Source organism: Massilia sp. Mn16-1_5, from assembly GCF_004798585.1.
Classification (GTDB): domain Bacteria; phylum Pseudomonadota; class Gammaproteobacteria; order Burkholderiales; family Burkholderiaceae_D; genus Telluria.
Map to the genome: position 1 here is coordinate 1 of NZ_PPXQ01000006.1, position 109,978 is coordinate 109,978.

Consider the following 109,978-nt stretch of genomic DNA (forward strand, 5'->3'; position numbering starts at 1 on the left):
TACTGGCTGCCGGCTTCGCTGACCATGCGCACGGCGCGCTCGATGACTTCAGGGGAATACTTGGGTTGCTTTTTCATAGCTCCATTCTCTCAAACAATGGAGCCTCTACAAAACCCGGGGCGATTCATAATGTAGTCGTCCGGCTTTAGTACGGTCGCGTTTGACTCAGAAAGGAATTCCTGCAACCGGACTTCGCATATTTTGTCAATTGGCGGAAGTTTGCTCAGCTCAGACTCGATAATTGAAATTGATTCAGTCGTCGCACCTAAAAGTGAGCAGACGTTTCCAACAAGGGAGAAGCGCGTATTGCTCTTTGTGAGTCGTTCGCGGTAATGACGGTCGATCTCTTTAAGAACCACCTCGGAGATGATTAGCTGCTGGGGATGCACCTTAAATTGCCGTAGCTGGCTAAAGATACCTTTGTCGTAATCTTTTCCACTGTCATCGAAAGTGGTAGTGTCTACCGAAATAGCATTGATTTTATAGCTCTCAATCAGCTTCTTCAGTTCTGCAAGCGTCGCAGCAGAAGATTCTTTAGCTTCTTTCGGTGAAGTGATTGACATAGGAAATCCATAGGGTCGAATGCTCAGTCTAGCACACGAATAACCACTATCTATGTTTGGATTCTTGCCACGGCCGATAGCGCATGGAATGCGGCTGTTCGGACCCTGTAGTTGCAGAAGTGTACCCTTGCCTTCCGGCCGAACTGAACCTAAAGTGCACGGCAATGGTAGATGACTGCCTCGCTTACGCACGGCTGTTATATAGGTGAGGCTTAGAACTCAGACCGGTACAGGAGCCTCGCGTCCGCACGGCTCTTATATAGGTGAGGTTAGGAAGTCAGCACTCTCGACGCTGTCTGAGATCGCGCATGAATCCAGTTACGATCACGCGCAGGACCATCGCTACCTTCTCTGAATGCGGTTTGCTGAACCCCATGAGCTCCCGCACTCGCATTGGCGAGATAACCTCAAGAGACTGTAGCATCATGAACATCACGTTCCTTCTTAGCGGTCGGGTGTTTCCGCCCATACTAAGTGCCAGTGCGCCAGTAAGGATGTTGTCAAGGCCGGGGTAGACCTCACGGGCATCGTCCAAACGTGCGTAGTTCTCAAGATGAACCTTGGCTGTGTTGTCGAACCGCTTCCTAGACTTATCGGCGGTCGCAATAACTTTTGCTGCCTGTTCGGGTGCTGCGATCTCAGGCAGTGGTTGCGTCCAGAATGGTTCTTGGTCGGGCGCATCTGGGTTACGCCTGGCCTTGAGCTTTGGCGCGGCCCGCCTGTATTCATGTGGTGCCACTTCTCCAGTCTCAAGATTGATCTTGGCATCTTGCAGCCTGCCGCTCTCATCGAACATGTACGTTCGAAGGGTCTTGCGTTCTAGGTCGACCTTGGCTCTAGGCTCAGCGGTGCGTAGTTGTCTGAGAAGGATTGGGGAGGAGGGAACGTCTGTCGGCCGAGGCGCTGAAACTGGCCTGAACGAAGCGTACTGTGGCGCTTCATAGAAGTTGTAGGGCAGGAAGGGTGGGTACTTACCGCGTTGGAGGGGGGATGCAATTTGGGTCATGTGTGTCCTTTCGATTGATGCCGCGAACGGCGGTTGTTTTCTTGTACATAGCAAGCTTTCAAGGTGTAAAAAAACCGAACCGTCCAGTTAAGGAGCTCGTTCGGGTCAGTGGAAGGAAGGTAAGGGCGTTGTGCTGCCGTGCTATCTCTGCCACGAGAAGTGAATTTTCGCACGTTCTCGTTGGTAAGTCAAAAAAATACTTGACGATCCACTGAAACTGTGATCAAAGCGCTAGACCCCCGTTTAGGGTTTTGATAGAGAAACGCGTCGCAACCGTGCCATCGCATATAAACGGCTATGTATCTGATGAGCAGAGTGTTGACCAAAGGTGTGGTTTGCTGAGCAAATGGCGGTTGCTCTGTATGTTCGATAAAGGTCCAGTGGAACTTGCAGCGCTAGGAGCGACGCTACCCCTCAACGATAGAGCAAACATACCCTGCCCGAGGGGGCTGTTAGAAGCGCTGAGGGCGTTTTGCGGTCACGGCTGCCATTGCCACGCGCAACGCAGATCCGTGGCGTGGCGGTTCCTTATAACGCGTTTGCGCTGTCTCGTCGGGTGGATTGGACGAGTAGCCAGGGAAAGCTTAGTAGTCTCGGCTGTCGTGGCCCTCGCTCTCGTACTCAGGTTCCTCTCCGTCATCATCGTCATCGTGAGGAAGGATCGGTGTCCACGTACCGTCCTGTCGCTGGATGACGCCGGATATCTCGCTGTTACCGGGATAGGCCAGGAATTTTTCGGCTTCCTTCTGCACGAGGTCGAGCACTGGCACGCCAGCCTTGCGAACATGAAACCGTCGCTGCTCGCAGTCGATACCCACTTCCACCTGTAACCGTTTCAAGATGCTGTTAGCCCGCGATCTGCCGGGGAATGATTTCAAGTCCAGCCGTGCGAAGAAGTCAGCCTTGTCGATAATCTGGTCTGCGGCGAGGTCGGCAAGGTGCTGCTGTTCTTGTTCCACCAGTGCGGCAATACGATCTTCTGTTTCGTACAGCAGATCGCGGATAGTGTCGGATCGTCGGGCGGCATAGTCGGCCTTGAAGTCCTCCAGCTTGGCACGCTCGGCTACTAGCTGGCCTGTCACCACTTCCAGCTTTGCATTGATTGCGCTAGCGCTGCTCTGCACCAGTGCAAGGATGTTCAGCTTGGCTAGTATTTCCTTGAATGTGGGTTCCATGCTGCACACTCCAATGCTCCCGGCTTCGCACTTTCCCTTCTTCGCCTGATAACAGCGCATCCAACGTGGCGCAGTCTCGCCTTCCTTAGGCTTCCTGCCGTTGCCATACGTGTGCATGGCGCTTCCGCATAGCTGGCACTTGGCGATACCCTGCCATAACTGGAACTCTGGCGTCTGCTTACGGGCCTTGCCAGCGTTGCGGCCTGCTACTGCGGCCCGTGCGGCTTCAAATGTGTCCCGGTCGATGATAGGCGGGTAGAACATGAACGGCTCCCCGCGTGGCACTCGCTTTCCTTCTTCGGTCGTTGTATGCGGCTGGTACAGGCCCAAAACGGCTTCGTTGTTCAAGATTTGATGAATGGTCGAGGCTCCCCAGCCTTCTTTCGTGCGGAAAGCGGGGATGCCTTGTTCGTTCAGCATACGGGCTACCACGTTCCGTCCGTAGCCATCGCGGGTAAGCCGGAAAATCTTATCTACGATAGCAACCTTGGCCTTGTTCTCCTTGAACCCTATGGGCTTAGCTTTCGGGGTAGGCGGCTCGGTGCTTCCGTTGGCGTCGTACACCAGATCAAGCCATGCAGGCTTACTCTTGCCCAGTGGGATACCTGCCTTGGCTTGCTCCTGCTTGTCATGCCAACGGGATGTAATGCGGCGTGACTTCGTTTCCGATTCGGAGTGAGCGCGCGACATTTCCATAATCGATTGGAAAAGGTCGAACTGGTCGTAGTTGTCGGCGTGGTAGGTTTTGTCACCGTGCAGGGTATGTATCGTTATCCCAGCGTTGAGCAAGTCCATGAACCGGGGCAGGGCTTGGCGTACGTGCTCCCGGCTCAGCCGGTCGAGGCTTTCGACAATGAGAGTCGAGCCGGGACGAATCTCCCCGGCCTGCACCAGTGACAGGAACCGGGATAGCTCGGTGTTGTCGTCGCGGAGCTTGCCGGAGTAGGCAGAGATGCCCTTATCGAAGAACATGTACTCGCTGTCGCTGACAAGCTGTAGATTGTTCTTATGGCAGTAGGCGAGCGTGTCTGCAAGTTGCCGTCTATAGCTGTCGCCCTCGGCCTGTCGCGGGTCGGAGAATCGAATGTAGGAATAAACTTTGTTCATGGTGTGCAGTCTATCAGAGGTCGGTGCACGTCTGGCAGCACCAGCTCGGCTACCCGGTGCGCCTGCGCGGCGCCGTGCGCATCGGCCTGCCTTACCACTACGAGCTGCATGAAGACGCGACGCTGTCGGACTACAACATGGAAGCGCAGGGCGACCTGCTGGCGGATTACTTCGTGCTGAAATTCCTGCAGCGCCCCGAGGCGATGCGGCAGCGACGGTATGCAGGGCAACTAGCGCTCTACGAACGGGTGCTCGCAGATTTCCTGGCCAATCCCGCTAGCCGCCAGAACCTACACCGCGGCTTCGCACGCCGGCTCGCCATGCTGCCGCTGCGCCGCCGCGCGAGGTAGGGTGGTCGGCTATACCTTACTCTTTGCATCCACGCTGCCTCACCGCCGCCCACGCGTAACGCTTGCATCCACGCTGCCCGACACTGGCAGCCCTGTTGTTCCGCCCCCTGGGATCTGGACGCCTGCCCTCCCAAATTTGATTTTCCTCAATACTGCTGCACGGCAACAAATTAGGCTTATTCCTGCCCGTCCTTCCTGCATTCTGAACCGATCATGAAGTTGATTCCGACCTTGCTCCTCCTTGGCCTGCTGCTCCCCGCGCAGGCCGCGCGCCGCATCGGCGACGCACAGGTACGCATGGACGCGAACGGTCAGCCTTGCTTCACGATTTCCGAGCGCGAAGAAAAGCGCAGCGGCACGCCCGACTTCCAGGCCATCACCGTCAGCGAAGGCACACGCGTCCTCTGGCACATGGCCATGCCGCCCGATCGGACTTTTCCGGTCAGCTTCAGCATGTGCATTCCCTATGGGGGGCGGGTGACGGCCTTGCCGCAGACGCCGGCGCTGGACCTGGGGGAGGGCAAGATGTATCTGGTGCAGTTCGACGCCAGGCCGGGCAAGAATCCGCTCACGCCACTGCGCTACCAGGCGCAGTTTTGCCTGGACGCCAAACGTAGGCGCGTGTCGGCTTCCTGCCGTGCTCCCTAGCCGCTTGTCCGGTTGACGGGAATGTCGAAGTGCAGCACCTCCTCGCGCACCCCGAGTTTGCTGTAGAGCGCAATCGCCGCTTCATCCTCGGGCGCGGTATCGGCCTGCACGAAGATGACCCAGGCGCCGCGCGCGGCGGCGATGTCCTGCAGTGACCCGATCAGTGCGGTGGCGATTCCCTGCCGCCGATGCGTCGCGGCGACTGCGAGATCGTAGATGTAGATCTCGCTGCGCTCCTGCTCGAACTTGCGCAGTTCGTAGGCGCACAGGGCGCCCGTGACCTTGTCGCCTTCCAGCGCCGCCAGCGCGATGAAGCTGTCGCCGCCAAGCAGCGAACGCAGGTAGTCCGCGCCGGGACGCTTGCTCATATACGAGGCCGGATCGCCGAAGGCCTCGGCGAAGAAGTCCAGTACCGCGTCCATGAAAGCGGCGTCAAGAGGGCCGAGCCGGCGAACCGTGTGCGCAGTTCTATTCATGTCTCAGGCAATCCACCGGCAACAAGCGCGACGCCCTGCGCGCCGGATAAAAGCCGAAGAATACCCCGACCGCACTGGCAAACGCACACGCCACGATCACCGCGTTCAGGCCGACCCTGACGTCGAAATCGGCCGCCGCCGAGATCGCCATCGCCCCGCCCGCCGCGATCGCGATCCCGACCGCGGCGCCCGCCAGGCAGATCACCACCGCCTCGACCAGGAACTGCAGCAGGATGTCGCGCGGCTTGGCGCCGATGGCCATGCGGATGCCGATTTCGCGCGTGCGCTCGGTCACCGAGACCAGCATGATGTTCATGATGCCGATGCCGCCGACGACCAGCGAGATCCCCCCGATCACGCCCAGCAGGGCGGCGATGCCGGTCGTGATCTTGCCGGCGGTGGCGGCGAAGGTCGCCATGTTCTGCAGGCGGAAGTCGTCCGGGTCGTCGAGCTTGATGCGGTGGCGGTCGCGCAGGGTTTCCTTCATGTCCTCCACGGCGTCGGCCAGCACGCCCTCGCTCTTGCCCTGCGCGGCGATGTAGTGGACGTTGTCGGGGAAGGGCCCGCGCACCATGTAGGCGCGCGCCGCCGTGATCGGGACCAGCACCATCTCCGACAGGTCGCCGCCGTCGAGCTGGCGGCCTTCGCCCTGCAATACCCCTACTACTTGGAACGCGACGTTCTCGATGCGCAGGTAGCGCCCCAGCGGGTCCTGGCGGTAGAAGAACTGGTCGGCTACCTTCTGGCCGACGACTACCATGCGCGACGCCGCGCGCACGTCGTCGTCGGTGAACATGCTGCCTTGCTCGACCTTCCAGTTGCGGATCCTGAACATGGCCGGCGTCACGCCGTGCACGATGCTGGTCGAGGTCTCGTTGCCGGCCGCAAGCTTGAAGCTGCCCTGCAGCGCCGGCGCGGCGCCGGCCAGGGTCGGCAGGCGGTCCAGGGCGTCGGCGTCGGCCACCGTCAGCGAAGGCGCCGCGCCGCTGCGGCTGCGCTGCTCGGCGATGCGGTCGCCGCCCGGCATGATGTAGACCATGTTCGTACCGAGCATCTCCATCTCCTTCTTGATGAAGCGCTGCATGGTGGTGCCCAGCGCCAGCATCAGCACCACCGAGGCGATGCCGATCACGATGCCGAGCATGGTCAGCGCGGTGCGCAGGCGGTTCGCCGCCATTGAGCGGAAGGCTTCCACCATCACCTGGTAGAGCTTCATGCCGGGCTCCCGGACAGCAGCTGTTCGTGGCTGGCCGCGAGCTGGCGCAGCCCCTCGGCGGACGGGCCGTCGTACAGCACGCGTCCATCCTTCAGGCGTACCAGCCTGTGGCTCCAGGCGGCGATGTCGGGTTCGTGCGTGACCAGCACGATGGTGATGCCGCGCTCGCGGTTCAGTGTCTGCAGGCCGCGCATGATGTCGTCGCTGGTGTGCGTGTCGAGATTCCCGGTCGGCTCGTCGGCCAGGATCAGCGGCGGGTCGCCCACCAGTGCGCGCGCGATGGCGACGCGCTGCTGCTGGCCGCCCGAGAGCTGGTTCGGCGTGCGCTTACCGAGTTCTCCGAGGCCGACGCGTTCCAGTTCCTGTTTCGCCTTCGCCAGCGCCCGTGCGCGCGGCACGCCCGCATAGATCAGCGGCAGGGCGACGTTCTCGATCACGCTCATGCGCTTGATGAGATTAAAGCTCTGGAACACGAAGCCGATCGTGCGGTTGCGGATCTCGGCCAGTTGGGGACGAGACAGGGAACGGGTGTCGGCGCCGTCGAGGCGGTATTCTCCGCCGCTGGCCTGGTCGAGGCAGCCGAGGATGTTCATCAGCGTCGACTTGCCCGAACCCGACTGGCCCATCACCGCGATGAAGTCGCCGCGCTCGACGCGCAGGTCGACGCCGAACAGCACCGGCGTCTCGACGCTGCCGGAGACGTAGCTCTTCGTGACAGCCTGGATGTCGATCAAGGCTGCCGTCATCACATGTCCTCGGCCGGCTTGATCGAGCGCGTCACGACGCGCTCACCCGCTTTCAGGTCGCCGCTCACCACTTCGGTATACCGGAAGTTCGACAGGCCGATGCGGATGTCGACCGGATGCGCCTCGTTCTTCGCGTCGAGTTTATAGACCTTGAACATGCGCGCGGTCTCGTTCGCGGTGCGGAAGGCCAGGTCGTCCTCGAGCGGCGGCAGCGTGGCCTTGGCCGGTTCCTTGGCCGCCTTCGCCGCCAGCTCCTTGCGTTCCTTTTCCTGCTCTTCTTCCGACAGGCGGAAGCGCAGCGCCGCGGTCGGGATGCGCAGGGCCTTCGGCCGGTTGTCGACCACCAGCCGCACCTGGGCCGTCATGCCGGGCTTCAGCAGCTCTTCCTGGTTGTCGACGTCGAGCACGACGTTGTAGGTGACGACGTTCTGCACCACGTTCGGCGCCAGGCGGAACTGGCGCATGGTGGCGTTAAACTCGCGGCTCGGGTAGGCGTCGACCACGAAGCGTGCCGGCAGGCCGTCCTTCAGCGCGCCGACGTCGGCTTCCGAGACGCTGGTATCGATCTGCATCTTGGTCAGGTCCTTGGCGATCTGGAACAGATTCGGCGTGTTGAACGAGGCCGCCACCGTCTGCCCGAGGTCGATCGTACGCTTGATGATGACGCCGTCGATCGGGCTGCGGATCACGCTGTTGTTCAGGTCCGCCAGCGCGCGTTCGAGCTGGGCCTGCGCCAGCTGGCGGTTGGCCTGGGCGACGTCGAGCTCGCGGCGCGACTGGTCGAGCGCCAGGCTGGAGACGAAGTTCTGCGCCACCAGCTGCTTGTTGCGCTCGAAGCTGGCCTGGGCCAGGCGCAGCGAGGCCTGGGCCGAGGACACGCTGGCGCGCGCCTGGCCGACCTGGGCGTTGAAGATGGTCGGGTCGAGCTTGAGCAGCACCTGCCCCTTTTTGACGCGGTCGTTGAAGTCGGCGTTCAGCTCGACGACGGTGCCCGACACCTGCGAGCCGACGTTCACCAGCGCCACCGGATTGATGGTGCCGGTCGCCGTGACCGTATGCGTGATGCTGCCGGTATCGACGGCGCTGGCGCGGTACTTCAGCGGCGGCGTCTTGTCCTCGCTGCTGCGCTTGGCGTAGGCAAAGGCGGCCGCGCCCGCCACGAGCAGGACGCCGGCCGCGAGTACCCGCTTCTTGGTGAAGATTTTCATCGTGTCCCTGTCTGGAGAGATGGCAAATGAGATGCCAAATTGCAATCAATTCAGTGTCAGGGAATTCGCAGCGTTCGGCAATACAAAATGGATATGCACACGGCTAAATCGAATATGCATGTGTTGCGTGGATGCTTGGCGACGAAGGGCGCCGGCGATCCGTTAAAATGTCGCCATTCCTTCTTACCATTGCAGACATCATGACTCAGGACGAACTCAAGCAAGCCGTGGCACGCGCCGCCATCGATTACGTGGTCGACGGCGAAATCATCGGCGTGGGCACCGGCTCGACCGCCAACTTCTTCATCGACGAACTGGCGAAGATCAAGGACCGCATCAAGGGCACCGTCGCGTCGTCCGAAGCCACCGCGGCGCGCCTGCGCGGCCACGGCATTCCGGTGTTCGACCTGAACGAAGTCGAATCGATCGCCGTCTACATCGACGGCGCCGACGAGATCACCGGGCAGGGCGCGATGATCAAGGGCGGCGGCGCGGCACTCACGCGCGAGAAGATCGTCGCTTCGGTGTCGAAGCGTTTTGTCTGCATCGCCGACGGTTCGAAGCTGGTGAACACGCTGGGCAAGTTCCCGCTGCCGGTGGAGGTGATTCCGATGGCGCGCGCCGCCGTGATGCGCCGCCTGGCTGCCCTCGGCGGCCAGCCGCGCCTGCGCACCAAGGCAGGCAGCGATGATGCCTTCATCACCGACAACGGCGGCGAGATCATCGACGTCGCCGGCCTGCAGATCGCCGATCCGAAAGCGCTGGAGACGGAGATCAACGGCATCGTGGGCGTGATCGCGGTCGGCCTGTTCGCGCTGAGCGGCGCCAACGTCTGCCTGCTGGGCACGGCGGACGGCGTCAAGACCCTGAGCTTCTGATCCTGGCGGAGACGCAATGAAAGCACTGCTGGCACTGGTGGTGGCAAGCCTTCTGGGCGGCTGTTCGATGTTCCGTGCGCAGGCACCGGCCGCGCCGGTGGCGCCCAAGCCGGCTCCGGCCGCGGGGCTGGTCGACGCGAACGGCGTGCCGATCGAGCGCGTGCCGTATCGCATCGGCGTCTCGTCGGTGACAGTCGAGCAGCTGGCGCGCCAGCATGCCTGCGTCGGACAGGGCGCGGGACTGATCACCGAGCCGGGGCCGGTCGAGGTCTACCGCCTGCAGTGCAGCGACGGCAAGGTGTTCATGGCGCGCTGCGAGCTGCGCCAATGTCGCAAGATGTGAGTTATTCCCGAACGGCGCCTTTCACGGCGCCGTTTCTACTTCTTGCAATGTGCGCGCCAACGTCGACACGCTCGGATTGTCGACGAACACGCAGCGTTTTCCGGTACGCTTGCAGTGGTCCTTGACGCGCCAGTAGGCGCCGTGGCTGATGCAGCCGGTCTGGCAGATCACGAGGTCCGCCGCGGCCAGGCTGGCGTCGAGCATGCCGCTGCTGTCTTCCAGGCCGCCATCGTGGTGCGCAAAGCGGGCGCCGACGCGCTCGACGATGCTGCGGTAGATCGGCACGTTGCCGCTGCGGCCGCCGACGCACAGGATGCTGCGTTCCGCCAGGTGGACAGGCTGTGAGGGCAGGGCGGCCGGTTCCGGCAGCACTTCCGCTTCTGCCTCTACTTGAGGCGCCGGCTCTTCCCTCAGCGCGGCCAGTTGCGCTCGCAACGCTTCTTCGCGCGCTTCCATCCTTGCCAATCGATTGGCGAGCCGCTTGCGCGTTTCCAGTTCCGGAATCGAGGCGCGCAACGCCGCCAGTTCGGCGCGCGCCGCCTCGGCGTCGGTCTCCTTGCCGATCACCAGCGCGCGCAGTCCCATCAGCGCCGTCTCGTGTTCGCGTGCCGCGTTCGCCTTGTCCCGGACGAGCGCATTGCAGCGCTCCCGCGTGCCGGCCAGCTCGCGCTGCAGGCGGGCGTTATCGAGCAGCAGGGCCTTGTACTTCTCCATATCGACCCGGGCGCAGGCGCCGGCCTGGTGCTGCACCATGTGGATGTCGCGCGTCATCTGCTCTTCCAGGGCGCCGGTGCAGCGGGCATGGGTGAGACCTGCCCAGAAGGCGCCGGCGACGTTGCCCGCAGCGACGGCCTCGTCCCACAAGGCTTTCAGCGCGGCCGTGCTGCGCGCCTTGTGAAAGCGCGCCACCTCGGCCGCATAGCGCCGGTCGAGTTCCTTCTGCAGGGCTTCCGACAGGGGTTTGCGCGTCATGCATTCGTTAACGACGCCAACGTGCAGCTCGTAGTCGTCATGCTCGGGCAGGGCGCCGACCACCTTCTCGGTCAGCTTGCGCAGTCCCTGCATCGACAGGCCAACGCCGATCAGCGGGCAGTGGCAGGTATGGGACAGCTCCCATAAACGGCGGCGGCGCGAGCCCTGCGGGTGCAGGCCGTCCTCGGCGGAAGTGAAACGCGTGTGTTTATCGCACATGGCTTTCCTTTGGCTTAAATGCGAATGATTCTCATTTATATTCTAACGCGGATGAGGGAGGACGCAAGCGGAATTTATGGCGGACGAGACATCTGACTTGCTCGAAAAGTAATGAAGCTCGTACACTGGGCTATCAAGGTCTGCAAAAAGACCAGGAGCCGACCTTTCGACCAACGTATATGAGGTGCTCGATGAAATTCAAAGGAACTTCCGCCTTGGCTGCAGCAATGCTAACGGGTAGTGGCAGTGCATATGCGGATCAACCGACACCCGCTGTTGTAGCGGTTCACTACGTGGTAAATGAGCAATTGGCGGAGCATCTGGAAAAGTCGGTACTCGATCCGCTTGAACGCACTTGTATTGCGCTTCCGCGGGTATCGAGAGTGACTTCGACAGCAAGTGACGGTTACGTCGATCTCGAGGTCCAGTTCGAGGGAGGCGCTTCCGAGCAGGATCGCGAGACAGTGAGCAGGCGGGTCGAGGAGTTGGCAGCCGAGGTGGTGGCGACGTCCCGCACGGTGCGTCTCGCATCGCCACGCTTATAAGATTGCTTGGCCTAAAGATCAATCCTCATGGCCGGTCAGGCAGGCGCGACAGCTTACCGAATGCGTCTCGCTCGATCAAGCAGCCTATGCCAGTCCGCCGCCGCTCCGGTATCATACGGGGATGAATCAGATTTCTTCCCCCCCGTTTGTCATTGGTGTCGCCGGCGGTAGCGGCAGTGGCAAGTCAACGGTGACCCAGCAGGTGCTGGCTTCCTTCGGCGCCGAGATGGTGTCGGTCGTGATGCAGGACGATTACTACCGCGACCAGTCCGACCTCACCCCGGAAGTGCGCCGCAAGCAGAATTACGACCATCCCGATGCGTTCGACTGGCCCTTGCTGGTGCAGCATGTCCAGGCCCTGCGCAACGGCGAAACGATCCAGATGCCGGAGTACGACTTCACGATCGACAACCGCTCCGACAAAACCATTCCCGTCAAGCCGGCCCCGGTCATCGTGATCGAAGGCCTGTTTGCCCTGTATGACGCAGATTTGCGCAAGATGATGTCGCTGAAGATCTTTGTCGACACCGCCGCGGACGTCCGTTTCATCCGCCGCATGCAGCGCGATATTGCCGAGCGTGGCCGCACGACGGAGAGCATCGTCAACCAGTACCTGGAAACGGTGCGCCCGATGCACAAGCAGTTCATCGAGCCGACCAAACGCCACGCCGACGTCATCCTGCCGCACGGCGCGAATGGCCCGGCGGTCGACGTGATCACCACCAAGGTGGCAAGCGTCATCGGCCAGCTCAAGCGGTCCTGATTATTCGCTGACCCTGCCGCGCAGCGCCTTGATCTGGCCGCTGCGCGTTTTTTCATCCAGCCGGCGCCGCTGCGAGCTGCGCGTCGGCTTGGTCGGCCGGCGCACCGTCGGCACCACGGCCGCGGCGTCGATCAGCGCCTGCAGGCGCTGCAGGGCGTCTTCCTTGTTCTGTTCCAGGCTGCGCGACTGCTGGGCTTTCAGTACCAGCACGCCTTCGCGCGTGATGCGGGTGTCGCGCATCTCGAGCAGGCGTTCCTTGACGTAGTCCGGCAACGAGGACGCCCTGACGTCGAAGCGCGCGTGCACGGCACACGAGACCTTGTTGACGTTCTGGCCGCCCGGGCCCTGGGCGCGGATGGCGATGAACTCGACTTCGGAGGGGAGGAGGGTAGAAACCACGGTGCTTCCGTTTATCTGAAACGCATGACTGGCATGCATGCTAACAAAATGATGCAAATGTAACAACTGTAACGTGCGGCCCTTGTCCGTGGAAACGTGTAATCTGACCATAACAATTTGATAAGGAGCTCACCATGAACAAGACTGCCATTTCCGCCCTGATGTTTGCTGTTGCCATCGCCGCTACCGGTTGCAAGAAAGCCGACAACGATCCATCGACCGGTCCAGCCCAGGAAGCCGGCAAGGCCATCGACAATACCGCCGCCAACGCCGCCCAGGAAACCCGTGAAGCAACTGCCGCTGCCGGCGCCGCTGCCGAGCGTGCAGGCGACCGTATCGAGAACGCCACCGATCGCGCTGCCGCCAACGTCGACGCCGCAACCGACCGCGCCGCTGCCAACATGAAGGAAGCCGGCGCCGAGATCCGCCAGGAATCGCGTGAAGCTGCGCAGGACGTGAAGGAAGGCGCCGCGAATGCTACCAACTCGGCCGGCAAGGCAGTGGAGCGTGCCGGCGAAAAGATGCAGGACGCCTCGAAGTAAGTCTAGCCCGGCATTTGAAGAAGCCCGTGCACCCGCCAAGGGTTGCGCGGGCTTTGTCGCGTCTGCTCAATCCTGCGCGATGTGAATCTTGCTCTTGATGTGCTTGAGGCTGGCGACAATCGTGAAGGTCATGATCACCAGCAGCGACCACGAACTCCACTTGCTGATGTGGACGGCGGACCAGGCGCCCAGCTGGTTCGGATAGCGCCAGATGCCCCAGAAGGTGCTGATGTTTTCTGCCAGCCAGATGAAGAAGCCGATCAGGATGAAGCCCAGCATCAGCGGCATCTGGCGGTCGCGGTCGAGCGGGCGGTAGATGACGGTGGTACGCGAATACAGGCCCAGCGCGCAGGCCGCCAGGTACCAGCGGTAGTCGCCGATGTAGTGGTGGGTGAAGAAGTTCGCGTAGATCAGGATCGCGATCGTCGCCGCCATCCAGTAGGGCGGGTGGTGGCGGATGCGCAGGTCGAACATGCGCCAGGCCTGCACGATGTAGCTGCCGACCGAGGCGTACATGAAGCCGGCGAACAGCGGTACGCCGAAGATCTTGGTGTACGCAAAATCCGGATAGCTCCAGGACTGGATGCTGCCCGACACCTTGAATGCCTCCAGCGCGAACCCGACCATGTGGAACAGGCAGACGGCCTTCAGTTCGTCCCAGGTCTCGAGCTTCGCGTACACCATCCAGAACTGGATTCCCAGCGCGACGATCAGCAGCAGGTCGTAGCGCGGGATGCCGAACAGGCCGGCGCGCGGCATGACCAGCACGGTAGCCATGAAGGTGAAGACGAACAGGCAGGAGCGCGCGTTCTTGAAGCCGAAATAGAGGAACTCGACCAGGCCGCGGCGCAGGCTTTTCAAATCGCGCGGGCGGTCGTCCATCAGCAGGTTGTCGAATGCGGCGAGCATGTTCATCTTTTTCTTTGAGGCCGGATGGCGGTCCGTCGATTGTACGACGGGCTCCGCGGCGCCAGCCAAATCTCAGCGGCGCGACAATCGGATTTCGTCATCGGGAGTTGTATCGTGAACACGGACATCGTTTGCACTATCGGCCACTCGAACCGGCCGATCGAGGAATTCATCGACCTGCTGCGCCAGAACGAGGTGGTGGTGCTGCTCGACATCCGCACCGTGCCGAAGTCGCGCCACAATCCGCAGTTCGGCCAGGACCAGCTGCCGTTGTCGCTGAAGGAGGCCGGCATCGAGTACCGGCAAATGCCCGGCCTGGGCGGCCTGCGCCGGCCCAAGCCCGACTCGGTCAACAGCGGCTGGCGCAATACCTCCTTCCGCGGCTATGCCGACTACATGCAGACGCCGGACTTCGCGAAGAACGTGGATGCGGTGATCGACCTGGCAAGTAACACGCGCTGCGTGCTGATGTGCGCCGAATCGGTGCCCTGGCGCTGCCACCGCTCGCTGGTGGCCGACGCGCTGCTGGTGCGCGGCATACCGGTCGAGCACATCATCAATCCGGGCAAGAGGAAACCGGCCACACTGACGCCGTTCGCCAAGGTGGAGGGGACGCGGATTACCTATCCGCCCGAAGGGGGCGAGCAGATCGGACTGGATTTCGGGTGATGACGGTAGGGTGGACGGGTTCCCCGTCCACGCGTTCAACCGGCTGGTGATATGCCGCGAATGATCCGAGGGTTGTGGGACGCGTGGACGGGAGACCCGTCCACCCTACGGATGGGGGAGCGGCTTGCGTAAAAATCAGGCGGTTGGCGGCACGTAACCGACGGCCTGGTCGGCGCCTTCGCCGAAGAAATGCTTTTCCATCTGGGTCGCCAGGTACTTGCGTGCGCGGTCGTCGGCCAGGTTCAGGCGGTTCTCGTTGATCAGCATGGTCTGGTGCTTGAGCCAGCCCTGCCAAGCTTCTTTCGAGACGGACAGGTACAGTTTCTTGCCCATTTCGCCAGGGACCGGCGGAAAGTCCAGCCCTTCGGCTTCCTTGTTCAATTTAACGCAGTGGACGGTGCGGGCCATGTAATGCTCCTGATTCGGTGTAAGGTAAAGCGCAATTATAAGTTCTTGATGAAGATCTGTGACTTGCGCTGCCAGTTATACATGTGCTGGCGGTCCTTCGGCAGGTCGTCCACGGTCGCGGGCTGGAAGCCGCGCTTCTTGAACCAGTGCGCGGTACGCGTGGTCAGCACGAACAGTTTCGTCAGGCCCGCCGCGCGCGCGCGGTTTTCCATGTGCTTGAGGATGCGTTCGCCGTCGCCCTGGGCCTGCACGTCCGGATTCACGGTGAGGCAGGCCATCTCGCCCATTTTCTCTTCCGGGAAGGGGTACAGGGCCGCGCAGCCGAAGATCACGCCGTCGTGCTCGATGACGGAGAACTGCTCGATCTCGCGTTCGATCAGTTCGCGGCCGCGGTAGACCAGGGTGCCGTCGGCTTCCAATGGTTCGATCAGCTTGATAATTCCGCCGACGTCCTCAATTGTGGCTTGTCTCAGGCTTTCCAGGTTCTCGTGGCTGATCATGGTGCCGACGCCGTCGTGGGTGAACAGCTCGAGCAGGGCCGATCCGTCCATCTCGAAGGGCACGATGTGGGCGCGGTCGACGCCGCTGTTGCAGGCCTTGATCGCGTGGCGCAGGTAGAAGGCCGCGTCGGGCGGCAGGAAGTTCGCCTGCAGCACGGCTTCGGCCTGGTGCGAAGACAATTCGCGAATCTCGGTGCCGGCGGCATCCGACATCATCGGCGTTTCCGTGATGTAGATAAGCTTATCGGCATGCAGGGCGATCGCGGCGGAGGCGGCCACGTCTTCCATGGTCAGGTTGAAGACTTCGCCGGTCGGCGAGAAGCCCAGCGGCGAGAGCAGCACCAGGTTGTCCTCGAACTGCAGGATCGGGGCGATCTTCTCGGCCGAGATCTTGCGCGTCACGCCCGTGAGTTCGAAATCGACGCCGTCGATCACGCCCAGCGGACGGGCGACCACGAAGTTACCCGAGACGATGCTGATCTGCGCGTGCGACATCGGCGTGTTCGGCAAACCCTGGCTGAAGGCCGCTTCGATATCGAGGCGCAGTTCGCCCGCCGCTTCCTTGGCGCATTCCATGGCCGCGGTGTCGGTGATGCGTACGCCGTTGTGGAAGCGTCCCTCGACATTGCGCAGCGCGAGCTGCTCGGCCACCTGCGGCCGCGAGCCGTGCACCAGCACGATGCGGATGCCGAGTGCGACCAGCAGGGACAGGTCTTGCGCCAGCACCGGCAGGGCGCCGGCGGCGACCAGTTCGCCGGGAAAAGCGACGACAAAGGTCTTGCCGCCAAAGGCATGAATATACGGCGCGACAGAGCGCAGCCACTGGACGAATTGGGTAGGGTTTTCCATTTGCCGCATTATAATTCGCTGCGCGACTTGCGCACCAAATACCTCGTAAAAACAATGTCTGAACAGAGTAACAAGCCTTCGCCGGAAGCGGCGCGCGCAGCAGTCCCAGCCAGTAATAACAAGCCGCAGCGCGAGCCGCGCAGCGAGTTACGTGCGCCGATGACGCAGACGCCAGAGGGCCGCCTGGAGACCAAGGGCGAGCGCCGGCATGCGGGCGAAGGGCGTGGACAGGCGCAGCGCGCGCCGCGGCCGCAAGGGGAACGCGCGCCGCAAGCGCGGGGCGAGCGCAAGCCGCAAGGCGAGCGCGCCCCGGGCGAGCGCGCACCGCGCGATAACGCCAAGGCGCCGCAGGCACCGCGCGCGCCGCGCGTACAGACGCCGCTGCCGCCGATAACCTATCCCGAAGACTTGCCGGTTTCTAGCCGGCGCGAGGAAATCGCCAAGGCCCTGGTCGAGAACCAGGTCATCATCGTCTCGGGCGAAACCGGTTCCGGTAAAACCACGCAGCTGCCGAAGATCTGCCTGCAGCTGGGCCGCGGCGAGAAGGGCCTGATCGGCCACACCCAGCCGCGCCGTATCGCCGCCTCCTCGACCGCGAAACGCATCGCGCAGGAGATCGGCACGCCGCTGGGCGAACACGTCGGCTTCAAGGTGCGCTTCAACGACACGCTGCAGCCGGGCGCCTCGATCAAGCTGATGACCGACGGTATCCTGCTGGCCGAAACCCAGACCGACCCGCTTCTGAAAGCCTACGACACGATCATCATCGACGAGGCCCACGAACGCAGCCTGAACATCGACTTCCTGCTCGGCTACCTGAAGCAGCTGCTGCCGCGCCGTCCGGACCTGAAGGTGATCATCACCTCGGCGACGATCGACGCCGAACGCTTCGCGCGCCATTTCGCGGCGAAGGACGGCAAGCCGGCGCCGGTGATCGAGGTGTCCGGCCGCCTGTACAAGGTCGAGATCCGCTATCGTCCGGTCGATCGCGATCCTGTGGTCGTGGGCGGCGGCGTCGATAACAAGCCGGCCCCGAAGGCGCAGCAGGCGCGCGAAAAACGCGACCTGATGGATGCCGTGGTCGACGGCGTCGACGAGTTGTGCCGCCTGGGGCAGGGGGACGTGCTGGTGTTCCTGCCGGGTGAACGCGAGATTCGCGACTGCGCCGAAGCGCTGCGCAAGCACCATCCGCCGCACGTCGAGATCCTGCCGCTGTTCGCGCGCCTGTCGGTCGAAGAGCAGGACCGCGTCTTCCGCACGACCAACGCGCGGCGCATCGTGCTGGCCACCAACGTGGCCGAGACTTCGCTGACCGTGCCCGGCATCCGCTACGTGGTCGATGCGGGCCTGGCGCGCGTAAAACGCTACAGCTTCCGCAACAAGGTCGAACAGCTGCAGATCGAGCCGATCGCGCAGTCGGCAGCGAACCAGCGCGCCGGCCGTTGCGGCCGCGTGGCCGATGGCGTCTGCATCCGTTTGTACGAGGAAGAGGATTTCAACCAGCGTCCGAAGTTCACCGACCCGGAGATCCTGCGTTCCTCGCTGGCGGCCGTCATCCTGCGCATGAAGTCGCTGCACCTGACCGACGTCGAGACCTTCCCCTTCATCGAACCGCCGCAGGGCCGCGCGATCGCCGACGGCTACCAGCTGCTGCAGGAAGTGGGGGCAGTGGACGAGACCAACGAGCTGACGCCGCTGGGCCGCAAGCTGGCGAGACTGCCGCTCGACCCGCGCGTGGGCCGCATGATCCTGGCCGCGCTCGACAACCACTGCCTGAGCGAGATGCTGATTATCGCGTCTGCCCTGTCGGTGCAGGACCCGCGCGACCGGCCGATGGAGTTCCAGCAGCAGGCCGACGAAAAACATAAAAAGTTCGCCGACGAGAAGTCCGAGTTCCTCAGCTTTATCAAGATCTGGAATTGGTTCGAGGACGCGATCGAACACAAGAAATCCAATCGCCTGTTGCAGGAAAACTGCCGCGCCAACTTCCTGTCGCAGGTGCGCCTGCGCGAGTGGCGCGACGTGCATTCGCAACTGCTCACCATCGTGCGCGAGCAGGGCTGGCGCCTGAACGAGTCCAGCGCCACCTACGAGCAGCTGCACCTGGCGCTGCTGACGGGTCTTCTCGGGAACATCGGCTTCAAGGCCGAGGACGAGCCGGGCGGCGCCTATCTCGGCACGCGCGGCATCAAATTCCACATCTGGCCGGGCTCCTCGCTGACCAAGAAGCCGGGGCGCTGGATCATGGCGGCCGAACTGGTCGAGACCACGCGCCTGTACGCGCGCTGCATCGCGCAAATCCAGCCCGAGTGGGTGGAGAAGATCGGTGCGCACCTGCTGAAAAAATCCTGGGGCGAGCCGCGCTGGGAAAAGAAACCGGCGCAGGTGTCCTCGCTGGAGCGCGCGACCCTGTACGGCATCGTCGTCTACAGCGGCCGCCGGATTAATCATGCGCTGCATAACCCTTATGAAGCGCGTGAGATATTCATCCGCGACGCGCTGGTGGCGGGCGACTACGAAACGCGCCAGCCCTTCTATGCACACAACCACAAGCTGATCAAGGAGATCGAGAACCTCGAACACAAGTCGCGGCGCCAGGACGTGCTGGTCGACGACCAGCTGATCGCGGCCTTCTACGATGCCGAGATCCCGAAGGACGTGGTGAACGGCGCCGGCTTCGAGAAGTGGTACAAGGATGCGGCGCGCGACAACCCGAAGCTCCTGTTCCTGAACCGCGAAGAGCTGATGCGCCACGAGGCGGCGGGCGTCACGACGGAGCTGTTCCCGAAAACGATGAACGTCACCGGCATCGAGATGGGGCTGTCGTACCACTTCGAGCCGGGCAGCCCGCGCGACGGCGTCACCCTGGCCGTGCCGCTGTTCGCGCTGAACCAGATCCCCCACGAGCGCGCGGCCTGGCTGGTGCCGGGCATGCTGAAGGAGAAAGTGCACCTGATGCTCAAGTCGCTGCCGCAAAAACTGCGCCGCCACTGCGTGCCGCTGCCGGACTACGCGGCACGCTTCGTGGAGCGCATCCATGCGGCCAATGCATTCGGGCGCGGCGATTTGATCGACGTGCTGATCGCGGACGTGCGCGCGGAGACGGGCGTGAACGTGCTGACCGGCGACTTCAAGCTGGAGACCCTGCCGACCCACCTGTTCATGAACTTCAAGGTGATCGACGAGAACGGCCGCCAGCTCGAGATGGGCCGCAACCTGGCCAGCCTGCAGGCGGAACTGGGCAGGCAGGCGCGCGAGAGCTTCCAGAAGATGGCGGAAGCGACGCCGGCGGCAGTAGGCGCGGTGCGCGCGCACGTGGCCACGCCCGCGGCCTGGGGCGGCGGCAAGGGCAAGGCGCCGGTGACGGCGCCTGTGACTCCACCTGCGCAGCAAGGCAAGGGGAAGGGCGCTGCCGCTCCTGCGCCGGCCGCGGCGCCTGCGGTGAGCCAGCACACGGGATTGACCAGCTGGACCTTCGGCGAGCTGCCGGAACTGCTCGAAATCACGCAGGGTAAACTGACCCTGATCGGCTTCCCGGCCCTGGTCGACAAAGGCACGCATTGCGACCTCGAAGTCTTCGATGACCCGAATGTCGCCGCGCGTACCCACCGCGTCGGCCTGCGCCGCCTGTTCGCGCTGCAGTTGAAGGATCAATTGAAATTCGCCGAGAAGAACATCCCCGGCCTGCAGGGCATGGGCATGCAGTTCATGTCGGTCGGCTCGCAGGAAGAGCTGCGCGACCAGATCATCCAGAAGGCGATCGACATCGCCTGCCTGCAGGATCCGCTGCCGACCGACGCCGCATCCTTCAACAAGCGCAAGGACGAGGGCAAGGGCCGTATCGGCCTGCTGATCAACGAGATCGCGCGCCTGGTCGGTTCGATCCTGTCCGAGTTCCACGGCATGCCGAAGCGCCTGAAAGGGCTGCCGCCGGCCGTTGCCGCCGACATGCAGGCGCAACTGGAAGGCCTGGTGCACAAGCGCTTCATCGCCGACAACGAGTACAGCCAGCTGGCCCACTTCCCGCGCTACCTGAAGGCGATGAACGTGCGCCTGGAAAAGCTGCGCGGTAACCCGTCGCGCGATGCGCAATTGATGGCCGAGTGGCAGAACGCCGCCAGCCAGTGGCAGCGTATCTCGAAGCAGCCGGGCAAGCAGAACGACCCGCGCATGACGGAGTTCCGCTGGATGCTGGAAGAGCTGCGCGTCTCGCTGTTCGCGCAGGAGCTGCGCACGCCGATGCCGGTGTCGGCCAAGCGCCTGCAGAAGGTGTGGGAGTCGATGATTCGCTGACGAGCAGGATGGCCACGCATCCTGTACGCTATCCCTGTTCAATAACAATGAAAAGGGAGTCATCGATGGACCTCGACGAAGTCATTGCCAGCTGGGAGCAGGAAGAACAAAGCGTGCGCGCGCGCTTGATGGCGCCCGGCGTCGCGTCAACGGAGCAGGTCCGGTCGCTGTCGGGCATGGAGATGTTCAAGGCCATCTTCGCCGGAGAGTTGCCACCGCCGCCCATCGGCGAGACACTCGACTTCGTGCCGATCCACATGGAACCCGGCGTCGCCATCTTCCAGGGCCGTCCCCAGCTCCGCCACTATAACCCCCTCGGCACCGTGCACGGCGGCTGGTTCGCCACGCTGCTCGATTCGGCCGTGGGCTGCGCCGTGCACACGACGCTCCCTGCGGGCAGGGGCTATACGACGCTGGAACTCAAGGTGAACATGGTGCGCGCCCTGAACAAGGACGTGCCATTTGTCCGCGCCGAGGGCAAGGTGATCCATGCGGGGAAGCAGGTGGCGACCGCGGAGGGACGGATCGTCGGGCCGGATGGGAAGCTGTATGCGCATGCGACGACGACTTGCCTGGTTTTTGGTTGAGAATGCCTGACCCGTACACTGACCGGCCGAGATCTGCCAAGAACGGAACATTCCACATCACGTCATATGCCAACGACTTCTTCAGACAAATTCATCGTTTCCGTTCTTCTGTCCGCTCTGACTGCAGCGGGACAGGCGCAAGGGGTAGATACGCGCTGGCAGCTGTACGTGGCGGACTTGAAGCACGAAGTTAAAGTTGAGGCGACGGTCCGATTTGTTGAAGAACCAATTGCCGAATCGTGCATGGGCGGCACATGGAAGCGTGTGCTGGTCGAGGCGAAAACCACTTTCGATGAGAAGTTTTTTCCGTTGACTGAGCCAATAGCTTATCAACTAGAGAATGGTGAACTCACTCTCGGCCGAACTGCAGTGTGTGACGGCTACTTGCTACTCTCTGGGAAATCCGATGACTCAACTATCCACGGAGACTACGACGCGGTGAGCATCGCTGCAGGTCGAAAGTTGGGCTATTTCACTTTGAAAAGGCTTCCTTAACCTCGTTTCGTCTGCCTTGGAGGCTTACTGAAGTGAGGTAGTCCGGCTCTCTCGTGATTCGGTTTTCTCAACACGTCGAGCGAGATTATTCAAATCGATACGTTTAACGGCGTTGTTGTTCCTGGCAACGGCTTTACCTTCTATCCGATGGGTTCAGAGCCAGAGAACCAAGTGTGAGACTAGACACATCCTCGACGATAGCCGTACGTAAGGCGGGCACGACGCACTGCGCTATCAGCGCGGATAAGTAAAACCAGTCCGAATATCCATCGGCACCAGCCGCCCACCCTCGCGCACCATCAACTTCTGCGGCGGCTCCTCGCCCGCCAGCACGCGCGACGCGACGGGCAAGCCTTCGCCCTTGCGCAGCAGCGGGTCGCAGCGTTCATACACGTTCGGGCAGCCGGTCGCCTTGAGCAGCGCCTGCACCACCGGCACCTTCCACAAATCGACACCACCGGCATTGAACTGGCAGATCAGGTAGCCTTCGACGCCGCCATAGCCGTGCACCAGCAGCCCCGGCAAGCCGTCCTTGTCGCCATCGACCAGCAGCACCAGCGCCTGCGGATCGGCCGCGCGCCAGGCATCGAGACGACGCTCGACGGCGGCCTGTACGCGCCGCTTCATCATCGCGTGGTCGACCGGCTCGTCTTCGCGCAGGGTCCAGACGCGGGCGGCGATCTGCGACTTGGCGTTGTAGGCGGCGCGCGCCAGGAAGCGGCGCGATGAGGACTGCACGATCGCCGTCGCGCCGGGCTTGTTGCGCTCTTGCGGCTTGCCGTCGACCTTCTCGATGGCGGAGAGATAAATCCACGGGTCGCCGGCCAGCAGGCCTTTTTCCTTACCCTGTTTGATGGTGATGATGAGCATGTGCGGCTTTCGTTAACAGGTGCGGGATGATACAGCAAGCCGCACCTGCCTCCGTCGCCGCATGTTCCTCCTTGAACACAGGCCTAGCCGATATTGCTGCCGCGAATATGGCTCAGGTTCTTGTCGTCTCCGCCCGTGCCGGGACTGGGATCGAGGCTGCGGCTCTTGCCCAGTCCCGATCCGGCGCCGGTCCCGGCCGTGCCGCTGCCGGCGCCGACATCGGCGCTGCCGGCATGGCCCGCGCCCAAGCTCGACCCAGTCGCACCCATGCCGCTGCCCATGCCGGCGCCGCCGACCATTCCGCCCGACGTGCCCGGACCCATGCTCGGGGCGCCGCTGCGGTTCGGGTCGGTACCGTAGAAGGTGTGGACCTGGTTGGCCCAGTTCATGTCGCTCATGTCGGGCCAGGCGTCCTTGTTGAAGCCGGGCGCGGTTTTCAGGCGTTCCTTCTCGATATTCAGCACGAAGCGGTGGTTGACGGTATCGAGGTGCAGGGCCTGCCAGGGCACGGCGAACAGTTTCTCGTGCATGCCGAGGAAGCCGCCGAAGGCCAATACGACATAGGCCACCTGGCCGGTGCTCATGTCGAGCATGATTTCCTTGATGTCGCCCAGGTCTTGCTCGAGGCCGTTGACGACGCTGTCGCCGATCAGCGTGTCGGCGCCCATCAGGGCAGGGCCCGCACCGGCGCTGCCGCTGCGTTTGTACATCCCGTACTTGTCGCGATCTGCATAGCTCATCTCGTTCTCCCTTGTCTCCGTTCGCATCGCAAAGCCAGCCATGAGGGTAGGCCGAAGCCTTGCCGCACCCATGATAGGACTCAAACGTGCAGGGGTGCGCGCGCTTGTCACGAGGGCGTCATGGTGGAGCCGCACACTATGCGAACTGGCGCACAGAGCGAGCTCAACAATGTGACTATCCTGATAAGCAATGTTTCGGAGACTACAACATGACCATCACCTCGCGCTGCAACCATCCAGGCCCGCTGGCCAAGCTGATCCCGACCGTGTCGGTTACCTCGCTGCTGGCGCGACTGCTGCGCAAGCGCTGATCCGCACCCGGCCGGTCTGCCAGCGGCCGCTCATGGATTACCTTGGCCCCCCGCCACGCCATACACCTGCCCGGTCGTATAGCTCGACTCGTCCGCCGCCAGCGTGACGAAGGCGAGGGCCAGCTCGGCCGGCTGTCCCGGGCGGCCCAGTGGCGAATCTTCGCCGAACTTCTTCAGGTTCTCCTGCGTCTGCCCGCCCGAGACCTGCAAGGGCGTCCAGACCGGTCCCGGCGCGATCGCATTGACACGGATTCCCTTCTTGCCCAGCTGCTTGGCCAAGGCCTTGGTGAAGGCCACCTCGGCTGCCTTGGTCTGGGCATAGTCGAGCAGGTTGGGCGAGGGGTCATAGGCCTGCACCGAGGCGGTGTTGATGATGCTGCTGCCCGGTTTCATCAGCGGCACGGCCGCCTTGGTGATCCAGAACATCGCATACACATTCGTCTTGAAGGTCCAGTCGAACTGCTCGGTCGTGAGGTCGAGGATGGAGTCGGTCGAATGCTGGCGGCCGGCGTTGTTGACCAGGATGTCGAGCCCGCCGAGCTGGCGCGCCGCCTCGGCAACCAGCTTGCGGCAAAAGGCTTCGTCGCGGATGTCGCCGGGCAGCGCGACCGCCTTGCGGCCGGCATCCTGGATCAGTTTCACCACTTCGCGCGCATCGGCTTCCTCGGCAGGCAAATAGTTGATGGCGACGTCGGCCCCTTCGCGCGCGAAGGCGATGACGGCGGCGCGGCCGATGCCGGAGTCGCCGCCCGTCACCAGCGCCTTGCGTCCGGCCAGGCGCCCGCTGCCGCGGTAGGTGGTTTCGCCATGGTCGGGCCGCGGCGTCATCTTGCCCGCGAGGCCAGGCCAGGGCTGCGACTGGTTCTGGAAGGGCGGACGCGGATAACGCGCCGCCGCTTCGCGGGCGCGTCCGGCGGGCGGCTGTCCCTGGACCGGGTCGCCCGTCTGTGCGGCGGCCGGCAGCGTCGCGGCGGCGGCAAGGCCTGTTGCGACGGTGCCGACGAAGCGGCGGCGCGAGGGTTGGGTGCCGGCGTCCGGCGTCTGTTCGTGCGCATCCATGCATGCTCCTTGATAAGTGGTCGTGTGTAATTGATGGTAGCGAGCTTCGATTTTGCGTGGCATACGGCAGGATTCGCTTGCCGTACGAAGTGAACCGATCGGTTAGACTTGCAGCTTCAGCAATAAGCGGATGGCTGCAGTGAACCGAACAACGAAGATCGCATCCCTGGCCGGCGCCGGCGTCCTGGCCGCCGCCCTGGCCGGGTATTTCATCGCAGGCCAGCGCGAATCGGGCGCACCCGGCCAGCCGGCCATGCTGCTGGCCAAGCCGGCGCCCACCAAACCGTTCTGGGCCGCACGCGTGTCGCCGCTGGCCGGCGACGGCCTGGACGGCGTGCTGGACGGCGCGGCGGCGCAAAGCCGCTTCAGCGATCCCTTCGGCGTGGCCGTCGATGCGCACGGCGTCGTCTACGTGGCCGACGGCGGCGACAGCAACCGCATCCGCCGCATCGATCGCAATGGCACGGTTTCCACCTTCGCCGGCGGAACCGAAGGCTTCGCCGACGGCAAAGGCAGCGCCGCCTCCTTCCATACACCTTCCGCGCTGGCGCTGGACAGCTTCGGCAACCTGTACGTGGCCGACACCGGCAACCACGCAATCCGTAGAATCGCACCGGACGGCAGCGTCACCACGCTGGCGGGCGACGGCCAGCCGGGCGATGCCGACGGCCAGGGCCGCGCCGCGCGCTTCCATGCGCCGGTCGGGCTGGCGGTCGACAAACGCGGCAACGTCTACGTGGCCGACACCTATAACGACCGCATCCGCCGCATCGCGCCCGACGGCGTCGTGACCACCCTGGCCGGCGGCGCGCGGCCCGGCAATGCCGACGGTCCCGCCATCGACGCGGCCTTCGACACGCCGACGGCGATCGCGGTCGACAAGGACGGCGTCCTGTACGTGGCCGATACCGGCAATCACGCGATCCGCCGCATCGGCCCTGACGGCGTAGTGTCGACGCTGGTTGCCCCACTAGAAGGCGAGCGCCAGCCGCTGCTGCGGCGCCCGGCAGGCCTGGCACTGACCCATGACGGCTACCTGTACATCGCCGGCGGCGGCGGACGCATCCTGCAGCTGGCGCCGGGCGGTGAAATCCGTGCCCTCGACGACGCCGACCATCCGCCCGAGTCGAGCTTCGGCGCCGACGGCAAGGTGCATTTGTACGGGCCGCACGGCGTTGCCGTCGAGCGCGACGGCAACCTGCTCGTGGCCGATGCGCTGGCGCTGCGCGTGCTGCGCCTGGCGCCGCCGAAGCAGGGAGAACCGATGCCCGTCATCGCACCCCCGAGCCAGGCGGCACGCAACGCTCCGATGCCCTGGCCGGTGGGACCACAGGACGCGCCGCACGAAGTCGTCGGCCTGATGGGCGAAGTGCGCGGCAGCTACGACGGCGAAAGCCGCGACCATTTCCACGCCGGCCTCGACGTACGCGCCGACATCGGCACGCGCGTGCTGGCGATTTCTCCCTCGAAGATCAGCGACCCGTATGCCAACTGGGGTTTCGGGACGCTCAGCGAAGGCATGGCCGTGGGAGCGCTCTCGTACATCCACATGCGGGTCGGACGCGATAGCCGCGACAAGCCGCTCGATGCGCGCTTCCAGGTAGTGAAAGACCAGCGCGGCAAGCCGGAGCGCGTGCGCGTGCCGCGCGGGACCCGCTTTGCGGTGGGCGACGCGCTCGGCACCATCAACAGCATGGCCCACGTCCACCTGGATTACTACCCGGGCGGCACGTTGGTCAATCCGCTGACCCTGCCTTTCCCCGGCGTGCAGGACAGCATCGCGCCGCGCATCCAGAACGTGGCGCTGTACGACAGCATCGGCCGCCGCCTGGGCGCGAAGAAGGGCCAGCCGGTGCGTATCGAACGCACGCTGGGCGAGGTCTCGATCGTGGCCGACGGCTACGACCAGATGGACGGCAACCTGGCGCGGCGCCGACTTGGCTTGTACAAACTGGGCTACCAGCTGCTGCGGCCGGATGGCAGCGCGCTGCCCGGTTTCGAGCAGCCCCTGATCACGCAGGTCTACGACCGCCTGCCGCGCGAGCGCGAAGCGGTCAAGCTGCTGTATGCGCCGAACAGCGGCATCACGGTGTATGGCAGCAAGGTGACGCGCTTTGCGTATGCGGTGAATAACACGCTGCAGGGCGGGCGCGTGGCGCCGGGGAGCTGGAAGGTGGGAGAGCTGACGCCGGGTGAGTACATCCTGCGGATCTATGCAGCGGATTATGCGGGGCACGTCGCGCTGGAAGGGCGGGACCTGGCGGTCAGGGTGGAGTAGGGGAGTAGGGTGGGCGCCCCGTGCCCACCAGAACGATGGGCAGACGCGGCGCATGCAATTGGTGGGCACGGGGCGCCCACCCTACGCTGCCACGCGTTCAGCGCAGCAGCTTCAACCCCGGCGGCAGCGCTTCGCCCAGCATGCGCGTCTCGCTCGCCTGGTCCAGCTCCACCACCTCGCGCACCATCGCCAGCCAGTGGGCCGGCGCACCGATCGACGCCAGGCGCCGCAGCACCTCGGCGCGCACCGGCTCGCCCACGTCGCGCGAGCGGTCGCCTGTCATACGTGCAATGTGGGTGGCGGCGAAGCCCGCTGGTTCGATCTTCTTCCAGTCCAGCTGCAGGAGCTTACTTAGCCATTCCTCGGCCACGCCCAAAGGCGCGACCTCATGGGCGCTGGCGTGGAAGCTCTGGCGCGCGCCGACTCTCCCGAGCGCCCACAGGTAGCGCGTGTAGGTCGCGAGCGCCTTCGCATCGAGCTTGACGGCGGCGCGCGGAATGGCCTCGATCCGCTCCATCATCCAGTTGCCGATCTCCGCCTTGTAGGCCGAAGGAATGCGCTCGAGCGAGGCGCCCAGGCGCAGCATGTCGTCTTCGCTGGCGTCGACCAGCGTGATCGGGCGCTTGCCGCGCTCCGACGCATCGGCCTGCAGATTGAAGGCGAAGTCGTCGAGCAGGCGCAGCTGCGCTTCGGTATCGAGGCCGCCGGCGACGCGGCGCCACAGTGTCCACCATTCGGCGCGCACCTGCGTGTCCTTGTGATACTGGACGCCGGAGTCGAACATGGCCCACAGCTGCTCGATGCGCCAGCTGTCGAGCGCATCGCCGAAGCCGGGACGCAGGCAAAAACCCGCCAGGTTGAGCCAGGCACGCTCGTGTTCGGGCGACCGGCGCCGGCCCTTGGCGCGCTCCATCAGCGCGTCGAACAGGCGCCGAAGCAGCGGCGTGGCCCAGGCTTCGCGCCTGCCCAGCAGGTGTTCGAGACCGGCGCGCAGCTGGCGCACTTCCTTCGGATCGACCGCCTTCGAGCGGGTGCCGAAGACGCGCTCGATCTTGTCGACCGCGGCATCGAGTTGCGGTGGGAGTTCTTCGACTTCGACGGCTTCTTCTTCGCTTGCCGCGTCGCGCAGTTCGAAGGCCAGCTGCCAGCGTCCGCTGCCGTCTTCGGCCACGCAATGCACTTCCAGCGAACCGACTTCGCTCAGCGAGGCCGCCAGCTGCACCGCGATCTCGCTGCGCGGCGCGGCACCGGGTTGGGCGCGCAGCACGGTCGCGATCGGCGGCAGGCGCACGACGTCCTCGGGCGCCAGGTCGACCAGTTCGCCGGCCTTGACGGCGTGGCCAGCATCGGCCACCGTCGAGACCAGGTGGAAGCGCACCGGCCGCCCCAGGCGCAGCGCGAAGCTGCGCTCATGCAGGCGCACTTCGTGCGCAGCCGGCGTGCCGCGCGGGAGCAGGCAGACGGCACGCAGGCCGTTCGCGGCGCGTTCGCCTTCGAGCAGCAGATAGTAGCTGCGCGCCGCACCGCTTTCGATGCCGGGCGCCGCACCCTGGCGCGCCAGCGAATAGGCGACGCCGCCGCGCGCGACGGCCACGTCCGGATCGACGTTGTGCAGGATGCGCAGGGGCGCGCCGCGCCAGCCTGCCAGGCTTGCGGCCAGGCGCTCGGCCAGCGCCGTGCCGCGGAACACACCACCGTTCAGCAGCAGGGTGTCGGGCACCGGCAGGGTCGCATCGGTGTCGGGCAGGCCGAGCGCCTCGCGCGCCGCGGCCGCATGCTGGCGCAGGAAGCTGGCCAGGTGGCGTGTGACGGCCGGATCGCTCGCATACGGCAGGCCGAATTCGACGATGCCGGCGCGGGCGCGGCGTGCCGGTTCCTGCGCTTCGTTGAGAGGGAAGAAGCCGTCCAGCACCACGCGCTCGATATCTTCGCGGCGCAGCTCGGCCTTGCGGCTGGCACCGATCAGGCGCGAGCCGGCGCCCAGCAGCGTGACCGTCACGCTGTCCGGCGCATCGGTTGCCAGCAGCTGTTCCTTGGCTGCGCGGCAGCGCTCCGTAAGTTGGGCGAGACGAGAGGCGGACAGGCGCTGGCGCGGGGCGCCTTCGCCTGTCCGCTTGCCGTCCTGTTCGGCCATGCGCGCCTCGACCAGGTGCGCCAGGGCCAGGTCCATGTTGTCGCCGCCGAGGATCAGGTGGTTACCCACGCCGATGCGGGTGAGCTTCGGCTCGCCCTCCTCGAGTTCGACTTTCACCAGACTGAAGTCGGTGGTGCCGCCGCCGACGTCGGCTACCAGCACGAGCTTTGTCTCGCTCAGGTCCTCGGCCAGCGTGTCACGGTGGCGGTACAGCCAGTCGTAGAGGGCGGCCTGCGGCTCTTCCAGCAGGCGCAGGCCGGGCAGGCCGGCCAGCTTCGCCGCCTCCAAGGTCAGCGCGCGTGCGCCTTCGTCGAAGGAAGCAGGCACGGTGAGCACGGCCTCCTGCCGCTCCAGCGGATGCTGGGGGAAGCGAATGTTCCAGTTGGCGCGCAGGTGGGCGAGATAGCTGGCGCTGGCGGCCACCGGCGAGACCTTCGGCACTTCGGGCTCGGCGCCCCAGGGAAGAATGGGCGCCATGCGGTCGACGCCCGGATGCGAGAGCCAGCTCTTGGCGCTGGCGACCAGTCGTCCCGGCGTGGCCGCGCCCAGGCTGCGCGCGAGGCGGCCGATGGCGACGCGCTCGACGCCGGCGACGTCGGGCAACTGCCAGGGCAGCTGCAGCTGGCCTGGCCCCAGTTCTTCTTCGGCGAGATGGTAGCGGTTCGAGGGCAGCAGCGGCGCGCCGGCGACTTCGCCGGGCGCCACCAGCTGCTCGATGGAGAACAGTTGGACCTCGGCCGCCCCGGGCTCGGCATAGGCCAGCACCGTGTTGGTGGTGCCGAGGTCGATGCTGACCAGCCAGGGTGTCACGATGCCGAACGAACGTCGAATTCGACCTTCCAGCGCTGGCCGTCACGTGCCACGGCCGCCAGTTCCAGCGTGCCCGCTTCGGTGGCCAGCGCGTGCAGGGTCACCTGCACCACGTCGCCCGGCGTACGGCCATCGGCCGGCAAGGTCGCCTGGATCTCGTTCATTTCCTGCAGCTCGTCCGGACCCCAGAAGTCGAGCACGTCGCCGATCTGGTCCTGGCGCCGCGTGGTGGAGCCGAAGAAGCGGAAGGTGACAGGCTCGCCCACGACCAGGCCGAATTCCTGGCCCGGCAGTTCGAGTTCGGTGCCTTCTTCCATGCCGAAAGGCGCCACGCACAGGGCCTGGATCGGCGGCTCCATGCCGGGGATGGCCGGCATCGAGGATTCGACACCGACGTAGTAGGAACGCGCCGTGCCGCCGCGGATGCGCACGCCGCCGCCGCGCCGCGCGTAGCTGTAGTAGGCCGCGCCGCGCGCCACGGCGAGGTCGAGGTCGGCGCCTTCAAGCATGCGCGCCGGTTCCGCGCCCTCCATGTAGAGCCAGTCGTTGATGGTGTCCATCACGCGCTGGGCCAGGATGTTCGACTTGAAGACGCCGCCGTTGAACAGCACCGCGCTCGGATGCAGGAAGCTGTGTTCCGCGTTGACGCGGCCTTCGAAACCTTCGAGTTCGGCGGTGGCGCCGGCCTGGCGCGCCAGGAAAGCGCTCAAGTGTTTCGTGACCGCCGCATCCTGCGCGTAGGGCAGGCCGATTTGCGTCAGGCCGGCGCGGGTACGTACGGCAGGCCGTGCGCTGGCTTCGACGCGCGGGAAGAAGCCATCGGTGATGAAGCTGGTGACTTCCTCGCGCGTGAGTTCGGTGCGGATCGAACCGCCGATCAGCTTCGAGCCGCGGCTCGGCACGACGATCGGCCAGGTGGTGGCGTCGGCGTCGGCCAGCAGGTGCTCCTTGGCGCCGCGGCAGCCGTAGGTCAGGGCGCGCATCTGCCAGGCATCCAGTTGCGTACCGTTCGCGGCCAGTTTGCGCGCGACCAGGTGCGCGAGGGCCAGGTCCATGTTGTCGCCGCCGAGCAGGATGTGGTCGCCCACGGCCACGCGGTGCGGTTCCAGCTTGCCCTCGCGTTCGAGGATGGCGATCAGCGAGAAGTCGCTGGTGCCGCCGCCCACGTCCACCACCAGCACGATGTCGCCGGCTTTTACTTGCTTGCGCCAGGCGCCGCCACTGCCCTGGATCCAGCTGTAGAGGGCGGCCTGCGGTTCCTCAAGCAGGGTGGCCGAGGTGTAGCCGGCATTCCTCGCCGCTTCCGCGGTCAGTTCGCGCGCGCCCGGATCGAAGGAAGCAGGGATGGTGACGGTGACCTGCTGCTCGTCGAAGGGCGCTTCCGGATGGGCGCTGTCCCAGGCGCGGCGCAGGTGCTGCAGATAGCGCGTGGAAGCTTCCAGTGGCGAGACGCGCGTGACTTCTTCCGGCGCGTCGCTCGGCAGGATGGCGGCGCGGCGATCCACGCTCGGATGCGAGAGCCAGCTCTTGGCGGACGACACCAGGCGGATCGGCGTGGTGGCGCCGCGGCTGCGCGCCATCTCGCCGGCGACCGAGGTCTCGCCGTCCGTATTCCAGGGCAGGGCCAGTTCGCCCGGCGCCAGTTCGTCCGGATGCGGCAGATACAGGAAGGAAGGCAGCAGCGGCAGCGCCTCGACGGTGCCGGGTGCGCTCAGCTGCGGGATCGGCAGCACGCCGTGCGCGGTCTTCTCGCCGTCGCTGGCTTCCAGGTCGACATAGGACAGCGCGCTGTGCGTGGTGCCGAGGTCGATGCCGATGGCGTAACGAGCATTCACAGGCGCGCTCACAGTTCCACCTCCGCCGGCGCCAGCACGCTGGCGTCGTGTTCTTTCGCGAGCTGCGGCAGGCGCACATCCGTCGCCTTCCAGCCGCGGTGCGACAGCGTGCCCTTGAACGGCGCCTTGCCGACTACGTTGCCGGTCAGGCGCACGCTGGATGCGTCGAAACCTTCTTCGAGGGTGACGCGCGATCCTTCGGCTTCGGTCCGTATGGGTGCGATCGTGAAGTGCTCCTTCAGCACGCGCGCGCAGCCTTCGTGCACGACGCGGGCGGCGGCGCCGATGTCGGCGTCGGCATAGGCGGACAGGTTCTCGTGGGCGAAGTCGATCAGGCGCGCTTCGCGCTGCAGCAAGGTCAGCAGCTGCAGCGCGGCGTCGGGCGTGGCTTCGCGCAGCTGGACCGGGACCGGCGCGGGCGCCGCGGCAGGCGTCGGAACAGGTGCGGGTGCCGGTGCGGCAATCGGGCCGACCTGGTCATCGCGCACGCGCGCGGCGAACTCGGCGTCGCCGATGGTCTTGAAAAAGGTGCCGAAGGCGAGGGAGAGCCGGCTCCAGAAAGAGGGCAGTTGGGTCGGTGTGCTCATTCTTGATGTTCTGTAGAGTAAGGGACCAGCGGACTGTCAGACAGCCTCGGGATCGTGGTCCGGACAAACGCGAATGATACCAGTTCGATCACGGGGCATGCGCGCACGCGGCGGGCGCAAGCGGCCGCCGTCCGGCCCTATATGCTTGCCAAAACTAAAATTACAATGGCTGACCGGCTGCACCTGCCCAGCGCAGCCGGTGTCACCGATGAACCGACGCCTCAGCCGCGTACCGCCGCCTCGATCTTGGCGATGTCGATCTTCCGCATCGTCATCATCGCGTCGAAAGCGCGCTTGGCCACTGCCGGGTTCGGGTTGGCGATGGCATCGGTGAGGACGCGCGGCGTGATCTGCCAGGACAGGCCCCACTTGTCCTTGCACCAGCCGCATTCGCTTTCCTGACCGCCATTGCTGACGATCGCGTTCCAGAGGCGGTCGGTTTCTTCCTGGTCGTCGGTTGCGACCTGGAAGGAGAAGGCTTCGCTGTGGGTGAAGACCGGACCGCCGTTCAGGCCGAGGCAGGGAATGCCCATCACCGTGAACTCGACCGTCAGGATGTCGCCCTGCTTGCCGGCGGGATAATCGCCCGGTGCGCGGTGCACGGCTTGCACTGCGCTGTCAGGGAAGGTTTTCGCATAAAACTCGGCGGCGTCCTGGGCGGTGCCGTTGAACCAGAGGCAAATCGTGTTCTTGCTGGCCATGTTCGTCTCCTGTGGGTTGGATTAGTCCTTGATTTCCGCTTCAACCAGTTTCGCCAGCAATTCCAGCGACTCTTGCCAGCCGAGATAGCAGGCCTCGGCGGGTATCATCGACGGAATGCCTTCCTGCGTGATCTTGAGTTCGACGCCGCAGAACACCTCGCGCAGCGTCACCGTGGTCTGCATGCGGCCAGGCAAATTCGGATCGTCGAACTCGGCCGTGTAACGCAGGCGCCGGCCCGGTTCCAGCTCCAGGTACTCGCCGCCGAAGGCATGGCTGTGGCCGCTGGTGAAATTCGTGAACGACATCCGGTAGCGGCCGCCGACCCTGGCATCGAATTCGTGGATGGTAGCAATGAAGCCGTGCGGCGGCAGCCATTTGGCGAAGGCGCCAGGGGTGGTGAAGGCGCGGTAGACGTGGTCGGCCGTGGATTTCAGGACACGGTGCAGCTCGACTGTGTTCGTGGACATGATCGTTTTCCTTTTCTTGCGCAAAGGCAGAGGACGTCCCTCTGATGGTACGACGAACATGGTGTCCGGATTTCGACATCCGGTGCGGGTTTTTATTCGCGCCTGGTTCAGCGCCCGCTGTACAGCTTTCCGGTGGCCTTTTTCAGGTCGGCATGCGGCAGGAACTGATCGGCAATCGTGAGGATGGCGTTCAGGTTGTTGGTCAGCTTGTCGAGCTCGATATTTCCGGGTTGGAGTGCCGTCTGCAACAGGTGGATCGCCATGTCGGCCAACAGCAGGCGCTGCTTTTCCCGCCACGCGTCCGGCTCGTTTCTGGTGGCAGGGTCGCAGTGGTAATGCTCTTCGACGACGCCGTGGATGTCCCAGCCCATTCGCACGAGTTCGCTTCGCTTGGTGTCGTCCATGTCGAGTCTAGAAGAGTTCGTCCAACAGCAGGTGGAAGCGCAGCTTGTTCCGATCCGGATCGGGAAAACCGTAGTGGTTCAGGAAGCGCTCCTGGAGCGGAACGCCGAACTCGCCAAGGCAATTCCACATGATGGCCAGATCCTGGTAGCGATCGGCAATGCCGACCCGTCCGACATCGATGCAGCCAGTCACGACGCCCTCCTGGATGAACAGGTTATCGAGCGAAAAATCCCCGTGCGTGACGACGGGGTCGGCCGCGAGCGGCAGCATGGCTTGCAGCGCGTCCCACACCTGCCCGGCCGTCCAGCCCTGTCGTTCCTCGTCGAAGTCGTCTTCGTCGACCAGGCCCGCATCGATGCGCTCCCAGGCGAGGGCAAGGCGGTAGGCATGGCCGCTCGTGAAAGGACAGGTGTGCAGGGGAATCGCGTGCAGCCGGCGCAGGAAGGCGGCCAGCGCGTCCACGACCTCGTGCTGGAGCGCGGGATGCGTGTCCAGGAGCTGGTAAGCGGTTTTCCCGGGCATGGCGCTCATCAGCAGCCATGCCTCATCGAGTGTGCGCGAGAAATGCAGGACGCCTGGTGCCGGCAGGTGGCCGGCGAGCCAGCGCAGTCTTGTCATTTCGTCGCTGATGTCGTCGGCCACGGCACCCTTGCCGTGTTTCAAATACAGATCGGGCGCACCGGCCTTGCCGTGCAGCCGGTAGACGGCGCCGCCGGATTCGCCGACCGTGCTGCGTGCCCAGGCATAGCCGCCGAGCTGGCCGGCGATGCCGGCAGGCGTGGGAAGAGGCGCGCACGCCTGTTCGCGATGCGTGTCGATCACTGGGCGACGGTTACCGGCATCGGGGTATGCGGGCGCACCTGGTTGCGGCCCTCATTCTTGGCAAGGTAGACGGCGGCATCCGCTGCGGCAAACAGCGCATGAATACTCTGTCCTTTTTCCATCGTGGCGACGCCAATGGATACCGTTGCCTGCACGCGCGGTTTGCTCAGCAGGGGAGATTGTGCAATACCCTTGCGGATACGCTCGCCGACTTCCAGCGCCGTGGCCAGGGAAGTTTCCGGCAAGACGACGACGAATTCCTCGCCGCCGAAGCGCGCGCAGAAATCCGCCGAACGGAGGAACTCCCTCAGCCTTTGCGCGAAGGCGCGCAAGACGTCGTCGCCGACCATATGGCCGAATTCGTCGTTGATCTTCTTGAAAAAGTCGATGTCGAGCATCAGGATCGAAAAGGGGATGTCGGACGAGACATGCCGCTCGAGCTGCTGCTTGAGGACTTCGTCGAGTGCCCGCCGGTTCCACTGTCCCGTCAGCGCGTCGGTCGCGGCGTCGAGCTCGACCTTTTGCAGCGCCGTGCGCAGTTGCGTGGCGAGCGAGCCGTTCGCATGCTGCAGGCGTATGCCTTCCAGTAAGCGCTGCGAGATCGCGCGCGTGTAGTAGGCGGTGAGCGTGATAAAAACGGTCAGGCCGACGGCATAATCGAGCGCCCTGACGTTGTTGTCTCCATGCAACAATCCGAGCACCGATATGGCCCAGAGAACGCCGATCTGCCCGTAATAGGCGACGACATAGGTGCCATAGACTTGTGCATTAATGGACATGACGCCGCACAGCAGCGCCATCAGGGTGGCGTCGAGCACGGGGTCGTATCCGATCAGGAACCAGGTCAGCACGCCCCAGCCGAAGCCATCCAGTCCGGCAACCCAGTGCAGCCGCCTGCGGTGAATGGCCAGCTTCGAACCGTTGACGATCATGTGCTGCAGCACCACCAGGCTGCCGGCCCATACCGTGAAGGCGGTTGCCAGCCACAGCATGATGGACTGGGTGGGGACGCGGCCCCAGCAGAACCAGACGGCGAGCGCCCATCCGACCGGCGTGGTCGACAGGGCACGCCGAAGTGCGATCGCACATTCGGCAAAGCCGGTTGCACGCGCAACGGATACGTCGGTTTCGCTGATGGACTGGTTGGTGGTCACGACATGCCTACGCGCTGGGTGAGGAATGTTTCGTTGCTGGCGCCATGCCGGGAAGCGTATTTACGAAGCGAGCTAGTTTGTAAAACGACAAGCAACATGAAAGAAGTTCATTATCTTCTCAGGCTTGTAGAAAGATGTCTAGAAGAAATATGCGACGAAGGTGGTGGACCGAGGCCATCGGTCCACCTTTGCCCGGTCAAAAGCGGTACGCCTGCCCATCCTCCGGCACCAGCACCCGCGCTGCGTCCATGCCGTTTTGCGCCACATAGTCCCGCAATTCGTGGCGTGATTGCATCATGTGATTGAAGGCTTCCATGTGGATGCCCACGATCGTCGCGCCCGGCGCCGCCTTGTAGGCGCGGCCCAGGTCTTTCTTGCCCATGATGATGGAGCCGTCGAAGCCGGCAATCTGGGCGTAGCCCGTGTTGAGGATGATGATTCCGGGTTGATAGCCGGCGATGGCCGCATCCACGTCCGGCGTCCAGATCGTGTCGCCGGCAATGTAGACCGTTTGATGGCCTGCGCACTGCAGCACCACGCCGACCGTCTCGCCGAGGAAATTGCCGATCATGGCCATGTGGGTCTCGCTGCCGTGCTGGCCCTTTACCGGGCTCAAGCGCACGCCGCGGAATTCGCTGCCGGCGCCGATCACGCGCACATCGCTGAAACCTTGCTTGCGGATGTCGGCGGCATCGTTGTCGTTCTGCGCGAACAGGGGAATGTCTTTCGGCAGGGCCGCGATCGCCGCCGCATCCCAGTGGTCCGGGTGGATGTGGGTGACGATGACGGCGTCGGCCCGGACGATCTCCTCGGTCGGCAGCGGCAGCTCGACCGTCGGGTTGCGCAGGTGGCTGTTGACCGTGCCCGGGAAGCCGGGGAAGCTGTCCTTCGGCGCCAGCATCGGGTCGACCAGGAAGGTGGTGTCGCCGAAGCTGAGCTTGATGGTGGCATTGCGGATCAGCTGGAAGCCGACGGTGGAAGCGTGCGTCATGGTGATGTCCTCTTGTAGTGAAAGTGGAATCATTTTCTGCCCGCTAGCTCATCGATAACAGTGGCCCGAAGGTCGATGTTCGATATAATCGGGCCATGGATAAACCCGCCCAACGCATCGCCGTCATCGCCTTCGAGGGCATGACGCCGTTTCACCTGTCCGTTCCCTGCCTCGTCTTCGGCACCAGCGTCGACGCGGGGCCGCCGCCCTTCGAGGTCGTGGTCTGCGCCTCGGAAGGCAAGTCTTTGCGCACCTCGGCGGGATTTGCGATTGCGGTCGAGCGCGACCTGTCCGCGATCGACGAGGCCGACATCGTCGTCATGCCGGCCTGGCACGAGGACTGCCGGCGCGCGCCGCCCGAGCTGATCGCGCATTTGCAGCGTGCCCATGCACGTGGTGCGCGCATGGTCGGCTTGTGCCTGGGTGCCTTTCCGGTGGCGCAGGCCGGCTTACTCGACGGGAAGCGCGCGACGACGCATTGGGAACTGGCCCACGTGCTGGCGCGCTTTTATCCGAAGGTGAAGGTCGACCGCGAGGTGCTGTACGTGGACGAGGGCAAGGTCCTGACTTCGGGCGGCATGGCGGCGGGCCTGGATTGCTGCCTGCACCTGCTGCGCGAACTGCGCGGGGCCGAGCTTGCCAACCGCGTGGCGCGGCGACTGTTGATTGCGCCGCATCGCCAGGGCGGCCAGGCCCAGTTCATCGAGCAGCCGCTGCCCTCCACGCCGAGCGAGGGACGTTTTTCGGAGGTGCTGGACTGGGTGCTGCACAACCTGGCCCAGCCGCACAGCATCGACACCCTGGCCGGGCGCGCCGCCATGAGCCGGCGCAATTTCACGCGCCACTTCCGCCAGGCGACGGGCACCTCGTTCAAGCAATGGCTGCTGAGCCAACGGCTGGCCCAGGCCCAGCGCATGCTGGAGTGCACGAATGCGACGATCGAGGTGGTGGCGGACGAGGCCGGCTTCGGCACCGCCCTGTCGCTGCGCCAGCATTTCCGAACCAACCTGCACACCTCGCCCTCGGATTACCGCAAGCAGTTTCGGGCAGGTAGGGTGGACATTGTCCACGCGTGACGCTCGCATCATGTTGGCGGGGTCTTTCCTCAAACGAAGCCAGCACAGTGCGACATTCAATATGTGGCGGGGGTCCTATTTCGCCCAGTAATCGACCACCAGCGAACGCGCCAGGCAGGCGCCCAGTGTCGACACGAAAGCCGTGTGCGCCGGATGGTCCAGGTAGACGTCGCGGTCTTCGTTGCGGGCGAAGGTCAGCGTGAAGCAGTGCGTAAAACCGTCGTTCAGGCCTTCCGGGCTGACGTTCGTTCCCCATTCGTAGGAAACGATGCCGGGAATGGCTTGCGGCAGCGCCGAGAAATCGCGGACGACGGTATCGATCTGTTCGGCAGTGGCCTCGTCCTTGAAAGCGAACAGGACGACGTGGCGCAGGGTGGAAGCGGTCATGGTGAACGAAGGTGGATGAGATAAGCGATCTTACATGGCCTGCCTCTACGCCCGCCGCACGTTTTATTCCGCCAATCCCAGTTCCGTCGTCACCTGCTGCCGCAACAGATACTTCTGGATCTTGCCCGTCACCGTCATCGGAAAACCGGCAACAAAACGGATATGGCGCGGCACCTTGTAATGCGCGATCTGCCCCTTGCAGAAATCGCGGATCTCGTCCTCGTTCGCTTCCATGCCTAGCCGCAGCACGATGCAGGCGCACAGCTCTTCGCCGTATTTCGCATCGGGCACGCCTACGCACTGGACATCGAGGATTTTCGGATGCTTGTACAGGAATTCCTCGATCTCGCGCGGATAGATGTTTTCGCCGCCGCGGATCACCATGTCCTTGGCGCGGCCGACGATGGTGGCGAATCCCTGTTCGTCGATCACGGCCAGGTCGCCCGTGTGCATCCAGCGCGCGGCATCGATCGTCTCGCGCGTCTTTTCCTCGTCGCCCCAGTAGCCGAGCATCACGGAATAGCCGCGCGTCAGCAGTTCTCCCTTCACGCCGCGCGGCACGATCTTGCCGTCGGCATCGACGATTTTGACTTCCAGGTGCGGATGCACGCGGCCGATGGTGGCCACGCGCAGCGGCACCGGATCGTCGGTCGAGCTCTGGAAACTCACCGGCGAGGTCTCCGTCATGCCGTAGGCGATCGTGATCTCGCTTAGATGCATTTTCTCGATCACGCGGCTCATCACCTCGGCCGGGCAGGGCGAGCCGGCCATGATGCCCGTCCGTAGCGTCGATAAATCGTATTGGGCGAACTCCGGATGATCGAGCAGGGTGATGAACATGGTCGGCACGCCGTGCAGGCCGGTGCAGCGTTCGGCCTGCACGGTCGCCAGCACCGATTGCGGTTCAAAACTTTCGCCCGGGAAGACCATGGTCGCGCCATGCGTCACGCAAGCCAGATTGCCCAGCACCATGCCGAAACAGTGATACAGCGGCACCGGGATGCAGAGCCGGTCGATGCTACTGAGCTTCATCGCCTCGCCGACGAAAAAGCCGTTGTTCAGGATATTGTGGTGGGTCAGCGTCGCGCCTTTCGGGGCGCCGGTCGTGCCCGAGGTGAACTGGATGTTCACCGGTTCGTCGAACTGCAGTTCGGCTTCGATGCGCGCCAGCTCCTCGAGGCGCTGGTCGCCCTCGGGCACCAGCACGTCGTCGAAGTTGAACATGCCCGGGGTTTTGTCGGCGCCGAGCCGGATCACATGGCGCAGATGCGGCAGGCGCGCCGAGTGCAGCTTGCCGGGTGCGCTATTGCCTAGCTCGGGCACCACATCGCCCAGGATCGCCAGGTAGTCGCTCGATTTGAAAGCGGGCGACAGGATCAGGGCCGCGCACTGCACCTTGTCGAGCACGTATTCGAGTTCGGAGCGGCGGTAGGCCGGATTGATGTTCACCATGACCAGGCCGGCGCGCGCGGTGGCAAATTGCACCAGCACCCATTCCGCGCAGTTCTGCGACCAGATGCCGATGCGGTCGCCCGGCTTCAGTCCCAGCGCCAGCAGGCCCGCCGCCAACCGGCTCACGCGCGCATCGAATTCGGTGTAGGTCCAGCGTACATCCTGGTGCGGCACGACCAGGGCTTCGTTGTCGCCGTACTGCTGCACGATCTTGCTCAGGAAAGGCCCGATCGTGTCGCCGATCAGGGGAACGTCATGTGCTCCGTGTACATAGCTCAGGTTCTGATGCATGTGGTCTCCATGTTTTTATGGGCGGGCCTCACTCGTCTTCGGAGCGGCCGGCCGCTTCGCGATTGTGTTCGTAACGATGGGCGAGCGGGAAGGGCGGCAGCCAGGATTCGCGCCGCACGGTCCAGTTTTCGTAGGTAGGCGTCAATTGGTTGGGCGCATCGAGGGCGCCCAGGTGGACTTCGATCTCGTCCTCGCTGCGCGCGAACACCGAGGAGCCGCAGCGGGGGCAGAAATGGCGCCCGCCGTAGTGATGCGTGCTGCCTTCGATCGTCACCGCATCCTGGGGAAAGATCGCGGCCGCGTAGAACAGGGCGCCGTGGTGCTTGCGGCAGTCGAGGCAGTGGCACAGGCCGATGCGATACGGGCGTCCCGTTGCTGCGATGCGGACGTCGCCGCACAGGCAGCCGCCGGTAAACTGATCCATGCTGTCTCGCTTCAGGATGGCATGGCTTGCAGGCGCTGGACGCCGGCGCCGATCCAGATGACCGTGCCCAGGATCGACAGCGGCGTCAAGAACAATAGCGGCACGGTCAGTTCGGGATGCCTTGCCGCGGCCCAGGCGCAGCCGGCGTTCACGCAGACGGGCAGCAGCAGGCGTGCCGCGGCATGGCGGTTGATGCGCGCGACAGGGACCGTGTCGTAGTCGACGAAGTTCAGCAGCCTGCGATCGGCTGCGCTGTAGAGCAGAATGACCAGTCCAAACAGAATCAGTGCAATGACCAGAAAGACTTCCGACATAGTTCTGTCTCCAGGTTAGGACAAATGCGTCGCGATGGCTGGTGCTTACTCCGGTTCCCGCGTATCCGGCAGGGTCGCCGCCCTTGTCAGTAAGGCCTGGTTGTAGGCCGCGAAATCGTCCAGCCCGCGCTTGATGATCGTGACCAGGGCCGGCAGCGGTGCCGCCTGGTAGTCCCATTCGGCGCGGCAGAATTCGCCGGTACGTTTCAGGTCTTCGCCCAAGGTGGCGTCGATCCAGCCATTATCCACCAATATACTGATGACCTCGCGTTCGTCGAAAGGTTCGCCCAGCTCGGCCATGGCGATCACGTAGTCTCCCATTTCGACCGCCGCTTCCCAGGCGCGGATCACGTTCAGCGTAGCCGCATCCTGGCGCGTCAGGTCGCCCACAAAAGTGGTCGGGTCCTTCTCGTATTCTTCACGCGCGCGCCGGCAGCAGCGTTCGATGGTGGCGGTCTTGCCGATCAATACGGTGTCGTCCATGTGTTCTCCTCTAGATCAGGAACAGGATTGCGGCCACGATGGTCGGTCCCAGGGCGCCGCCGAGCAGGCCCAGGGCGCCGATCGATTCGTCTTCGAAGCCGTTGCGCAGCAGCGCGGCGCCGGCCGGGTTCGGCGCATTGGCGATCACGGTCAGGCCGCCGCCGGCCACGGCGCCCGCCACCAGCATGTATTTCGCATGCTCGGACAGGCCGGCGATCAGCGAGCCGAGATAGGTCAATGCCGCATTGTCCGTGATCGCGGTCAGGCCGAGCGCACCGAAGAACAGGGCGGTAGGCGCAAGGCTGGACACGATCGGCTGCAGCCACCATTGCTGCATGCCGCCCAGCACCACGAGGCCGGCCAGGAAAAAGCCGACCAGCAAGCCTTCTTTCAGGATCAGGGGATCCTGGTGGCGCTGGTAGGCCTGGGTAAAGCCCAGGAACAGCAGGAACAGGCCGAGGAAGAGCACCGGATGGTGCGCCAGCAGCACCACCGCGGCCAGGAAAGCCAGGTGGATCAGCGACACCTTGAACGGCACCGTCTTGCTCTCTTGGGCGGCGGCCGGCGCCAGGTGTTTTCTCAGAAGCAGGGTGACGACGCTGGCGTTGATGAGCACGGCCAGGGCCGCGCGCCAGCCAAAGTGGGTGAACATATAGGCACTGTCCCAGCCCCAGGTCGAGGCCACCATCAGCACCGGCGGCGCGGCGTAGGAGGTGAGGGTGCCGCCGATCGAGACGTTCACGAACAGCACGCCCAGTGCGCCATATTTCAGCGGCTCCGGAATGCCCGGGCGGAACACCTGGGGCGCGAGCATGAGGGCGGCCAGCGTCATCGCGGCCGGCTCCGTGATCAGGGAGCCGGCGAGCGGCACCAGGGCCAGTCCCAGCCAGGCGAGCGCGACTTCGGTACGCAGCGGCACCAGGCGCGCAATCGTGGCCAGCAAGGCGCGCACGGCGTCGAGGACGGGCTTCGAGGCGGCGATCACCATGACGGTGAACACGAACAAAGGCTCGGTGTAGTGGCGCGACTCGACATAGTCGATGGCGCTGTCTCCGCCCGCGATCAAGGCCATCGCCAAGACCAGCACGAAGGCCCAGAAACCGAACACGACCTCGACTTCGCCGAGCAGGTGGAACAGGCCCTCATGGCGCGGATGGCGGTCGGCCAGGATTTCGAAACCCTTGGCGGCGAAGGTGTGGACGAGGGCGCAGGCGAAGAGGATGGCGCCGACCAGCTGGATCGTGGTCATGGGCGGCGTCCCGGGTGGAATGCAAAAGCGGTCATTGTCAGGCGAATAATGAATGAAGACCCATTATTTCACCTTTTGATGCAGACCGGATGGCTTATAAGGGCGAGTTCGCTCGATGACGCAGTCTTGTGCCTACACAAGCACAAGGTTAAATCCTGTGTTTTCAAGTTATACATATCTTGCCAAAAGCTGAACGAACAAGTACTGTATATCCATCCAGTACTTTTGCATTACCCCTAATCATGTCTTGCTTACAACACCTTGCTGCGCCAGAAGATTTGCACCCGTCCTTGTGGCGCGCTTCCCAGCTGGCGCATGCAGATACGCGCTGCGTGGACACCGGCCACCCGGCCTTGTCGAAGCAATTGCCCGGCGGCGGCTGGCCGACCGGCACCCTGGTCGACCTTCTGCTGCAACAGCCCGGCATCGGAGAAATGCGCCTGCTGCGCCCGGCGTTGGCCGCGGCCGCGTCGCGCCGCATCGTGCTGCTGCAGCCGCCCCATCCGCCGCAGGCGCTGGCCTTGGCCGCGCTCGGCGTGCCGCCTTCCCAGCTCATCTGGCTGCGCGCCGAGCGCGGCGCCGACGCCCTGTGGGCGGCCGAGCAGGTGCTGCGCAGCGGCAGTTGCGGGGCGCTGCTGTTCTGGGCCAACCATGCGCGCGGCGAAAGCCTGCGCCGCCTGCACCTGGCGGCCCAGTGCGGAGAGACCCTGTTCTTCATGATGCGTCCGCTGGCCAGCGCCCAGGACGCCTCGCCGGCGCCGCTGCGCCTGTCCCTGCGGCCCGCCGCCGGAGGCCTGGACATCGGTTTCATTAAACGCCGGGGACTGCAGCGCGACGCGCCGCTGTTCCTCCCACTCACTCCTTCTCTGCTTCAACGCCATGCGACTGTGGATCGGCCTGTACCTGCCCCGGCTACCGCTCGAGGTTTTCAGCCCGAACTGGTCAACTGACAGCGGCTGCGTCGTGCTCGAGGGCGAGCGGGTGCTGGCCGCCTCGCCCCTGGCGCGTGCCGCCGGCATCAAGAACGGCATGCGCCGCGGCGGCGTGCTGATGCTCATGCCCGAGGCGCGCATCGTCGAGCGCTCGCCCGAACGCGAGGCGGAAAGCCTGCATGCGGTGGCGATGGCGCTGCTGCAGTACACGCCGCAAGTCACGCAGGCCGAGGAATCGACCCTGTTGATCGACATCGGCGCCAGTCTGCGCCTGTTCGGCGGCATCCGCGCCCTGTGCCGGCGCGTGCGCGCCAGCCTGCGCGCGCTCGGCTTCTCGGGCTATCTCAGTTGCGCACCCACCGCGCGCGGCAGCTGGATGCTGGCACGCCAGCGTGCCGGCCGGGTGCTCACCATCGAATCGCTCACGCGCCGCCTCGACCGCCTGCCGAGCACACTGCCACCGCCGGCGCGGCCCTACGCCGGCTGGTTCGAGGGCATCGGCTGCTTCGACATCGGCGCCATGCGGCGCTTGCCGCGCCCCGGCCTGCAGCGTCGCTGCGGCCGCGCGCTGCTCGACGTGCTCGACGCCGCCTACGGCATGCTGCCCGAGCTGTTCGAATGGATCGAAGCGCCGACAAGCTTTCACGCAAAAATAGAATTGTTCGACCGTTTGGAGAACGCCGAGGAGTGCCTGCAGGGCGCCGAGCGCCTGGTGCAGCAGCTGACCGGCTGGCTCTGCGCGCACCAGCTGGCGGTGGAGCGCATCACGCTGCTGCTCGAACACGAGCGGGGCAGGGTGGCGCGCCCGGCAACAAAGGTCGAGATCGCGCTGGGCGAACCGACCTGGCGCGACGAACACCTGGTGCGCCTGCTGCGCGAACGCTTGGCCAAGACCGTACTTGACGCCCCCGTCATCGCCCTCGCTTTGGAAGCCGCGCAGCTGCAGCCGATGGCGCCGCCGAGCGAATCGCTGTTTCCCGAACCAGGCGGCAGCGAGGAAGACCGGGTGCGCATGCTGGAACTGCTGGTGGCGCGCCTGGGGCCGGACAATGTTTTACAGGCGCTGCCCCAGGCCGACTACCGGCCTGAAGTCGCCAACACCTGGGTCCCGGTACAGCAGAAAGTGCGCGAGTCGGTGCGTGCCGCGCAGCTGCCGGCCGACGTGCACAGCCTGCCGCGCCCGACCTGGATTCTCGCCAAGCCGATCGCACTGCTCATGCGCAATCACCGGCCGTTTTATGGTTCGCCGTTAAAGATGGCGTCGACGCCGGAACGCATCGAAGCGGGATGGTGGAGCCAGTCGCAGACGCGCGACTATTTCATCGCGGAGGGACAGGACCACACGCTGTACTGGGTGTACCGCGAGCGCATCGTGGGGGCGGGCGAGGATGCGGAGCCGAGGTGGTATCTGCATGGCTTGTTTGGGTGAGCAGAGCTGAGCTTAGCTTGCGCCATCGGGCCGGTAATGTACCTCGATCGTCGCGTGCACGATTTCTTCGTGAATCCCCAGTTGCTCGCGTAGCTTCGCCGGGGTCAGGGCCGGGTCGTTCGTCACCAGGCTCAGGGCGCAGGAATAGAACTGCTTGCCGACGCGCCAGACGTGCAGGTCGACCAGTTTGGCGTAGCCTGCGTTTGAGGCGGCTGCGACGACTTCGCGGATTTCCTCGACGACCGGCGCGTCCATTTCGCGGTCGAGCAGGACTTTGCCGGTTTCGACGATGAGGTTCTTGGCCCACACCGCGACCAGCACCGCGCCGACGATCCCCATCACCGGATCGAGCCAGGACCAGCCGAAGGCCCAGCCGCCGGCCAGCGCGCCGATGGCCAGTACCGAGGTCGCGGCATCCGCGATGACGTGGATGTAGGCGGACTTCAGGTTCAGGTCGTGGTGACCATGTCCGTGTCCGTGGTCGTGCCCATGATGATCGTGATGGTGATGCCCGTGGCCGTGGCCGTGATCGTGGTGGGCATGGCCCAGGATCAGCGCGCAGACGACGTTGACGACCAAGCCGATCACGGCGATGACGATCGCTTCCCGGTAGTGGATGGGTTCGGGCGCGAAGATGCGCTCGACCGAACTGAACGCCATCATTGCCGCGATCCCGAGCAGGAAGACGGCGCTCGTATAGCCGGCCAGGACTTCGATCTTCCAGGTGCCGAAGGCAAAGCGCGGATCCTTCGCATACTTGCGTGCGGCGGAGTAGGCGAATGCGCTCAGGCCGATCGCCAGCGCGTGGGAGCTCATGTGCCAGCCGTCCGCCAGCAGAGCCATCGAGTTGAACCACCAGCCGGCGGCGATCTCCACCACCATCATGACCAGGGTGATCCACATGACGAGGCGCGTGCCGCGCTCGGCCGCGTTGCTGCCCTGGTCGAAGATATGCTCGTGCGCCAGGTCGTCGACAGGATGGTGATGCGTCAGGTCTTGCATGGTTTCCTCAACCGGCCGTGCTAGCGGCCGGCCAGTTTTTTCTCGCGCCGCGCGCGTTCGTTGATGATCTGGTGCCTGCGGTGATCGGTCATCTTCTTCCACTCGCGCGCTTCGTCGCGCGTGCGCAGGCAGCCGGTGCACAAGCTTGTCTTGCCGTCGAACTGGCAGAGTTCGACGCAGGGCGATTTGACGGCCATCGCTGCCTACTTTAGGTAAGCCCGAATTACCGCGAGCAGCTCGTCCGCGCCTTCGGTACGCGCGGCTTCGCTCAGGTCGCCCGCGGCGACGTGTTCCCTGACGTGATCCTCGAGCACTTCGGCCATCAGGCCGTTCATGGCGCCGCGGCTGGCCGCCAGCAAATGCAGGACTTCGCTGCAGCCGGCTTCCGATTCCAGTGCGCGTTCGATGGCCTCGACCTGGCCGCGGATGCGGCGGACGCGGGCGAGCAGCTTCGCCTTTTCTCGAGCGGTATGGGACAACAGGGCACCTTCGTTGATAGGGTAGGGGGGTATCCTAACAGATAATACGAAGTGAAGGCGCGATCCGGCAGCGGTGGCGCCTGCCGGATGCCACGCGCACAGCCGATTACTCTACTTTTTGCAGCTGGACGACGGTGATCGCGCCACCGACGCGATCGGCCGAAAAGCTGACCTTGTCGCCAACCTTGATCTCGTCGAGCATGGCGGCATTCCTGGTACGGAAGACCATCGTCATGGCCCCCATGTTGAGGTTTGGGATCTCGCCGTGGCGCAGCGTGATCTTGCCGGTCTCCCTGTCGATCTTTTTCACTTCGCCGTCGACGAGCGCCAGCGCGGGTGCCTGCTGCGCCGCAGGGGCGTCATGGCCGGCGTGATCCTGCGCGGAAGCGCCTGCCACGGCGGCAGCCATGGCGAGGGCGAGAGCGAATCGGGAAATCTTCATCATGTCGGCTCCTTTTTCAGTTGTAGTGCTTGTACACCGTGGTGTGCCCGTCCGGGTGCACCAGCAGCACATCGTACGGATCCTTGCGCGGTCCTTCCATGCCTGGAGAGCCGAGCGGCATGGCGGGCACCGCCAATCCTTTGGCCTTCGGCTTTTCCTTCAGCAGGCGCTTGATCTCGCTGGCCGGCACATGGCCTTCGATCGCATAGCCGCCGATCATGCCGGTGTGGCAGGACCCCAGCTCGTCCGGGATGCCGCCGCGCTTGCGGTAGTCGGACGGGTCGTCGACATTCTTGACGCGGGGCGTGAAGCCGTTCGCCTTCAGGTGCTCCACCCAGCCTTCGCAGCAGCCGCAAAACTCGCTCTTGAAGACGTCGATGACGGGCGCGGCGGCCATCGCCACAAGCGGGATGCTCAGGCTCACAGCCAGCGCGGTACGGGAAACGATTTGTCGGATCATGATGGCTCCTTGAAGTGAATGCTCAGTGATGGCCTTGGTGGCCGGTCGGTTTGCGGACGGTGACTTCGATCGTCGCCTTGGCGTCCGGTTTGCCGCCGGCGCTGTCGTGGCGCACCGCGCCCGGGGACGCGCCTGTCCATTCGTAGGCGACGGTACCGGGCGGATGCTTGTACCAGCCCGGGTCGGTGTAGTCGCCCGGCTTCTGGTCCTTGCGCACTTTTACGACGGTGAACATGCCGCCCATCTCGATGCCGCCGAACGGGCCCTGGCCCGTCATCATCGGCAGCGTGTTGTCGGGCAGCGGCATTTCCATGTCGCCCATCGAACCGCCCTTGTCGCCCATGACCATGTAGTCCGGCACCAGTTTCGCGATCTTCTCGGCGACGCCACGGTGGTCGACGCCGATCATGTTCGGTACCTGGTGTCCCATCGCGTTCATGGTGTGATGCGGCTTGTGGCAGTGGAAGGCCCAATCGCCGGGCGCATCGGCGATGAATTCGATGGCGCGCATCTGGCCGACGGCGATGTCGGTGGTGACCTCGGGCCAGCGCGATTCCGGCCGGGTCCAGCCGCCGTCGGTGCCGGTGACCTCGAACTCGTGGCCGTGCAGGTGGATCGGGTGGTTCGTCATCGTCAGGTTGCCGGCGCGGATGCGCACGCGGTCGCCCTGGCGCACGTTCATCGTATCGATGCCCGGGAAGGCGCGGCTGTTGAAGGTCCACAGATTAAAATCGGTCATCTCGTTGACCCGCGGCGTATAGCTGCCCGGTTCGATGTCGTAGGCGTTCAACAGGAACACGAAGTCGCGGTCCACCGCATGCTGCGCCGGGTTCTTCGGGTGCGTAACCCAGAAGCCCATCATGCCCATCGCCATCTGCACCATCTCGTCCGCGTGCGGGTGGTACATGAAGGTGCCGGGTCGCCGAGCGACGAACTCGTAGACGAAGGTCTTGCCGGGCATGATGGGCGGCTGGTTCAGGCCGGTGATGCCGTCCATGCCGTTGGGCAGGCGCTGGCCGTGCCAGTGGATGCTGGTCTGCTCGGGCAGGCGGTTAGTGACGAAAATCCGCACGCGGTCGCCCTCGACCACCTCGATCGTCGGCCCCGGACTCTGGCCGTTGTAGCCCCACAGGTTGGCCTTCATGCCGGGCGCGATCTCGCGCACCACCGGTTCGGCGATCAGGTGGAACTCCTTGACGCCGTTGTTCATGCGCCAGGGCAGGGACCAGCCGTTCAGGGTGACGACCGGATGGTAGGGCCGGCCGTTGGGCGGCGATGGCGGCGGCTGCGTCGCCGCGCTGCTCATGATCGGCGCTTCCGGCAGCGTCGCGGCGCCGGCGCGGCTGACCAGGCCGGCCCCGACCAGGGCGGCAGCGCCGGTGAAGAAATCTCGACGAGAACTCATTGTGTTTTCAATCCTTGATCAATGTTCGGCGGCGGCTGAGGCAGCGGTGGCGCCGGCGCCAGTCATGCCGACTGTCGCGCCGCCGCTGCCGTTGATGGCGGCCTGCAGGTCGGTATCGGCGATCCAGTAATCGCGCTGCGCTTCGATGGAGGCATTCACGCCGTTGATTTGCGCACGGGCGTCGGCCAGCAGCTCGAATACGCTCATGAGCATGCCGTTGTAGCGCAGCAGGGTCTCTTCCGAGATCTTCTTCCGGAGCGGCACGATCTCGTCCCGATAGTGGCGCGCCACGTCATAGCTCGTGCGGTAGGCGGAGTAGGCTTCCCGCACCTGGGAGCGTGCGCTGATGGCGGCATCGGCCGTGCGGTGCACGGACTGCATGTAGATCGCCTCGGCTTTGGTGACGCGCGCGCCGCCCCAGTCGAACAGCGGCAGCGCCAGCTCGATCTCATAGCCGTTCTCGCGCGGCGCGCCGGATTTGCTCGCGTTGACGTAGCCGGCGTCGAGCACGTTGACGAAGCCGGTCGCCCGGCTCAACCCCAGCGCCCGCGCCGTGGCTTGCGTATTCAGCCTTGCCAGCTGGACGTCCAGGCGCTGCCGCATCGCCAGCGCTTCGATGTTGGCGGACTCGCGCGCTGCGCCCGGCAACTCGGGCAGGCGGGCGGGCAGCTGGAAGGCCGTGTGCCCGCCCCAGAGACCCATCAGGCGGGTCAGCCGTTCGCGCGCAGCGGTGGCCTGGTGGCGTGCACGGGCCAGCTGGGTGCTCGCTTCAGCGGAAAAGGCCTGCTCGCGCGCCTGATCCAGCCTGCTCAAGTTGCCGACCTTCGCCATGCGCGCTGCCAGATCGGCGCTCGCTTGCGCGGCCTCGCGCACCTGATCCGCGTAGCTGGCCGATTGCGCGGCCGCCACGGCATTGAACCAGGCCTTGCGGGTGTCGGCTGCCAGGCGCACCGCCTCCTGCGCCGCCACCAGCTTGGCGCCTTCGAAGCGGCGCGCCTCGATGTCGCGGCGCAGCGGAATGGTCAGCAGGCCGACCAGGTCGAACATGACGCTGCGTTCGATCTCGCTCTCGCCGCCACCCGACTTGCGGCTGAAACCAATACTTGGATTACGCATCCGGCCCGCCTGCACCAGGTCGGCCTCGGCCACGCCGAGCGCGGCGAGCGAGGCGCGCAGGCCGCGGTTGTTCAGGAGCGCGACGCGCACCGCGTCGTCGGCCGAGAGCGGGGACTGCAGGAGCCGTGCGAGTTCGACGCTGGCCGGGCCGGCGTCCGCGGCTTGCGGCAGGCGCAGGTCCTGGCCGGTGCGCTCGGCGGTCATGGCGGAGACCGCATCGAGGCCGCCGTCTTTCGAGAACGTGGCGCAGCCGCTCAAGGCCAGTGCCAGTGCTGCAGCGGCGACCGTGCGTAGCGGCGCGATAATGGACTGTGTGGTCATTGTGCCTGCCTAGTGATGTTTGCTGTGATCGACAGGGGCCGGCTGGCGTGCCGGCGCCGGTACGGGAGCGGCCGGCGCTGCCTGGTGCGCCGCGTGACCGGCATGACCGGAAGGCGCCGCCACGGCCTCGTTCGCCGCACGCCAGAGCTTGTCCGGCGTCGGCGCGCTGCCCTGCGGCTCAGCCGAGGGACGCGTGATGGCCGATTCGTAGACGATCGGCCTGACAGGCGCGGCCGGATCGGCGGGATCGGGCGTGCGCGGGGATTGCTGGGCCAGTGCAGCGAAGGGCAGGGCCAGGAGGGCGCCAAGGAGGGCGGCCCGGGATGTCTGATGCATGATCAGTCCTCGAAATCGGCAACGGAGCGTGCGTGTGCACGCGTGCAAGCGCAGGAGGCCTTACCGGGCTTGAAAGCGCCGCGGCCGGCTCCTGCTTCGATCAGGAGAGCTGAGGCCGGGGAGGACGTTGCAGACCGTCCGGGATGAAGCCCGGAACGAGGGTCGCTGGAGAGATGAGGAAGGCGTCGCTGCCCTCGAATGCCGGCACGGCCAGGAAAGCCGAGGGCGGTGCGGCCGCGCCGATACACAGCACCGAGCAGGCGCTGCAGGAGGAATGGGTTTGCTTCTCCGCCTTGTCATGCGAAGCATGGTCGACGGCGCCCGCCTGGTCGGCGTCGCTCGCATGCGCGCCGTGATGGGCATGCATGCCGGCGTCCGCATTGTGATGGGAGGCGGCGACGGCTTCGACATGCTGGCTGAGCTGGCGCTGACCCGGCACGCAGGACATCCCGACGCTGGCAGCCATCGCATGCAGCGGTAGTATGGCCATCAGCAGCCAGACCAGGAATGTCTTGATCGAACGGTTCATAGGTGCGCCGAGTATAGCACGGCGGTTTTTGGCCTGAAAACAGGCGTGGCGCTTCTTGCACAGTGCCTCCATCCGGTGCAGAGTAGCGCCTTCATTGCAACAGAAAGACAACATGTTCACAGAACGCGTCGAGTTCCAGGGACCCCACGGCAAACTCGCGGCCAAGCTCGATATGCCGGACGGCACGCCACGCGCCTACGGCGTCTTCGCCCATTGTTTTACCTGCAGCAAGGACGTGCTGGCGGCGAACCGCATTTCGCAAGGCCTGGCCGAGCGCGGCGTCGGCATGCTGCGCTTCGATTTCGCAGGCCTGGGCGCCAGCCATGGCGATTTTGCGGACACGAATTTTTCCTCGAACGTGGAAGACCTGGTCGCGGCCGCCGGTTTCTTGCGCGAAAAGTTCGCCGCACCGCGCTTGCTGGTCGGGCACAGCATGGGCGGCACCGCCGTGCTGGCTGCGGCGCACCTCATCCCCGAATCGAAGGCCGTGGTGACGATCGCCTCGCCCAGCGATCCGCATTATGTCGTCAACGCCTTGTTGTCCGAGCACCTCGATACCATCGCCCAGCTGGGCGAGGCGCGCGTCAAACTGGCGGGTCGCGATTTCAATATCCGCCAGCAGTTCGTCGAAGATGCGAGCGGGCACCAGTTGGCGGACAGGATCGCGCAGCTGGACCGTGCGCTGTTGGTGATGCATGCGCCGAACGACGATACGGTGGAGATTGCGAATGCGTTGCGGATCTTCGAGCTGGCAGCCTACCCGAAGAGCTTTGTATCGCTCGACGGGATGGATCACCTGGTGACGGGGAGGGAGGATGCAGCACAGGTGGCCGCGATGATTGCGGCGTGGAGCGGGCGGTATATCGATGGCGTTTGAACGGGAATGCTGGCGAATGGTGGGCACGGGGCGCCCACCCTACGGCGCTGCGATGGCCGGTAACGTCGAGATACCGTAGGGTGGGCGCCCCGTGCCCACCATGCCGGCGTCGATCGAGTTTATTCGTCGAACTCTTCCGCCAGGTTCTTCCACCCGCGGCTCTTGGCAAACGGCGCAAACTCCTCCGGCGCCTCGAGCACGATCAGCTTGCGCTCCTGCAGCCCCGGATCGCTGAGGCCGAAGTCCGGCCCCTTGTAACCGAGCGCGCGCAGGCGGTCGATGATGGCCTTCACGAGGACCTTGTCCTGGTGCAGGCCGGCCTCGATGGGTGCAGCGAAATCCACGTACACGTCGATGATCCCGTAGCCCTCGTCGAAAATGCGGATCGCCTTGACGTCGTGGGAACGGCCGGTGCTATCAACGGCCTTGAACGGGCCGGACAGTTCAATGTCGGTATCGGTAGTCATGGCATGCAGCATAGCACCGGCTATGAAAAAGGGGCGCCGAACCCAGGTCCGGCGCCCCTTTATGCAATAACGCTGAGCTTACTTGAGCGCCTTGTAGATCGATTCCAGGCGGTCCGGCGTGCCGTTGATGCGTTCCAGGCGCGGGTAGCGCAGGCCGCCGTGGTAGTCGAGCGAGATCGTGCGCAGGTTGTTGCCCTTCCTGACCAGCAGTTCGATCGGCGCCTTGCTGTCCTTGGACGCCTTCACGGCCGCCTTCAGCACTTCCGGCTTGAAGACCTTGTTGTTGACCGCGACGATGGTCGTGTTGCCCGCGAGGCCGGCGCGGAAGCCGACGCCGTCCCACTGCACGTTGCTCACGCCGCCGTCGGCGCGCACCGAGAAGCCCAGCGAATAGCTGAAGTCGGCCGACTTGCTGCGGTCCTCGGCGCTCTTGATGTAATCGGTCGGGGTCTCGGTGTAGACCAGCTTCCAGCCGGCGCGCTGTAGGCCGTCGAGCGGGGCGCCCGGGCCGTGGCCGTCCAGGCGCGTGCGCAGGAAGGGCGCCCAGTCGAATTTCTGGACGCGGTTCAATGCCGCGACCACGTCCTCGAAGGTGTAGAAAACCGGCAGATAACTGCCGTCGTTGATGCCGTAGAAAGCGCGCGCGAAATCGTCGAGCGAGCGCTTGTCGCCGGAGAGTTCGCGGATCTTGGTGTCGACGTCGAGCCAGATCAGCGCGCCTTCAGAGTAATAGTCCTCGCCGCGCTGCCAGTTGCTCCAGCCGAGGGCACGGCGGGCGATGACGATCGGGTCGTTCACCGTGTCCTGCACTGCGCGCCATGCGCGGCCCTGCACGTTGTCGTAGCGCGCAGCGGTGGCCGCCAGCGCATCGCGTGCGCCGGCTTGCGAGACCAGGCCGGAACGCGCGCCCAGCACGCCGCCCCAGTACTGGGTCTGGCCTTCGTACACCCACAGCAGTTCGTTCTGCAGCGGAGTGTTGAAGTTCGGGACGTTCTGGCCGGCCGGGCGGCGGAACTTGCCGTTCCACGAGTGGGTGTACTCGTGCGGCAGCAGGTCGCGTCCCGCTTCGCCGCGCGCCCACTCCGTGAAGTAGCCCGGCTTGACGCCGTTCTCGCTCGACTGGTGGTGTTCGCGGCCGATGCCGCCGAAGTCGTCCGACAGCGCCAGCAGGAAGTCGTAGTGGTCGTAATGGTGCGAACCGAAGAGTTTTTTCGCCTGGGTGACCATTGCGCGGTGGGCGGCGATCTGCTCCGGCTTGGCTTCCAGGCTCTCGGCATTGTCGGCCACGACGTTCAGCGAGACGCGCACCTTGGCGCCCGGATCGAGGTCGAACTGCTTGAAGTGGCGGCCTGCGAACAGCGGCGAGTCGATCAGGGTTTCCAGGTCGTGCGTCTTGAACTGGACTTCGTCGCCCGTGCGGGTGGCCGTTTCCAGCGCCGTGCCGTACTGCCAGCCGGCGGGCAGCTTCAGCGAGGGCTGCACCGTGATGCGGCGCGCCACGTAGCCGGCCGGGTACAGCGTCACCGACGGCCATTGCAGGCCGAGGATGTCCTCGGTCAGGACGATGCGGCCCTGGCTTGGATCGAGCGGCGACAGGAACTGGTATTCCGCTTCCAGGGTCGTCACGCCTTCCGGCACGTTGACGTGGAAGGCAAAGACCTCGACCGGATCGCGCGTCCATTCCACCGGCTTGCCGTTGGCCGTGAACTTGAGGCCGGCCAGCTGTGTCAGCGGACCGCTCGGACCGTGGTTTGCCGGCAGCCATTGCGGATACAGGAAGGTCATCGGGCCCGGCTTGACCGGCACCGTCATGTGCATGCGGAAGATCTGCTGCGTGAGGTTGGTCGCATCGACTTTCAGGACGATGGTGCCGGGGTAGGGCTGGTCGACCGGGGCAGGGACGGCGGCGTGTGCAGGGAAGGCCAGTGCGAGTGCGAGGACGAGGCTGGAAGCGGTCTTTGCAGCGAAGGAAGAGGTCATCTTGTAGTCGGTGTGGAGGACAAAACCGGACGAGTGTAGCACGCAGGACTTGCTCAAAAAGTAGCAAAATACTTTGAAACAAGAGTGCAAATAAAATTTGCAAAATGGCCTAAAAATCCGTATTTCGTATCCCTTGAAAACAGCTTGGCGTGGCATTAGATTGGTCCCAACGGATGCTCACGATGAGGTCCGTCAACTTATCGCTTAACTTTTACAAGGATATTTATCATGCGTACTTTTGATCTCGCACCCCTGTACCGTTCCGCCATCGGCTTCGACCGCCTGGCCAGCCTGCTCGAGCAACGCGCCGAATCGCAGCCGAGCTATCCGCCGTATAACGTCGAACTGCTCGCCGAAGACAAGTACCGCATCGTGATGGCCCTGGCCGGCTTCACCCGCGATGAAGTGGAAATCGTCTCCGAGCGCGACACCCTGCACGTGACCGGCCGTAAGCAGAAGGACGCTACCGAGCGCACCTACCTGCACCGCGGTATCGCCGCCCGCGATTTCGAACAGCGCTTCCAGCTGGCGAACCACGTGAAGGTCACCACCGCGTCCTTCGACAACGGCATGCTGACCATCGACCTGGTGCGCGAAGTGCCTGAAGCACTCAAGCCGCGCAAGATCCAGATCGGTGATGCGAATGGCACCGTCGACAATGTTCAGCAACTGGAACAGCGTCAGGCAGCCTAAGGGCACGATGTAAGCAGTACAGTAGTAGAGAAAAGGGTGCCCGCAGTTGGGGTGCCCTTTTTCACGTCTCGTGGCGGACAGTTTTGTCCGGGCGACGCATTTCGATCGTTCGGCGTCCGAACGCGTGGGCATGCCCACCCTACGTTACACCTCGGCCGCTGGCTGTTGCGCACCGTAGGGTGGGCATGCCCACGCGGGAACGGTGCACAGACGCGGCGCCCAATGGGCCTTCAGGCTTTCTTAAGGCAGAGCTTAAGCATGTTCTAAGACGAATAGTCGAAACTAGCAGCATCGATACACCGTTATCAGCCAACCCTTTCATCCAGGAGCACGTCTATGCAAACCGAAGGTGCAGTCACCGCCATCACCGCAAAACGTCTCACGCTGGCGCTGTGCGCAGCGGGCGTTATCGGCGGGGCGGTCGGAGCGATTACCGTCAACCATAACAATGCCACCGCCCAGGGCGCGCCGGCTGCCGTGGCGCCTGCGCCGGCACCTGTGCAAGCTCCGCCCGTGGCCGCGGGTGCCCCGGCTGCCACCGTGACCCTGCCCGACTTTACCCGCATCGCCTCGCAGAACGGCAAGGCGGTCGTGAACATCCGCGTCGTCGGCAGCACCAAGACCAGCGCGCGTGGTGGTCCGCAAATGGATCCGAACGATCCTTTCTATGAATTCTTCCGACGCTTCCAGGGCCCGCAATATCCGCGCGGCGGTGGTGGCGACGTTCCCGTTTTCGGCGCCGGATCGGGCTTTATCGTAAGCCCGGACGGCGTCATCCTGACGAATGCACACGTGGTGCAAGGCGCCAACGAAGTCACGGTCAAGCTGGCCGACCGCCGCGAATTCCGCGCCAAGGTCCTCGGCTCCGATCCCGCGACCGACGTGGCGGTGCTGAAGATCGATGCGAAAAACCTGCCGACCGTCCCGCTCGGGAACGCACGCTCGCTGCAGACCGGCGAATGGGTGCTGGCGATCGGTTCGCCCTACGGCCTGGAGTCGACCGTGACCGCCGGCGTGGTCAGCGCCACCGGCCGCAACCTGGGCAACGAAAGCCAGGTGCAGTTCATCCAGACCGACGTCGCCGTCAACCCCGGCAACTCGGGCGGCCCGCTGCTCAATACCCGCGGCGAAGTGGTCGGCATCAACTCGCAGATCTACAGCCAGACCGGCGGCTACCAGGGCCTGTCCTTCGCGATCCCGATCGACGTCGCGGCGCGCATCAAGGACCAGATCATCGCCACCGGCAAGGTGCAGCATGCGAAACTCGGCATCGCGATCCAGGACGTAAACCAGGGCTTCGCCGATTCCTTCAACCTGGCCTCGCCGGAAGGCGCGCTGATCGCCAACGTGGAACGCGGCAGCGCCGCCGAACGCGCCGGCCTGAAGGCGGGCGACGTGGTGCGCAAGGTGAACGGCCAGGCCATCATCGGCTCGGGCGACCTGCCGGGCATGCTGGCGGTCTCGAAACCGGGCGACAAGGTCGCGCTCGACGTCTGGCGCGACGGCAAGATCGTGCGCCTGAACGCGACCCTGGCGAACGCCAGCGACAAGGCCGCACCAAGCGAGCGCGAGGACGTGGCCGGCATCGACAAGGGCGCCAAGCTGGGCCTGGCCCTGCGTCCGCTCGACCCGACCGAACGGCGCCAGAGCGGCATCGCTTCCGGTCTCCTGATCGAGGATGCCGGCGGTCCGGCGATCGCCGCAGGCGTGCAGCCGGGCGACGTGCTGCTGTCGGTGAACGGCAAACCCGTCTCTACCGTCGAGCAGGTGCGCGACATGGTCGGCAAATCCACGAAGTCCGTGGCCTTGCTGATCCAGCGCGGGAATGACAGAATCTTCATTCCGGTGCGGATTGGCTAAGACGCCTTCGCCAGCGCGGCCGGATCAGACAACGAGAGGTAAGTGATGCGGCTGCTCCTGGTAGAAGACGATACGATGATTGGTGAGGTAGTGCTCGACCTGCTGAGGGCCGAGCACTACGCCGTCGACTGGGTGAAGGACGGCGAAATGGCCGACACCGCCCTGGTGCAGAACCAGAACTACGACCTGGTGCTGCTCGACCTGGGCCTGCCCCGTAAGGACGGCCTCGACGTGCTGCGTGCCATGCGCACCCGCAAGGACCGTACTCCGGTACTGGTCGCCACCGCGCGCGACTCGGTCGCCCAGCGCATCGCCGGGCTCGACGCCGGCGCCGACGACTACGTATTAAAACCCTACGACCTCGACGAACTGCTGGCGCGCATCCGTGCGCTGCTGCGGCGCGCCGCCGGGCGCGCCGAACCGGTCTTCGAATACAAGAACATTTCGATCAATCCCGCGACCCGCGAAACCCTGGTCGATGGCGAGCCGGTCTCGCTGTCGGCGCGCGAATGGGCGGTGCTCGAAGCGCTGGTCTCGCGTCCGGGCGCGGTGCTGTCGCGCGCCCAGCTCGAGGAAAAGCTGTACAGCTGGCGCGATGAAGTGAGCAGCAACGCGGTCGAGGTCTACATCCACGGCCTGCGCAAGAAGCTCGGCAGCGAACTGATCCAGAACGTGCGCGGCGTCGGCTATATGGTTCCAAAAGCATGAAGGTTACCCACTCGCTGCGCGGGCGCCTGTTGTGGTTCCTGCTGGCGGCCATCACCCTGGCGGCCCTGGCGCAAGCCTCGATCGCCTACCGCACGGCGCTCGACGACGCCGACCAGATCTTCGACTACCACATGCAGCAGATGGCGCTGTCGCTGCGTTCCAGCACGCCGCTATCGAACACCGAAGCGAACGAACGCGTGGAATCGGCACCCGGCAACGACGACCTCGTGGTGCAGATGTGGTCCCCCGACGGCGTGCAGGTCTTCCACAGCGTCTCTCGCGCGCGCCTGCCGCAGCGCGCGGTGCTCGGCTTTTCCAACGTGAAGGCCAACGGCACCACCTACCGCGTGTTCTCGATCCAGACCAACAACCAGACCGTGCAGGTCGCGCAGGACCTGGCCGTGCGCCGCAACATGGCGGGTAATCTCGCCTTGCGTACGCTGGGGCCGATCGCGGTCATGATGCCGATCCTGATGCTGGTCGTGTGGTGGGTGGTCAGCGGTTCGCTCGAACCCGTGGCGCGCGTGCGCAAGCAGGTGGCGCGCAGACAAGCCGATGACCTGTCGCCCGTGTCGGAAGCGGGCCTGCCGGACGAGGTGCGCCCGCTGGTGCACGAATTGAACCTGCTGTTCGGGCGCGTGCGCACCGCCTTCGACGCCCAGCAGCACTTCGTCGCCGACGCCGCCCACGAGCTGCGCACGCCGCTGGCCGCGCTGCGCCTGCAGGCGCAAAGCCTGGACCGTGCCGCCGATCCGGAAGCGAGAAAGGTGGCCGTCGGCCGCCTTACCGCCGGCATCGATCGCGCCACGCGCCTGGTCGAGCAGCTGCTGGTGCTGGCGCGCCAGGAAGCCTCGGCCGCCACTGGCGCTGCCCGCCAGCAGGTCGACCTGGCCGAGCTGGCGCGGCGCACGGTGGGCGACCTGGTGGGACTGGCGCAGGCCAAGGACGTCGACCTCGGCCTGCAGCACGCCGACGCCGCCTGCATCGACGGCCAGCCCGACGCCTTGCACATCCTGCTGCGCAACCTGGTCGAGAACGGCGTGAAGTACACCCCGAACGGCGGCACCGTCGACATCGCCGTGCGCGCCGCCAAGGACAGCGTCGAGGTCGTGGTCGAGGACAGCGGTCCCGGCATCCCGCCGGAAGAACGCGAGCGCGTGTTCGACCGCTTCTATCGCGTGGCCGGCAGCGAAGCCGCCGGCAGTGGGCTGGGACTGGCGATCATCAAGGCGATCGCCGAGCGGCATGGGGCTAGCTTGAAACTCGATAAGTCGGAGCGCCTGGGCGGGCTGGCTGCGACCGTGCGCTTCCCGCTGTAGGGGTGGTCGAGGCCAGTGGCCTCGACCACGGGTTCATCGGGCGCCCCGTGCCCACCAAAACGATGCGCCAACGCGGCGCGAATATTCGGTGGGGTATTTGATGCCATTGGCATCAAATACCCCACCGTACAAAAAAAGGGACTGGAGCAATCCAGTCCCTTTTTCGTTTGCGGCTAAGCGTAGGCGTTTAATCCACCGTCGCGCCGCTGTCCTTCGCCACCTTCGACCACTTGGTCGATTCGGCGTGCACGAACTTGGTGAAGTTTTCAGGCGTATCGGCCAGCATTTCCGAGCCCGTCTCGGCACGCACCTTGGCGAATTCCGGCGACTTGATGAACTTGACAGTCTCGGCATTGATCTTGTCGATCACGGCCTTTGGCGTCTTGGCCGGCGCGAACAGGCCGTACCAGGCGTAGGACTCGAGCTGAGGAATACCCAGTTCGGCGAAGGTCGGCACATCCGGCAGCAGCGGCGAACGCTTGGCGCTGGTGATGGCGATCGGCTTCACTTTGCCGCTCTTAATGTGCGGCATGATGGCGATGGTGCTGTCGAACATGATCGGGATATGGCCGCCCAGCAGGTCGGAAATCGCCGGCGCCGAACCCTTGTACGGGACGTGCACCATGTCGAGCTTCTGGACGCTGTTGAACAGTTCGCCGGTCAGGTGCTGCGGGGTGCCGTTACCCGAGGAGCCGAACGAGAACGAACCCTTCTTCGACTGGATGTAGGCCATCAGTTCCTTCAGGTTCTTGGCCGGCACGTTCGGATTCGCCACCAGCACCAGCGGCACGCGCAGCAGGTTGCTGATCGGGGTCAGGTCCTTCAGCGGATCGAAGGTCATGCCTTTGTAGACGCTCGGATTGATGACGATCGGCGCGCTCGAGGTGATCAGCAGGGTGTTGCCGTCGGCTGCGGCGCGGGTCACGGCCGCGGTACCGATGTTGCCGCCGCCGCCGGCGCGGTTATCGATGACGAAGGATTTGCCGAGCGTCTCGGTCATGTGCTTGGCCCATGGGCGCGCAGCGATGTCGGACGGGCCGCCCGGCGGCCATGGCACGACGACCGTGACCGTCTTGTCCGGCCAGTTCTGGGCCATGGCGCTCAGCGATACGACCGAGGCAGCGAAAGCGAGGGCGAGCGATTTGGTGAATAGCTTCATATCCGACATCCTTTGGTTGATTGTCCATCTGACCAGCAGATTTTACACGAACCAACACCCACACAGAATACCGCTACTGTTCCCCGGTCACGCGATTCGTTGCCTCAAAGCCAGCGCTTCGGGTATCTTCTTGTTTTGCCTGTAAGACAATTTCATTCAGTAATGTAATTAACCGGGCCCGGCGCACCTGCAGCCGCGGCCATGCCAGGGGAAGAAGTAGATGAACGAGTTAGTCAGCAGCATCAACGGTATTATCTGGAGTCCGGCCCTGATCGCCCTGTGCCTGGGCGTGGGCCTGTATTTTTCGCTGCGCTCGCGCTTCCTGCAGGTGCGCCACGCGAAGGAAATGATTCGCCTGATGTTCGAGGGTAAGAGCTCGGCCCAGGGCGTCTCGTCCTTCCAGGCCCTGAGCATGACCCTGGCCGGCCGCGTCGGCACCGGCAACATCGCCGGCGTCGCCACCGCCATCACCTTCGGTGGCCCGGGCGCCGTGTTCTGGATGTGGGCCGTGGCCTTCCTTGGCGCCAGCTCGGCTTTCGTCGAATCCACGCTGGGCCAGGTCTACAAGGAACAGATCAACAAGGAATACCGTGGCGGCCCGGCCTTCTACATCGAGAAGGGCCTGGGCATGAAGTGGTACGCGCTGACCTTTGCGTTTGCCACCGTGCTCGCCACCGGCCTGCTGCTGCCGGGCGTGCAGGCCAATTCGATCGCCGAAGGCCTGCAGACGGCCATGGGCATCGACCGCACCGTCACCGCCGTCGGCCTGGCCCTGGTGCTGGCCTTCATCATCTTCGGCGGCGTCAAGCGCATCGCCAACTTCGCCGAGGTGGTCGTGCCCTTCATGGCGCTCGGCTACATCCTGGTGGCTGTCTTCATCATCCTGCTGAACATCGAGCGCCTGCCGGAAGTCATGTCGCTGATCTTCCGCTCCGCCTTCGGCATGGACGCCGGCTTCGGCGCCATCCTCGGCCTCGCCATCCAGTGGGGCGTGAAGCGCGGCGTGTATTCGAACGAAGCGGGGCAGGGCACCGGCCCGCACGCATCGAGCGCCGCCGAAGTGAGCCACCCGGCCAAGCAGGGCCTGGTGCAGGGCTTCTCGGTCTACATCGACACCCTGTTCGTCTGCTCGGCCACCGCCTTCATGCTGCTCATCACCGGCCAGTACAACGTCGAGGGACCTGACGGCAAGGCCATGTTCACTGGCGTGCAGGGCGTGGCCAGCGGCCCGGGCTACGTGCAGACGGCGCTGGAAAACGTGATGCCGGGCTTCGGCGCGATCTTTGTCGCGGTGGCGCTGCTGTTCTTCGCCTTCACCACCATCGTCGCCTACTACTACATCGCCGAGACCAACATCTCCTACATCGATCGCCACGCGAAATACCCGTGGCTGAAGTTCCTGCTCAAGGCCGCCATCATCGGCGCCACCGTCTACGGCACCGTCAAGACCGCGGACCTGGCCTGGGCCCTGGGCGATATCGGCGTCGGCCTGATGGCCTGGCTGAACCTGGTCGCGATCGTCCTGCTGCGTAACGTGGCGTTTAAATGCCTGCGCGATTACGAGGCCCAGAAGGCGCAAGGCAAGGATCCGCAGTTCGATCCGGTGGCGCTGGGAATCAAGAATGCGGATTACTGGGAGCGACGCGTGGCCGGCATGGACGGGACGAAGCCGGACGAGCGCGAGAAAGTAGTCGCCTGATCGGACAAACGGCAGCTTCGGCTGCCGTTGTCGTATCGGCCGTATCAGGACCGGGCAACCTGCGCCAGGATCGCCGTCAGCTGGTCCATGTCGGCCGGCTTGACCAGGTGGTGCGCAAAGCCGGCCGCGAGCGACTGGCGGCGGTCGCTTTCGTGGCCGTAGCCGGTGATGGCGATTAGGACCGCATCGCGTGACTCCGGCTGGGCGCGCAGGCGCTGGGCCAGTTCGTTGCCGTCCATGTCGGGCAGGCCGATGTCGAGGATGCAGGCGTCGAAGCGCTCCTGGCGTGCGCGCGCCAGGGCGGCATGCGAGTCGTGCTCGACGCCGACCCGGTGTCCCAGGCTTTCCAGCACGAGGGCCAGCATCGCCGCGGCGTCGGCATTGTCGTCGACCACCAGCAGGTGCAGCGCCTGGCCCGCCGGCGCGGCGGCCGCAGCGCCGCCACTGGAACGGACGGGAGCAGTGTCGGCCAGGCGCGGCAGGCTGACGCAAAAGCGGCTGCCCTGTCCGGGTCCGGCACTGTCGCAGCTGACACTGCCGCCATGCAGCTCGACCAGGCTCCTGACCAGCGCGAGGCCCAGCCCCAGGCCGCCGGCGGAGCGGTCCGAACTGCGTTCCGCCTGCGCGAACAGCTCGAACACATGTGCCGTCAGGTCGGGCGTCATGCCGATGCCGTCGTCGGCGATCTCGATCGTCACGCGCTCGTTCCGGATCCCGGAACGCAACGTGATCGTGCCGCCTTCCGGCGTGTACTTGGCGGCGTTGTTCAGGATGTTGGTGACCACCTGCACCAGCCGCTTCTTGTCGCCCATGACCCGCGTCGTGTCGGGCGCCATGAAGGTCTGCAGCCGGTGGCGCCGGGCCTGGATCAGCGGGGCCACCTGCTCGATCGCATCCTGCACCACATGGCGCATGTCGAGCGGCTCATTGTCCAGCTCGACCAGGCCGCGCGTGACCCGCGAGACGTCGAGCAGGTCGTCGATCAGGTGAGTCATGTGAGCGACCTGGCGTCCGATGATCTGGCTGGTGTGGCGCACCCGGCCCTCGTCGAGCCTGCCCATGCTGAGCAGCTGCGCCGCCGCGCCGATCGGCGCCAGGGGATTCCTCAGTTCATGCGCCAGCATGGCGAGGAATTCGTCCTTGCGGCGGTCAGCGTCGCGCAGGCCGGCCTGCGCGCGGGCGCTGTCGACGGCAAACCAGGTGCGGTCGACCATGTCCTCGGCCATGGCCAGCTGCTCGTCCGTCCAGTGGTGGACCGCGTCGTCGTGCACGCTCAGCACTGCACGCAGACGGCCGTCCTTCATCAGCGGGATCGCCAGCACCGCGCGGATACCCAGGGCGGAATAGTTCGCGATATGGGGCAGGGCGGCCGATTCGCGCAGGACGTCGTCGATGACGAGATTGCGGCCGGCGCGCAGGATCTGCACCACCGCCACGCCGAAGTCGTCGAGCGTCAGGGACATGCCGGCCAGCGAGGCCATGCTGCCGTCGGTCCAGTCGCGCTTCAGCGAGAGGGTGGCACCGCTATCGTCGGCTTCGGCGTACGCCACGCGCCTGGCGCCGAGACGGACGCCGAGCAGCTCGCAGGCCACCGCCGTCACCTCTTCCGGATCGAGCAGGGGACGGATGCGGTCGGCCAGCGCCAGCTGGAAGGCGTGGCGTCGCTCCGCCACTTCGAGCGCCATCTTGACCGTCTTTTCCTCGTGGATGTCGGTCGAGGTGCCGAACCAGCGCTCGATCCTGCCCTCGCCGTTCAGGAAGGGTTCGGCCCGGACCAGGAACCAGCGATACTCGCCCGTTTTCGAACGGATGCGGTGCTCGACATGGAAGGCGTGATGGTGTTCGTAGGCCTGCGCCCAGGCCGTCATGGTGATGCCCTGGTCGTCGGGATGAACGAACTGGTTGGCGACATCGGCCGGCGTCGAAGAGGCGATCGGAACGCCGGTGTAGTCGTCCCATTGGCGGTTGAAGTAGACTGCCTCGCCCGAGGCCATGACGATCCAGATGATCTGCGGGACCGAGTCGGCCATCAGGCGGAAGTTACGCTCGCTCTCGCGCAATGCCTGCTGTGTCGCCACCTGTGCGCTGACGTCGCGAAAATAGAAGGACAGGCCGGCCGCGGTGGGCGCGATCCGCACTTCGTACCATTTGTGATGCTCGGGATAGTAGGCGGTCACCTCGGCCGTGGCATGTTCGCGCATGGCTTCGCGGTAGACGGGCTCGAAGGTGCTGCCGGCCAGGCCGGGAAACATCTCCCAGATCGACTTGCCGGCCGCTTCATGGCGCATGACGCCGAGCAGACGCTCGGCGCGCTGGTTCAGGTACACGAATTGCCAGTCGGCGTTCACCGAAAAAAAGCCGTCCGAAATGCTTTCCAGGATGGCCGCCGCTTCGTCCGCCAACTGCTGCGGGGTGCCATTACTGACGTACATGCGCATTCCTTTCGGCGTTTTCCTGATTTCCCGATTATAAATGGATGAAGGTTCGGCCGTTCCTAGCGCGGCCGGAACATGCGGAACAGCTGCTCCGGTCCGATCGAAAAATAATCCGCAGGCCCGCCGCCGCGCAGGATGTGGCCGGCGCCGGCCGTATCGTAGATGCCGTCCCTGAGCAGGGCTTCGTCAATGTGCACGCCCACGACTTCGCCCAAGGTCAGCCAGGTCGGCACCGCCTCGCCGCCGGCGCCCTGCAGCTGGATGATCTGCGTGACGCGGCATTCGAAGGAGACCGGGCTCTCGGCCACGCGCGGCGGTTTGACCAGGCGCGAGGGCGCGGTGCCGAGTCCGGCCAGCGCGAACTCATCGACTTCCGGCGCGGCCGCCGTGCAGCTGAGGTTCATCGCTTCCGCCAGGGACCGGGTCGCGAGGTTCCAGACGAATTCTCCGGTGGCCCGCACGTTGTGCAGCGTGTCCTTTTCGCCGATGCTGGCAAAGCCGACGATGGGCGGGACGTAGTTGAACGCGTTGAAGAAACTGTAGGGCGCCAGGTTCGGCACCCCGTCCAGGCTCAGGGACGAGATCCAGCCGATCGGGCGCGGTCCGACGATCGCATTGAAGGGATCGTGCGGAAGGCCATGGCCGTTCTTCGGTTCGTAGAAATGGGTCGACATGGGCTGGATTATGCGATTGAAAACATGAAGGATAACAGCGCAAGGCGAGGGCTGCTCTGCCGTCAAGGCCCCGGCGTCGCCGCCAAGCGTGCGCACCGGTCACGCCCGGCGTTTCATACTGTTTGCCTCCGACGACGCGCAAAGGATTAGCCATGTCACCAATCAATCTGGACGAACTCGAAAGCGCAGCCATGGCGGTCGAGGACGGCGGCGGCACGGTCACCGCCCTGGTGTCGCGCGAAACAGGGATGATCCACGTCCTGAACGACGAGTACGTGGACGAGGAGGCGCCGGCGCCCTCGGCATCCGGCGGCAACGAGGATTATGCGCGCGTTCCGCCTGCGGGCACGCTGGGCATCGGAGACGGGTTGGTGCTGCGCTTTGCCGCCACCCACCTGGCCGGCGAGCAGGACACTGTGCGCGACCTGTTCCGTGACCGGAACACCGATGGCTTCGCCCGCTTGCTGGAAGAGCATGGGGCGGGCGAGGCTTGGGAACGGTTTCACGAGGAGGCAACCCGGACCGCCCTGCGGCACTGGTGTGAAGAGAACGGCTTGCAATTGGCCGGGTGAAGGTTGGACCTGAACTTCGCTTTCTAGAAGTCGTAACGCAGCCCGACGGCAAGCGCGCGGCCGCCAGCCATGCGGGCGTCGATGTCGGCCAGGCCGCCCCGGCGCGCGGTGAGGGCGGCGGTATCGGCTTCACGATAGAGCTCGGCAAATAGCGTGTGCCGGTCCGAGAGCGCGTAGTCGATGCCGGCATGCACGATGTTACCGCCGTAGTTGTCCAGTCTCGCCAGCATCAGCTTGAACGTGCTTTTTCCCAATACATAGCTGCCGAACAGATTGATGGCGCGGTTGCCGTCGCTCGAAAAACTGCCGGGATGGCGGTTTTTCGTATCGAATATCTCATATTTGAGCGCCAGGTACAGCTTGTCGATCTTGTGGCTGGCGGAGAAGCCATAGATCCGGTTGCGCCCGCAGCCGGCATCGCCGCGGTCGTCGATGCCGGCGGCAATGCGGGTGTCGCCAAGCGTGTAGCTGGCAACGGCCTGCCAGCGGCGCGCGTCGATGCGCGAAGTCGAGCTCAGGTTGGCGCGGCTGCCCGCATACGCCGCGCCCACGGAAAAGCCGTTCAGGTCCGGGCTGGCATAGGCCAGGGTACGGGCGACCCGGAACACGGTATAGGTCGCAAAGCCGCTGTAATACGTGCTGAACATGTCCACCGGTGCGGCGACCGCGTTGTAGTAGGGCATCCACTGTTGGCCATAGCTCAGCGAGCCGAAGCCGCCGCGCAGGCCGATGCGGGCAATCCGGATGTTTTCCCGCTGGTCGTAGGGATCGCGCAGCCTGAGGTTGACGGAATCAAAGGGCAGTTCGAGCTGGCCGTCGAGAGCCAATGTCGCGTTCAGGGGATAGTCGAACTTGACGCCAAGCCGCGAATAGGCGTCGCGCAGGGAGGTATAGGCGCCCGTTTGTTCGCGCTTATCCGGACGCACCGATTCCAGTTGCGTGCGCAGCGAACCGTAGAAATCGATGCCCAGGCTGTCCTGAGCGCTTGCGTGGTGAGAATAGATGCCGGCCGAGAGGGCAAGCGCAATGCTTGCCGAAGTGATGCGGGAAATCGTCATGTCTTTGTAAAAGGAGTGCCGGGAGGGCGGAGAAGCAGCGCGTCGATCGTCGTCGGATAGGGCGAAAATGGCGTCAGTTCGAGCACGAGTTCGCGCACGCCGTCCCACACGATCTGCACGCCGAGGCAGAGCAGGATGAAGGCCGTCAGGCGCAGAAACACCGCCGTGCCGGCGTCGCCAATCAGGCGCAGGAAGTGCTCGCCATAGCGGAAAGCGAGATAGAGCAGGACGCCGATGACAGCCAGCGCCAGCAGGGCGGCCCCCATTCGGGCCAGCGAGATCATCAGCTCCACGTCGTGCAATGCGACGCCCACCGTGATGGCGACGGAAATCGAGGCCGGCCCGCAGCTGATGGGAAAGGTGAGCGGATAAAAAGCCTGCCGATACGCTTGGTCCGGCGTAAAGGCCTCGGCCAGGGCGGTCCGGCTGTCGTGGTTGGCCGGTGTTGCGCCGAGCAGGCGCCACGCCACGGACGCCAGGATCAGCCCGCCGCCGACGCGCACGATCGGCAAGGAAATGCCGAAGAAATCCAGCACGTAGGACCCGATGAGCATCGAGCCCGCCATGAGCCAGAACATGTTGCGCGCGATACGGCGCGCCAGCAAGGTGCGAGTGGCGGGCGAGGCGCCTTCGGTCATGCTCAGGAAAATTGGTGCGGTCGCGGCCGGATTAAGAATGGGTAACATTGTCACCAGCACGAACAGGAAGCTTTTGGCGGCCGCCACCATCAGGTCGACTGTCATGGCAAACCGGACTGCATAGGGAACTGGCGACTGTCGCGGGCAGGGCCGGGACAAGCGGCGCGGCCGGAGATGAACTGCATTGCTGACTTTCCTGGGAGACGGGAGCCATCCGGAAACAGGATGGCCGGGCCTGGGCGGGCAGGCCGGATAAATGCGTACTCTACATGAAGAGCCGGATCGATGGTCACACGAATGGGCGGCGCCAAAGACAAACGGGGCGCTTGCGCGCCCCGTCGTTCATCCTGCCAGCTTCAGCAAGCCCACATCAGAACTTGTGCCACAGGCGGGCAAAATATGCCGCGCCGTTCAGCCCGAACTGTACGCTCTCGTACTTGAAGCCGTTGTCGGTCTCGTTCGGATCCTGCGCGGTCGGCTTCACGTTGAAGATGTTGCTGCCGCCCACCGTCAGCTTGGTCTTGTCGCTGAACGACCAGGTGAAGGAGAGGTCGGCCGAGGTCTTCGCTTCGTAGTGCGCGTTCGGGACCGGCGGGCCCGAGAAGGTGCCGAGGGTCTGCGGGCCGAAGTGGATGATGCGGAAGTCGGTGCCGAGCTTGCCCTGGGTGTACTCGAAGCCGAGGGTCGCCTTGCGGCGCGGGCCGCCCTGTTCGATGAACAGGCGCTCGCGCTCGGACAGCAGCACGTCCTCGAAACCGGCCAGCGCGCTTGGCGCGTGCACGCCCGTCACTTCGGTCTTGCTGAAGTTCAGCGCGAGGAAGGTGTTGAGGCGACCAGCGGCCAGCGGCATGCGGTGCGAAGCCGTGATATCGAGGCCCTTGGTTTCGGTGTCGACCGAGTTGACGAAGAACTGGGCCTGGCCCACGCCCAGGGACTGCAGGGTTGCGCCCAGCGCCGGGTAGTTGTCGGCGTCGAAGCGGCCCGACAGCACGATGCGGTCGTCGATGTCGATGCGGTACAGGTCGGCGGTGAGCGAGGTCGATTGCGACGGCGTCCAGGTCGCGCCAAGAGTCGCGCTCTTCGACTTCTCTTCCTTCAGGGCCGGGATGCCGGCGGCATTGGCGACGGCGCCGCCGTTCGGCGCCAGCACCACGTCGAGCGGCTGGCCGTTGACGAAGTCGGTGAAGGTCGAGGAGAAGTAGACCTGCTGCAGCGACGGCGCGCGGAAGCCGGTGCTCACGGAGCCGCGCAGCAGGACGTCGCCGCCCAGCTTGAAGGCGGCGGCGAGCTTGCCGTCGGTGGTCGAGCCGAAGTCCGAGAAGCGCTCGTGGCGCAGCGCGGCCTGCAGTTTCAGGCGGTCGGTGACGTCGGTCTCGAGGTCGATGTAGGCGGCCGTGCTGTGGCGGCTGCGGTTGGTCGCGTCGCCCGGCTGGAAGCCCGGGAAGCCCTGGCTGCCGGCATTGCCGCCGTTGCCGACGCCGTCGGCGTCGATGTAGGAGCCCGGTTCGCCGGCGAAGATCTTGTAGTTCTCCTTGCGGTATTCGAAGCCGAAGGCCGCGTTCAGGCCCTGGAACACGCCGGGATAGAAGCGGCTGAAGTCGGCGTTGGTGGTCAGCTGGCGGAACGAGAAACCGCCGGCGCCGAAGGAGTTCGCGCTCACGCCGCGGCCGCCGCGCTCGAGGTCGAGGTTGGCGATCGAGGCGTTCAGGGTATTCGCGATCGTGTAGTCGAGGCGGTTGTAGCCGTAGGTCTGCGAGAAGTCCGCATTCCACTCGCCGAACTTCAGGCGGTAGCCGAGGGTGCCGTAGCGGTCGTCGAGGTCGCCGTTGATGAAGGGGACGAAGCCGTTCGGGTACATCGCGGCCGAGTTGCGCGACGGGATGTCGTCGGAACCGACGCCGCCGCGCGCGAAGGCGGCCGAGGAGGCGTCGCGGCGTTGCACGCCGAGCGTCGTGTACAGGCGGCCGGCGCCCAGGGGCATGTCGCCATTGATATAAACCGTTTGGTTCTCGGTCTTGCTGTCGCCGATGATGCGCGGATTGTCCGCTTCGGCGCGGTTCGAGCGGTCGCGGTGCAGGTATTCGGTGGTGATGCCGAAGCTGCCGCCGCCGAGCGCGACGCCGCAGTAGGCCGAGGCCAGGAAGTTCTCGCCGTCGCCCGCCGAATACTGGCCGTAGCCGGCCACGGCTTCGCAGCCCAGGCTCTTCTTGAGTTCGATGTTCATCACGCCGGCGATCGCATCCGACCCGTACTGGGCGGCGGCGCCGTCGCGCAGCACCTGCACGTTGCGGATCGCCAGCAGCGGGATCGCATTCATGTCGGTGCCGGTATTGCCGCGGTTGCGCGCGCCGAACAGGTTGACCAGGGCCGTCGTGTGGCGGCGCTTGCCGTTCACCAGCACCAGGGTCTGGTCCGAGCCGAGGCCGCGCAGGGCCGCCGAGTCGATCAGGTCGGCGCCGTCGGCGCCGCTCTGGCGGGTCGAGTTGAACGAGGGCGAGATATTCGTCAGGGTCTGGGCCAGGTCGAACTGGCTGCCCTGTTCGGCCAGGCGCGTCATCGGAATGATGTCGACCGGGACCGGGGTGTCGGTGCTCGATGCGGCGCCGGTGCGGCGGGTGCCGACCACGTGCACGCTTTGCACGGCGTCCGCCTGGGCGGCGTCAGGGCTAGCGGTCTGGGCGAAGGCCGCAGGGGCCAGCGTCAGGGCGGCGCTGCCGTACAGGGCCAGCAGCACGGCGCGGCGCAATTGTTTTTGTTTGAGCACGCAACTTCTCCAAAGGTCAAATTTGCATGCTAATCAATATTTACGGACTCAACCACTGGATGTGTCACAAACGCAACGATTGCACCGAATTGGTGCGTTTCACGGCGCCTGAACGCCGTGTTTGTGACACGGATCAATCGAGGGAGATTCCTTTGGCCTTGATCACCTTGCCCCACTTTTCGCGCTCCGATTTGGCGTAGGCCGCCATCTCTTCCGGGCTGCCAGGAATCGCTTCCAGGCCGAGGGTCTGGAAACGCTCCTTGACGGCTGCGGTCCCGACGGCCTGCACCAGGGCCTTGTTCAGCGCCTGCACGGTCGCGGCCGGGGTCCTGGCCGGCGCCACCATGCCTTGCCAGGCATAGGCTTCGAAGCCGGCCAATCCCTGTTCGGCCAGGGTCGGGATGTTGTCGAACTGCTGCACACGCTTCAGGCTGGCCACGCCGATGGCGCGCAGCTTGCCGGCGCGGATGTGCGAACCGCCGGCCGCGGTGTCGACGAACATGAAGGGCACCTGGCCGCCGATCACGTCCTGCACCGCCGGCGCAGCGCCCTTGTACGGGGCGTGCAGCAGCTTCAGCTTGGCGACGTCGGAAAACAGTTCCGTGGCGAGGTGGTGCGGGCTGCCGGCGCCCGGGCTGGCGTAGGCCGGCGCATTGCCTTGCGCCTTGGCCCAGGCGATGAACTCCTGCAGGTTCTTCGCCGGCACCTGGGGATTGACGACCAGGATCATCGGGAAGCGCGCGATCAGGCCGACCGGCGCGAAATCCTGCTCCGCGCTGTAGCCCGGCTTGGTGTACAAGAACTGGTTGGTCGAGAGCGTCGCCGTGTCGGCGGTGAGCACGACGTGGCCGTCGGCTTTGGCCTTGGCCGCGTAGGCCGCGCCGATGTTGGTGCCCGCGCCCGGCTTGTTGTTGATGACGATAGGCTGGCCGAGGGTCTTGGTCATTTCGGAAGCGATCACGCGCGCCACGACGTCCGAGCCGCCGCCGGCGGCATAGGGCACGACCCATTCGACGGGGCCGGTCGGGAAGGCGAAGGCGAGCAGGGGAGCGGACAAGGCGAGGGCGCCGATGCAGCGGCGGGCGAGTGTCGAAAGGGTCATGCGGTCTCCATATGCGTTATGTTTGTATTAATTTAACACGCCTCGACGTGCCCGCCGACCAGCACGGTGTCGCCGTCCAGCCGCGTGCGGATCACGCAATCATGTCCGACGGCGCGGCCCTGGCGCAGCGTCAGGCCATGCCCGAGCGCGACCGTCAGCGCGCCGGCCGCGACGCCGGTCGCGCCGTCTTCCAGCAGCGGATCGAGGTGGTTGAAATTGCGGCCTTCGAATTCCTGCCCGCGGCGGCACCAGGCGTAGCAGCCGCTGACGCCGTGCTCGCGACCCCAGGCGGCGATCGCTTCGAGGTCGGGCGCCAGCGCATACAGCGTCTCCACGTCTGCCACCTCCAGCAGCAGCTTGGGACTGCCGACCGAGGCGAGGCGTGGCGCGCCGGCCAGGGCTAGCTGCGGCGCCGCCAGCAGGCCCCTGGCCAGGGCCTCGTCGGCGGCCACCTGCGGCGCTTCCTGCCGCGCCAATCCGACGAATACCGTCTCGCCCTCGCGCGACAGGCTCAGGCGCTGGCCGCGCATCGCCGTGCTCACGGTCAGGGGCGCGGCATCGCCATGGCGTGCAAACAGTACCTGGGCGGCCGCCAGCGTCGCATGCAGGCACAGCGGACTGCGCATGTGGGGATAGACGAAGTCGAGCGTGGCAACCGCGCCGGCCTCGTTTGTCGCATCGATGAACACGTAAGTGAGCGCCCGCTCACGCGCCAGCCGGGTGCGCTGCGCCGGGTCAGGTGGACCATCCTCGACGGCGAGGGCGGGATTGCCGCCGCCGTGGGCAGCGCCGAAGCAGGTGAAGAGCTGTGTATTCATGTGGCTGAGCAATCGATGGAGGTTCGAGTCTGCCACAGCCGGGCGCTTCCCGCACGGGCCGGACTGCCGCGAAAAGAAGCTGCTATACTGGACCCGTCCCGTCCAACGACACCTTTATGCTGCGACGAGCTTTCGTCATTTTCCTGATCCTGCTGTTCCCCCTGAACGTCTTCGCGCTGTCCATGTCCGTCGCATCGGACCGGCACGCCGCTGCGGTGGAGCAGGTCATGCCGGCGGCCCTTGCCGATGCCGGCATTGATGTCGATCAGCCCTCGCTGGGTGAGCTCGATCCGGACGAACCTCCGTCCGGCATGGATTACCACGATTCCGTGTCCGGGGAAGGGCAGCCGGCGCCGCCGCTGCCGCCCGAAGGACCAGTCCCCCCGCACGTGCCGCTAAGGCATGGTCTCGCGCCTTTCCCCCCCATAAAGCCGCCTCCCGTCCGCTGACCCGCGGCCGCGCCGCGCGCATTCCTTGCGCGCCTGGCGTGCGCCGTTCGTCGCGCATGGTGCGCCGTGCCATCCGGCCTGAGCCGGGGCCTGCGCGCCGCATTTTCTTCATTTGAAATTCACGAGGTAAGTAACATGGAATGGCTATTCGACCCTGCAATCTGGGCGGGATTGCTGACACTCGTCGTGCTCGAAATCGTCCTCGGCATCGACAACCTGATCTTCATCGCCATCCTGGCCGACAAGCTGCCGCCGCACCAGCGCGACCGCGCGCGCCTGATCGGCCTGTCGCTGGCGATGCTCATGCGGCTGGGCTTATTAACGATCGTCTCCTGGCTGGTCACGCTCACCGCACCGCTGTTCTCCGTCGGGCCGCTCACCTTCTCGGGGAGAGACCTGATCCTGCTGATGGGCGGCCTGTTCCTGCTCTTCAAGGCCACCACCGAACTGCACGAACGCCTGGAAGGGGTGACCCACACCCAGACCGACTCGAAAGCCTATGCCGCCTTCGGCGCCGTGGTGGCGCAAATCGTCGTGCTCGACGCCGTGTTCTCGCTGGACGCCGTCATCACTGCCGTCGGCATGGTCGACGAGCTGGGCGTCATGATGGCGGCGGTGATCATTTCGATCGGCGTCATGATCCTGGCCTCGAAGGCCCTGACGCGCTTCGTCAACGCGCATCCGACCGTGGTCGTGCTGTGCCTGAGCTTCCTGCTGATGATCGGCCTGTCGCTGGTAGCCGAGGGCCTGGGCTTCCACATTCCGAAGGCTTACCTGTACGCGGCGATCGGCTTCTCGATCCTGATCGAGGCCCTGAACCAGTTCGCGCGCCGTAACTCGCTCAAGCAGGAAGCGCGCGTGCCGCTGCGCGAACGCACGGCGGAGCGGGTACTGCGTTTGATGGGCAGCCGCAAACGCAGTGCGGCCGCCACCGAAGCCGAAGACGCGCAGGCGCCGGAGGAAACCGCCTTCGCCGCGGAGGAACGCAACATGGTCAGCGGCGTGCTGGCGCTGGGCGAGCGCTCGATCCGCTCGGTCATGACGCCGCGCTCGGAGATGTCCTGGGTCGATCTCGACGACGAGCCGGCCGCCATCCTGCGCCAGTTGCAGGACACGCCGCACAGCCAGCTGCCGGTATGCCGGGGCGAGCTCGAAAACATGCTCGGCATCGCCCGTACCAAGGATTTGATTGCCGACCTGGCGCTGCGCCAGGCCATCCTCGAATCCGGCGCAGGCAGTCCGTTGCGCGCGGCCATCGTCCTGCCCGATACGGCGGGCGTGCTGCGCGCCATCGAGACCCTGCAGCGCGCGCACGGCCAGCTGGTGCTGGTAACCGACGAATACGGCGTGGTCCAGGGTCTCCTGACTCCGGTCGACATCCTGGAAGCGATCGCCGGCGAATTCCCCGACGAAGACGAGCAGCCGGCCATCCAGGCCAAAGCTGCCGGCGAATGGGAAGCCAGCGGATCGGCCGACCTGCGCCAGCTGGAGCAGGTGCTCGAGACCGACGCGCTGGTCGGCGAGGGGAGCGACTACACCTCGCTGGCCGGCTTCCTGCTGGCGCGCTTCGAAGGTTTTCCCGAAGCCGGGCAGCAGATCGAACTCGATGGCCTGCGCTTCGAGATCCTGGCCGTCGACGAGCGACGCATCGTCAGCGTGGCGATCCGCCGCATCGCCGAACCCGTGGCAGCGGACGCCGCCTCCTGAACCACATTTTTTACCGCACCAAGAAAGCACATCATGAAACGCATCGTCCTGTTCCTGGCCACCAACCTGGCCATCGTCCTCGTCCTGAGCCTCACCGCCAGCCTGCTCGGCGTGAACCGCTTCCTCACCGCCAACGGCCTCGATCTCGGCATGCTGCTCGCCTTTGCCGCGCTGATGGGCTTTGGCGGCGCCTTTATCTCCCTGTGGATGTCGAAGCCGATCGCGAAATGGTCGACCCGCGCGCGGGTGATCACCCAGCCTGCCAACTCCACCGAACACTGGTTGGTGGAGACCGTGGGCGCCCAGGCGCGCAAGGCCGGCATCGGCATGCCAGAGGTGGCCGTGTATGACGGCGAGCCGAACGCCTTCGCCACCGGCGCCACCAAAAACAGCTCGCTGGTCGCGGTATCGACCGGGCTGCTGGCCTCGATGTCGAAGGAAGAAGTCGAGGCCGTCCTCGCGCACGAAGTGGCCCACATCGCCAACGGCGACATGGTGACGCTGACCCTGATCCAGGGCGTGGTGAACACCTTCGTGATCTTCCTGGCCCGGATCGTCGGCTACTTCGTTGACGGCATGCTGCGCAAGAACGACTCCGAGCAGTCCGGCCCCGGCATCGGCTACATGGTGACGGTGGTGGTCTGCGAGATCGTGTTCGGCATCCTCGCCAGCATCATCGTCGCCTGGTTCTCGCGCCAGCGCGAATTTCGCGCCGACCGCGGCGCCGCCGGCATCCTCGGCCGCCCGCAGCCGATGATCGCGGCATTGCGCCGCCTCGGCGGCCTGAGCGAAGGAGAGCTGCCGAAGAACATGGCCGCCTTCGGCATCTCGGGCAAGGGCGGCGCCATGGCGCTGTTCTCGAGCCACCCGCCGATCGAAGAACGCATCGCGGCCTTGCAAGGTGCCTGATGGGCGCGCGCGAACCAGGAGAGGAGACGCTGAAGTCAGGGGCGAGTGGCCCGCCCCTGTCGGATGTTCTCGAACAGCTGGCTGAGGACGGTGCGCGCGAACGCATCTCGGTAGGCGACCTGCTGAACGCCTTGTCCGACCGGGCGCTCGGCGCCTTGCTGTTCGTGTTCGCCTGCCCGAACGCGCTGCCGGCGCTGCCCGGCACCTCGGTAATCCTGGGCGCGCCGCTGGTGCTGCTGGCGGCGCAGCTGGCGTTTAAACGCAAGCCCTGGCTGCCGGGCTTCATTGCGCGCCGTTCGATGGCGCGTCCTGATTTCCAGGGACTGATCGCGCGTATCTGTCCGTGGCTGCGGCGCGCCGAAAAGATGCTGCGGCCGCGGGCCAGTGCCTGGGCGCTGCCACCGATGGAATACGTGGTCGGCCTGGTGTGCCTGCTGCTGGCGATCGTCGTTTTGCTGCCGATCCCGCTGGGGAATATGCTGCCGGCGCTGGCGATCAGCATGCTGGCGCTGGGCGTGCTGGAACGCGATGGTTACTGGATCGTGGCCGGGTTGATCGTGGCGGCGGGGTCGGCGGTGCTGGTCTCGGGCGTCGTGTTCGCTGCCGTGAAAGCTTTGCTCTACGTCGTGGTCAATTTCATTGCATAGAGAAATGGCGCTTGAGCTGATGAGCAAGCCGTGTCGGGGATGGGTTGACATTCCCGGCCCGGCTGAATGCCTTGTCTAGCGCCGCACCAACTGGACCGGCACGCCAGCCCGAACTGTGTTGTGTATTTCGGCTACTGCGTCGGTTTCGCGCAGCAGCTGCTCGATTGCGGAACTCGAGGCGGACGAGGACACGCTTGCCCGGTAGGTGATATTGGTTGCTGCGAGGCCGATGCCTGGAAACTCAGCGCTTGCCTCCACTTCGACGCCTTCGATCGGTATGGCAAGGCGCTTGGCTTCGCGGTACAGGTCATTGCAGTAGCAGGTTGCCAACGCAAGCATGAGGAACTCGCCGCCATTGATCGCTGAGCCTTTGCCCAAGCTCTGTGGCGGCACATTCAAGGTTTGGGCCGAGTCGTCGGTCTGCACGATGACGTCGTGTCCAATGGCTGAGTTTGTGACAATTGCTGTGATCTGCACAATGTCCTCCGTGGGCATCAAATATTCCCGAACTTGCATCTCTGAGCATAGCGTGAAGCATATACCTTGGAAAGTTCTAGACAATGCAAGGCAGGGCGGTTTGGATAAACCTTAACGGGGCACGTGACATAAACGTTTTAGTAGACGCACGGAAATCATTGCCAAGTTGACCTCGTCGGTTATACTGTGTTTTTATACAGTAGTTTGTGAACTCACAAGCCCGACCTGCCGATGCCGTCCGCGCTGCCGCCTGCTCATTTGCCCGCTCATTTGCCGGATTATGCGGAATTGTTCTGCCTGTCGAACTTCAGCTTCCTGCAAGGCGCCTCGCACGCCGAGGAACTGGTGGAGCGGGCGGTGCGCCTCGGCTATGCGGCGCTGGCGCTGACCGACGAGTGTTCGCTGGCCGGCGTGGTGCGTGCCCATGCGGAAGCGAAAAAGGCGGGTCTGCCCTTCATCGTCGGCGCCCATTTTCACCTGCACCATCCGGGCGGCGATCCGGCCCTGTCCCTGATCCTGCTGGCGCAGAACCGCAACGGCTACGGCAACCTGTCCGAGTTCATCACGCTCGGGCGCACGCGCAGCGAGAAGGGCACCTATTTCCTGACGCCGGACGACATCGCCAACCCGGCGCCCGAATTCGCCCACCTGAAGGGCATGCCCGACTGCCTGGCGATCCTGCTGCCGCACTATCCGGGCCACGAACCGAAGGATGTCGACCGCCTGCACGAACAGGCGCGCTGGGTGGCGGCGCAATTCCCGGGACGTGCCTGGCTCGGCCTGGTGCTGCTGCACCGCGCCTTCGACGATGCGCACCGCGTCACGATCGAGGAAGTCGGCTGGCAGCACGGCCTGCCCATCGTGGCGCTGGGCCACGTGGTGATGCATGTGCGCTCCAGGAAGCCGCTGCAGGACACGCTCACCGCCACGCGCCTGAGCAAACCGGTGGCCGAATGCGGCTACGGCCTGGCCCAGAACGCCGAACAGCACCTGCGCGCGCGCCTGCGCCTGGCGAACATCTATTCGCGCGAGGCGCTGAACGAGACACTCCGTATCGCTTCCCTGTGTAGCTTCTCGCTCGACGAGCTGCGCTACGAGTACCCGAACGAGGTGGTGCCGAAGGGGCACACGGCGACCAGCTTCCTGCGCGCCGAAACCTATATCGGTGCGCACCGCCGCTTCAAGGAGGGGATACCGGCCAGGGTGCAGGCCCAGATCGAGCACGAACTCGGCCTGATTGCCGAGATGGGCTACGAACACTACTTCCTCACCGTCTACGATATCGTCCACTTCGCGCGCTCGAACAACATCCTGTGCCAGGGCCGCGGCTCGGCCGCCAATTCGGCCGTGTGCTACTGCCTCGGCATCACCGAGGTCGATCCGGCTCGGGCCAATTTGCTGTTCGAACGCTTCATCTCGAAGGAGCGCAACGAGCCGCCCGACATCGACGTCGACTTCGAGCATCAGCGCCGCGAAGAGGTGATCCAGTATATCTACCAGAAGTACGGCCGCACCCGCGCCGCGCTGGCGGCGGTGGTCATCAGCTACCGCCCGAAGAGCGCGCTGCGCGACAGCGGGCGCGCGCTAGGTGTCGATCTCGGCATCATCGAGAAGGTCTGTAAAAGCCATCGCTGGTTCGACAACAAGGCCGACCTGCTGAACCGCCTGGCCGAATCCGGCCTCGATCCGGAAGCGCCGCTGTCGCGCCAGTGGGCTACGCTCGCGACCCAGTTGTTGAATTTTCCGCGCCACCTGTCGCAGCACCCGGGCGGCTTCGTCATCGCGCAGGGCAAGCTCTCGCGGCTGGTGCCGATCGAGAACGCGGCCATGGCCGACCGCAGCGTCATCCAATGGGACAAGAACGACCTCGAGGAACTCGGCCTGATGAAGGTCGACGTGCTGGCGCTGGGCATGCTGTCGATGCTGCGCCGCGCCCTCGAACTGGTGAGCCTGCGCCACGGCAGCCTGTTCGAGATGCAGGACATTCCGCCCGACGACCAGGCCACCTACGACATGATCTGCGCGGCCGACACGGTAGGCGTGTTCCAGATCGAATCGCGCGCGCAAATGAGCATGCTGCCGCGGATGAAGCCGCGCGTTTTTTACGACCTCGTGATCGAGGTGGCGGTGGTGCGCCCGGGCCCGATCCAGGGCGGCATGGTGCACCCGTATCTGCGCCGCCGGCAGGGCCTGGAGCCGGTGGTGTATCCGAGCGAGGAAATGAAGGCGGCGCTCGGGCGCACGCTGGGCGTGCCGATCTTCCAGGAACAGGTGATGCAGGTCGCGATCCTCGGCGCCGGTTTCACCCCGGGCGAGGCCGACCAGCTGCGCCGCGCGATGGCGGCCTGGAAGAGAAAAGGCGGCCTGGAACAGTATTACGACCGCATCGTGCGCGGCATGCTGGAGCGCGGCTACGAACTCGCATTCGCGGAAGCGATCTTCAGCCAGATCCAGGGCTTCGGCGAATACGGTTTTCCGGAGTCGCATGCGGCCAGCTTCGCGTTACTCGCCTATGCCAGCTCCTGGATGAAATGCCACGAACCGGCGGCCTTCCTGTGCGCGCTGCTCAACAGCCAGCCAATGGGTTTCTACAGCCCTTCGCAGCTGGTGCAGGACGCCCAGCGCCACGGCATCGAGGTGCGGCCGGTCGACATCACGGTCAGCGGCTGGGAATCGACGCTGGAAGAGCTGCACGATCCTACGCGCCAGCCTGCAGTGCGCCTCGGGCTCTCGCTCCAGCGCGGCATGAGCTTCGAGGCGGCGGCCCGCATCGAGGAGGCGCGTGCGATCAGGCCTTTCGACAGCGTGGCCGACCTGGCGCGCAGGGCCGGGCTGGACCGCGGCGACCTGCAGGTGCTGGCCGGCGCCAATGCGCTGCGTTCGCTCGCGGGCCATCGGCGCGAAGCCTTGTGGCAGGCCGTCGGCGCCGTGCCCGACAAGGATTTATTGCGTCCGACCACCCCAAGCGAGGAGATGCCCCTGCTGGCCGCACCCTCGGAAGGCGACGAGATCGTCGGCGACTACCGCGCCCAGGGCCTGACCCTGGGCCGCCATCCGATCGCGCTGCTGAGAAAGCAGCTGCTGGCGCAGCGCTTCATGCCGGCCTCGGTGCTGAACGAATATGCCGACGGCCAGCTCGCGCGCGGCTGCGGCCTGGTGACCGTGCGCCAGCGGCCCGGCACGGCCAAGGGCGTGCTGTTCATCACCCTGGAAGACGAGACCGGCAACGTCAACGTGATCGTCTGGCCGGACCTGGTCGAGCAGCAGCGGCGCGAGGTGCTGGGCGCGAACCTGCTGGGCGTGTACGGGATCTGGCAGAGCCAGGGACAGGTCAAACACCTGGTGGCCAAAAGGCTGGTGGACATGTCGCACTTGCTGGGCAAGCTGACGACGGGGAGCCGGGATTTTTGCTGAACGCTCAGCGCGCAGCCTTGTCGTCCGCCAGGCGCAGCTTGTACCAGGCAATCCCGATCAATTCATAGATTGCATACCACGAGCGCCGCATCCCTTCGGCGCTCGGCAGCCAGGAGCCCACCGACAGCGGCTGCTCGCCGAAGAAGGCGGTGGGCGCCTCGACCACTTCCAGTCCTGCGCGCTCGAACACGGCGCGCGAGCGCGGCATGTGCATCGCATCGGTCACGAGGAGGATGCGTTGGACGCCGTCCGCACGCAGCAGCGCGGCGCTGAATTCCGCGTTCTCGAAGGTGTCGCGCGAGCGCGCTTCGAGCCACTTCACCGGCACGCCGAAGTCCTCGCGCAGCGCCACGGCCATCGCGTCGGCCAGGGGAGGCCTGTCTGCAGTCGCGCCGGAACGGCCGGCCTTGGCCCCCAGGCCTCCGCTGACGAGAAGCGGCAACCCGGTACGCCGCTGCAGGTGCGCCGCATAGCGCAGGCGTGCGAGCGCGACGTAATCGGGGATGTCCTGCCCGCCGTACTCCGGCGCCTGCCGCAGGCGTCCGGCCGCGAGCACAACGATCGCCTGCGCGCCGGCCCGTTCCGGCGCCCGCAGCGGCGCGGTCATCCGTTCCAGCGGCGCGACGAAGAAGCGCGCACCGGCTGTGGACGAAAGAAAAGCCAGCAGCGCGAATCCCGTCCCGGCCAGGATGCGACCGGTGCGCGGCCAGCGCCGCCAGAGCGCCAGGCCAAGCAGGATCAGCAGGAACAGGTTGGCAGGCGGAAGAATCAGTTCGCGCGGGATGGCGTTCAACAGATCGAGCATTGGTGCGGAATTCCTGGAAAGCGTTCGTGGAGGCAGGCGGCTGAGTAGAACGCAGTCGAGAGTGCGGCGTCAAGGGCAAGGCGCGCTGCCGGACGCTCAGTCATCTCCTCCATGGTACGCGATGTCGCTGCACGTCGGGTCGATATCCTTGACATGGTCCACCCGCGGGCTCTGAAACAGCGGGACCACGTCACGGCTTAGGTAGAGTGCACACCATGCCCCGCCTAGCGGCACGAGCAGGATCATCACGGCTTGCGCCCAGCGTTGTCCAGGCTCGTAGAACGGGGACGCGAGTACCTTTCGTATTGCATACGCGTCGAGGCCAAGCGTTGCGGCGACGAGCGCGAGGAAAATCCATCCGACTGACGACATATCCGTCGTCACTTCGGGCCTACGCCCTTGAAACGTTCGGGATCGAAGTCGGCGATATCGATCTTCCCGAAATGCCGCGGCGGCCGATACGTCTTTGCCTCCAGCTTCTCCGGTTCGGACGCATGGAAGGAGGATTCGTCGACCTGGACAAGCTGCCAGCTCGCATCCCGTTTCGAGTACTTGAAGGTGTAGGTATTCGACCAGCGCCAGCCGCTGCCCCCGTAATGGCTGACCGAGAACGTATTTTTCGATGCCGATAAGCCGGCGAAGGGATCGCCGAAGGCGCCGCCGCAACCCCTGCACAGCACGACGCGGCTGCTCTCTTTTACGACGTTGAGGGAGCCGTCCGGTGCACGGATGGCGATCTTCAGCGTGCGTGTACCGTCGTCTTCCTCCTCGGCGCCGTCGTTCGCCTGCAGCGGTTCGACGATGAACACGACGTCGCGCAGGCCGTCGCCATTCAGGTCCGCCGCCTCGAAGGCCAGGATCGATTCACCCTTGGCGACGAAGCGATCGAGTTCGGCGGGCGGCTTGCCGGCGTCGGGCGCAGCGGCGTTTGCGAGGAGCGGCAGCGAAAGAAGGGAACAATACAGCAGCGTCGTGGCTGGTCGCATCATCGAAGGTCCACCTCTGCTCAGCGCGCAGGCAGGAAGGCCTTCACTTCCTGCTGGAAGCGCTGCGGCTGGTCCCACATGATGAAGTGGGCGCTGTCGGAAATGCGCTTCAGGCTCAGGTTTTTCACAGGCGCATAGCCGGCCTTGTACACGGCGTCGAACTGTTCCGCCGGCAGCGGCACGTTCTTCGGCTGGACATACAGCACCGTCATCGGCACGCCGATCTTCGGCAGCTCCGGAATCAGGTTCGTGACGATCAGCTCGCGGTAGGCGCGGATGCTCACGTCCGGGTCGCTGCTCATCGAATCCTGGATCGCGCCCTCACGCATCGCTTCGGTATTTACCATGCCGGCGATGGTGTCGTTGGCGCGTTTGCGGCGTTCTTCGGGCGCCGCGCTGCGCATGCCGGCGACGACCCCGTCGGCCACCGCCTCGACCCTGGCCGGCGCCGCGCCGGGACCGGCGAAGAAAGTGCCGAGGAATGGATACATGTCTACCACCATCAAGCGAGACAAGCTGTCCGGATGGCGGCTCGCCAGCATCATACCGATGGTGCCGCCCATCGAGTGGCCGATAACGGCGGGCTGCTGCAGCTTCGATTCCCGGATATAGCGGGCGATCTCCTCGGCGACCGGGGCCGCCACAGTGCCTTCCTTGTTGCCGCCCGCCGGCTGGCCGGCGAAGCCCGACACGTGGACCAGGTGATAGCGGTAACCCGGCAGCGCGGCCACCGTCGAGGCCCAGGCGCGCGGCGAGGAGTTCAGGCCGGGGATCAGGACCACGTCGGGTCCCGAACCTTCGGTGCGCACCGTGATGCGGTTCGACTCGAAGGGAGCGGCGAGCGCGCCCGCCAGGGGAAGAGCGGCCAACAGGGCCACCGTGCTTGCCAGCCAGATGCGGCGCGACTTCATCTTGGTATCCATCCAGCCTCCTCAGCCTTATCCAGGCAGTCAGTGTAGTGGATAAACGTTGATAAAAAGTCACAGATTGTCACCTGTTCGAGCGCATTCGTGCTTTTTCGGCAACGCTTTCGAGTGCTGTCAATACGCGGCGCTATACTTGCTATGCATTTTTCATCACAACCAGGAGACAGCCATGAAAGCGATTCACCCCGTACTCGCAGCACTGGGCACTGTACTCGTGTTATCAAGCGGCGGCGCGCTCGCGCAGTCCGGCCCCAAAATGACTGACGGCGTATTGGCCGACGCCTCCGGCATGACGCTCTATACCTTCGACAAGGACACCGCCGGCTCCGGCAAGAGCGCATGCAACGGCGAGTGCGCGAAGATGTGGCCACCGGTGCCCGCCAACGTCAAGGTCATGGAGCCATACTCGGTCGTCACGCGCGACGACGGCAGCAAGCAGCTGGCCTACAAGGGCAAGCCGCTGTACCTGTTCGCCAAGGACACCAAGGCGGGCGAGCGCAAGGGCGACAAGATGAAGGATGTGTGGCACGTCGTGACGGACTGAGTCGCCGTCGCGATGGAAGCGGCGGGCGCGCTGTCCGCCGCTCAGCGCAGCCAGGCCTTGAGCACCTCCGGACCCTGCTCCATGCCGACTTTCAGGCGCTCCTGCGCGTGCTGCGTGCATTGATCGAGCGTGCCGACGCCCTGGGTGGCGGCCTGCGCGGCGATCGCCTTGCTGGCGATGCCGAAGGCGGTGATGGCCTGGTCCCAGCTCAATCCGGAAGCGAGAGCTTCTTCCACCACGTGGGCGGCGAGGGCGCCCAGTTTGTCGATCAGTGCGGGGTCGGTTCCCATTCTTAGCATAGTCAGCTCCAGCAGAAAGTCGGCAGATGCTGGAATACTACGACAAGGCGGGTTTCGGCCTGGCACGGCAGGACGATCGGGTAAGGATCAGTCCAGCCCCAGCCACCTCCGGTACTGCCCATAGTGGTGAATCACGAAGCCACCGAACGGCTTCATGCCGCCCACCGTCTTCGCGGTGATCCCCAGTTCGCGCTCCATGTCCGCTTCCCGCAAGTGCTCGAACGAGACCTTCTTGATCGCGTTCGGCAGCGTCTCGACGCCGATCAGCACCTGCTTGCCCACCTTGTCGGCGTAGGTCAGCTCGTCCATCGCATGGCTGACGATGCCGTCGCCGCCCAGGGCGCGGTCGCGGTAGTCCATCAGGGCGACGTAGTCGTACAGGTCCTGCACGTGCTGGCTGACGGGTTTCGTTACGCCCTTGTACTCCACATTCAGGCCGTCGAGCCAGAACGGAATCGCGGGGCCGATCGGCAGGGCCTGGCCGGAGGCCTGCTTGGCCGCCATCAGCGCGCTTGAGAGTTCCACGAACTCGCGCAGCAGCGCCATCTTGCGGGTCGACCATTCGGCCAGGATGTGCGGCTCGATGTCGACGTTGATGCCGTCAAAGCGTTCCTCGGGCGCAGCCGCCTTGTTGTAGTCGAGGACGCGCTGCAGCATGGCCAGGGCCTCGGCGCGGTGCTTGGGCAGCACGTAGCGTTCGGTGTGCAGGTAGCCGGAGCCGAGCAGGGCGTAGGCCTTCATGCCGGAGGCATGCAGGCGCCGGATCAGGCGCCTGTAGAGCTGCGGCTGTTCCTTGATGAGATTGCGTCCGCCGAAGGCGTCGGCATACAGGAAGACGGTATCGATCGATTTCGACTTCAGGAAATCGATCGCGCGGCCGGCGGCGGCCGGCTGTTCGAGCATCGCGTACGAATCCTCTTCCCAGGTCCAGATCGCGCGCGGCGCTGTAGGTTCGGCATGCGCGGCTGCGAAGGCCGAAGCGAGCAGCAGGGCGGCGAGCAGTCGCTTCACAGCTTGGCCTCCACGTGGTACTGGCCGACGCCGAGCGAGCGCCCGGTTTCCGGATGCGAAGGCAGGGCCGAGACGAAATAGGTGCCGGGGACGACCTTGCGCAGGTCGGGCTGCCAGGTGACGGTGGCCGATTCGCCGGGTTCGAGCGTGCGCGCCGGCGCCGCGGTTTCGCCCAGCTCCAGGCCGTGCTCGTTGGCGACGACGAAGAGCGGCACGAATGGCGGCGAGCGGGTCGCGGCGTGGTTGGTGAAGGTCGCCTGGAACGCGATTGCGGGACCGGTCGCGCGGCGCACGCCGGTCACGCCGATGTCGCCCGCCATCGCGGCCAGCGCCACGCCGCGCAGGGTGCGTTCGCCGCCATAGGCCGCCAGCTTCGCCTGTCCCTGTGCCTGCGGCGCCAGCGCGGCGCTGCGTCCGGCCGTGCCGTTCGCTTTCAAAAAGGCGCGGAACTGGGCCTGGGCACGCGCCAATGCCTCGGGATCCTTGTTATGGTCCGTTTGCATGCCGTCGCCCAGCGTGTAGAGCTGGCCTTGCGCCAGGTAGGCGGTGCCGGAGACGAAGTCGCTCATCTCGCTCTTGGTCTGCTTCAGCGGAATCGCGTGCAGGTTGCGGAAGGATTCCTCGGTGTCCAGGCCGGTGCCGACCCAGGTCACGTCACGCGGCGACTTCAGGCCGTAGCCGTTCGAGAGGAAGGCCAGCAGCGAAGGCGCGATGTCGAACTGCGAGGACACCGAACGGATGCTGCGCGGGCCTTTCAACAAAGGCGAATACACGATCAGCGGCACGTGGTAGCGCTCGATGCGGGTGTCCATCGGCAGCTCGGGCAGGCGGTGGTCGCCGGTGATGACGAAGACCGTGTTCCCGAAACCCGGCAGTTTGGAAGCGCGCTCGAAGTACATGCGCAGCGCGTCGTCCGTGTACAGGATGCTGGCGAAGATGTCGCGGCCGTTGCGGTACACCGGATTGTCCGCCAGCTTCAGGGCGCGCATGCGTTCGTCGACGCGGCGCAGGTAATCGTCCTTGCCCGGGAAGGTGAAGGGGCTGTGCATGCTGGTTGTCTGGATGATGCCGACGAAGGGACCCGCCGGCGCCTGCGCTTCGCGCGCCAGCGTCATCTCCATCAGGTCGCGGTCGGCGTAGCCCCAGTCGTTGCTGCGCTGGTAGGGCGGCTTGAAATCCTGCTCGCTCACCAGCTGGTCGACGCCCTGGCGGCGCAGGAACAGGCCTTCGTTGTCGAACTCCAGGTTCGAGCCGGAATAGAAGCGCAGGCGGTAATCCTGGGCTTTCAGCACCGACAGCAGGGAATCGTGCCGCGGCAGCTTGTCGCCCAGCGCAGCCAGGCCGCTCTCGCCGAAGGGGAGCGAGCCGAAGACCGTGGTCAGCACGCCGAAGGTGCGGCCCTGGCCGGACAGGAAGTTTTCGAAGTACAGGCTGCGTCCCGCCAGCTCGTCGAGGAAGGGCGTGAAGCTGCCCAGGCGCGCACCCGGGCCAGAGAAGCTGCGGCCCAGGCCTTCGACGATGATGAAGACCAGGTTCGGCGGCGGCGCGTCGGCGCGCACGTTGAACAGCGGACCGAGGGTGTCGGGCGTGCGCTCGGCGTGCAGGAAGGGGTAGCGTGGATCAGGTCCCGACCACGGCGCCTGCGCCTTGACGCGCGGGGTCGCGGCCTCGTCTTCCGGGTTGCGCAGGCGGGCCAGGTTGCTGTCGATGAAGAAGGCGGTCTTGTTGGACAAATACGCCAGGTCGGCGTCGGTATGCGCGACCGGCGGCGCGAAGCGCTGCGGCGCGAGAAGGAAGGCGAGCAGGCTGAGGGCCAGCGCGATATAGACCGTGCCGGTGCCGGCGCGCGGCCACCAGGCGCGCACGCTCAGCGACAGCATGGTCCACAACACGGCCAGCGCCGCCAGCAGGGCGATGCCGAGCAGGGGGCTGAGCGACCAGCCGCCGGCGACGGTCGCCGCGACTTCCTTGCCCGAATACGCGAACAGGTCGGCGCCGAGTGGCACGCCCGAGATCCAGTGGTATTGCAGCAGCGCGGCATGCGCGAACAGCAGCGCGCTCCAGACCAGGCCAAGCGCGAGCGTGCGCCAACGCAGCGAAGGAATCAGGGCCAGGGGCAGGGCGCCGAGCAGGAACACGAAACCGAAGCGCAGCAGCGACAGCAGGTCGTTGCCGAGGCCGGCGCCGAACAGGGTGGCCTGCGGCACGCCGGCGGCACTGGCATGGACCGCTTCGCCGATACGCAGGCAGAGCCAGGCCAGCACCAGGGCCGGAAGCGCACCGAAGGAAAAGGCGAACGCGCGCGCAAGGCGCTCCGCTGCCGCGCGCAGACGGTCCGGCATTACCATCGGCGGTACAGCCCAACGGAGATGCCGCGCTCACGCACATCGTTGGCGCCGCGCGAGAAGCTGGCGCCGACCTTGCTGCCCCAGTTGTCCGACCAGTAGCGTACCCAGGTGACGCTGCCGCCGCCCGAACGGGCACGCCCGCCCGACAGCGACAGGGGATCGTCGCTGCGGCCGCTGTTCGCGGTCGCCTCCAGGTAACTGTCGGCGTCGCCCGCATAGTAGTAGCGCACCAGCAGGCGCTGGCCGTTGCTGTGCGAGCCTTCCGACACGATGGCCTGGTGGCGCAGCTGGACATACCAGTTGCCCACGTACTTGCCGAGGCCGAAGCCGTAGATGTTCACGCGCGAATCGAAGCCCAGCACGTCGTCGGCGAGCGAGGCTTCCCAGCCATTCCCGAGCGACTGGTAGACCTCGATGCGGCCCGAGTTCGCCGGGAACAGGCGCGCACTCGGGGCGCGCTGGTAGCGGATGTTGGCGTAGGCGCCGTTCCACAGGTCGGCGTAGGCGTCCAGCGCCCAGGCGTGGCCCGTCTGGTCGAAGCGGTGCGCGCGCAGCGTCTCGAAGCCGATCGAGCCGCCCTTCATGTAGTGGCGCACGCTGGCAGTCTGGTCGTTCCAGCGCGGGCTTGATCCGACGTCGGTCCAGCTGCCCGACAGGCTGGCGGCCCAGGTATAGCCGGCGGCGAGCGCCGCTTCCGGATTGCCGGCGCGCGGCTGCAGCTGCGGTTCAGGACGCGGTTCCAGCGCAGCGATGGCTGCATCGATCTCGGCGCCGTTCGCGCCCAGCGCGCGGGCCTTCTCGAGAGCCGCGCGCGCTTCGGCCGTGCGGCCGGCGCGGCGGTGCAGGTTGCCCAGCGCGAGCCAGACGTCGGCGTAACCGGGCGAGGCCTTGGCCGCGGCGTCGAGATCGGCCTGCGCCTCGCTCCAGCGCTCCATGCGCGTGTAAACGATGCCGCGCCCGAGCAGCACGTCGACGTTGCCGGGCGATTGCGCGAGCAGGGCGTTGTAGGCGGCCAGGGCCAGCGCCGGCTGGCCGCTGTTGGCGAGCGTGCGCGCTTTCTCGTACTGTTCGTCGAAAGAGGCCGGGCTGGCGGTTTGAATTTGTGCGGTCGGGGGAGCTTGGAAGTCGATGGGCATGGAAGAGGACAAGTACGCACTATGGATAGTGCCATGGCGCAACTCTGCCCCAGCAACGAGTGAGCGTCAAGACGTGCATGCCTCGATGTCGCGCCCAGGCTTCAAAGCGTGGTCAAGCTGGTCACGAAACTTGATGGAACAATACGCGAGATGTCGCTTCGATACTGCCTGCCGTTCCAGGCAGGCAAAAAAAAACCGCCCGGCGAGGCGGGCGGTCAGTAGCGGGGCTTGCTCAGCCGTTTAGAAGGTTTCCCATTCGTCGGCGTCGACGCGTGCCTTTGCCTTGGCCGGCGCGGCCTTGGCCACGCGCACGGCCGGGGTCGGACGGGCCAGGGCAGGGGCCGCCTTAGCCGGTGCCGCTGGGGCCACTGGTGCCGCCGCTGCCTGGCCGGCCAGCTTGAACACACCCACGACCTGCGCCAGCTGCGCGGCCTGGTCCTGCATCGAAGCGGCTGCCGCGGCGGCTTCCTCGACCAGGGCGGCGTTCTGCTGGGTGACCTGGTCCATCTGGCCGATGGCCGAATTGACCTGCTCGATGCCGCCGGTCTGTTCCTGGCTGGCGTGGGTGATCTCGGCCATGATGTCGGTGACGCGGCGGATCGAGGACACCACTTGTTCCATCGTCGCGCCGGCCTGGTCGACCAGCTTGGCGCCGACGTCGACCTTGTCGACCGAGTCGCCGATCAGGGCCTTGATCTCTTTCGCCGCAGCGGCCGAGCGCTGGGCCAGGGTACGCACTTCGGAAGCCACGACCGCGAAGCCGCGGCCCTGTTCGCCGGCGCGCGCCGCTTCCACTGCCGCATTCAGCGCCAGGATGTTGGTCTGGAAGGCGATGCCGTCGATGACGCCGATGATGTCGACGATCTTGCGCGAGGATTCGTTGATCGAGCCCATGGTCGTGATGACCTGGCCGACCACGGCGCCGCCTTGCGCCGCCACTTCGGACGCGGCGATCGAGAGCTGGTTGGCCTGGCGTGCGTTGTCGGCGTTCTGGCGCACGGTGGTGGTCAGTTCTTCCATCGAGGCGGCGGTTTCTTCCAGCGCGCCGGCCTGCTGTTCGGTACGGGCCGACAGATCGAGGTTACCGGCCGAGATTTCGGCCGAACCGGTGGCGATGGTGTCGGTGCCGTTGCGCACCTGGGACACGATCTTGACCAGGCTGTCGTTCATGTGGCGCAGGGCGCGCAGCAGGGCGCCGGTTTCGTCCTTCGTGGTGGCATCGATGGTGCGGGTCAGGTCGCCGGCGGCCACGGTCTCGGCCAGTTCCACGGCGTCGCGGATCGGACGGGTGATGCCGGTGGTGAGCAGCCAGGACAGGATCGCGCCGAGCAGGACGGCGCCGGCGGTCAGCAGCGTGATGTTGGTGCTGGCGCGGGCGGCCGTGGCGTCGATCGCCTTGGCGGTGCTGTCGATGCTCGAGCGCTGCATGACGACCAGCTCCTGCAGCAGTTCCTGGTACAGCTTGGCGGCCGGGGTGAACTTCTCTTCCAGCAGGCGTGCCGCCTCTTCTTCGTTGCCGTCGGCCTTGGCCTTGACGGCGCCGTCGCGCGAGGCGCTGTAGGCCTTGCGCTGCTCGAGGATCTTCGCGAACAGGGCCTTCTCGGCGTCGCCGTCGATCAGCGGCTCGATCTGTTTGAGCAGCTCGGCGGCTTTCTTGACCGATGCGGCCGAGTCTTCCTTGAAATAGGGGCCGAGCGCCGGGTCGGTGCTCTTGACGATCGCGGCGGTACGGCGGATCGAGGCGAAGTTCAGGCTGTACCAGTCGGTAATCAGGCGCTCCTTCGTGAGCGGAGCTGCCATCATGTTACGGGTGGCACCGGCCACCTCGTTGAGTCGCCATACGCCGGCGAGCGCGATCAGCACGGTCATGGCCAGGATCAGCGCGAAGCCGAGTCCGAGGCGCTTGCCGATTTTGATATTCGAGATGAAACCCATTACAGCTTTCCTTGTCGTAGGGGAAGTAGAAGGCGTGGCGGCCAGGAACGCGGACGGCGGAAAAGGCAGCGTCAACACACGCATGGAGGATGCGGATTTTACGGTGGTTTCCATGGGGAAATCCATAAAAAAGTGATGTAGGGAAATTTTTACGACACTTTTGCTGATAGTCGTACCACGTTAATTGTTAAATATTGCTTTAGAGAATTTGAACTGTTACGCTCCTGAACCTTTGAAATCTGAAGTAGATTTCACTTTTCCCCGCGTCCTGGTGGCGCTCTTTTTGTGAAGACCATGAAACCATCCAACCGCCTTCTGAAACACCTCCTGCTGGCCGGCGTCATCACTGCCGGTAGCGCCCACGCAGCGGCCCTGCCACCTGAATTCACGGCCCAGCTGGACAAGGACTACCCGACCATCGAAGCGCTCTACCAGGACCTGCACCGCAATCCCGAGCTGGCCTTCAACGAAGTCCAGACCGCGAAAAAGCTGGCCGAGCGCGTGAAGGCGCTGGGCTTTGAAGTCACCACCGGCGTCGGCGGCACCGGCATCGTCGCCATCCTGAAGAACGGCCCGGGCCCGATCGCCATGCTGCGCACCGAACTCGACGCGCTGCCGGTGCAGGAAAAGACCGGCCTGCCGTTCGCCAGCACCGCCACCGCCAAGAACGCGGCCGGCGAGACCGTCCCGACCATGCACGCCTGCGGCCACGACGTCCACATGTCGGCCTGGTATGCCACCGCCAAGCTGCTGGCTGAAAACCGCAAGGCCTGGAGCGGCACCCTGATGCTGGTCGGCCAGCCGGCCGAAGAGCCGCTGAAGGGTTCCGAAGCGATGCTTAAGGATGGCCTGTTCAAGCGCTTCCCGAAGCCTGACTACGCGATCTCGATGCACGACGAAGGCACGCTGCCGGCGGGCCAGGTCGGCTGGCATGCCGGCCACTTCCGCGCGTCGGCCGACACCGTCACCATCACCATCCACGGCCAGGGCGGCCACGGCGCCACGCCACAGGAAACCCGCGACCCGGTCGTCATGTCGGCACGCGTCGTGATGGCGCTGCAGACCCTGATCTCGCGCGAAAACAACCCGGCCGACCCGGTCGTCATCACCGTCGGCAGCATCCACGGCGGCACCCAGGCCAACATCGTGCCGGACCAGGTCAAGCTGCAGCTGACCGTGCGCACCTTCAAGCCGGAAGTGCGCCAGCGCGTGCTGGCCAGCATCGTGCGCGAAGTCGAGGGCGAAGCCCAGGCCGCCGGCGCGCCGAAGAAGCCGCAAGTGGACATCGTGCCGGGCGCCGACTCGGTCTACAACGATCCGGAACTGACCGCACGCGCCGTCACGGCAGTGCAGGGCGCGCTGGGTGCCGACAAGGTGGTCGAGATGCCTGCCAAGATGACCTCGGAAGACTTCGCGAACTACGGCCAGGCCGGCGTCAAGGCCGTGCTGCTGCACGTCGGCGCCGTCGAGCCGAAGAAGCTGGCCGATGCGCGCAAGGCCGGCAAGTACCCGCCAGGCACGCACTCGCCGCAGTGGGCGCCTGACTTCAAGCCGACCGTGCGTTCGTTCATTCAGGCGGAAACGGCGATCCTGCTGGATCTGCTGAAGCCGGGCCAGAAGAAGTAAGGTAGTAGGGTTGTAGCGAAAGCGCCGGCCTGATGCCGGCGTTTTTGTTTGTGGAGAAGGCGCTGGTGTGCGTGCGGTGATACCGCGTGGGCACGGAGTGCCCACCCTACGAGCAGCCATGAATCGTAGGGTGGGCACTCTGTGCCCACGCGGTATCAACATTCGCAAACCCGCGGCGCAAAAAAAACCGCCCGACATGCGGGCGGCCTTCATCGATTGCGACTTACACCGCGATCAGAACTCTTCCCACTCGTGCTCCGTTGCTGCCGCCTTGGCGCGCGGCGCAGGATTTACCGGCGCCTTCGTAACGGCAGGCTTCTTCGACAGCGCCACGACCGCACGCGCCGGCGCCGCTTTCGGCACGACGACCGCTTGCGCGTCGAGCTTGAACACACCCACGACTTGCGCCAGCTTGGCAGCCTGTTCCTGCATCGCGCCCGCCGCCGCCGCCGATTCCTCGACCAGGGCCGCGTTCTGCTGGGTGGTCTCGTCCATCTCGCCGATCGTGATGTTCACCTGTTCGATGCCGGTGCTTTGCTCCTGGGTCGCATGCGTGATCTCGGCCATGATGTCGGTCACGCGGCGAATCGATTCCACCACCTGCTCCATCGTGGCGCCGGCCTGGTCGACCAGCTTGGCGCCGGCATCGACCTTCTCGACCGAATTGCCGATCAGTTCCTTGATCTCCTTGGCTGCCGCGGCCGAGCGCTGGGCGAGCGTACGCACTTCGGAAGCCACGACCGCGAAGCCGCGGCCCTGTTCGCCGGCGCGCGCCGCTTCGACGGCCGCGTTCAATGCCAGGATGTTGGTCTGGAAGGCGATGCCGTCGATGACGCCGATGATGTCGACGATCTTGCGCGAGGACTCGTTGATCGAGCCCATCGTCGTGATGACCTGGCTGACGACGCTGCCGCCTTCGACGGCGACGTTCGAGGCCGTGATCGCCAGCTGGTTGGCCTGGCGCGCATTGTCCGCGTTCTGGCGCACGGTGCCGGTGATCTGCTCCATCGATGCAGCCGTCTCCTCTAACGAGGCGGCTTGCTGTTCGGTGCGCGAGGACAGGTCCATGTTACCGGCGGCGATTTCGCTGGAGGCGCCGCTGATGGTGTCGGTACCGCTGCGCACTTCGCTGACGATTTTCACCAGGCTGTCGTTCATGTGGCGCAGGGCGCGCAGCAGGGCGCCGGTTTCATCTTTCGTGGTGGCGTCGATCCGGTGCGTGAGGTCGCCGCTGGCCACGGTTTCGGCCAGGCTGACTGCTTCGCGGATCGGACGCACGATGCCGCGCGTCAGGAACCAGGAGGAGAGGGCGCCGAGCAGGACCGAGAAGGCCGCCAGCGTGGCAAGCAGGGTCTCGCTGCTGTCGGCGCGTTCGCCGATGGTACGCGCCGTTGCCGAAATGTTCGCGGCCTGCATGGCGACCAGTTGCTGCATCGATTCCTGGTAGGCCTTGGCGGTCGGGGTGAAACGTTCGTCGAGGATCTTCGCGGCCAGCGCTTCGTCGCCCACGGCCTTGGCCTTGACGGCTTCGTCGCGCGCGCTCGAATAGGCCTTGCGCTGCTCGGTGATCTTGTCGAACAGGGCTTTCTCTTCGGCGCCTTCGATCAGGGGCTCGATCTGCTTGAGCAGCTCGGCCGAGCGCTTGCCGGTCTGGGACGCGTCTTCCTTGAAGTAGGCGCCGAGGGAGGCATCGCTGCTCTTGACGATGGCGGCCGTCCGGCGTACCGCCGCGAAGACCTGCATGTACCACTCGGTGATCATGCGTTCCTTGGCCAGCGGTTCGGCCAGGACTTCCGCCGTGCTGGCGGCGCCGCTGTTGAGGCGCGCGATGCCGACCGAGGCGATCAGGATCACCATGGCCAGGGTCAGTGCGAAACCGGCGGCGAGGCGCTTGCCGATATTGAGGTTGTTAAAAAAGCCCATTCCGATCCTGACTATACAAATAAGAGAAGGACGAATGTAAGCTTGTCTCGCGACAATTGCAATTGCCCGTAGGATATATGTTGAACGTGAAGCCGATTGTGGCGCATGCGTGTTGTCTTTACGAAACAGTTCATGTGCCCACCACCGCTATAGGGGCGGATAAAACGGCCGCGTCAATCCGGCGCCAGACTTGTCATGACAATGTTTGCGCTCGTTTAAGGTATAATTTCAATTTCCCGCGCGTGCCGTTCGGCACCTTCAGCACAATGACCAAATTTGTATTCGTCACTGGCGGCGTCGTGTCTTCCCTGGGCAAGGGGATTGCGGCCGCCTCCCTTGCCGCGATCCTCGAATCGCGTGGCCTCAAAGTCACCATGCTCAAGCTCGATCCCTACATTAACGTGGATCCGGGCACGATGAGCCCGATGCAGCACGGCGAAGTCTTCGTGACCGACGACGGCGCCGAGACCGACCTCGACCTGGGCCACTACGAGCGCTTCATCAGCACCCGCATGAAGAAGGTGAACAACTTCACCACCGGCCAGATCTACGAATCGGTGATCCGCAAGGAGCGCCGTGGCGAGTACCTCGGCAAGACCGTGCAGGTGATCCCGCACATCACCAACGAGATCCAGGACTACATCCGCCGCGGCGCCGAAGGCGTGGACGTGGCGCTGGTCGAGATCGGCGGCACCGTCGGCGACATCGAGTCGCTGCCCTTCCTCGAAGCCGCGCGCCAGCTGTCGCTGCGCGCCGGCCGCAAGTCGACCGCCTTCGTGCACCTGACCCTGGTCCCGTATATCGCCTCGGCCGGCGAGCTGAAGACGAAACCGACCCAGCACAGCGTGCAGAAGCTGCGCGAGATCGGCATCTCGCCGAACGCGCTGCTGTGCCGCGCCGACCGCCGCATTCCGGACGACGAGCGCGCCAAGATTTCGCTGTTCGCCAACGTCGAAGAGCAGGCCGTGATCTCGGTCTGGGACGTCGACACCATCTACAAGGTGCCGGCCGTGCTGAACGAGCAGGGCCTGGACGACATCATCCTCGACGCGCTCGACCTGCAGGCGCCGCCGGCCGACCTGTCGATGTGGGCCAAGCTGATCCACACGCTGGAAAACCCGAAGCGCGAAGTCACCATCGGCATGGTCGGCAAGTACGTCGACCTGACGGAATCGTACAAGTCGCTGACCGAGGCGCTGCGCCACGCCGGCATCCACACCGAGAGCCGCGTCAACATCGAGTACCTGGATTCGGAAGAGATCGAAGCCAAGGGCTGCGACGACCTGGCGAAATACGACGCCATCCTGGTTCCGGGCGGCTTCGGCAAGCGCGGCGTGGAAGGCAAGATCATGGCCGCGCGCTATGCCCGCGAAAACAAGATCCCGTATCTCGGCATCTGCCTGGGCATGCAGGTCGCGCTGATCGAATATGCGCGCCACATGGCCGGTCTGCCGAACGCGAACTCCACCGAATTCGATCTCGAGACCGACCAGCCGGTCGTCGCCCTGATCAACGAGTGGCAGAACCACGACGGTAAAGTGGAAAAGCGCGACGAGAACTCGGACCTGGGCGGCACCATGCGCCTGGGCGCGCAGACCTGCGCGGTCAAGCCGGAGACGCTGGCCGCCGAGATCTACGGCAGCGTCGTGACCGAACGCCACCGCCACCGCTACGAAGCCAACAACTTCTACCTGCCGAAGGTGGAAGCGGCCGGCATGGTCGTCGCGGCGCGCACCCCGAACGAAGACCTGTGCGAAATCATGGAACTCCCGCGCACCGGTCCGAATTCGCACCCGTGGTACATGGGCGTGCAGTTCCACCCTGAATTCAAGTCGACCCCGCGCAGCGGCCACCCGCTGTTCACGTCGTTCATCCAGGCTGCGCTCGCGCACCAGTCGGCCAACGCCAAGACTGCCGCGAACGCGCCATCCGCTTTGCAAGGAGACGCAGCATGAAGCTTTGCGGCTTTGAAGTAGGCCAGGACCAGCCGATCTTCCTGATCGCCGGTACCTGCGTGATCGAATCGCGCCAGATGGCGCTCGACACCGCCGGCACGCTGAAGGAAATCACCTCGGCACTCGGCATCCCGTTCATCTACAAATCGTCCTTCGACAAGGCGAACCGCTCGTCGGGCACCTCCTTCCGCGGCCCTGGCCGCGAGAAGGGCCTGGAGATCCTCGCCGATGTCAAGAAGACTATCGGCGTGCCGGTGCTGACCGACGTCCACACCGAGGAAGAGATTCCGGAAGTGTCGAGCGTCGTCGACGTCCTGCAGACCCCGGCCTTCCTGTGCCGCCAGACCGATTTCATCAACGCCTGCGCCCGTTCGGGCCTGCCGGTGAACATCAAGAAGGGCCAGTTCCTGGCCCCGGGCGACATGAAGAACGTGATCGACAAGGCACGCAATGCGGCACGCGCCGCCGGCCTGAACGAAGACAACTTCATGGCCTGCGAACGCGGTGCCTCCTTCGGCTACAACAACCTGGTCTCCGACATGCGTTCGCTCGCCATCATGCGCGAATCGAACTGCCCGGTGGTCTTCGACGCGACCCACTCGGTGCAGCTGCCGGGCGGGCAGGGCACGTCCTCGGGCGGCCAGCGCGAGCACATCCCGGTCCTGTCGCGCGCCGCGGTGGCCGCCGGTATCGCCGGCCTGTTCATGGAAACCCACCCGGATCCGAAGAACGCGCTGTCCGACGGCCCGAACGCGGTGCCGCTGGGCCGCATGAAGGAACTGCTCACGACCCTGGTCGAGATCGACCGCGTGGTCAAACGTGCGGGCTTCCTTGAGACGGACTTCAAGGCATAATACTGTTGAGCTAATGAAGCATGAAGACGAGGCGCCCCCATTGGCGCCTCGTCTTTCATGTGCGACACGATTTTTACCCTTTGGAGATGTAAACATGAGTGCTATCGTTGATATCATCGGCCGCGAGATCATTGACTCGCGCGGCAATCCGACCGTCGAATGCGACGTCCTGCTGGAATCCGGCGTGATGGGCCGTGCCGCCGTGCCGTCGGGCGCGTCGACCGGTTCGCGCGAAGCGATCGAACTGCGCGACGGCGATCCGAAGCGTTACTTCGGCAAGGGCGTGCTGCAAGCCTGCGAGAACATCAACACCGAGATCAGCGAAGCCATCATGGGCCTGGACGCCAACGAACAGGCCTTCCTCGACCGCACCCTGATCGACCTGGACGGCACCGAGAACAAGAGCCGCCTGGGCGCCAACGCGATGCTGGCCGTCTCGATGGCCGTCGCCAAGGCCGCCGCTGAAGAAGCGGGCCTGCCGCTGTACCGCTACTTCGGCGGTTCGGGCGCGATGCAGATGCCGGTGCCGATGATGAACGTCATCAACGGCGGCGCGCACGCCGACAACAACCTGGACATCCAGGAATTCATGATCATCCCGGTCGGCGCACCGAGCTTCAAGGAAGCGATCCGCTACGGCGCCGAAGTCTTCCACACGCTGAAGAAGATCCTGCATTCGAAGGGCCTGTCGACCGCGGTCGGCGACGAAGGCGGTTTCGCTCCATCCGTGGCGAGCCATGAGGACGCGATCAAGCTGATCATGCAGGCGATCGAAGACGCGGGCTATGAAGCCGGCAAGGACATCGCCATCGGCCTCGATTGCGCCGCCAGCGAGTTCTACAAGGACGGCAAGTACCACCTGGAAGGCGAAGGCCTGGAGCTGAGCGCGACCGACTTCACCAACATGCTCGCGACCTGGTGCGACAAGTACCCGATCATCTCGATCGAGGACGCGATGCACGAGGGCGACTGGGAAGGCTGGGCCACGCTCACCGCCGCCCTGGGCAAGCGCGTGCAGCTGGTGGGCGACGACCTGTTCGTCACCAACACCAAGATCCTCAAAGAGGGCATCCAGAAGGGCATCGGCAACTCGATCCTCATCAAGATCAACCAGATCGGTACCCTGACCGAGACCTTCGCCGCCATCGAGATGGCCAAGCGCGCCGGCTACACCGCCGTGATCTCGCACCGTTCGGGCGAGACCGAAGACTCGACCATCGCCGACATCGCCGTGGGCCTGAACGCCCTGCAGATCAAGACCGGTTCGATGTCGCGTTCAGACCGCATGGCCAAGTACAACCAGCTGCTGCGCATCGAGGAAGACCTCGGCGACGTCGCCAGCTATCCTGGCCGTGACGCCTTCTACAATCTGAAGTAATCTGTCGTACCCGCGCGGGTCCGCCATCGTGGCGCGGCCCGCGTTCCCTTACTGCTCCACATGCGCATCATCACCCTCGTTCTCGCCGCACTGCTGCTGTTGATCCAATACCCGCTGTGGCTCGGGAAAGGCGGCATGCTGACCGTCGCCGACCTGACCGACCAGGTCGAAAAGGCGCAAGCGCATACCGACGGGCTCAGGGCCCGCAACGCCAAGCTCGAATCCGAAGTGCGCGACCTGCGCGAAGGCCTCGGCTCCGTCGAGGAACGCGCGCGCCTGGAACTGGGCATGATCAAGCAGAACGAAATCTTCGTGCAGGTGCTGCGCAAGAACGAAAAGCCCGTCGAATCGATGACGGTCCCGCCGCCACCGCCGCCGCCGAAAGCCGGCAAGGGCGAGCACCCGCCCGTCACGCACTGAACCCATGACGCTCGACCCCGCAGCGCAGCTGGCCACGCTCGAGGCCCTGGCCGCCTACCTGGCCGCCGCTTTCGAGAGCGGCGATGGCGGCGTGTTGATGGAGGCCTTTGCAGCCGCCGCGCGCGCCGAAGGCACGACCCACCTGGCCGCCGCGGCCGGCATCCCCCAGCTCGAACTGCGCCAGGCTTTTGCCAGCGGCGAGATGAGCATGTCGACGACGCTGGCGATCATGAAGGTGATCGATTTGTACATGCCGGGCGCGGCGCACTAATCTACTCCGCATACCTGCCGCGTCATGTCGACCGTGCGTTGAACGCGTGGACGGCGCACACGTTGCCGTGACGCGCACGCACGGGCGGAGCCGGCCGGTGAAACCGTGGTCGAGGCCATTGGCCTCGACCACCCCTACATCGAGTTGCGACAGGTGAACGCAAGCCGGCCGGATTGTCCTAGAATGTTCGCTATCTCTTCACCCACAAGGAAGCCGATCATGAGCCAGCAACATGTCGCAGGACCATTCGATGTGACCGTCACTCCGCAGGGTCAACCCGAGGTGCGTGACGGCGTCACGACCGGCCGCATGGCGATCGACAAGCAGTACCACGGCGAACTCGAAGGCAAGGGCGTCGGGGAGATGCTGTCGGCGATGACGACCACCGAGGGCTCGGCCGGCTACGTCGCCATCGAGCGCGTGACCGGCACCCTGCAGGGCCGTAGCGGCAGCTTCGTGGTCCAGCACACCGGGACCATGGCGCGCGGCGCGCAGTCGCTGTCGATCACGGTCGTGCCGGACTCGGGGACCGGCGAGCTGGCGGGCATCTCGGGCAACATGCGCATCCGCATCGAGGAGCGCAAGCACTTCTACGAGTTCGACTACATCCTGCCGCAAGCCTGACGATCAGGTGCCGCCATCGGCCCCGCCGGATTCGACGAAATCCTTGAGCCGGCCGAGCGCGCTTTCCCACTGGCGCCCGATCGCATCGAGGCTCTGCCGCGCTTCGTCGATGCGCTCGGGCGCCAGCTGCCAGCGCCGCTCGCGCCCGATTTTCAGATCGCGCACCAGTCCGGCATCGGACAGCACCTGCAGGTGCTTGGTGACCGCCTGGCGGGTGAGCTCGGTGCCGCTGGTGAGCTGGGCGATCGAGAACAGGCCGCCGGCGCAGAGCAGGGAGACCAGGTGCAGCCGGGTCGGGTCGCCCAGCGCCGCGAAGACGCCGGCCAGATTCTTATCCGCCGACATGGCGTGCGATGTTGCCGACCTGCGCATCCCAGCCCTGGCTGTTCATGCGGAAGGCTTCCAGGCGGCGTGCCGCCGGCACCTTGTCGAAACCGGATTCGACGACCGTCAGCCGGGTTCCGCCGTTCGGCCCGTCTTCCAGCGTGAAGCACACCAGGGTCGGCTCTTCCTGCGCATAGTCGACGGCCGGATCGATCGCATACGGGTGCCAGTAGAACGACAGTAGCCGTTCCGGCTCGATGCGTTCGACGCGTGCCTCGAACTGCAGGTGTTCGTAGCCCGGGTGCGTGATGTGTCCGCGCACGCGCTCGCCGGCCACGAAGGACTGGCCCTGCAGATTGACGCCGAACCAGCTGCCGAATTCCCTGGCATCGGCGAGGGCGCGCCAGACCCGCATGCGCGGCGCCCGGATGTCGATGCTGCGTTCGATACGGTCGGTCTGGGTATTCATGTGTCGTCTCCTTGTATGCTCTTGTGATATGCAACCAGATGGTTGCCTTTTAATGTAATGCGAAAGCGCACGCAGGACAAGAGGCTGCGCCGTCGCTACGCCTCTGCCTTGTTGCGGACTGGCAACCAAAACGCATGATGTGTTGGAATTTCCGTCAAGAAATGGCGTATTGACTTTTCTTAGGGTTATATTTGTTTCCGTAAGATAAGTCCTACAGCGGCCCACCGCTGGGTTTCAATAAGCAATCATAACGAGACAAAGACCCATGAACCGATTCTTCCAACACATGCGCATCGGCACCCGGCTGACGCTGGCCTTCGCGCTGATCCTGATCCTTGCCACCATCGCCACCACGTCGGCCCTGTACGCGGCCCGTGCCAGCGCCCGGGCCACCGAGGAAATGATGGCCGTGCCGCTTACCAAGGAACGCCTTGCTTCCAGCTGGAATACCATGACCTATTCCGCGATCGCCCGCACCTCGCTGATCGCGCGCAGCACCGATACCACCCTCAGCACCGTGTTCGCCAAGACGATCGCCGACAGCGTGAGCACCTCGACCGAGCTGATCAAGCAGATCGAGCCGCTGCTGACTTCGGACGACGAGAAGCGCAGGCTGGAGAACATCAAATCGCTGCGCGCCAAATACCAGGCCTTGAAAGTGCAGGTGATGGATGCGAAAAAGGCGGGCGACGCGGCCGGCGCCGAGCGCCTCTACACGGAAGGCTTCGAGCCGGCGGCGCAAGCCTATTCGGCGGCCCTGCAGGACCTGCTGGCCCTGCAGCGTGCGACCATCGACCAGATGACCGCGGCCATCCGCACGGACTACGAACGGCGCGCCAGCCTGTCGCTGCTGCTCAACGGCCTGATGCTGGTGCTGGGCGCCCTGGCCGCGGTGGCGATCACGCGCTCGATCACGCGTCCGCTGCAGGAGGCGGTGCAGGCAGCCGAAGCCGTTGCCGGCGGCGACCTGACCCATCGCTTCGAGCGCCAGCGCGGCGACGAGGTCGGCGACCTGCTGCGCGCGATGCAGTCGATGAACGAGGGCCTGACGCAGGTCGTCTCCGAAGTGCAGCACGGCACCCGCGCGATTGCCGGCGCCTCGACCGAGATCGCCAGCGGCAACCTCGACCTGTCGAGCCGTACCGAACAGCAGGCCGGCGCGCTCGAGGAAACCGCGTCCTCGATGGAGGAGTTGACGGCGACGGTGCGCCAGAACGCCGAGAGCGCAACCCAGGCGAACCGCCTGGCGCAGGATGCCTCGCAGGTCGCGGCGCGCGGCGGCGAGATCGTCGGCCAGGTGGTCGACACCATGGGCGCGATCGATTCGGCCTCGCGCAAGATCGTGGACATCATCGGCGTCATCGATGCGATCGCGTTCCAGACTAATATCCTGGCCCTGAACGCGGCGGTGGAGGCGGCGCGCGCCGGCGAGCAGGGACGCGGCTTCGCCGTCGTCGCCAGCGAAGTGCGCAACCTGGCGCAGCGTTCGGCGACGGCCGCCAAGGAAATCAAGGGCTTGATCGGGGATTCGGTGGCACAGGTCGACACCGGAACGAACCTGGTTCAGCAGGCCGGCGCCACCATCGGCGAGGTTGTCGCCAGTGTCGCCCGCGTGACCAGCATCATGGCCGAGATCACGGCCGCCAGCCGCGAGCAGAGCATCGGCATCGACCAGGTCAACGAGGCGATCCTGCAGATGGACCAGACGACCCAGCAGAACGCCGCATTGGTCGAAGAGGCGGCCGCAGCGGCGGCCAGCATGCAGGAGCAGTCTGCGCACCTGGAACAGCTGGTGTCCCACTTCCGCCTTGCCGGCCGCCCGGTCGTGCAGGCGCCGACGCCGGCGCGCGCACGTCCGGTGCTGGCGTCCGCGCGCCGCGCCGCGGCTACGTAAAAGCTGCTTCTCGTTGCAGCCTTCAGGGGCTAACTCAGTCCGAGGAAGCCTCGCCCTGCATCGATCCGGCGCCCTGTTCGAGGAAGGAGCGCAGCATCCAGGCGTTCTTCTCGTGCACTTCCATGCGGGTGGTCAGCATGTCGGCGGTCGGGAAGTCGTCCAGGTCGTCGGCGACCTTGACCGCTTCGCGCATCGTGCGCACCAGGACTTCGTTGCCGTCGACCAGCTGGCGGATCATTTCCTTGGCCGACAGCACTTCCGGCTCTTCCGAGATGTTCGACAGCTCGACGTAGCGCTTGGAGGTGGCCGGTGCAAAGTGGCCCAGCGCGCGGATTCGCTCGGCGATCTCGTCCAGCGCATTCCACTGTTCCGTGTACTGTTCCTCGAACATCACGTGCAGGGTCGAGAACATCGGCCCGGTGACGTTCCAGTGGAAATTGTGGGTCTTCAGGTAGACCATGAAGGCATCGGCCAGGACGGTCGAGAGCGATTCGACGATTTTCGCGCGGTCTTCGGTGCTGATTCCAGTATCCATGTGCATTGCATTTCTCCTGTAGTAAGAGGCAGTGTTTTGCGGAAATGACAACACTGCCAACAATGCAACAGCTTAGCATCGCCCCAATAATGCTGTAGCACGGTGCCCCGTTTCAAATCCGGGACAGTCGAGCGTGCGTCAGCGCGGCAGGGCTTGTGCTACGGTCGGGTGTGTACACACAGCCTACGGGAGAAGCGGCATGGACAGGTTTCTGATCGTGTTTCGGGGTGCGACCATCGGGGAGTCGGAAGGTCCGCGGCATGAACCGGCGCGCTGGGATGCGTGGTTCAGCGAACTGGGAGGAGCGCTGCTGGATCGCGGTGCCCTCAGCCATGGCAGCGTCGAGGTGCCGAGCCGGCTGCTCGGTCCCAAGATCAGCAGCAGCGCGATGTCGGGTTATTGCGTGATCGGCGCCGCCGACTTCGACGAAGCCGTGCGCCTGGCGTCGAGCTCACCGATCTTCGACGAGAACGGTTCGGTGGAAATCGCGCACCTGCGCGCTTAAGAACTCTGCAGGCTCGCCAATACGTCCCGCACGGCCTGCGGGATCGGCACCGACTTGTTGCTGCGGCGATCGACATAGACGTGCACGAAATGCCCGGCTGCCGAGGGCAGGGGCTCGTCGTTGCGGAACAGGGCCAGTTCGTAGCGCACGCTCGAATTGCCGAGCTTGGCCACGCGCACGCCGACATGGATCAGGTCAGGGAAGGAGATCGAGCTGAAGTAGGAGCAGCTGGTCTCGACCACGAAGCCGACGACCTCGTCCTGGTGGATGTCGAGCACGCCGCGGTCGATCAGGAAGCGATTGACCGCGGTGTCGAAGAAGCTGTAGTAGTTGACGTTGTTGACATGCCCGTAGCTGTCGTTGTCCATCCAGCGCGTGGGCAAGGCCAGCAGGTGGGGGAAGGCGGAGCGGGGCGTGTCACGCATCGTCGACAGTCTCTCGTTTAGTGTTTTACGTCGGCAGCCGGCGTCAGCGCGTCGGCGGTGGTAGTGGTTGCGAACAGCTGCGCGCAATCGACCTTGTCGAAGGCGTAGTGCTTGCCGCAGAAGTCGCAGTTGATGCCCAGTTCGCCGAGGTCCGCCAGTGCCGACTCGACTTCCGGCTGGCCCAGCATCTTGAGCATGTTGCCGACCTTCTCGCGGGTGCAGCTGCAGTGGAACTGCGGGTGCTGCGGATCGAACACGCGAATCGTCTCTTCCCAGAACAGGCGGTTCAGCAGGGTTTCGATATCCGTGCTGAGCAGCTCTTCCTGCTTCAGCGTGCTGCCGAGCATGACGGCGCGGTTCCAGGTTTCCAGGTCTTCTTCTTCGGAAGCCTGGACGGTCTGGTCGTCCTTTCCGCTGTGGCGCGGCAGCTTTTGCAGCAGCAGGCCGCGCGAGACCTTGTCGTCGGCCGCCAGCCACAGGCGCGTGTCCATCTGCTCGGAACGCAGCATGTAGTTTTCGATGACGGTCGCCATGCTCTCGCCGTCGAGCGGGACGATGCCCTGGTAGGGCTGCTGGCCCGGCACTTTGTCGAGCGGATCGAGCGTGATCACGAAGCGGCCGTGGCCGGTCGCATTCAGCAACTCACGCAGGCTGGCGTCGTCGGCCACCTCGGCATCAGGTGCCAGCTTGGCCGTGGCGCGGATGCGCAGCTCGGCGTCGCACTCGACCACCATCAGGCGCACCGGACCGTCGCCGTGGATCTGCATCACGATCGAGCCGTTGAACTTCAGGTTGGCCGACAGCAGGGCGGCGGCGGCCACCATTTCGCCCAGCATCGAGCGCACGGCTTTCGGGTAGCCGTGGCGGGCCTGGATCTCGCGCCAGGTGTCGGAAATCTCGACCAGTTCGCCGCGCACGGCGGCGTTGTCGAAGATGAATTTCTGCAGGGTGTCCTTGGTGTCCGTTGTCGTCATTGTCTATCCGATTTGCTTGAGCTGCGCCTTGAACAGCTGGCCGCGCGCCACGTAACTGGCGGCGTTGCCTTGCAGGCGCAGCAGGTCTTCTTCCGTGAGCGTTCGCACCACTTTCGCGGGCGAACCCAGTATCAGCGAGTTATCCGGGAACTCTTTTCCTTCGGTTACCAAGGCGCCGGCGCCGACCAGGCAGCCTTTGCCGATCTTTGCGCCGTTCAGGATCACGGCCTGGATGCCGATCAGCGAGCCGTCGCCCACCGTGCAGCCATGCAGCATCGCCTGGTGGCCGACCGTCACGCCCTTGCCGAGGGTAAGCGGGTAGCCCATGTCGGTGTGCATCACCGTGCCTTCCTGGACGTTGCTGTTTTCACCGATCGTGATGCGCTCGTTGTCGCCGCGAATCGTGACCCCGAACCACACCGAGGCGTTCGCCTCCAGGGTCACTTTGCCGATCAGGTTGGCGGAATCGGCCACGAAAGCCGACGCATCGATCTCGGGGGCATGCTCGCCCAACTGGTAAATCGCCATGGATGTGCTCGCGGAAGGGTTGAAATAAGGCTATTTTACGCCCTAGCGTCCGCCTTCCGTTACACGTCGTCGCGATCAGCCCAAAATGGGGATAGCCGGCAGGAATACAAGGGCATGGGTATAATCCGAACGATCGTACTTTTTTTCTTCGCCCACTCTCAGCCATGACACCTTCCCGTTCCGAATTTCTCACCATCCGCGGCTTGCGCACCCACGTGCGCCACTGGGGCCGCGAGGGCGCCCCGAAACTGTTCATGTCGCATGGCTGGATGGACATGTCGGCCTCCTTCCAGTTCGTCGTCGATCACCTGCAAGGCGACTGGCACGTGATCGCCAACGATTGGCGCGGCTTCGGCCTCTCCGAGCGCAGCCATTCGGATACCTACTGGTTCCCGGACTACGTGGCCGACCTCGACGCCTTGCTCGAGCACTATTCGCCGGACGAACCGGTCAATCTGCTGGGTCACAGCATGGGCGGCAACATCGTCAGCATGTATGCGGGCGTGCGTCCAGAACGTGTCAAAAAGCTGATCAATTTAGAGGGCATCGGACTGATGGGCGCGAAGCCCGAGCAGGCGCCGAAACGCATCGCCAAGTGGCTGGAAGAGCTGCGCAATCCGCCCGTGATGCGCAGCTACGCCAGCCTGGAAGAGGTGGCGGGGCGCTTGCAGAAGACCAATCCGCGCCTGCCTGGCGAGCGCGCGGCCTTCCTGGCCCAGCACTGGTCGGCGCAGAACGATGCCGGCGAATACGAAATCCTGGGCGATCCGGCGCACAAGATGAGCGGGCCCTTGCTCTACCAGCTGGAGCAGATGATCGCGATGTGGAAGCGGATCACGGCGCCCGTGCTTTGGATCGAAGCGGCGCAGACGGAGATGTGGCGCTGGATGGGACCGCAGGAAGAGATGCGCGCCGAAGTCGATCGGCGCCTGGCCTACATGGCGTCGGTCGAGCCGCACATCGTGCCCGACGCGGGGCATATGGTGCACCACGATCAGCCAGCCGTATTGGCGCAGCTGATCGAGGCTTTCCTGGCCAAACCTTAAGTCGCCATCTGCTCTTCCGGGCGCAGGGTCAGCACGCGCACCCCATGGCGGGTAACGGCGACCGTGTGCTCGAACTGCGCCGACAGCTGACCGTCGCAGGTGACGACGGTCCAGCCGTCGTCCTCGGTACGCACCGCGTGGCGGCCCTGGTTCAACATGGGCTCGATGGTGAAGACCATGCCTTCGCGCAGCATCAATCCCGTTTGCGGCTTGCCCCAATGCAGGACCTGGGGCGGCTCGTGCATCTCGCGGCCGATGCCGTGTCCGCAGTATTCGCGCACGACCGAATAGCCGTGGCGCCGCGCATGGCGTTCGATCGCGTGGCCGACGTCGCCCAGGCGCGCGCCCGGCCGTACCGCCTTGATTCCCTTCCACATGGCCTCGTAAGTCACCTGCACCAGGCGCTTGGCCGGCGTCGACACCTGGCCGACCAGATAGGTCTTGCTGGAGTCGGCGATATAGCCGTTCTTTTCCAGCGTGATGTCGAAGTTGACGATGTCGCCGTCTTGCAGAAGCTCGTCGGTGGAAGGCACGCCGTGGCACACGACCTGGTTGCGCGAGGAGTTCAGCGCGTAGGCGTACCCGTACTGGCCCTTGCTGGCGGGCCGCGCACGCAACGTGTCGACGATCATGCGCTCGACCCGGTCGTTGACTTCCATGGTCGACATGCCGATCAGGTCCAGGGTGTCGAGGTGGCTGAACACGGCTGCCAGCAGACGGCCCGATTCGGCCAGCAGGGCGATTTCCTCGGGGCGCTTGGTCATCTAAGCGGCCCTGATGGATTGCGGCACGACGCCTGCGGCCCTCAGCTCGCGTGCGACGAGCTCATTGAACGGCACGGTCGGGTTCATTTCGGCCAGCATGCCGATGCGGATCCAGAAGGCCGCCTGCGCGTTGATCGAGCGGCAGCCGACAACACTGGCCTTGCGCAGTTGATCGTGCAGTTCCTCGTCGATATTCACGATGCCCATGATGTATTCTCCATATACGAAACGTATATGGATCATATATTCATATTGGTGGCTGTGCAAAGAATATTTGCATCCCGGGCCAGGGATGCAAAGAATATTTGCAGGTTACAAATGGCGGATTTCCGCGGGCGGAATTTCCCATTCGTCGTTACGCCCGTCAAAATAGCGTACCGGCGCCGCAATCAGCTCTTCCACCGGTACGTCGTCCAGGCTCGCCACCGTAATCGCATGAAAATCGCCGAGGCGCGCCGAATGGCCGGTCGAGAAGACATTGATGCCGCAACGCCGGCAAAAACAGTGGCCGTCGCGTTTCAGGTGAAAACGGTATTCGCTCAGCGCCTCGCCGCCTGCCAGCAGGCGAAAGGCGCTGCTCGGCACCTGCACGGCCCAGAAGCGCATCTTTGTGCAGATCGAGCAATTGCACTTGATGGTGCCGGCGGCAAGGTCGAGGTCGGCTTCATAACGGATCGCGCCGCAGTGGCAGCTGCCGTGGACAGTCTTCATGGCCTAATGTAGTGAGGAAAATGCCAACTCTACCATTGCGCGCAACGGGAGCGGACGGCGTCGCCGCCCGCGCCAATGCGGCGTACAATGTTTGCTCGTCCGGAAAATGCGCGTACTTACCATGTTGAAAGTCGATCTGCACTGCCACTCCAATGTCTCCGACGGCGTCCTCGCGCCCGAGCCCCTGGCCGCCTATGCGCGCAAAGGCGGTGTCGACGTCTGGGGCCTGACCGACCACGACGAGGTCGGCGGTATCAAGCGGGCGCGGATGGCGGCGCAGGAGCAGGGCATGCGCTTCGTGCCCGGCGTCGAGATTTCCGTGACCTGGGCCAACCAGACCGTGCACCTGGTCGGCCTGCAGGTCGACGAGGACAATCCCGAGCTGCTGGCCGGCTTGGCCAAGACCCGCGCCGGCCGCGATGCGCGCGGACGGGAAATTGCCGCGCAACTGGAAGAAGCCGGCATTCCGGACGCCTATGAGGGCGCCCTGAAATACGTCGGCAACCCGGACCTGCTCTCGCGCACCCACTTCGCGCGCTACCTGGTCGAATGCGGCAAGTGTTCCACGACCACCGAGGTCTTCAAGCGCTTCCTCACCGAAGGCAAGCCGGGCTACGTGCCGCACCGCTGGGCCTCGCTGCCGGAGGCGATGAGCTGGATCCGCAGCGCCGGTGGCGTGCCCGTGATCGCGCATCCGGGGCGTTATAAATTTTCGCAGACGGCGGAAGATGCGCTGTTCGAAGAGTTCCGCCAGCTCGGCGGGAATGCGATCGAGGTCGTGACCGGCAGCCATACGCCGGACCAGTACGCGACCTATGCCGAGGTGGCGCGGCGCTACGGTTTTCTTGCTTCGCGCGGGACGGATTTTCATGCGCCGGGGGAAGCAAGGGTGGAGTTCGATGCCTTGCCGCCGCTGCCGGCGAACGTCACGCCCGTCTGGCACGACTGGTTTTAATTGCGCATGGTGGGCACGGGGCGCCCACCCTACGCCTGTTCCGCGTGTCGCGGTATTCAGGTTGTAGGGTGGGCGCCCCGTGCCCACCAAGTTTAAGCCGGCCATAAGCCCCGCGCCCTTGAATTTTCCACTTCGCAGCCTTATCTTGGCAGCCTGTTAATTCGTTCCTGCCCCGGAGGCATCCCCATGAAGCGCATCGTGTTGTTCCTTGCCACCAACCTCGCGGTTGTGCTGGTGCTGACGGTCGTCCTGAACCTGCTCGGGGTTGGGCGGGCGGTGAGCGCGGAAGGAATCAATGTCGGCGCGCTGGCCGTGTTCTCCCTGGTCGTCGGCTTCACCGGCTCGATCATCTCGCTCCTGATGAGCAAACCGATGGCCAAGTGGTCGACCGGCGCGCGCGTCATCGAGCAGCCGCAGAACTCGACCGAACTCTGGCTCGTGAATACCGTACGCCAGCTGGCCGACCGCGCCGGCATCGGCATGCCCGAAGTGGCCGTCTACGAGGGCGAACCGAACGCCTTCGCCACCGGCGCCTTTAAAAACTCGGCGCTGGTCGCCGTCTCCACCGGCCTGCTGCAAGGCATGAACCGCGACGAAGTCGAGGCCGTGCTCGGCCATGAGGTGGCGCACATCGCCAACGGCGACATGGTCACGCTGACCCTGATCCAGGGAGTGGTGAACACCTTCGTCGTGTTCCTGGCGCGCGTGGTCGGCTTCTTTGTCGACAAGGTCCTGCTGCGTGGGAACGAGGACCGCGGTCCCGGCATCGGCTACATGGTGACCGTGTTCGTGTGCGAAATCGTGTTCGGCCTGGTGGCCTCGATCATCGTCGCCTGGTTCTCGCGCCAGCGCGAATTCCGCGCCGATGCCGGTTCGGCCAACTTGCTGGGCAGCACGGTGCCGATGCAGAACGCGCTGGCCCGCCTGGGTGGCCTGCAGCCGGGCGCCTTGCCTTCGTCGATGAGCGCCTCGGGCATTTCCGGCGGTGGCGGCGGCTGGGGCGCGCTGTTTTCGACTCACCCGCCGATGGAAGAGCGCATCGCGGCATTGCAAGCACTCAGGTCAACTTCGCAGGGAGCATATTGAATGGGCCAGTTCTTCCACATCCACTCCGAAAACCCGCAGAAGCGGTTGATCGCGCAGGCGGCGCAGATCATCCGCTCCGGCGGCGTCGTCGCCTTGCCGACCGACTCGGCTTATGCGCTGGTCTGCCAGCTCGACGACAAGGGGGCGGTGGAAAAACTGCGCCGCGTGCGCGGCATCGACGACAAGCACCACCTGACCATGCTGTGCCGGGATCTCTCGGAGATCGCCCAGTACGCGCGCGTCGACAACGTGCAATATCGCCTGCTGAAGGCGACCATGCCGGGGCCGTACACCGTGATCCTGGAAGCGACGAAAGAGGTGCCGCGGCGCCTGTCGCACCCGTCGCGCAAGACGATCGGCCTGCGCGTGCCGGAAAACCTGATCACGCTGGCCCTGCTCGAGGAACTGGGCGAGCCGCTGATCGGCACCACGCTGCAGCTGCCGGGCGACGAGCACATGCTGTCCGATCCGGACGAGGTGCGCGAGCGCCTGGAAAAGCAGATCGAGCTGGTGATCGACGGCGGCGCCGGCACGCTGGAACCGACCACGATCGTCGATCTCACCGGCTCCGAACCCGTGCTCGTGCGCGAGGGACGCGGCGACCCGGCTGCCTTCGGCCTGTAACAGGCCTCTCACAAGGAGCCGGGCTGTCGAGTCCGGCTCTGCTAGAATCGCTCCCTTATGGATGAAATCATTCGCAACATCGCAGTCTATGCGCTGCCCGTTCTTTTCGCGATCACCCTGCACGAAGCCGCCCATGCGTATGCCGCCCGCTATTTCGGCGACAACACGGCCTATGCGCAGGGGCGCATGACGCTCAACCCCCTGTCGCACGTCGATCTGTTCGGGACCATCATCATCCCGATCGCCCTGTACCTGATGTCGGGTTTTGTGTTCGGCTACGCCAAACCGGTACCCGTCCAGTTCGGCAACCTGCGCAATCCGAAGCGCGACATGGCCTGGGTGGCGCTGGCGGGTCCCGCCGCCAACTTCATCATGGCCTTGATGTGGCTGATCTTCGCCGTCCTGCTGATCGCCCTGAACGTGGACGAGGAATTTCCGCACAAGGTGGCGCAGGCAGGCGTGGTCACGAACCTGCTGATCTTCGCGTTCAACCTGTTCCCCTTGCCGCCGCTG

Annotated in this window: 111 protein-coding genes (1 of these 111 cut by a window edge); 43 read left to right on the plus strand and 68 right to left on the minus strand. The window is 64.9% G+C overall.

The genetic code is table 11. The annotated features are described in order from the left end of the window. Positions 1–89: 89 nt before the first annotated feature. The 3 genes from C2862_RS08280 to C2862_RS08290 all read right to left on the minus strand — a co-directional run bounded on the left by C2862_RS08280 (position 90) and on the right by C2862_RS08290 (position 3,851). Positions 90–563, minus strand: a complete 474-nt coding sequence (locus C2862_RS08280) for a PIN domain-containing protein (RefSeq protein WP_136219657.1) — start codon at positions 561–563, stop codon at positions 90–92. Between the two features lie 277 nt (positions 564–840). Next, the gene (locus C2862_RS08285; RefSeq protein ID WP_136219658.1) at positions 841–1,569 is read right to left on the minus strand and encodes a hypothetical protein; all 729 of its coding nucleotides are present in this window, start codon (positions 1,567–1,569) and stop codon (positions 841–843) included. Positions 1,570–2,153: 584 nt separating this feature from the next. Continuing rightward, positions 2,154–3,851 (minus strand): recombinase family protein, encoded by a 1,698-nt coding sequence (locus C2862_RS08290; RefSeq protein ID WP_136219659.1) that lies wholly within the window; start codon positions 3,849–3,851, stop codon positions 2,154–2,156. Between the two features lie 23 nt (positions 3,852–3,874). Between C2862_RS08290 and C2862_RS08295 the strand changes: the two genes are divergently transcribed. Together C2862_RS08295 and C2862_RS08300 are read left to right on the plus strand one after the other, a co-directional pair. After that, entirely contained in the window at positions 3,875–4,201 is a 327-nt protein-coding gene (locus tag C2862_RS08295; protein ID WP_210735928.1) for a hypothetical protein, read from the plus strand. Between the two features lie 213 nt (positions 4,202–4,414). Then, the gene (locus C2862_RS08300) at positions 4,415–4,849 is read left to right on the plus strand and encodes a hypothetical protein (protein ID WP_136219660.1); all 435 of its coding nucleotides are present in this window, start codon (positions 4,415–4,417) and stop codon (positions 4,847–4,849) included. Here C2862_RS08300 and C2862_RS08305 read toward each other — a convergent pair. From C2862_RS08305 to C2862_RS08320, 4 genes are read right to left on the minus strand one after another with little or no spacing between them, the layout of a single operon-like run. Then, positions 4,846–5,325 carry an AAC(3)-I family aminoglycoside N-acetyltransferase gene (locus C2862_RS08305; protein WP_136219661.1) on the minus strand — a complete coding sequence of 160 codons (480 nt, stop codon included), beginning with the start codon at positions 5,323–5,325 and terminating at the stop codon, positions 4,846–4,848. The genes C2862_RS08300 and C2862_RS08305 overlap by 4 nt on opposite strands. Further along, a complete protein-coding gene (locus tag C2862_RS08310; protein ID WP_229467349.1) occupies positions 5,318–6,541 on the minus strand; it encodes an ABC transporter permease in 1,224 nt (407 codons plus the stop codon). The genes C2862_RS08305 and C2862_RS08310 overlap by 8 nt, the downstream gene beginning before the upstream one ends. Beyond that, positions 6,538–7,287 carry an ABC transporter ATP-binding protein gene (locus C2862_RS08315; protein ID WP_136219662.1) on the minus strand — a complete coding sequence of 250 codons (750 nt, stop codon included), beginning with the start codon at positions 7,285–7,287 and terminating at the stop codon, positions 6,538–6,540. Before C2862_RS08315 ends, C2862_RS08310 begins: the two co-directional genes overlap by 4 nt. Continuing rightward, positions 7,287–8,495 carry an efflux RND transporter periplasmic adaptor subunit gene (locus C2862_RS08320; protein ID WP_136219663.1) on the minus strand — a complete coding sequence of 403 codons (1,209 nt, stop codon included), beginning with the start codon at positions 8,493–8,495 and terminating at the stop codon, positions 7,287–7,289. Before C2862_RS08320 ends, C2862_RS08315 begins: the two co-directional genes overlap by 1 nt. A 200-nt stretch (positions 8,496–8,695) precedes the next feature. Here C2862_RS08320 and rpiA point away from each other — a divergent pair, with 200 nt between their 5' ends. Together rpiA and C2862_RS08330 are read left to right on the plus strand one after the other, a co-directional pair. After that, positions 8,696–9,373, plus strand: a complete 678-nt coding sequence (gene rpiA / locus C2862_RS08325) for a ribose-5-phosphate isomerase RpiA (protein ID WP_136219664.1) — start codon at positions 8,696–8,698, stop codon at positions 9,371–9,373. Between the two features lie 16 nt (positions 9,374–9,389). After that, positions 9,390–9,716 (plus strand): hypothetical protein, encoded by a 327-nt coding sequence (locus C2862_RS08330; protein WP_136219665.1) that lies wholly within the window; start codon positions 9,390–9,392, stop codon positions 9,714–9,716. A gap of 21 nt (positions 9,717–9,737) precedes the next feature. On the opposite strand, the gene C2862_RS08335 is transcribed toward C2862_RS08330, so the two are convergent. After that, positions 9,738–10,907: a DUF2325 domain-containing protein gene (locus C2862_RS08335; protein WP_136219666.1), complete on the minus strand. Its 1,170-nt coding sequence runs from the start codon at positions 10,905–10,907 to the stop codon at positions 9,738–9,740. Between the two features lie 191 nt (positions 10,908–11,098). Between C2862_RS08335 and C2862_RS08340 the strand changes: the two genes are divergently transcribed. Next, positions 11,099–11,452: an efflux RND transporter permease subunit gene (locus C2862_RS08340; protein ID WP_136219667.1), complete on the plus strand. Its 354-nt coding sequence runs from the start codon at positions 11,099–11,101 to the stop codon at positions 11,450–11,452. A 121-nt stretch (positions 11,453–11,573) separates the two neighbouring features. Then, positions 11,574–12,215, plus strand: coding sequence for a uridine kinase (udk, locus tag C2862_RS08345; protein WP_136219668.1), 642 nt, complete (start codon positions 11,574–11,576; stop codon positions 12,213–12,215). Here the strand turns inward: udk and arfB are convergent, their stop codons facing one another. After that, positions 12,216–12,653, minus strand: a complete 438-nt coding sequence (arfB, locus tag C2862_RS08350) for an alternative ribosome rescue aminoacyl-tRNA hydrolase ArfB (protein ID WP_136219669.1) — start codon at positions 12,651–12,653, stop codon at positions 12,216–12,218. 95 nt (positions 12,654–12,748) lie between these two features. Here arfB and C2862_RS08355 point away from each other — a divergent pair, with 95 nt between their 5' ends. Continuing rightward, positions 12,749–13,156, plus strand: a complete 408-nt coding sequence (locus tag C2862_RS08355) for a hypothetical protein (RefSeq protein WP_229467350.1) — start codon at positions 12,749–12,751, stop codon at positions 13,154–13,156. Between the two features lie 66 nt (positions 13,157–13,222). Here C2862_RS08355 and C2862_RS08360 read toward each other — a convergent pair whose 3' ends face one another. Continuing rightward, positions 13,223–14,038 carry a DUF817 domain-containing protein gene (locus C2862_RS08360; RefSeq protein WP_373888250.1) on the minus strand — a complete coding sequence of 272 codons (816 nt, stop codon included), beginning with the start codon at positions 14,036–14,038 and terminating at the stop codon, positions 13,223–13,225. A 141-nt stretch (positions 14,039–14,179) separates the two neighbouring features. Between C2862_RS08360 and C2862_RS08365 the strand changes: the two genes are divergently transcribed. Then, entirely contained in the window at positions 14,180–14,734 is a 555-nt protein-coding gene (locus C2862_RS08365; RefSeq protein WP_229467351.1) for a DUF488 family protein, read from the plus strand. 135 nt (positions 14,735–14,869) lie between these two features. Here the strand turns inward: C2862_RS08365 and C2862_RS08370 are convergent, their stop codons facing one another. Together C2862_RS08370 and argA are read right to left on the minus strand one after the other, a co-directional pair. Next, positions 14,870–15,142: an oxidative damage protection protein gene (locus C2862_RS08370; RefSeq protein WP_136219671.1), complete on the minus strand. Its 273-nt coding sequence runs from the start codon at positions 15,140–15,142 to the stop codon at positions 14,870–14,872. A gap of 35 nt (positions 15,143–15,177) precedes the next feature. Next, positions 15,178–16,491 (minus strand): amino-acid N-acetyltransferase, encoded by a 1,314-nt coding sequence (gene argA / locus C2862_RS08375; protein ID WP_136219672.1) that lies wholly within the window; start codon positions 16,489–16,491, stop codon positions 15,178–15,180. Positions 16,492–16,545: 54 nt separating this feature from the next. On the opposite strand from argA, the gene hrpA reads away from it, so the two are divergent. The 3 genes from hrpA (at position 16,546) to C2862_RS08390 (ending at position 21,866) form a co-directional block, all read left to right on the plus strand. Then, positions 16,546–20,784 carry an ATP-dependent RNA helicase HrpA gene (gene hrpA / locus C2862_RS08380; protein WP_373888249.1) on the plus strand — a complete coding sequence of 1,413 codons (4,239 nt, stop codon included), beginning with the start codon at positions 16,546–16,548 and terminating at the stop codon, positions 20,782–20,784. A 65-nt stretch (positions 20,785–20,849) separates the two neighbouring features. Beyond that, a complete protein-coding gene (locus C2862_RS08385; protein ID WP_136219909.1) occupies positions 20,850–21,371 on the plus strand; it encodes a PaaI family thioesterase in 522 nt (173 codons plus the stop codon). A 66-nt stretch (positions 21,372–21,437) separates the two neighbouring features. Then, positions 21,438–21,866 (plus strand): hypothetical protein, encoded by a 429-nt coding sequence (locus C2862_RS08390; protein WP_136219673.1) that lies wholly within the window; start codon positions 21,438–21,440, stop codon positions 21,864–21,866. 234 nt (positions 21,867–22,100) lie between these two features. Here C2862_RS08390 and C2862_RS08395 read toward each other — a convergent pair whose 3' ends face one another. The 3 genes from C2862_RS08395 to C2862_RS08405 form a co-directional block, all read right to left on the minus strand. Next, positions 22,101–22,736 carry an SAM-dependent methyltransferase gene (locus C2862_RS08395; RefSeq protein WP_136219674.1) on the minus strand — a complete coding sequence of 212 codons (636 nt, stop codon included), beginning with the start codon at positions 22,734–22,736 and terminating at the stop codon, positions 22,101–22,103. Positions 22,737–22,819: 83 nt separating this feature from the next. Further along, complete coding sequence (locus C2862_RS08400) at positions 22,820–23,476, minus strand: PRC-barrel domain-containing protein (RefSeq protein ID WP_136219675.1); 657 nt, start codon at positions 23,474–23,476, stop codon at positions 22,820–22,822. A 341-nt stretch (positions 23,477–23,817) separates the two neighbouring features. After that, positions 23,818–24,846: an SDR family oxidoreductase gene (locus tag C2862_RS08405; protein ID WP_136219676.1), complete on the minus strand. Its 1,029-nt coding sequence runs from the start codon at positions 24,844–24,846 to the stop codon at positions 23,818–23,820. Between the two features lie 130 nt (positions 24,847–24,976). Between C2862_RS08405 and C2862_RS08410 the strand changes: the two genes are divergently transcribed. After that, complete coding sequence (locus C2862_RS08410) at positions 24,977–27,124, plus strand: NHL repeat-containing protein (RefSeq protein ID WP_229467352.1); 2,148 nt, start codon at positions 24,977–24,979, stop codon at positions 27,122–27,124. 97 nt (positions 27,125–27,221) lie between these two features. Here the strand turns inward: C2862_RS08410 and C2862_RS08415 are convergent, their stop codons facing one another. The 9 genes from C2862_RS08415 to C2862_RS08455 all read right to left on the minus strand — a co-directional run bounded on the left by C2862_RS08415 (position 27,222) and on the right by C2862_RS08455 (position 37,031). Next, complete coding sequence (locus tag C2862_RS08415; RefSeq protein ID WP_136219678.1) at positions 27,222–30,068, minus strand: Hsp70 family protein; 2,847 nt, start codon at positions 30,066–30,068, stop codon at positions 27,222–27,224. After that, positions 30,065–31,903, minus strand: a complete 1,839-nt coding sequence (locus C2862_RS08420) for an Hsp70 family protein (protein ID WP_229467353.1) — start codon at positions 31,901–31,903, stop codon at positions 30,065–30,067. Before C2862_RS08420 ends, C2862_RS08415 begins: the two co-directional genes overlap by 4 nt. An 8-nt stretch (positions 31,904–31,911) precedes the next feature. After that, the gene (locus tag C2862_RS08425; RefSeq protein ID WP_136219680.1) at positions 31,912–32,490 is read right to left on the minus strand and encodes a DUF2760 domain-containing protein; all 579 of its coding nucleotides are present in this window, start codon (positions 32,488–32,490) and stop codon (positions 31,912–31,914) included. A gap of 221 nt (positions 32,491–32,711) precedes the next feature. Then, complete coding sequence (locus C2862_RS08430; protein ID WP_136219681.1) at positions 32,712–33,191, minus strand: VOC family protein; 480 nt, start codon at positions 33,189–33,191, stop codon at positions 32,712–32,714. A 21-nt stretch (positions 33,192–33,212) separates the two neighbouring features. Continuing rightward, positions 33,213–33,659, minus strand: a complete 447-nt coding sequence (locus C2862_RS08435) for an SRPBCC family protein (protein ID WP_136219682.1) — start codon at positions 33,657–33,659, stop codon at positions 33,213–33,215. A 107-nt stretch (positions 33,660–33,766) separates the two neighbouring features. Further along, positions 33,767–34,063, minus strand: a complete 297-nt coding sequence (locus tag C2862_RS08440; RefSeq protein ID WP_168710028.1) for a hypothetical protein — start codon at positions 34,061–34,063, stop codon at positions 33,767–33,769. A gap of 7 nt (positions 34,064–34,070) precedes the next feature. After that, entirely contained in the window at positions 34,071–34,886 is an 816-nt protein-coding gene (locus tag C2862_RS08445; RefSeq protein ID WP_136219683.1) for an APH(3')-I family aminoglycoside O-phosphotransferase, read from the minus strand. After that, a complete protein-coding gene (locus tag C2862_RS08450) occupies positions 34,883–36,040 on the minus strand; it encodes a diguanylate cyclase (protein WP_136219684.1) in 1,158 nt (385 codons plus the stop codon). The genes C2862_RS08445 and C2862_RS08450 overlap by 4 nt, the downstream gene beginning before the upstream one ends. 196 nt (positions 36,041–36,236) lie before the next feature. Continuing rightward, entirely contained in the window at positions 36,237–37,031 is a 795-nt protein-coding gene (locus tag C2862_RS08455) for an MBL fold metallo-hydrolase (protein WP_136219685.1), read from the minus strand. A 95-nt stretch (positions 37,032–37,126) separates the two neighbouring features. Here C2862_RS08455 and C2862_RS08460 point away from each other — a divergent pair, with 95 nt between their 5' ends. Further along, the gene (locus tag C2862_RS08460) at positions 37,127–38,107 is read left to right on the plus strand and encodes a GlxA family transcriptional regulator (RefSeq protein WP_136219686.1); all 981 of its coding nucleotides are present in this window, start codon (positions 37,127–37,129) and stop codon (positions 38,105–38,107) included. 75 nt (positions 38,108–38,182) lie between these two features. On the opposite strand, the gene C2862_RS08465 is transcribed toward C2862_RS08460, so the two are convergent. From C2862_RS08465 to C2862_RS08490, 6 genes are all read right to left on the minus strand, one after another. After that, on the minus strand, positions 38,183–38,494 hold the full coding sequence (locus C2862_RS08465) for a Dabb family protein (protein WP_136219687.1): 312 nt from the start codon (positions 38,492–38,494) through the stop codon (positions 38,183–38,185). A 63-nt stretch (positions 38,495–38,557) separates the two neighbouring features. Further along, positions 38,558–40,237, minus strand: coding sequence for an AMP-binding protein (locus C2862_RS08470; protein ID WP_136219688.1), 1,680 nt, complete (start codon positions 40,235–40,237; stop codon positions 38,558–38,560). Between the two features lie 28 nt (positions 40,238–40,265). Next, complete coding sequence (locus tag C2862_RS08475) at positions 40,266–40,661, minus strand: GFA family protein (RefSeq protein WP_136219689.1); 396 nt, start codon at positions 40,659–40,661, stop codon at positions 40,266–40,268. An 11-nt stretch (positions 40,662–40,672) separates the two neighbouring features. Next, positions 40,673–40,975: a hypothetical protein gene (locus C2862_RS08480; protein ID WP_136219690.1), complete on the minus strand. Its 303-nt coding sequence runs from the start codon at positions 40,973–40,975 to the stop codon at positions 40,673–40,675. 45 nt (positions 40,976–41,020) lie between these two features. Then, positions 41,021–41,458: a DUF86 domain-containing protein gene (locus C2862_RS08485; protein ID WP_136219691.1), complete on the minus strand. Its 438-nt coding sequence runs from the start codon at positions 41,456–41,458 to the stop codon at positions 41,021–41,023. Positions 41,459–41,468: 10 nt separating this feature from the next. Beyond that, complete coding sequence (locus C2862_RS08490; RefSeq protein WP_136219692.1) at positions 41,469–42,707, minus strand: putative Na+/H+ antiporter; 1,239 nt, start codon at positions 42,705–42,707, stop codon at positions 41,469–41,471. A gap of 242 nt (positions 42,708–42,949) precedes the next feature. On the opposite strand from C2862_RS08490, the gene imuA reads away from it, so the two are divergent. Further along, positions 42,950–43,657 carry a translesion DNA synthesis-associated protein ImuA gene (imuA, locus tag C2862_RS08495; RefSeq protein WP_136219693.1) on the plus strand — a complete coding sequence of 236 codons (708 nt, stop codon included), beginning with the start codon at positions 42,950–42,952 and terminating at the stop codon, positions 43,655–43,657. Then, the gene (locus C2862_RS08500) at positions 43,587–45,068 is read left to right on the plus strand and encodes a DNA polymerase Y family protein (protein ID WP_136219694.1); all 1,482 of its coding nucleotides are present in this window, start codon (positions 43,587–43,589) and stop codon (positions 45,066–45,068) included. The genes imuA and C2862_RS08500 overlap by 71 nt, the downstream gene beginning before the upstream one ends. 12 nt (positions 45,069–45,080) lie before the next feature. Here the strand turns inward: C2862_RS08500 and dmeF are convergent, their stop codons facing one another. The 9 genes from dmeF to C2862_RS08545 all read right to left on the minus strand — a co-directional run bounded on the left by dmeF (position 45,081) and on the right by C2862_RS08545 (position 51,158). Beyond that, positions 45,081–46,070 carry a CDF family Co(II)/Ni(II) efflux transporter DmeF gene (gene dmeF, locus C2862_RS08505; RefSeq protein ID WP_136219695.1) on the minus strand — a complete coding sequence of 330 codons (990 nt, stop codon included), beginning with the start codon at positions 46,068–46,070 and terminating at the stop codon, positions 45,081–45,083. Positions 46,071–46,090: 20 nt separating this feature from the next. Next, the gene (locus C2862_RS08510) at positions 46,091–46,267 is read right to left on the minus strand and encodes a DUF1289 domain-containing protein (protein ID WP_136219696.1); all 177 of its coding nucleotides are present in this window, start codon (positions 46,265–46,267) and stop codon (positions 46,091–46,093) included. Between the two features lie 6 nt (positions 46,268–46,273). After that, positions 46,274–46,549 carry a metal/formaldehyde-sensitive transcriptional repressor gene (locus C2862_RS08515; protein ID WP_136219697.1) on the minus strand — a complete coding sequence of 92 codons (276 nt, stop codon included), beginning with the start codon at positions 46,547–46,549 and terminating at the stop codon, positions 46,274–46,276. 106 nt (positions 46,550–46,655) lie between these two features. Next, complete coding sequence (locus tag C2862_RS08520; protein WP_136219698.1) at positions 46,656–46,994, minus strand: copper-binding protein; 339 nt, start codon at positions 46,992–46,994, stop codon at positions 46,656–46,658. Between the two features lie 13 nt (positions 46,995–47,007). After that, the gene (locus C2862_RS08525; protein WP_136219699.1) at positions 47,008–47,451 is read right to left on the minus strand and encodes a DUF411 domain-containing protein; all 444 of its coding nucleotides are present in this window, start codon (positions 47,449–47,451) and stop codon (positions 47,008–47,010) included. Between the two features lie 22 nt (positions 47,452–47,473). Beyond that, entirely contained in the window at positions 47,474–48,856 is a 1,383-nt protein-coding gene (locus C2862_RS08530) for a multicopper oxidase family protein (protein ID WP_136219700.1), read from the minus strand. Between the two features lie 18 nt (positions 48,857–48,874). Next, positions 48,875–50,293, minus strand: a complete 1,419-nt coding sequence (locus C2862_RS08535) for a TolC family protein (RefSeq protein ID WP_229467354.1) — start codon at positions 50,291–50,293, stop codon at positions 48,875–48,877. 9 nt (positions 50,294–50,302) lie between these two features. Beyond that, a complete protein-coding gene (locus C2862_RS08540) occupies positions 50,303–50,629 on the minus strand; it encodes a hypothetical protein (protein WP_136219701.1) in 327 nt (108 codons plus the stop codon). Between the two features lie 100 nt (positions 50,630–50,729). Then, on the minus strand, positions 50,730–51,158 hold the full coding sequence (locus tag C2862_RS08545; protein ID WP_136219702.1) for a hypothetical protein: 429 nt from the start codon (positions 51,156–51,158) through the stop codon (positions 50,730–50,732). 112 nt (positions 51,159–51,270) lie between these two features. Here C2862_RS08545 and C2862_RS08550 point away from each other — a divergent pair, with 112 nt between their 5' ends. After that, on the plus strand, positions 51,271–52,035 hold the full coding sequence (locus C2862_RS08550; RefSeq protein WP_136219703.1) for a S9 family peptidase: 765 nt from the start codon (positions 51,271–51,273) through the stop codon (positions 52,033–52,035). Between the two features lie 119 nt (positions 52,036–52,154). On the opposite strand, the gene C2862_RS08555 is transcribed toward C2862_RS08550, so the two are convergent. Both C2862_RS08555 and C2862_RS08560 read right to left on the minus strand, forming a co-directional pair. Then, positions 52,155–52,502 carry a hypothetical protein gene (locus C2862_RS08555; protein ID WP_136219704.1) on the minus strand — a complete coding sequence of 116 codons (348 nt, stop codon included), beginning with the start codon at positions 52,500–52,502 and terminating at the stop codon, positions 52,155–52,157. Between the two features lie 78 nt (positions 52,503–52,580). Continuing rightward, entirely contained in the window at positions 52,581–54,482 is a 1,902-nt protein-coding gene (locus C2862_RS08560; protein ID WP_136219705.1) for a M61 family metallopeptidase, read from the minus strand. Between the two features lie 228 nt (positions 54,483–54,710). On the opposite strand from C2862_RS08560, the gene C2862_RS08565 reads away from it, so the two are divergent. The 4 genes from C2862_RS08565 (at position 54,711) to C2862_RS08580 (ending at position 59,062) form a co-directional block, all read left to right on the plus strand. Beyond that, positions 54,711–55,175, plus strand: coding sequence for an Hsp20 family protein (locus C2862_RS08565; protein ID WP_136219706.1), 465 nt, complete (start codon positions 54,711–54,713; stop codon positions 55,173–55,175). A 336-nt stretch (positions 55,176–55,511) separates the two neighbouring features. Beyond that, positions 55,512–57,035: a Do family serine endopeptidase gene (locus C2862_RS08570; RefSeq protein WP_136219707.1), complete on the plus strand. Its 1,524-nt coding sequence runs from the start codon at positions 55,512–55,514 to the stop codon at positions 57,033–57,035. Positions 57,036–57,080: 45 nt separating this feature from the next. Beyond that, the gene (locus C2862_RS08575) at positions 57,081–57,743 is read left to right on the plus strand and encodes a response regulator transcription factor (protein ID WP_136219912.1); all 663 of its coding nucleotides are present in this window, start codon (positions 57,081–57,083) and stop codon (positions 57,741–57,743) included. Beyond that, on the plus strand, positions 57,740–59,062 hold the full coding sequence (locus C2862_RS08580) for an ATP-binding protein (RefSeq protein ID WP_136219708.1): 1,323 nt from the start codon (positions 57,740–57,742) through the stop codon (positions 59,060–59,062). The genes C2862_RS08575 and C2862_RS08580 overlap by 4 nt, the downstream gene beginning before the upstream one ends. Positions 59,063–59,249: 187 nt before the next feature. Here C2862_RS08580 and C2862_RS08585 read toward each other — a convergent pair whose 3' ends face one another. After that, positions 59,250–60,221, minus strand: coding sequence for a tripartite tricarboxylate transporter substrate binding protein (locus C2862_RS08585; RefSeq protein WP_136219709.1), 972 nt, complete (start codon positions 60,219–60,221; stop codon positions 59,250–59,252). Between the two features lie 220 nt (positions 60,222–60,441). Between C2862_RS08585 and C2862_RS08590 the strand changes: the two genes are divergently transcribed. Further along, positions 60,442–61,920 carry a sodium:alanine symporter family protein gene (locus C2862_RS08590; RefSeq protein ID WP_136219710.1) on the plus strand — a complete coding sequence of 493 codons (1,479 nt, stop codon included), beginning with the start codon at positions 60,442–60,444 and terminating at the stop codon, positions 61,918–61,920. Between the two features lie 44 nt (positions 61,921–61,964). Here C2862_RS08590 and C2862_RS08595 read toward each other — a convergent pair whose 3' ends face one another. After that, positions 61,965–64,352 (minus strand): ATP-binding protein, encoded by a 2,388-nt coding sequence (locus C2862_RS08595; RefSeq protein WP_168710029.1) that lies wholly within the window; start codon positions 64,350–64,352, stop codon positions 61,965–61,967. Between the two features lie 62 nt (positions 64,353–64,414). Then, entirely contained in the window at positions 64,415–65,029 is a 615-nt protein-coding gene (locus C2862_RS08600; protein ID WP_136219712.1) for a flavin reductase family protein, read from the minus strand. Positions 65,030–65,181: 152 nt separating this feature from the next. On the opposite strand from C2862_RS08600, the gene C2862_RS08605 reads away from it, so the two are divergent. Continuing rightward, complete coding sequence (locus C2862_RS08605) at positions 65,182–65,601, plus strand: hypothetical protein (protein WP_136219713.1); 420 nt, start codon at positions 65,182–65,184, stop codon at positions 65,599–65,601. A 23-nt stretch (positions 65,602–65,624) separates the two neighbouring features. Here the strand turns inward: C2862_RS08605 and C2862_RS08610 are convergent, their stop codons facing one another. The 5 genes from C2862_RS08610 to C2862_RS08630 form a co-directional block, all read right to left on the minus strand. After that, positions 65,625–66,659: a porin gene (locus C2862_RS08610; protein WP_136219714.1), complete on the minus strand. Its 1,035-nt coding sequence runs from the start codon at positions 66,657–66,659 to the stop codon at positions 65,625–65,627. After that, positions 66,656–67,402: a MarC family protein gene (locus C2862_RS08615; protein WP_136219715.1), complete on the minus strand. Its 747-nt coding sequence runs from the start codon at positions 67,400–67,402 to the stop codon at positions 66,656–66,658. Before C2862_RS08615 ends, C2862_RS08610 begins: the two co-directional genes overlap by 4 nt. A gap of 265 nt (positions 67,403–67,667) precedes the next feature. Further along, positions 67,668–70,061, minus strand: coding sequence for a TonB-dependent siderophore receptor (locus tag C2862_RS08620; RefSeq protein WP_136219716.1), 2,394 nt, complete (start codon positions 70,059–70,061; stop codon positions 67,668–67,670). Positions 70,062–70,194: 133 nt separating this feature from the next. Continuing rightward, entirely contained in the window at positions 70,195–71,163 is a 969-nt protein-coding gene (locus tag C2862_RS08625) for a tripartite tricarboxylate transporter substrate binding protein (protein ID WP_136219717.1), read from the minus strand. A gap of 32 nt (positions 71,164–71,195) precedes the next feature. Next, positions 71,196–71,981: a PhzF family phenazine biosynthesis protein gene (locus C2862_RS08630; protein ID WP_136219718.1), complete on the minus strand. Its 786-nt coding sequence runs from the start codon at positions 71,979–71,981 to the stop codon at positions 71,196–71,198. Positions 71,982–72,097: 116 nt separating this feature from the next. On the opposite strand from C2862_RS08630, the gene C2862_RS08635 reads away from it, so the two are divergent. The 4 genes from C2862_RS08635 (at position 72,098) to C2862_RS08650 (ending at position 75,693) form a co-directional block, all read left to right on the plus strand. After that, positions 72,098–72,430, plus strand: a complete 333-nt coding sequence (locus C2862_RS08635; RefSeq protein WP_136219719.1) for a hypothetical protein — start codon at positions 72,098–72,100, stop codon at positions 72,428–72,430. Between the two features lie 135 nt (positions 72,431–72,565). Further along, entirely contained in the window at positions 72,566–74,137 is a 1,572-nt protein-coding gene (locus C2862_RS08640) for a TerC family protein (protein WP_136219720.1), read from the plus strand. Positions 74,138–74,170: 33 nt separating this feature from the next. After that, positions 74,171–75,046, plus strand: a complete 876-nt coding sequence (gene htpX, locus C2862_RS08645; RefSeq protein WP_136219721.1) for a protease HtpX — start codon at positions 74,171–74,173, stop codon at positions 75,044–75,046. Continuing rightward, the gene (locus tag C2862_RS08650) at positions 75,046–75,693 is read left to right on the plus strand and encodes an exopolysaccharide biosynthesis protein (protein WP_136219722.1); all 648 of its coding nucleotides are present in this window, start codon (positions 75,046–75,048) and stop codon (positions 75,691–75,693) included. The genes htpX (C2862_RS08645) and C2862_RS08650 overlap by 1 nt, the downstream gene beginning before the upstream one ends. 75 nt (positions 75,694–75,768) lie before the next feature. Here C2862_RS08650 and C2862_RS08655 read toward each other — a convergent pair whose 3' ends face one another. Then, positions 75,769–76,170 carry an OsmC family protein gene (locus C2862_RS08655; protein WP_136219723.1) on the minus strand — a complete coding sequence of 134 codons (402 nt, stop codon included), beginning with the start codon at positions 76,168–76,170 and terminating at the stop codon, positions 75,769–75,771. A gap of 231 nt (positions 76,171–76,401) precedes the next feature. On the opposite strand from C2862_RS08655, the gene C2862_RS08660 reads away from it, so the two are divergent. Beyond that, complete coding sequence (locus tag C2862_RS08660; RefSeq protein ID WP_136219724.1) at positions 76,402–79,584, plus strand: error-prone DNA polymerase; 3,183 nt, start codon at positions 76,402–76,404, stop codon at positions 79,582–79,584. A gap of 4 nt (positions 79,585–79,588) precedes the next feature. Here C2862_RS08660 and C2862_RS08665 read toward each other — a convergent pair whose 3' ends face one another. The 3 genes from C2862_RS08665 to C2862_RS08675 all read right to left on the minus strand — a co-directional run bounded on the left by C2862_RS08665 (position 79,589) and on the right by C2862_RS08675 (position 82,298). Continuing rightward, positions 79,589–80,389 (minus strand): YdcF family protein, encoded by an 801-nt coding sequence (locus C2862_RS08665; RefSeq protein WP_136219725.1) that lies wholly within the window; start codon positions 80,387–80,389, stop codon positions 79,589–79,591. A 380-nt stretch (positions 80,390–80,769) separates the two neighbouring features. Beyond that, the gene (locus tag C2862_RS08670) at positions 80,770–81,378 is read right to left on the minus strand and encodes a hypothetical protein (protein WP_136219726.1); all 609 of its coding nucleotides are present in this window, start codon (positions 81,376–81,378) and stop codon (positions 80,770–80,772) included. Between the two features lie 17 nt (positions 81,379–81,395). Next, positions 81,396–82,298, minus strand: coding sequence for an alpha/beta fold hydrolase (locus tag C2862_RS08675; RefSeq protein ID WP_136219727.1), 903 nt, complete (start codon positions 82,296–82,298; stop codon positions 81,396–81,398). A gap of 172 nt (positions 82,299–82,470) precedes the next feature. Here C2862_RS08675 and C2862_RS08680 point away from each other — a divergent pair, with 172 nt between their 5' ends. After that, positions 82,471–82,845: a hypothetical protein gene (locus tag C2862_RS08680; RefSeq protein WP_136219728.1), complete on the plus strand. Its 375-nt coding sequence runs from the start codon at positions 82,471–82,473 to the stop codon at positions 82,843–82,845. A gap of 41 nt (positions 82,846–82,886) precedes the next feature. On the opposite strand, the gene C2862_RS08685 is transcribed toward C2862_RS08680, so the two are convergent. The 5 genes from C2862_RS08685 to C2862_RS08705 all read right to left on the minus strand — a co-directional run bounded on the left by C2862_RS08685 (position 82,887) and on the right by C2862_RS08705 (position 89,574). After that, positions 82,887–83,135: a hypothetical protein gene (locus tag C2862_RS08685; RefSeq protein ID WP_136219729.1), complete on the minus strand. Its 249-nt coding sequence runs from the start codon at positions 83,133–83,135 to the stop codon at positions 82,887–82,889. Positions 83,136–83,231: 96 nt separating this feature from the next. Then, positions 83,232–84,155 (minus strand): hypothetical protein, encoded by a 924-nt coding sequence (locus C2862_RS08690; protein WP_136219730.1) that lies wholly within the window; start codon positions 84,153–84,155, stop codon positions 83,232–83,234. Continuing rightward, positions 84,152–86,497, minus strand: a complete 2,346-nt coding sequence (locus C2862_RS08695; protein WP_136219731.1) for an LTA synthase family protein — start codon at positions 86,495–86,497, stop codon at positions 84,152–84,154. The genes C2862_RS08690 and C2862_RS08695 overlap by 4 nt, the downstream gene beginning before the upstream one ends. Continuing rightward, on the minus strand, positions 86,497–87,639 hold the full coding sequence (locus C2862_RS08700; protein ID WP_136219732.1) for a YaiO family outer membrane beta-barrel protein: 1,143 nt from the start codon (positions 87,637–87,639) through the stop codon (positions 86,497–86,499). Before C2862_RS08700 ends, C2862_RS08695 begins: the two co-directional genes overlap by 1 nt. A 240-nt stretch (positions 87,640–87,879) precedes the next feature. Then, a complete protein-coding gene (locus C2862_RS08705) occupies positions 87,880–89,574 on the minus strand; it encodes a methyl-accepting chemotaxis protein (RefSeq protein ID WP_136219733.1) in 1,695 nt (564 codons plus the stop codon). Between C2862_RS08705 and C2862_RS25215 the strand changes: the two genes are divergently transcribed. Further along, positions 89,564–89,710, plus strand: a complete 147-nt coding sequence (locus C2862_RS25215) for a hypothetical protein (RefSeq protein WP_168710030.1) — start codon at positions 89,564–89,566, stop codon at positions 89,708–89,710. The genes C2862_RS08705 and C2862_RS25215 overlap by 11 nt on opposite strands. Before the next feature lie 158 nt (positions 89,711–89,868). Then, a complete protein-coding gene (locus C2862_RS08710; RefSeq protein ID WP_136219734.1) occupies positions 89,869–91,200 on the plus strand; it encodes an amidohydrolase in 1,332 nt (443 codons plus the stop codon). A 234-nt stretch (positions 91,201–91,434) separates the two neighbouring features. On the opposite strand, the gene C2862_RS08715 is transcribed toward C2862_RS08710, so the two are convergent. Then, a complete protein-coding gene (locus C2862_RS08715) occupies positions 91,435–93,123 on the minus strand; it encodes a methyl-accepting chemotaxis protein (RefSeq protein ID WP_136219735.1) in 1,689 nt (562 codons plus the stop codon). Between the two features lie 266 nt (positions 93,124–93,389). On the opposite strand from C2862_RS08715, the gene C2862_RS08720 reads away from it, so the two are divergent. The 6 genes from C2862_RS08720 to C2862_RS08745 all read left to right on the plus strand — a co-directional run bounded on the left by C2862_RS08720 (position 93,390) and on the right by C2862_RS08745 (position 98,625). Continuing rightward, the gene (locus C2862_RS08720; RefSeq protein WP_136219736.1) at positions 93,390–95,078 is read left to right on the plus strand and encodes a CTP synthase; all 1,689 of its coding nucleotides are present in this window, start codon (positions 93,390–93,392) and stop codon (positions 95,076–95,078) included. Continuing rightward, positions 95,075–95,932 (plus strand): 3-deoxy-8-phosphooctulonate synthase, encoded by an 858-nt coding sequence (gene kdsA / locus C2862_RS08725; RefSeq protein ID WP_136219737.1) that lies wholly within the window; start codon positions 95,075–95,077, stop codon positions 95,930–95,932. The genes C2862_RS08720 and kdsA overlap by 4 nt, the downstream gene beginning before the upstream one ends. A 94-nt stretch (positions 95,933–96,026) precedes the next feature. Then, complete coding sequence (gene eno, locus C2862_RS08730; RefSeq protein WP_136219738.1) at positions 96,027–97,310, plus strand: phosphopyruvate hydratase; 1,284 nt, start codon at positions 96,027–96,029, stop codon at positions 97,308–97,310. Between the two features lie 60 nt (positions 97,311–97,370). Further along, positions 97,371–97,730, plus strand: coding sequence for a cell division protein FtsB (gene ftsB / locus C2862_RS08735; RefSeq protein WP_136219739.1), 360 nt, complete (start codon positions 97,371–97,373; stop codon positions 97,728–97,730). A 4-nt stretch (positions 97,731–97,734) separates the two neighbouring features. Further along, on the plus strand, positions 97,735–98,001 hold the full coding sequence (locus C2862_RS08740; RefSeq protein ID WP_136219740.1) for a hypothetical protein: 267 nt from the start codon (positions 97,735–97,737) through the stop codon (positions 97,999–98,001). Positions 98,002–98,220: 219 nt separating this feature from the next. Further along, positions 98,221–98,625, plus strand: a complete 405-nt coding sequence (locus C2862_RS08745) for a DUF3224 domain-containing protein (protein WP_136219741.1) — start codon at positions 98,221–98,223, stop codon at positions 98,623–98,625. A 3-nt stretch (positions 98,626–98,628) separates the two neighbouring features. Here the strand turns inward: C2862_RS08745 and C2862_RS08750 are convergent, their stop codons facing one another. Both C2862_RS08750 and C2862_RS08755 read right to left on the minus strand, forming a co-directional pair. After that, positions 98,629–98,970: a helix-turn-helix transcriptional regulator gene (locus C2862_RS08750; RefSeq protein ID WP_229467355.1), complete on the minus strand. Its 342-nt coding sequence runs from the start codon at positions 98,968–98,970 to the stop codon at positions 98,629–98,631. Beyond that, a complete protein-coding gene (locus tag C2862_RS08755; RefSeq protein WP_136219743.1) occupies positions 98,957–99,418 on the minus strand; it encodes an SRPBCC family protein in 462 nt (153 codons plus the stop codon). The genes C2862_RS08750 and C2862_RS08755 overlap by 14 nt, the downstream gene beginning before the upstream one ends. 265 nt (positions 99,419–99,683) lie before the next feature. On the opposite strand from C2862_RS08755, the gene C2862_RS08760 reads away from it, so the two are divergent. Further along, positions 99,684–101,312, plus strand: coding sequence for a methyl-accepting chemotaxis protein (locus C2862_RS08760; RefSeq protein WP_136219744.1), 1,629 nt, complete (start codon positions 99,684–99,686; stop codon positions 101,310–101,312). Positions 101,313–101,346: 34 nt separating this feature from the next. On the opposite strand, the gene C2862_RS08765 is transcribed toward C2862_RS08760, so the two are convergent. Beyond that, a complete protein-coding gene (locus C2862_RS08765) occupies positions 101,347–101,853 on the minus strand; it encodes a Dps family protein (RefSeq protein ID WP_136219745.1) in 507 nt (168 codons plus the stop codon). 193 nt (positions 101,854–102,046) lie between these two features. Between C2862_RS08765 and C2862_RS08770 the strand changes: the two genes are divergently transcribed. Then, complete coding sequence (locus C2862_RS08770) at positions 102,047–102,352, plus strand: hypothetical protein (protein ID WP_136219746.1); 306 nt, start codon at positions 102,047–102,049, stop codon at positions 102,350–102,352. Here the strand turns inward: C2862_RS08770 and C2862_RS08775 are convergent. The 3 genes from C2862_RS08775 to C2862_RS08785 are packed head-to-tail and all read right to left on the minus strand — an operon-like array spanning position 102,349 to position 104,279. Beyond that, the gene (locus C2862_RS08775; protein WP_210735930.1) at positions 102,349–102,777 is read right to left on the minus strand and encodes a thioesterase family protein; all 429 of its coding nucleotides are present in this window, start codon (positions 102,775–102,777) and stop codon (positions 102,349–102,351) included. The two genes, C2862_RS08770 and C2862_RS08775, sit on opposite strands and share 4 nt — an antisense overlap. A 17-nt stretch (positions 102,778–102,794) precedes the next feature. Beyond that, positions 102,795–103,751 (minus strand): Hsp33 family molecular chaperone HslO, encoded by a 957-nt coding sequence (gene hslO, locus C2862_RS08780; RefSeq protein WP_136219747.1) that lies wholly within the window; start codon positions 103,749–103,751, stop codon positions 102,795–102,797. Positions 103,752–103,754: 3 nt separating this feature from the next. Further along, positions 103,755–104,279 (minus strand): gamma carbonic anhydrase family protein, encoded by a 525-nt coding sequence (locus C2862_RS08785; RefSeq protein ID WP_136219748.1) that lies wholly within the window; start codon positions 104,277–104,279, stop codon positions 103,755–103,757. A gap of 164 nt (positions 104,280–104,443) precedes the next feature. Between C2862_RS08785 and C2862_RS08790 the strand changes: the two genes are divergently transcribed. Continuing rightward, on the plus strand, positions 104,444–105,325 hold the full coding sequence (locus C2862_RS08790; protein WP_136219749.1) for an alpha/beta fold hydrolase: 882 nt from the start codon (positions 104,444–104,446) through the stop codon (positions 105,323–105,325). On the opposite strand, the gene map is transcribed toward C2862_RS08790, so the two are convergent. The 3 genes from map to C2862_RS08805 form a co-directional block, all read right to left on the minus strand. Next, positions 105,322–106,089 carry a type I methionyl aminopeptidase gene (map, locus tag C2862_RS08795; RefSeq protein WP_136219750.1) on the minus strand — a complete coding sequence of 256 codons (768 nt, stop codon included), beginning with the start codon at positions 106,087–106,089 and terminating at the stop codon, positions 105,322–105,324. The genes C2862_RS08790 and map overlap by 4 nt on opposite strands. Beyond that, the gene (locus tag C2862_RS08800) at positions 106,090–106,296 is read right to left on the minus strand and encodes a ParD-like family protein (RefSeq protein ID WP_136219751.1); all 207 of its coding nucleotides are present in this window, start codon (positions 106,294–106,296) and stop codon (positions 106,090–106,092) included. A 105-nt stretch (positions 106,297–106,401) separates the two neighbouring features. Next, positions 106,402–106,800 (minus strand): GFA family protein, encoded by a 399-nt coding sequence (locus tag C2862_RS08805; protein ID WP_136219752.1) that lies wholly within the window; start codon positions 106,798–106,800, stop codon positions 106,402–106,404. Positions 106,801–106,921: 121 nt separating this feature from the next. Between C2862_RS08805 and C2862_RS08810 the strand changes: the two genes are divergently transcribed. The 4 genes from C2862_RS08810 to C2862_RS08825 all read left to right on the plus strand — a co-directional run. Next, entirely contained in the window at positions 106,922–107,755 is an 834-nt protein-coding gene (locus C2862_RS08810) for a 3',5'-nucleoside bisphosphate phosphatase (RefSeq protein WP_136219753.1), read from the plus strand. Between the two features lie 186 nt (positions 107,756–107,941). Further along, the gene (gene htpX / locus C2862_RS08815) at positions 107,942–108,841 is read left to right on the plus strand and encodes a protease HtpX (protein ID WP_136219754.1); all 900 of its coding nucleotides are present in this window, start codon (positions 107,942–107,944) and stop codon (positions 108,839–108,841) included. Next, positions 108,842–109,465: an L-threonylcarbamoyladenylate synthase gene (locus C2862_RS08820; protein ID WP_136219755.1), complete on the plus strand. Its 624-nt coding sequence runs from the start codon at positions 108,842–108,844 to the stop codon at positions 109,463–109,465. A 57-nt stretch (positions 109,466–109,522) separates the two neighbouring features. Then, positions 109,523–109,978, plus strand: the 5' portion of a protein-coding gene (locus tag C2862_RS08825) for a site-2 protease family protein (protein WP_136219756.1). The gene runs 198 nt beyond the window's last position; the window shows 456 of its 654 coding nt (coding positions 1–456); the start codon lies at positions 109,523–109,525; its stop codon lies beyond the right edge, outside the window.

What these genes read in the sequence shown, in the direction of transcription:
- C2862_RS08280 (WP_136219657.1), bottom strand. Translation starts at nt 563, where the DNA reads ATGTCAATCACTTCACCGAAAGAAGCTAAAGAATCTTCTGCTGCGACG.
- C2862_RS08285 (WP_136219658.1), bottom strand. Translation starts at nt 1,569, where the DNA reads ATGACCCAAATTGCATCCCCCCTCCAACGCGGTAAGTACCCACCCTTC.
- C2862_RS08290 (WP_136219659.1), bottom strand. Translation starts at nt 3,851, where the DNA reads ATGAACAAAGTTTATTCCTACATTCGATTCTCCGACCCGCGACAGGCC.
- C2862_RS08300 (WP_136219660.1), top strand. Translation starts at nt 4,415, where the DNA reads ATGAAGTTGATTCCGACCTTGCTCCTCCTTGGCCTGCTGCTCCCCGCG.
- C2862_RS08305 (WP_136219661.1), bottom strand. Translation starts at nt 5,325, where the DNA reads ATGAATAGAACTGCGCACACGGTTCGCCGGCTCGGCCCTCTTGACGCC.
- C2862_RS08310 (WP_229467349.1), bottom strand. Translation starts at nt 6,541, where the DNA reads ATGAAGCTCTACCAGGTGATGGTGGAAGCCTTCCGCTCAATGGCGGCG.
- C2862_RS08315 (WP_136219662.1), bottom strand. Translation starts at nt 7,287, where the DNA reads ATGACGGCAGCCTTGATCGACATCCAGGCTGTCACGAAGAGCTACGTC.
- C2862_RS08320 (WP_136219663.1), bottom strand. Translation starts at nt 8,495, where the DNA reads ATGAAAATCTTCACCAAGAAGCGGGTACTCGCGGCCGGCGTCCTGCTC.
- rpiA (WP_136219664.1), top strand. Translation starts at nt 8,696, where the DNA reads ATGACTCAGGACGAACTCAAGCAAGCCGTGGCACGCGCCGCCATCGAT.
- C2862_RS08330 (WP_136219665.1), top strand. Translation starts at nt 9,390, where the DNA reads ATGAAAGCACTGCTGGCACTGGTGGTGGCAAGCCTTCTGGGCGGCTGT.
- C2862_RS08335 (WP_136219666.1), bottom strand. Translation starts at nt 10,907, where the DNA reads ATGTGCGATAAACACACGCGTTTCACTTCCGCCGAGGACGGCCTGCAC.
- C2862_RS08340 (WP_136219667.1), top strand. Translation starts at nt 11,099, where the DNA reads ATGAAATTCAAAGGAACTTCCGCCTTGGCTGCAGCAATGCTAACGGGT.
- udk (WP_136219668.1), top strand. Translation starts at nt 11,574, where the DNA reads ATGAATCAGATTTCTTCCCCCCCGTTTGTCATTGGTGTCGCCGGCGGT.
- arfB (WP_136219669.1), bottom strand. Translation starts at nt 12,653, where the DNA reads ATGCATGCCAGTCATGCGTTTCAGATAAACGGAAGCACCGTGGTTTCT.
- C2862_RS08355 (WP_229467350.1), top strand. Translation starts at nt 12,749, where the DNA reads ATGAACAAGACTGCCATTTCCGCCCTGATGTTTGCTGTTGCCATCGCC.
- C2862_RS08360 (WP_373888250.1), bottom strand. Translation starts at nt 14,038, where the DNA reads ATGGACGACCGCCCGCGCGATTTGAAAAGCCTGCGCCGCGGCCTGGTC.
- C2862_RS08370 (WP_136219671.1), bottom strand. Translation starts at nt 15,142, where the DNA reads ATGGCCCGCACCGTCCACTGCGTTAAATTGAACAAGGAAGCCGAAGGG.
- argA (WP_136219672.1), bottom strand. Translation starts at nt 16,491, where the DNA reads ATGGAAAACCCTACCCAATTCGTCCAGTGGCTGCGCTCTGTCGCGCCG.
- hrpA (WP_373888249.1), top strand. Translation starts at nt 16,546, where the DNA reads ATGTCTGAACAGAGTAACAAGCCTTCGCCGGAAGCGGCGCGCGCAGCA.
- C2862_RS08385 (WP_136219909.1), top strand. Translation starts at nt 20,850, where the DNA reads ATGGACCTCGACGAAGTCATTGCCAGCTGGGAGCAGGAAGAACAAAGC.
- C2862_RS08390 (WP_136219673.1), top strand. Translation starts at nt 21,438, where the DNA reads ATGCCAACGACTTCTTCAGACAAATTCATCGTTTCCGTTCTTCTGTCC.
- C2862_RS08395 (WP_136219674.1), bottom strand. Translation starts at nt 22,736, where the DNA reads ATGCTCATCATCACCATCAAACAGGGTAAGGAAAAAGGCCTGCTGGCC.
- C2862_RS08400 (WP_136219675.1), bottom strand. Translation starts at nt 23,476, where the DNA reads ATGAGCTATGCAGATCGCGACAAGTACGGGATGTACAAACGCAGCGGC.
- C2862_RS08405 (WP_136219676.1), bottom strand. Translation starts at nt 24,846, where the DNA reads ATGGATGCGCACGAACAGACGCCGGACGCCGGCACCCAACCCTCGCGC.
- C2862_RS08410 (WP_229467352.1), top strand. Translation starts at nt 24,977, where the DNA reads ATGGCTGCAGTGAACCGAACAACGAAGATCGCATCCCTGGCCGGCGCC.
- C2862_RS08425 (WP_136219680.1), bottom strand. Translation starts at nt 32,490, where the DNA reads ATGAGCACACCGACCCAACTGCCCTCTTTCTGGAGCCGGCTCTCCCTC.
- C2862_RS08430 (WP_136219681.1), bottom strand. Translation starts at nt 33,191, where the DNA reads ATGGCCAGCAAGAACACGATTTGCCTCTGGTTCAACGGCACCGCCCAG.
- C2862_RS08435 (WP_136219682.1), bottom strand. Translation starts at nt 33,659, where the DNA reads ATGTCCACGAACACAGTCGAGCTGCACCGTGTCCTGAAATCCACGGCC.
- C2862_RS08440 (WP_168710028.1), bottom strand. Translation starts at nt 34,063, where the DNA reads ATGGACGACACCAAGCGAAGCGAACTCGTGCGAATGGGCTGGGACATC.
- C2862_RS08455 (WP_136219685.1), bottom strand. Translation starts at nt 37,031, where the DNA reads ATGACGCACGCTTCCACCGTCGGCTTCCAGCTGATCCGCAATGCCACC.
- C2862_RS08460 (WP_136219686.1), top strand. Translation starts at nt 37,127, where the DNA reads ATGGATAAACCCGCCCAACGCATCGCCGTCATCGCCTTCGAGGGCATG.
- C2862_RS08465 (WP_136219687.1), bottom strand. Translation starts at nt 38,494, where the DNA reads ATGACCGCTTCCACCCTGCGCCACGTCGTCCTGTTCGCTTTCAAGGAC.
- C2862_RS08470 (WP_136219688.1), bottom strand. Translation starts at nt 40,237, where the DNA reads ATGCATCAGAACCTGAGCTATGTACACGGAGCACATGACGTTCCCCTG.
- C2862_RS08475 (WP_136219689.1), bottom strand. Translation starts at nt 40,661, where the DNA reads ATGGATCAGTTTACCGGCGGCTGCCTGTGCGGCGACGTCCGCATCGCA.
- C2862_RS08480 (WP_136219690.1), bottom strand. Translation starts at nt 40,975, where the DNA reads ATGTCGGAAGTCTTTCTGGTCATTGCACTGATTCTGTTTGGACTGGTC.
- C2862_RS08485 (WP_136219691.1), bottom strand. Translation starts at nt 41,458, where the DNA reads ATGGACGACACCGTATTGATCGGCAAGACCGCCACCATCGAACGCTGC.
- C2862_RS08490 (WP_136219692.1), bottom strand. Translation starts at nt 42,707, where the DNA reads ATGACCACGATCCAGCTGGTCGGCGCCATCCTCTTCGCCTGCGCCCTC.
- imuA (WP_136219693.1), top strand. Translation starts at nt 42,950, where the DNA reads ATGTCTTGCTTACAACACCTTGCTGCGCCAGAAGATTTGCACCCGTCC.
- C2862_RS08500 (WP_136219694.1), top strand. Translation starts at nt 43,587, where the DNA reads ATGCGACTGTGGATCGGCCTGTACCTGCCCCGGCTACCGCTCGAGGTT.
- dmeF (WP_136219695.1), bottom strand. Translation starts at nt 46,070, where the DNA reads ATGCAAGACCTGACGCATCACCATCCTGTCGACGACCTGGCGCACGAG.
- C2862_RS08510 (WP_136219696.1), bottom strand. Translation starts at nt 46,267, where the DNA reads ATGGCCGTCAAATCGCCCTGCGTCGAACTCTGCCAGTTCGACGGCAAG.
- C2862_RS08520 (WP_136219698.1), bottom strand. Translation starts at nt 46,994, where the DNA reads ATGATGAAGATTTCCCGATTCGCTCTCGCCCTCGCCATGGCTGCCGCC.
- C2862_RS08525 (WP_136219699.1), bottom strand. Translation starts at nt 47,451, where the DNA reads ATGATCCGACAAATCGTTTCCCGTACCGCGCTGGCTGTGAGCCTGAGC.
- C2862_RS08530 (WP_136219700.1), bottom strand. Translation starts at nt 48,856, where the DNA reads ATGAGTTCTCGTCGAGATTTCTTCACCGGCGCTGCCGCCCTGGTCGGG.
- C2862_RS08535 (WP_229467354.1), bottom strand. Translation starts at nt 50,293, where the DNA reads ATGACCACACAGTCCATTATCGCGCCGCTACGCACGGTCGCCGCTGCA.
- C2862_RS08540 (WP_136219701.1), bottom strand. Translation starts at nt 50,629, where the DNA reads ATGCATCAGACATCCCGGGCCGCCCTCCTTGGCGCCCTCCTGGCCCTG.
- C2862_RS08545 (WP_136219702.1), bottom strand. Translation starts at nt 51,158, where the DNA reads ATGAACCGTTCGATCAAGACATTCCTGGTCTGGCTGCTGATGGCCATA.
- C2862_RS08550 (WP_136219703.1), top strand. Translation starts at nt 51,271, where the DNA reads ATGTTCACAGAACGCGTCGAGTTCCAGGGACCCCACGGCAAACTCGCG.
- C2862_RS08555 (WP_136219704.1), bottom strand. Translation starts at nt 52,502, where the DNA reads ATGACTACCGATACCGACATTGAACTGTCCGGCCCGTTCAAGGCCGTT.
- C2862_RS08560 (WP_136219705.1), bottom strand. Translation starts at nt 54,482, where the DNA reads ATGACCTCTTCCTTCGCTGCAAAGACCGCTTCCAGCCTCGTCCTCGCA.
- C2862_RS08565 (WP_136219706.1), top strand. Translation starts at nt 54,711, where the DNA reads ATGCGTACTTTTGATCTCGCACCCCTGTACCGTTCCGCCATCGGCTTC.
- C2862_RS08570 (WP_136219707.1), top strand. Translation starts at nt 55,512, where the DNA reads ATGCAAACCGAAGGTGCAGTCACCGCCATCACCGCAAAACGTCTCACG.
- C2862_RS08575 (WP_136219912.1), top strand. Translation starts at nt 57,081, where the DNA reads ATGCGGCTGCTCCTGGTAGAAGACGATACGATGATTGGTGAGGTAGTG.
- C2862_RS08580 (WP_136219708.1), top strand. Translation starts at nt 57,740, where the DNA reads ATGAAGGTTACCCACTCGCTGCGCGGGCGCCTGTTGTGGTTCCTGCTG.
- C2862_RS08585 (WP_136219709.1), bottom strand. Translation starts at nt 60,221, where the DNA reads ATGAAGCTATTCACCAAATCGCTCGCCCTCGCTTTCGCTGCCTCGGTC.
- C2862_RS08590 (WP_136219710.1), top strand. Translation starts at nt 60,442, where the DNA reads ATGAACGAGTTAGTCAGCAGCATCAACGGTATTATCTGGAGTCCGGCC.
- C2862_RS08595 (WP_168710029.1), bottom strand. Translation starts at nt 64,352, where the DNA reads ATGTACGTCAGTAATGGCACCCCGCAGCAGTTGGCGGACGAAGCGGCG.
- C2862_RS08600 (WP_136219712.1), bottom strand. Translation starts at nt 65,029, where the DNA reads ATGTCGACCCATTTCTACGAACCGAAGAACGGCCATGGCCTTCCGCAC.
- C2862_RS08605 (WP_136219713.1), top strand. Translation starts at nt 65,182, where the DNA reads ATGTCACCAATCAATCTGGACGAACTCGAAAGCGCAGCCATGGCGGTC.
- C2862_RS08610 (WP_136219714.1), bottom strand. Translation starts at nt 66,659, where the DNA reads ATGACGATTTCCCGCATCACTTCGGCAAGCATTGCGCTTGCCCTCTCG.
- C2862_RS08615 (WP_136219715.1), bottom strand. Translation starts at nt 67,402, where the DNA reads ATGACAGTCGACCTGATGGTGGCGGCCGCCAAAAGCTTCCTGTTCGTG.
- C2862_RS08625 (WP_136219717.1), bottom strand. Translation starts at nt 71,163, where the DNA reads ATGACCCTTTCGACACTCGCCCGCCGCTGCATCGGCGCCCTCGCCTTG.
- C2862_RS08630 (WP_136219718.1), bottom strand. Translation starts at nt 71,981, where the DNA reads ATGAATACACAGCTCTTCACCTGCTTCGGCGCTGCCCACGGCGGCGGC.
- C2862_RS08635 (WP_136219719.1), top strand. Translation starts at nt 72,098, where the DNA reads ATGCTGCGACGAGCTTTCGTCATTTTCCTGATCCTGCTGTTCCCCCTG.
- C2862_RS08640 (WP_136219720.1), top strand. Translation starts at nt 72,566, where the DNA reads ATGGAATGGCTATTCGACCCTGCAATCTGGGCGGGATTGCTGACACTC.
- htpX (WP_136219721.1), top strand. Translation starts at nt 74,171, where the DNA reads ATGAAACGCATCGTCCTGTTCCTGGCCACCAACCTGGCCATCGTCCTC.
- C2862_RS08650 (WP_136219722.1), top strand. Translation starts at nt 75,046, where the DNA reads ATGGGCGCGCGCGAACCAGGAGAGGAGACGCTGAAGTCAGGGGCGAGT.
- C2862_RS08660 (WP_136219724.1), top strand. Translation starts at nt 76,402, where the DNA reads ATGCCGTCCGCGCTGCCGCCTGCTCATTTGCCCGCTCATTTGCCGGAT.
- C2862_RS08665 (WP_136219725.1), bottom strand. Translation starts at nt 80,389, where the DNA reads ATGCTCGATCTGTTGAACGCCATCCCGCGCGAACTGATTCTTCCGCCT.
- C2862_RS08670 (WP_136219726.1), bottom strand. Translation starts at nt 81,378, where the DNA reads ATGATGCGACCAGCCACGACGCTGCTGTATTGTTCCCTTCTTTCGCTG.
- C2862_RS08675 (WP_136219727.1), bottom strand. Translation starts at nt 82,298, where the DNA reads ATGGATACCAAGATGAAGTCGCGCCGCATCTGGCTGGCAAGCACGGTG.
- C2862_RS08680 (WP_136219728.1), top strand. Translation starts at nt 82,471, where the DNA reads ATGAAAGCGATTCACCCCGTACTCGCAGCACTGGGCACTGTACTCGTG.
- C2862_RS08685 (WP_136219729.1), bottom strand. Translation starts at nt 83,135, where the DNA reads ATGGGAACCGACCCCGCACTGATCGACAAACTGGGCGCCCTCGCCGCC.
- C2862_RS08695 (WP_136219731.1), bottom strand. Translation starts at nt 86,497, where the DNA reads ATGCCGGACCGTCTGCGCGCGGCAGCGGAGCGCCTTGCGCGCGCGTTC.
- C2862_RS08700 (WP_136219732.1), bottom strand. Translation starts at nt 87,639, where the DNA reads ATGCCCATCGACTTCCAAGCTCCCCCGACCGCACAAATTCAAACCGCC.
- C2862_RS25215 (WP_168710030.1), top strand. Translation starts at nt 89,564, where the DNA reads ATGAAACCCATTACAGCTTTCCTTGTCGTAGGGGAAGTAGAAGGCGTG.
- C2862_RS08705 (WP_136219733.1), bottom strand. Translation starts at nt 89,574, where the DNA reads ATGGGTTTCATCTCGAATATCAAAATCGGCAAGCGCCTCGGACTCGGC.
- C2862_RS08710 (WP_136219734.1), top strand. Translation starts at nt 89,869, where the DNA reads ATGAAACCATCCAACCGCCTTCTGAAACACCTCCTGCTGGCCGGCGTC.
- C2862_RS08715 (WP_136219735.1), bottom strand. Translation starts at nt 93,123, where the DNA reads ATGGGCTTTTTTAACAACCTCAATATCGGCAAGCGCCTCGCCGCCGGT.
- C2862_RS08720 (WP_136219736.1), top strand. Translation starts at nt 93,390, where the DNA reads ATGACCAAATTTGTATTCGTCACTGGCGGCGTCGTGTCTTCCCTGGGC.
- kdsA (WP_136219737.1), top strand. Translation starts at nt 95,075, where the DNA reads ATGAAGCTTTGCGGCTTTGAAGTAGGCCAGGACCAGCCGATCTTCCTG.
- eno (WP_136219738.1), top strand. Translation starts at nt 96,027, where the DNA reads ATGAGTGCTATCGTTGATATCATCGGCCGCGAGATCATTGACTCGCGC.
- ftsB (WP_136219739.1), top strand. Translation starts at nt 97,371, where the DNA reads ATGCGCATCATCACCCTCGTTCTCGCCGCACTGCTGCTGTTGATCCAA.
- C2862_RS08740 (WP_136219740.1), top strand. Translation starts at nt 97,735, where the DNA reads ATGACGCTCGACCCCGCAGCGCAGCTGGCCACGCTCGAGGCCCTGGCC.
- C2862_RS08745 (WP_136219741.1), top strand. Translation starts at nt 98,221, where the DNA reads ATGAGCCAGCAACATGTCGCAGGACCATTCGATGTGACCGTCACTCCG.
- C2862_RS08750 (WP_229467355.1), bottom strand. Translation starts at nt 98,970, where the DNA reads ATGTCGGCGGATAAGAATCTGGCCGGCGTCTTCGCGGCGCTGGGCGAC.
- C2862_RS08755 (WP_136219743.1), bottom strand. Translation starts at nt 99,418, where the DNA reads ATGAATACCCAGACCGACCGTATCGAACGCAGCATCGACATCCGGGCG.
- C2862_RS08760 (WP_136219744.1), top strand. Translation starts at nt 99,684, where the DNA reads ATGAACCGATTCTTCCAACACATGCGCATCGGCACCCGGCTGACGCTG.
- C2862_RS08765 (WP_136219745.1), bottom strand. Translation starts at nt 101,853, where the DNA reads ATGCACATGGATACTGGAATCAGCACCGAAGACCGCGCGAAAATCGTC.
- C2862_RS08770 (WP_136219746.1), top strand. Translation starts at nt 102,047, where the DNA reads ATGGACAGGTTTCTGATCGTGTTTCGGGGTGCGACCATCGGGGAGTCG.
- C2862_RS08775 (WP_210735930.1), bottom strand. Translation starts at nt 102,777, where the DNA reads ATGCGTGACACGCCCCGCTCCGCCTTCCCCCACCTGCTGGCCTTGCCC.
- hslO (WP_136219747.1), bottom strand. Translation starts at nt 103,751, where the DNA reads ATGACGACAACGGACACCAAGGACACCCTGCAGAAATTCATCTTCGAC.
- C2862_RS08785 (WP_136219748.1), bottom strand. Translation starts at nt 104,279, where the DNA reads ATGGCGATTTACCAGTTGGGCGAGCATGCCCCCGAGATCGATGCGTCG.
- C2862_RS08790 (WP_136219749.1), top strand. Translation starts at nt 104,444, where the DNA reads ATGACACCTTCCCGTTCCGAATTTCTCACCATCCGCGGCTTGCGCACC.
- map (WP_136219750.1), bottom strand. Translation starts at nt 106,089, where the DNA reads ATGACCAAGCGCCCCGAGGAAATCGCCCTGCTGGCCGAATCGGGCCGT.
- C2862_RS08800 (WP_136219751.1), bottom strand. Translation starts at nt 106,296, where the DNA reads ATGGGCATCGTGAATATCGACGAGGAACTGCACGATCAACTGCGCAAG.
- C2862_RS08805 (WP_136219752.1), bottom strand. Translation starts at nt 106,800, where the DNA reads ATGAAGACTGTCCACGGCAGCTGCCACTGCGGCGCGATCCGTTATGAA.
- C2862_RS08810 (WP_136219753.1), top strand. Translation starts at nt 106,922, where the DNA reads ATGTTGAAAGTCGATCTGCACTGCCACTCCAATGTCTCCGACGGCGTC.
- htpX (WP_136219754.1), top strand. Translation starts at nt 107,942, where the DNA reads ATGAAGCGCATCGTGTTGTTCCTTGCCACCAACCTCGCGGTTGTGCTG.
- C2862_RS08820 (WP_136219755.1), top strand. Translation starts at nt 108,842, where the DNA reads ATGGGCCAGTTCTTCCACATCCACTCCGAAAACCCGCAGAAGCGGTTG.